107 protein-coding genes, 1 tRNA gene and 1 pseudogene (1 of these 109 cut by a window edge) are annotated in these 113071 nt (G+C 66.0%); 38 read left to right on the forward strand and 71 right to left on the reverse strand.

All coding sequences use genetic code 11. The features are described from left to right. From E1832_RS14825 to cysQ, 3 genes are all read right to left on the reverse strand, one after another. Window positions 1-964: glycosyltransferase family 2 protein (locus E1832_RS14825; protein ID WP_133360550.1), on the reverse strand; the 964-nt coding region annotated here is incomplete at its 3' end. Then, on the reverse strand, window positions 961-1764 hold the full coding sequence (locus E1832_RS14830) for a 3-deoxy-manno-octulosonate cytidylyltransferase (protein ID WP_133360551.1): 804 nt from the start codon (window positions 1762-1764) through the stop codon (window positions 961-963). The genes E1832_RS14825 and E1832_RS14830, both read right to left, overlap by 4 nt. Continuing rightward, window positions 1764-2561, reverse strand: coding sequence for a 3'(2'),5'-bisphosphate nucleotidase CysQ (cysQ, locus tag E1832_RS14835; protein ID WP_133360552.1), 798 nt, complete (start codon window positions 2559-2561; stop codon window positions 1764-1766). Before cysQ ends, E1832_RS14830 begins: the two co-directional genes overlap by 1 nt. A gap of 119 nt (window positions 2562-2680) precedes the next feature. Between cysQ and E1832_RS14840 the strand changes: the two genes are divergently transcribed. Beyond that, window positions 2681-3502 carry an ABC transporter permease gene (locus E1832_RS14840; RefSeq protein WP_133360553.1) on the forward strand — a complete coding sequence of 274 codons (822 nt, stop codon included), beginning with the start codon at window positions 2681-2683 and terminating at the stop codon, window positions 3500-3502. 17 nt (window positions 3503-3519) lie between these two features. Here the strand turns inward: E1832_RS14840 and E1832_RS14845 are convergent, their stop codons facing one another. Beyond that, window positions 3520-4122 (reverse strand): alpha-ketoglutarate-dependent dioxygenase AlkB family protein, encoded by a 603-nt coding sequence (locus tag E1832_RS14845; protein WP_165978906.1) that lies wholly within the window; start codon window positions 4120-4122, stop codon window positions 3520-3522. A gap of 222 nt (window positions 4123-4344) precedes the next feature. Here E1832_RS14845 and dnaK point away from each other — a divergent pair, with 222 nt between their 5' ends. The 3 genes from dnaK (at window position 4345) to radC (ending at window position 8425) form a co-directional block, all read left to right on the forward strand. Then, complete coding sequence (gene dnaK / locus E1832_RS14850; RefSeq protein WP_133360555.1) at window positions 4345-6258, forward strand: molecular chaperone DnaK; 1914 nt, start codon at window positions 4345-4347, stop codon at window positions 6256-6258. A gap of 78 nt (window positions 6259-6336) precedes the next feature. Beyond that, window positions 6337-7488 carry a molecular chaperone DnaJ gene (gene dnaJ / locus E1832_RS14855; RefSeq protein WP_133360556.1) on the forward strand — a complete coding sequence of 384 codons (1152 nt, stop codon included), beginning with the start codon at window positions 6337-6339 and terminating at the stop codon, window positions 7486-7488. A 175-nt stretch (window positions 7489-7663) separates the two neighbouring features. Continuing rightward, complete coding sequence (radC, locus tag E1832_RS14860; protein ID WP_133360557.1) at window positions 7664-8425, forward strand: RadC family protein; 762 nt, start codon at window positions 7664-7666, stop codon at window positions 8423-8425. A gap of 60 nt (window positions 8426-8485) precedes the next feature. Here the strand turns inward: radC and E1832_RS14865 are convergent, their stop codons facing one another. The 3 genes from E1832_RS14865 to secA form a co-directional block, all read right to left on the reverse strand. After that, complete coding sequence (locus E1832_RS14865; RefSeq protein WP_133360558.1) at window positions 8486-10045, reverse strand: phosphate ABC transporter substrate-binding/OmpA family protein; 1560 nt, start codon at window positions 10043-10045, stop codon at window positions 8486-8488. A 24-nt stretch (window positions 10046-10069) separates the two neighbouring features. Then, window positions 10070-11116 (reverse strand): hypothetical protein, encoded by a 1047-nt coding sequence (locus tag E1832_RS14870; RefSeq protein ID WP_133360559.1) that lies wholly within the window; start codon window positions 11114-11116, stop codon window positions 10070-10072. 111 nt (window positions 11117-11227) lie between these two features. Further along, on the reverse strand, window positions 11228-13942 hold the full coding sequence (secA, locus tag E1832_RS14875; RefSeq protein ID WP_133360560.1) for a preprotein translocase subunit SecA: 2715 nt from the start codon (window positions 13940-13942) through the stop codon (window positions 11228-11230). A gap of 174 nt (window positions 13943-14116) precedes the next feature. Here secA and E1832_RS14880 point away from each other — a divergent pair, with 174 nt between their 5' ends. The 3 genes from E1832_RS14880 to mutT are packed head-to-tail and all read left to right on the forward strand — an operon-like array spanning window position 14117 to window position 16591. Beyond that, entirely contained in the window at window positions 14117-14965 is an 849-nt protein-coding gene (locus tag E1832_RS14880) for a peptidylprolyl isomerase (RefSeq protein ID WP_133360561.1), read from the forward strand. A gap of 4 nt (window positions 14966-14969) precedes the next feature. After that, window positions 14970-16196, forward strand: a complete 1227-nt coding sequence (argJ, locus tag E1832_RS14885) for a bifunctional glutamate N-acetyltransferase/amino-acid acetyltransferase ArgJ (RefSeq protein WP_133360562.1) — start codon at window positions 14970-14972, stop codon at window positions 16194-16196. Beyond that, the gene (gene mutT / locus E1832_RS14890; RefSeq protein WP_133360563.1) at window positions 16193-16591 is read left to right on the forward strand and encodes an 8-oxo-dGTP diphosphatase MutT; all 399 of its coding nucleotides are present in this window, start codon (window positions 16193-16195) and stop codon (window positions 16589-16591) included. Before argJ ends, mutT begins: the two co-directional genes overlap by 4 nt. Window positions 16592-16986: 395 nt before the next feature. On the opposite strand, the gene infB is transcribed toward mutT, so the two are convergent. The 6 genes from infB to pip form a co-directional block, all read right to left on the reverse strand. Continuing rightward, the gene (gene infB / locus E1832_RS14895) at window positions 16987-19467 is read right to left on the reverse strand and encodes a translation initiation factor IF-2 (protein ID WP_133360564.1); all 2481 of its coding nucleotides are present in this window, start codon (window positions 19465-19467) and stop codon (window positions 16987-16989) included. Next, on the reverse strand, window positions 19464-20096 hold the full coding sequence (locus tag E1832_RS14900) for an RNA-binding protein (protein WP_133360718.1): 633 nt from the start codon (window positions 20094-20096) through the stop codon (window positions 19464-19466). Before E1832_RS14900 ends, infB begins: the two co-directional genes overlap by 4 nt. Before the next feature lie 23 nt (window positions 20097-20119). After that, entirely contained in the window at window positions 20120-21751 is a 1632-nt protein-coding gene (gene nusA / locus E1832_RS14905) for a transcription termination factor NusA (RefSeq protein ID WP_133360565.1), read from the reverse strand. Beyond that, window positions 21751-22341 (reverse strand): ribosome maturation factor RimP, encoded by a 591-nt coding sequence (gene rimP, locus E1832_RS14910; protein WP_133360566.1) that lies wholly within the window; start codon window positions 22339-22341, stop codon window positions 21751-21753. The genes nusA and rimP overlap by 1 nt, the downstream gene beginning before the upstream one ends. A 151-nt stretch (window positions 22342-22492) precedes the next feature. Next, window positions 22493-23329: an ABC transporter substrate-binding protein gene (locus tag E1832_RS14915; protein ID WP_133360567.1), complete on the reverse strand. Its 837-nt coding sequence runs from the start codon at window positions 23327-23329 to the stop codon at window positions 22493-22495. Continuing rightward, window positions 23326-24303 carry a prolyl aminopeptidase gene (gene pip / locus E1832_RS14920; RefSeq protein WP_133360568.1) on the reverse strand — a complete coding sequence of 326 codons (978 nt, stop codon included), beginning with the start codon at window positions 24301-24303 and terminating at the stop codon, window positions 23326-23328. Before pip ends, E1832_RS14915 begins: the two co-directional genes overlap by 4 nt. A 48-nt stretch (window positions 24304-24351) precedes the next feature. Between pip and ubiG the strand changes: the two genes are divergently transcribed. Beyond that, entirely contained in the window at window positions 24352-25098 is a 747-nt protein-coding gene (gene ubiG / locus E1832_RS14925; RefSeq protein WP_133360569.1) for a bifunctional 2-polyprenyl-6-hydroxyphenol methylase/3-demethylubiquinol 3-O-methyltransferase UbiG, read from the forward strand. 172 nt (window positions 25099-25270) lie between these two features. On the opposite strand, the gene E1832_RS14930 is transcribed toward ubiG, so the two are convergent. The 4 genes from E1832_RS14930 to E1832_RS14945 are packed head-to-tail and all read right to left on the reverse strand — an operon-like array spanning window position 25271 to window position 27605. Next, the gene (locus E1832_RS14930) at window positions 25271-25717 is read right to left on the reverse strand and encodes a MarR family winged helix-turn-helix transcriptional regulator (RefSeq protein WP_133360570.1); all 447 of its coding nucleotides are present in this window, start codon (window positions 25715-25717) and stop codon (window positions 25271-25273) included. A 12-nt stretch (window positions 25718-25729) separates the two neighbouring features. Then, window positions 25730-26560: a carbon-nitrogen hydrolase family protein gene (locus tag E1832_RS14935; RefSeq protein WP_133360571.1), complete on the reverse strand. Its 831-nt coding sequence runs from the start codon at window positions 26558-26560 to the stop codon at window positions 25730-25732. Continuing rightward, window positions 26557-26817 (reverse strand): glutaredoxin 3, encoded by a 261-nt coding sequence (gene grxC, locus E1832_RS14940; RefSeq protein ID WP_133360572.1) that lies wholly within the window; start codon window positions 26815-26817, stop codon window positions 26557-26559. Before grxC ends, E1832_RS14935 begins: the two co-directional genes overlap by 4 nt. 35 nt (window positions 26818-26852) lie before the next feature. Beyond that, window positions 26853-27605, reverse strand: a complete 753-nt coding sequence (locus E1832_RS14945; protein WP_245514004.1) for a double zinc ribbon domain-containing protein — start codon at window positions 27603-27605, stop codon at window positions 26853-26855. Between E1832_RS14945 and E1832_RS14950 the strand changes: the two genes are divergently transcribed. After that, complete coding sequence (locus E1832_RS14950; RefSeq protein ID WP_133360573.1) at window positions 27599-28417, forward strand: methyltransferase domain-containing protein; 819 nt, start codon at window positions 27599-27601, stop codon at window positions 28415-28417. The two genes, E1832_RS14945 and E1832_RS14950, sit on opposite strands and share 7 nt — an antisense overlap. A gap of 55 nt (window positions 28418-28472) precedes the next feature. Beyond that, window positions 28473-29522: a ferrochelatase gene (gene hemH / locus E1832_RS14955; RefSeq protein WP_133360574.1), complete on the forward strand. Its 1050-nt coding sequence runs from the start codon at window positions 28473-28475 to the stop codon at window positions 29520-29522. Between the two features lie 95 nt (window positions 29523-29617). Here hemH and E1832_RS14960 read toward each other — a convergent pair whose 3' ends face one another. Together E1832_RS14960 and E1832_RS14965 are read right to left on the reverse strand one after the other, a co-directional pair. After that, window positions 29618-29800: a hypothetical protein gene (locus E1832_RS14960; RefSeq protein WP_133360575.1), complete on the reverse strand. Its 183-nt coding sequence runs from the start codon at window positions 29798-29800 to the stop codon at window positions 29618-29620. A gap of 140 nt (window positions 29801-29940) precedes the next feature. Further along, the gene (locus E1832_RS14965; RefSeq protein ID WP_133360576.1) at window positions 29941-30546 is read right to left on the reverse strand and encodes a L,D-transpeptidase; all 606 of its coding nucleotides are present in this window, start codon (window positions 30544-30546) and stop codon (window positions 29941-29943) included. Between the two features lie 169 nt (window positions 30547-30715). Here E1832_RS14965 and dalA point away from each other — a divergent pair, with 169 nt between their 5' ends. Then, entirely contained in the window at window positions 30716-31234 is a 519-nt protein-coding gene (dalA, locus tag E1832_RS14970; RefSeq protein WP_133360720.1) for a divisome-associated lipoprotein DalA, read from the forward strand. A 49-nt stretch (window positions 31235-31283) separates the two neighbouring features. Here dalA and E1832_RS14975 read toward each other — a convergent pair whose 3' ends face one another. The 9 genes and pseudogenes from E1832_RS14975 to hslO form a co-directional block, all read right to left on the reverse strand. Next, window positions 31284-31781 (reverse strand): L,D-transpeptidase family protein, encoded by a 498-nt coding sequence (locus E1832_RS14975; protein ID WP_133360577.1) that lies wholly within the window; start codon window positions 31779-31781, stop codon window positions 31284-31286. A gap of 60 nt (window positions 31782-31841) precedes the next feature. Next, complete coding sequence (locus tag E1832_RS14980) at window positions 31842-32615, reverse strand: ion transporter (RefSeq protein ID WP_133360578.1); 774 nt, start codon at window positions 32613-32615, stop codon at window positions 31842-31844. A gap of 15 nt (window positions 32616-32630) precedes the next feature. After that, entirely contained in the window at window positions 32631-33878 is a 1248-nt protein-coding gene (locus E1832_RS14985; protein WP_133360579.1) for a class I SAM-dependent RNA methyltransferase, read from the reverse strand. Between the two features lie 39 nt (window positions 33879-33917). Next, window positions 33918-35750 carry an ABC transporter ATP-binding protein gene (locus E1832_RS14990; protein ID WP_133360580.1) on the reverse strand — a complete coding sequence of 611 codons (1833 nt, stop codon included), beginning with the start codon at window positions 35748-35750 and terminating at the stop codon, window positions 33918-33920. Beyond that, window positions 35747-36505, reverse strand: a complete 759-nt coding sequence (locus tag E1832_RS23280; protein ID WP_425358982.1) for an ABC transporter ATP-binding protein — start codon at window positions 36503-36505, stop codon at window positions 35747-35749. Before E1832_RS23280 ends, E1832_RS14990 begins: the two co-directional genes overlap by 4 nt. A 168-nt stretch (window positions 36506-36673) precedes the next feature. Continuing rightward, window positions 36674-37585, reverse strand: a pseudogene (locus E1832_RS23285) (ABC transporter transmembrane domain-containing protein); the annotation flags it as partial. 197 nt (window positions 37586-37782) lie between these two features. After that, a complete protein-coding gene (locus E1832_RS15000) occupies window positions 37783-38952 on the reverse strand; it encodes a CCA tRNA nucleotidyltransferase (RefSeq protein WP_133360582.1) in 1170 nt (389 codons plus the stop codon). Then, the gene (locus E1832_RS15005) at window positions 38949-39545 is read right to left on the reverse strand and encodes a CoA pyrophosphatase (RefSeq protein ID WP_133360583.1); all 597 of its coding nucleotides are present in this window, start codon (window positions 39543-39545) and stop codon (window positions 38949-38951) included. Before E1832_RS15005 ends, E1832_RS15000 begins: the two co-directional genes overlap by 4 nt. Next, entirely contained in the window at window positions 39538-40524 is a 987-nt protein-coding gene (hslO, locus tag E1832_RS15010; protein ID WP_133360584.1) for an Hsp33 family molecular chaperone HslO, read from the reverse strand. The genes E1832_RS15005 and hslO overlap by 8 nt, the downstream gene beginning before the upstream one ends. A gap of 78 nt (window positions 40525-40602) precedes the next feature. Between hslO and E1832_RS15015 the strand changes: the two genes are divergently transcribed. Beyond that, complete coding sequence (locus E1832_RS15015) at window positions 40603-41058, forward strand: NUDIX domain-containing protein (protein WP_133360585.1); 456 nt, start codon at window positions 40603-40605, stop codon at window positions 41056-41058. A gap of 17 nt (window positions 41059-41075) precedes the next feature. Here E1832_RS15015 and E1832_RS15020 read toward each other — a convergent pair whose 3' ends face one another. Further along, window positions 41076-42335, reverse strand: a complete 1260-nt coding sequence (locus E1832_RS15020; RefSeq protein ID WP_133360586.1) for a PP2C family protein-serine/threonine phosphatase — start codon at window positions 42333-42335, stop codon at window positions 41076-41078. 185 nt (window positions 42336-42520) lie between these two features. Between E1832_RS15020 and E1832_RS15025 the strand changes: the two genes are divergently transcribed. Beyond that, window positions 42521-42853: an Hpt domain-containing protein gene (locus E1832_RS15025; RefSeq protein WP_133360587.1), complete on the forward strand. Its 333-nt coding sequence runs from the start codon at window positions 42521-42523 to the stop codon at window positions 42851-42853. Between the two features lie 47 nt (window positions 42854-42900). On the opposite strand, the gene ilvA is transcribed toward E1832_RS15025, so the two are convergent. Further along, a complete protein-coding gene (ilvA, locus tag E1832_RS15030; protein WP_133360588.1) occupies window positions 42901-44139 on the reverse strand; it encodes a threonine ammonia-lyase IlvA in 1239 nt (412 codons plus the stop codon). A 167-nt stretch (window positions 44140-44306) separates the two neighbouring features. Between ilvA and E1832_RS15035 the strand changes: the two genes are divergently transcribed. Continuing rightward, window positions 44307-45533, forward strand: coding sequence for an argininosuccinate synthase (locus E1832_RS15035; protein ID WP_133360589.1), 1227 nt, complete (start codon window positions 44307-44309; stop codon window positions 45531-45533). A 124-nt stretch (window positions 45534-45657) separates the two neighbouring features. Then, window positions 45658-45939 carry an SCP2 sterol-binding domain-containing protein gene (locus E1832_RS15040; RefSeq protein ID WP_133360590.1) on the forward strand — a complete coding sequence of 94 codons (282 nt, stop codon included), beginning with the start codon at window positions 45658-45660 and terminating at the stop codon, window positions 45937-45939. Between the two features lie 13 nt (window positions 45940-45952). Here the strand turns inward: E1832_RS15040 and E1832_RS15045 are convergent, their stop codons facing one another. Together E1832_RS15045 and E1832_RS15050 are read right to left on the reverse strand one after the other, a co-directional pair. Next, on the reverse strand, window positions 45953-46675 hold the full coding sequence (locus tag E1832_RS15045; RefSeq protein WP_133360591.1) for a sulfotransferase-like domain-containing protein: 723 nt from the start codon (window positions 46673-46675) through the stop codon (window positions 45953-45955). Beyond that, the gene (locus E1832_RS15050) at window positions 46672-47583 is read right to left on the reverse strand and encodes a D-amino acid aminotransferase (protein ID WP_133360592.1); all 912 of its coding nucleotides are present in this window, start codon (window positions 47581-47583) and stop codon (window positions 46672-46674) included. The genes E1832_RS15045 and E1832_RS15050 overlap by 4 nt, the downstream gene beginning before the upstream one ends. A gap of 221 nt (window positions 47584-47804) precedes the next feature. Between E1832_RS15050 and msrA the strand changes: the two genes are divergently transcribed. Next, the gene (gene msrA / locus E1832_RS15055) at window positions 47805-48467 is read left to right on the forward strand and encodes a peptide-methionine (S)-S-oxide reductase MsrA (RefSeq protein WP_133360593.1); all 663 of its coding nucleotides are present in this window, start codon (window positions 47805-47807) and stop codon (window positions 48465-48467) included. On the opposite strand, the gene E1832_RS15060 is transcribed toward msrA, so the two are convergent. Both E1832_RS15060 and E1832_RS15065 read right to left on the reverse strand, forming a co-directional pair. Next, window positions 48464-49339 carry a ribokinase gene (locus E1832_RS15060; protein WP_133360594.1) on the reverse strand — a complete coding sequence of 292 codons (876 nt, stop codon included), beginning with the start codon at window positions 49337-49339 and terminating at the stop codon, window positions 48464-48466. The genes msrA and E1832_RS15060 overlap by 4 nt on opposite strands. Window positions 49340-49344: 5 nt before the next feature. Further along, entirely contained in the window at window positions 49345-51600 is a 2256-nt protein-coding gene (locus tag E1832_RS15065; protein WP_133360595.1) for an NADP-dependent malic enzyme, read from the reverse strand. A gap of 177 nt (window positions 51601-51777) precedes the next feature. On the opposite strand from E1832_RS15065, the gene mutS reads away from it, so the two are divergent. Next, on the forward strand, window positions 51778-54399 hold the full coding sequence (mutS, locus tag E1832_RS15070; RefSeq protein WP_206021067.1) for a DNA mismatch repair protein MutS: 2622 nt from the start codon (window positions 51778-51780) through the stop codon (window positions 54397-54399). A 75-nt stretch (window positions 54400-54474) separates the two neighbouring features. Here the strand turns inward: mutS and E1832_RS15075 are convergent, their stop codons facing one another. Continuing rightward, window positions 54475-55038 carry a nucleotide exchange factor GrpE gene (locus tag E1832_RS15075; RefSeq protein WP_133360597.1) on the reverse strand — a complete coding sequence of 188 codons (564 nt, stop codon included), beginning with the start codon at window positions 55036-55038 and terminating at the stop codon, window positions 54475-54477. Between the two features lie 9 nt (window positions 55039-55047). After that, window positions 55048-56115 carry a heat-inducible transcriptional repressor HrcA gene (gene hrcA / locus E1832_RS15080; RefSeq protein ID WP_133360598.1) on the reverse strand — a complete coding sequence of 356 codons (1068 nt, stop codon included), beginning with the start codon at window positions 56113-56115 and terminating at the stop codon, window positions 55048-55050. A gap of 113 nt (window positions 56116-56228) precedes the next feature. On the opposite strand from hrcA, the gene rph reads away from it, so the two are divergent. The 4 genes from rph to E1832_RS15100 are packed head-to-tail and all read left to right on the forward strand — an operon-like array spanning window position 56229 to window position 59057. Beyond that, entirely contained in the window at window positions 56229-56942 is a 714-nt protein-coding gene (gene rph, locus E1832_RS15085) for a ribonuclease PH (protein WP_133360599.1), read from the forward strand. Further along, the gene (gene rdgB / locus E1832_RS15090) at window positions 56939-57550 is read left to right on the forward strand and encodes an RdgB/HAM1 family non-canonical purine NTP pyrophosphatase (RefSeq protein WP_133360600.1); all 612 of its coding nucleotides are present in this window, start codon (window positions 56939-56941) and stop codon (window positions 57548-57550) included. The genes rph and rdgB overlap by 4 nt, the downstream gene beginning before the upstream one ends. Further along, window positions 57543-58700 carry a radical SAM family heme chaperone HemW gene (gene hemW / locus E1832_RS15095; RefSeq protein WP_245514006.1) on the forward strand — a complete coding sequence of 386 codons (1158 nt, stop codon included), beginning with the start codon at window positions 57543-57545 and terminating at the stop codon, window positions 58698-58700. The genes rdgB and hemW overlap by 8 nt, the downstream gene beginning before the upstream one ends. 3 nt (window positions 58701-58703) lie before the next feature. After that, window positions 58704-59057, forward strand: coding sequence for a YbaN family protein (locus E1832_RS15100; RefSeq protein ID WP_133360602.1), 354 nt, complete (start codon window positions 58704-58706; stop codon window positions 59055-59057). Here E1832_RS15100 and E1832_RS15105 read toward each other — a convergent pair. From E1832_RS15105 to E1832_RS15135, 7 genes are all read right to left on the reverse strand, one after another. Continuing rightward, window positions 59047-59940: a ParB/RepB/Spo0J family partition protein gene (locus E1832_RS15105; RefSeq protein ID WP_133360603.1), complete on the reverse strand. Its 894-nt coding sequence runs from the start codon at window positions 59938-59940 to the stop codon at window positions 59047-59049. The two genes, E1832_RS15100 and E1832_RS15105, sit on opposite strands and share 11 nt — an antisense overlap. Window positions 59941-59960: 20 nt before the next feature. Next, entirely contained in the window at window positions 59961-60770 is an 810-nt protein-coding gene (locus E1832_RS15110) for a ParA family protein (protein WP_133360604.1), read from the reverse strand. Beyond that, window positions 60763-61332 (reverse strand): 16S rRNA (guanine(527)-N(7))-methyltransferase RsmG, encoded by a 570-nt coding sequence (rsmG, locus tag E1832_RS15115; protein WP_133360721.1) that lies wholly within the window; start codon window positions 61330-61332, stop codon window positions 60763-60765. The genes E1832_RS15110 and rsmG overlap by 8 nt, the downstream gene beginning before the upstream one ends. A gap of 47 nt (window positions 61333-61379) precedes the next feature. Beyond that, window positions 61380-63248 (reverse strand): tRNA uridine-5-carboxymethylaminomethyl(34) synthesis enzyme MnmG, encoded by a 1869-nt coding sequence (mnmG, locus tag E1832_RS15120; protein ID WP_133360605.1) that lies wholly within the window; start codon window positions 63246-63248, stop codon window positions 61380-61382. Window positions 63249-63260: 12 nt separating this feature from the next. Continuing rightward, entirely contained in the window at window positions 63261-64547 is a 1287-nt protein-coding gene (gene mnmE / locus E1832_RS15125; RefSeq protein WP_133360606.1) for a tRNA uridine-5-carboxymethylaminomethyl(34) synthesis GTPase MnmE, read from the reverse strand. A 28-nt stretch (window positions 64548-64575) separates the two neighbouring features. Next, on the reverse strand, window positions 64576-65847 hold the full coding sequence (gene rho / locus E1832_RS15130; RefSeq protein ID WP_133360607.1) for a transcription termination factor Rho: 1272 nt from the start codon (window positions 65845-65847) through the stop codon (window positions 64576-64578). A gap of 125 nt (window positions 65848-65972) precedes the next feature. Continuing rightward, window positions 65973-66422, reverse strand: a complete 450-nt coding sequence (locus E1832_RS15135) for a CopD family protein (RefSeq protein ID WP_133360608.1) — start codon at window positions 66420-66422, stop codon at window positions 65973-65975. 405 nt (window positions 66423-66827) lie between these two features. On the opposite strand from E1832_RS15135, the gene E1832_RS15140 reads away from it, so the two are divergent. Genes E1832_RS15140 through dnaQ form a run of 4 tightly spaced genes read left to right on the forward strand, consistent with a single transcriptional unit; the run spans window position 66828 to window position 69529 of the window. Then, complete coding sequence (locus E1832_RS15140; RefSeq protein WP_133360609.1) at window positions 66828-67427, forward strand: Maf family protein; 600 nt, start codon at window positions 66828-66830, stop codon at window positions 67425-67427. Continuing rightward, entirely contained in the window at window positions 67424-68257 is an 834-nt protein-coding gene (locus tag E1832_RS15145) for a shikimate dehydrogenase (protein WP_133360610.1), read from the forward strand. The genes E1832_RS15140 and E1832_RS15145 overlap by 4 nt, the downstream gene beginning before the upstream one ends. After that, window positions 68254-68847 carry a dephospho-CoA kinase gene (coaE, locus tag E1832_RS15150; RefSeq protein WP_133360611.1) on the forward strand — a complete coding sequence of 198 codons (594 nt, stop codon included), beginning with the start codon at window positions 68254-68256 and terminating at the stop codon, window positions 68845-68847. The genes E1832_RS15145 and coaE overlap by 4 nt, the downstream gene beginning before the upstream one ends. Further along, a complete protein-coding gene (gene dnaQ / locus E1832_RS15155; protein ID WP_133360612.1) occupies window positions 68840-69529 on the forward strand; it encodes a DNA polymerase III subunit epsilon in 690 nt (229 codons plus the stop codon). Before coaE ends, dnaQ begins: the two co-directional genes overlap by 8 nt. Before the next feature lie 93 nt (window positions 69530-69622). On the opposite strand, the gene secB is transcribed toward dnaQ, so the two are convergent. Both secB and E1832_RS15165 read right to left on the reverse strand, forming a co-directional pair. Continuing rightward, window positions 69623-70126, reverse strand: a complete 504-nt coding sequence (secB, locus tag E1832_RS15160) for a protein-export chaperone SecB (protein ID WP_133360613.1) — start codon at window positions 70124-70126, stop codon at window positions 69623-69625. A 55-nt stretch (window positions 70127-70181) separates the two neighbouring features. Continuing rightward, window positions 70182-70685 (reverse strand): FxsA family protein, encoded by a 504-nt coding sequence (locus E1832_RS15165; protein ID WP_133360614.1) that lies wholly within the window; start codon window positions 70683-70685, stop codon window positions 70182-70184. A 108-nt stretch (window positions 70686-70793) separates the two neighbouring features. Here E1832_RS15165 and E1832_RS15170 point away from each other — a divergent pair, with 108 nt between their 5' ends. Genes E1832_RS15170 through E1832_RS15180 form a run of 3 tightly spaced genes read left to right on the forward strand, consistent with a single transcriptional unit; the run spans window position 70794 to window position 73083 of the window. Next, complete coding sequence (locus E1832_RS15170; RefSeq protein ID WP_133360615.1) at window positions 70794-71450, forward strand: Tim44/TimA family putative adaptor protein; 657 nt, start codon at window positions 70794-70796, stop codon at window positions 71448-71450. Next, window positions 71447-72493: a murein transglycosylase A gene (gene mltA, locus E1832_RS15175; RefSeq protein ID WP_133360616.1), complete on the forward strand. Its 1047-nt coding sequence runs from the start codon at window positions 71447-71449 to the stop codon at window positions 72491-72493. The genes E1832_RS15170 and mltA overlap by 4 nt, the downstream gene beginning before the upstream one ends. Beyond that, entirely contained in the window at window positions 72493-73083 is a 591-nt protein-coding gene (locus tag E1832_RS15180) for a Smr/MutS family protein (RefSeq protein WP_133360617.1), read from the forward strand. The genes mltA and E1832_RS15180 overlap by 1 nt, the downstream gene beginning before the upstream one ends. 4 nt (window positions 73084-73087) lie before the next feature. Here the strand turns inward: E1832_RS15180 and E1832_RS15185 are convergent, their stop codons facing one another. From E1832_RS15185 to hslV, 3 genes are all read right to left on the reverse strand, one after another. Then, a complete protein-coding gene (locus E1832_RS15185; RefSeq protein ID WP_133360618.1) occupies window positions 73088-74197 on the reverse strand; it encodes an alpha/beta hydrolase in 1110 nt (369 codons plus the stop codon). A 57-nt stretch (window positions 74198-74254) separates the two neighbouring features. After that, window positions 74255-75562, reverse strand: coding sequence for an ATP-dependent protease ATPase subunit HslU (gene hslU, locus E1832_RS15190; RefSeq protein ID WP_133360619.1), 1308 nt, complete (start codon window positions 75560-75562; stop codon window positions 74255-74257). 77 nt (window positions 75563-75639) lie between these two features. Next, on the reverse strand, window positions 75640-76197 hold the full coding sequence (gene hslV / locus E1832_RS15195) for an ATP-dependent protease subunit HslV (protein ID WP_133360620.1): 558 nt from the start codon (window positions 76195-76197) through the stop codon (window positions 75640-75642). 107 nt (window positions 76198-76304) lie between these two features. Between hslV and E1832_RS15200 the strand changes: the two genes are divergently transcribed. After that, the gene (locus E1832_RS15200; RefSeq protein ID WP_133360621.1) at window positions 76305-77219 is read left to right on the forward strand and encodes a hypothetical protein; all 915 of its coding nucleotides are present in this window, start codon (window positions 76305-76307) and stop codon (window positions 77217-77219) included. A gap of 58 nt (window positions 77220-77277) precedes the next feature. Here the strand turns inward: E1832_RS15200 and trxA are convergent, their stop codons facing one another. From trxA to regB, 8 genes are all read right to left on the reverse strand, one after another. Next, on the reverse strand, window positions 77278-77598 hold the full coding sequence (gene trxA, locus E1832_RS15205) for a thioredoxin (protein WP_133360622.1): 321 nt from the start codon (window positions 77596-77598) through the stop codon (window positions 77278-77280). Window positions 77599-77634: 36 nt separating this feature from the next. Next, on the reverse strand, window positions 77635-81018 hold the full coding sequence (addA, locus tag E1832_RS15210) for a double-strand break repair helicase AddA (protein WP_133360623.1): 3384 nt from the start codon (window positions 81016-81018) through the stop codon (window positions 77635-77637). Then, window positions 81015-83951, reverse strand: coding sequence for a double-strand break repair protein AddB (gene addB, locus E1832_RS15215; protein ID WP_133360624.1), 2937 nt, complete (start codon window positions 83949-83951; stop codon window positions 81015-81017). The genes addA and addB overlap by 4 nt, the downstream gene beginning before the upstream one ends. Beyond that, window positions 83944-84633: a nucleotidyltransferase family protein gene (locus E1832_RS15220; RefSeq protein WP_133360625.1), complete on the reverse strand. Its 690-nt coding sequence runs from the start codon at window positions 84631-84633 to the stop codon at window positions 83944-83946. The genes addB and E1832_RS15220 overlap by 8 nt, the downstream gene beginning before the upstream one ends. Further along, the gene (locus E1832_RS15225; RefSeq protein WP_133360626.1) at window positions 84630-85634 is read right to left on the reverse strand and encodes an aminoglycoside phosphotransferase family protein; all 1005 of its coding nucleotides are present in this window, start codon (window positions 85632-85634) and stop codon (window positions 84630-84632) included. Before E1832_RS15225 ends, E1832_RS15220 begins: the two co-directional genes overlap by 4 nt. Then, window positions 85631-86116, reverse strand: coding sequence for a tRNA (adenosine(37)-N6)-threonylcarbamoyltransferase complex ATPase subunit type 1 TsaE (tsaE, locus tag E1832_RS15230; RefSeq protein WP_133360627.1), 486 nt, complete (start codon window positions 86114-86116; stop codon window positions 85631-85633). The genes E1832_RS15225 and tsaE overlap by 4 nt, the downstream gene beginning before the upstream one ends. Before the next feature lie 41 nt (window positions 86117-86157). Beyond that, window positions 86158-87732, reverse strand: a complete 1575-nt coding sequence (locus E1832_RS15235; RefSeq protein WP_133360628.1) for a PAS-domain containing protein — start codon at window positions 87730-87732, stop codon at window positions 86158-86160. 92 nt (window positions 87733-87824) lie between these two features. Then, window positions 87825-89234, reverse strand: coding sequence for a sensor histidine kinase RegB (gene regB, locus E1832_RS15240; RefSeq protein ID WP_133360629.1), 1410 nt, complete (start codon window positions 89232-89234; stop codon window positions 87825-87827). An 88-nt stretch (window positions 89235-89322) separates the two neighbouring features. Here regB and E1832_RS15245 point away from each other — a divergent pair, with 88 nt between their 5' ends. The 3 genes from E1832_RS15245 (at window position 89323) to E1832_RS15255 (ending at window position 91811) form a co-directional block, all read left to right on the forward strand. Next, complete coding sequence (locus E1832_RS15245) at window positions 89323-89943, forward strand: SCO family protein (RefSeq protein WP_133360630.1); 621 nt, start codon at window positions 89323-89325, stop codon at window positions 89941-89943. Window positions 89944-90040: 97 nt separating this feature from the next. Continuing rightward, window positions 90041-90595: an ActR/PrrA/RegA family redox response regulator transcription factor gene (locus E1832_RS15250; protein WP_133360631.1), complete on the forward strand. Its 555-nt coding sequence runs from the start codon at window positions 90041-90043 to the stop codon at window positions 90593-90595. 10 nt (window positions 90596-90605) lie between these two features. Further along, window positions 90606-91811, forward strand: coding sequence for a glycosyltransferase 61 family protein (locus E1832_RS15255; protein ID WP_133360632.1), 1206 nt, complete (start codon window positions 90606-90608; stop codon window positions 91809-91811). Window positions 91812-92045: 234 nt separating this feature from the next. Here the strand turns inward: E1832_RS15255 and E1832_RS15260 are convergent, their stop codons facing one another. Further along, window positions 92046-92639 carry an HD domain-containing protein gene (locus tag E1832_RS15260; RefSeq protein ID WP_133360633.1) on the reverse strand — a complete coding sequence of 198 codons (594 nt, stop codon included), beginning with the start codon at window positions 92637-92639 and terminating at the stop codon, window positions 92046-92048. A gap of 167 nt (window positions 92640-92806) precedes the next feature. Here E1832_RS15260 and ahcY point away from each other — a divergent pair, with 167 nt between their 5' ends. Together ahcY and E1832_RS15270 are read left to right on the forward strand one after the other, a co-directional pair. After that, window positions 92807-94201: an adenosylhomocysteinase gene (gene ahcY, locus E1832_RS15265; protein ID WP_133360634.1), complete on the forward strand. Its 1395-nt coding sequence runs from the start codon at window positions 92807-92809 to the stop codon at window positions 94199-94201. Window positions 94202-94523: 322 nt separating this feature from the next. Continuing rightward, window positions 94524-95681 (forward strand): glycosyltransferase, encoded by a 1158-nt coding sequence (locus E1832_RS15270; protein ID WP_165978907.1) that lies wholly within the window; start codon window positions 94524-94526, stop codon window positions 95679-95681. 1 nt (window position 95682) lies between these two features. Here the strand turns inward: E1832_RS15270 and E1832_RS15275 are convergent, their stop codons facing one another. Genes E1832_RS15275 through tsaD form a run of 4 tightly spaced genes read right to left on the reverse strand, consistent with a single transcriptional unit; the run spans window position 95683 to window position 98426 of the window. Then, the gene (locus E1832_RS15275; RefSeq protein ID WP_133360636.1) at window positions 95683-96102 is read right to left on the reverse strand and encodes an EVE domain-containing protein; all 420 of its coding nucleotides are present in this window, start codon (window positions 96100-96102) and stop codon (window positions 95683-95685) included. Further along, window positions 96102-96371, reverse strand: a complete 270-nt coding sequence (locus tag E1832_RS15280; protein ID WP_133360637.1) for a YciI family protein — start codon at window positions 96369-96371, stop codon at window positions 96102-96104. The genes E1832_RS15275 and E1832_RS15280 overlap by 1 nt, the downstream gene beginning before the upstream one ends. A gap of 1 nt (window position 96372) precedes the next feature. Beyond that, the gene (locus E1832_RS15285; RefSeq protein ID WP_133360638.1) at window positions 96373-97335 is read right to left on the reverse strand and encodes an NAD(P)H-dependent glycerol-3-phosphate dehydrogenase; all 963 of its coding nucleotides are present in this window, start codon (window positions 97333-97335) and stop codon (window positions 96373-96375) included. Then, complete coding sequence (gene tsaD, locus E1832_RS15290; protein WP_133360639.1) at window positions 97332-98426, reverse strand: tRNA (adenosine(37)-N6)-threonylcarbamoyltransferase complex transferase subunit TsaD; 1095 nt, start codon at window positions 98424-98426, stop codon at window positions 97332-97334. The genes E1832_RS15285 and tsaD overlap by 4 nt, the downstream gene beginning before the upstream one ends. Before the next feature lie 77 nt (window positions 98427-98503). Here tsaD and E1832_RS15295 point away from each other — a divergent pair, with 77 nt between their 5' ends. The 4 genes from E1832_RS15295 (at window position 98504) to E1832_RS15310 (ending at window position 102261) form a co-directional block, all read left to right on the forward strand. Then, window positions 98504-99232, forward strand: a complete 729-nt coding sequence (locus E1832_RS15295; protein ID WP_133360640.1) for a uroporphyrinogen-III synthase — start codon at window positions 98504-98506, stop codon at window positions 99230-99232. Between the two features lie 52 nt (window positions 99233-99284). After that, window positions 99285-100595 carry a COG4223 family protein gene (locus E1832_RS22570; protein WP_165978908.1) on the forward strand — a complete coding sequence of 437 codons (1311 nt, stop codon included), beginning with the start codon at window positions 99285-99287 and terminating at the stop codon, window positions 100593-100595. 10 nt (window positions 100596-100605) lie between these two features. Next, complete coding sequence (locus E1832_RS15305; protein WP_133360642.1) at window positions 100606-102138, forward strand: heme biosynthesis protein HemY; 1533 nt, start codon at window positions 100606-100608, stop codon at window positions 102136-102138. Between the two features lie 47 nt (window positions 102139-102185). Beyond that, window positions 102186-102261, forward strand: a tRNA-Thr gene (locus E1832_RS15310). 50 nt (window positions 102262-102311) lie between these two features. Here the strand turns inward: E1832_RS15310 and E1832_RS15315 are convergent. The 10 genes from E1832_RS15315 to E1832_RS15360 all read right to left on the reverse strand — a co-directional run. Next, window positions 102312-103124: an ATP-grasp domain-containing protein gene (locus E1832_RS15315; protein ID WP_133360643.1), complete on the reverse strand. Its 813-nt coding sequence runs from the start codon at window positions 103122-103124 to the stop codon at window positions 102312-102314. 148 nt (window positions 103125-103272) lie between these two features. Further along, a complete protein-coding gene (locus E1832_RS15320) occupies window positions 103273-103956 on the reverse strand; it encodes a Crp/Fnr family transcriptional regulator (RefSeq protein WP_133360644.1) in 684 nt (227 codons plus the stop codon). Between the two features lie 219 nt (window positions 103957-104175). Further along, window positions 104176-105081: an FAD:protein FMN transferase gene (locus tag E1832_RS15325; protein WP_133360645.1), complete on the reverse strand. Its 906-nt coding sequence runs from the start codon at window positions 105079-105081 to the stop codon at window positions 104176-104178. Continuing rightward, window positions 105078-105617 carry a nitrous oxide reductase accessory protein NosL gene (locus E1832_RS15330; RefSeq protein ID WP_133360646.1) on the reverse strand — a complete coding sequence of 180 codons (540 nt, stop codon included), beginning with the start codon at window positions 105615-105617 and terminating at the stop codon, window positions 105078-105080. Before E1832_RS15330 ends, E1832_RS15325 begins: the two co-directional genes overlap by 4 nt. After that, entirely contained in the window at window positions 105614-106435 is an 822-nt protein-coding gene (locus tag E1832_RS15335; protein WP_133360647.1) for an ABC transporter permease, read from the reverse strand. Before E1832_RS15335 ends, E1832_RS15330 begins: the two co-directional genes overlap by 4 nt. Further along, complete coding sequence (locus E1832_RS15340) at window positions 106432-107325, reverse strand: ABC transporter ATP-binding protein (RefSeq protein ID WP_133360648.1); 894 nt, start codon at window positions 107323-107325, stop codon at window positions 106432-106434. The genes E1832_RS15335 and E1832_RS15340 overlap by 4 nt, the downstream gene beginning before the upstream one ends. After that, window positions 107315-108574: a nitrous oxide reductase family maturation protein NosD gene (locus E1832_RS15345; RefSeq protein ID WP_133360649.1), complete on the reverse strand. Its 1260-nt coding sequence runs from the start codon at window positions 108572-108574 to the stop codon at window positions 107315-107317. Before E1832_RS15345 ends, E1832_RS15340 begins: the two co-directional genes overlap by 11 nt. 3 nt (window positions 108575-108577) lie before the next feature. Next, window positions 108578-110485 carry a TAT-dependent nitrous-oxide reductase gene (gene nosZ / locus E1832_RS15350; RefSeq protein ID WP_133360650.1) on the reverse strand — a complete coding sequence of 636 codons (1908 nt, stop codon included), beginning with the start codon at window positions 110483-110485 and terminating at the stop codon, window positions 108578-108580. Window positions 110486-110497: 12 nt separating this feature from the next. Continuing rightward, window positions 110498-112654, reverse strand: a complete 2157-nt coding sequence (locus E1832_RS15355) for a NosR/NirI family protein (protein WP_133360722.1) — start codon at window positions 112652-112654, stop codon at window positions 110498-110500. A gap of 23 nt (window positions 112655-112677) precedes the next feature. Further along, window positions 112678-113071 carry the 3' portion of a DUF2946 family protein gene (locus E1832_RS15360; RefSeq protein ID WP_133360651.1) on the reverse strand. It continues 107 nt past the right edge of the window, so the window shows 394 of its 501 coding nt (coding positions 108-501); its start codon lies beyond the right edge, outside the window; the stop codon is at window positions 112678-112680.

Below are 113071 nucleotides of genomic sequence, written 5' to 3' on the forward strand. Positions count from 1 at the left end.
CGCGCGCATCCGGGCGCTGCGGCACCGGGCGAAACCGCCGGACCGGATCGGGCAGCGGCGGCAGCGGTTCGGCCCGGCGTCGCAGCCCCTCGGCATGGCCCGCGCGCAGCCCGGCCAGCAAAGGCGCGACATCGCGCGGCTCCAGCCGGCCGGCGACCATGTGGCGCAGGGCGCGGCGGCGTTCGGCGGCCTGGACATCCGCCCAGACCGCGCCGCGCCGCGCCTGCGGGCAATGGCGGGCCAGGAACACCGCCCAGCTGGCGCCGATCTCGGTCAGATCGCGCGGCACCCGGTCGGCGCGGCGCCGGGGACTTTCGTCAAAGCCGTGATGCACCTGGGCCAGCGGCACCAGCGCGGTGACCGCGCCCCGTTCGGCCAGGCGCAGGTTGAGATCGGTCTCGTCGAGAAAGAAACGGTAGCGCGGATCGAACCCGCCCAGCGCGGCCAGCACCGACCGGCGAAAGGCCATGTTGGTGCCCTCGGTCTTGATCGCGCGGCCCGGGCTGGCGGTCAGCAGGGTGATGCGGCCGGGATCCAGATCCAGCGGGGTTTGCCGCCCCTCGGCGTCGACCATGGCGCCGCGCGACTGAAACGAGATGCCGCTGCGCCCGCGCACGAACCCACCCGCCGCCGCCACGGCGGGATCGGCGAACGCCGCCGTCAGATAGCCGAGCCAGGTCGGCTCCGGCACCGCGTCGTCGTCGAGAAAGGCCACCACCTCGCCCGCCGCCGCGGCGATCCCCGCATTGCGCGCGGCGGAGATATTGGCGGCGTCGAACTCCACCAGTGTCACATGCGCCGCCGCCGGCAGCGCGCGCAGCGCCGCGCGCCCGGCGGCATCGGCGACCACCACCACCTCGAACGGGTCGTAGCGCAGCTGCGACACCCCCAGCAGGCAGCGGCACAGCGCCTCGGGACGATCCCGGCTGACGATCACCACCGAGACCGTCAGCGCGCCACTCATGCCACCCTCATCTCCGCCATCATCGCCTCGATCCGGGCGACATCCTCGGGGTTGTTCAGCTCCCAGAACTGCCGTCCGCGCGCCTCGACCTCGACGCAGAGGATGCGGTGGCCGTGCTCGATGAAGCGAAGCTGCTCCAGCCCCTCAAGCTGTTCCAGCGGCCCGGGCGCCCAGCGCGGATAGGCGCCCAGCGCCGAGGGGCGGTAGGCATAGACGCCCACATGGTGGAACACCGGGGTTTCCGGGGCGTCGTCGGGGTAGCGGGCCGGCGTGTAGGGGATCACTTCCTTGGAGAAGTAGAGCGCGTGGTTGTCCTTGGTGAAGACCGCCGTGGTGCCCCCCACACGCCCGGCTTTGCGGTCGTCGAGAAAGCCGTTGAGCGCGCGCCCGTCGCAGCGCAGCACCGGGGTGGCGACCTCGGCCATCGGATCGGCGCGCAGGCCCGCGATCAGCTCCTCGACGAACCAGGTCGGGGTCAGCGGCGCATCGCCCTGCAGGTTGACCACGATGTCATAGCCGCCGCCGAGCCGATCCAGCACCTCGGCGCAGCGTTCGGTGCCGTTGGCGCAGGTTTCCGAGGTCATCACCACCTCGGCGCCGAACCCTTCCGCCGCCTCCCGGATGCGGTCGTCGTCGGTGGCGACCACCACGCGGTCGACGCCCTGCACGGCGCAGGCCGCCTCCCAACTGCGCCGGATCAGGCTTTTCGCGTTGCCGGTGGCGCCGCGCAGTTCGACCAGCGGCTTGCCCGGATAGCGGGTCGAGGCATAGCGGGCCGGGATGGCGATCAGGACCGGCATCACGCCTCCTTGAGCGTCACGTTCGCGGCGTAGGCGATGAAGAAGGGATTGGCATAGCCCTCCTTGCCATAGGTCAGCGGCGTATGGTCGTCGAAACGCACCACCTTGCCGCCGGCGCCCAGCAGCACGGCATGACCGGCGGCGGTGTCCCATTCCATGGTCCGCCCGACGCGCGGGTAAAGATCGGCCTCGCCAGTGGCGACCAGGCAGAATTTCAGCGACGAGCCGGCGCTCTTGCTGTCCTTCACGCTATATTTGTTGATGTAATCGTCGGTGGCCTGATCGCGGTGCGATTTCGAGGCCACCACCATCAGGGCGTCATTGTCGCTTTCGGCGACGCGGATCGGAGAAACCTCGCCCATGGCGGCGGCATCGAACGGCCCCGTCTCCTCGACCGAGGTTCCATCGGCGAGCGTAAAGAACATCCGTTCCTTTGCCGGCGCATAGACCACGCCGCGGGTGGGCACGCCGCCCTCGACCAGCGCGATATTGACGGTGAAATCGCCGCGACGGTTGATGAATTCCTTGGTCCCGTCCAGCGGATCGACGATCAGAAAGGTGTCGCCGGTCAGCCCGTGAGAGGCCGACTGTTCCTCGGTCACCAGCATCATCTCGGGAAAGGCCGCCCGCAATCCCGCCGAGATCAGCGCGTCGGCGGCCTCGTCGGCGGCGGTCACCGGGCTGTCATCGGATTTGACCTTCACGTCGAAGTCGTCGGCGTTGTAAATCTCCATGATTTTCGCCCCCGCTTCGATCGCGAGTTTCCGAATGACGGGAATTAAGGCATCATATTTCACAAAATAGCTCCATTTTTGCGCCGGGTTGTTGGTAAATCTGCTGCAACTTATGCTGCGGATACGACCGGACGGCAAGAATTCCGTCGCCGCGGGGGACAAAGTCACAAGGCTGAGGTTGGATGTTTCAACAGCGTACACATCGTTCGAGAGTCGTTGGCGTGATCACGATTTTCGAGCTGATCTTTCACTCGGTCGTGCGCAGCGTGCGGTCGGCCCATAACAACGCCTTCATCGCCCTCGGCAGGAACATGCTTCAGGCGATCATCTTCGTCCTCGCCTTCTACCTGATGTTCTCGGTTCTGGGGCTGCGCAGCTCGGCGATCCGGGGGGATTTCCTGCTCTACATGATGTCGGGGATCTTTTTGTACATGGTCCACACCAAGGCGGTGGGTGCGATCGTCAAATCCGAGGGTCCGAACCACCCGATGATGCAGCACGCGCCGATGAACACGGTGATCACCATCACCGCGGCGGCAATCGGATCGCTGTATATCCAGGTTCTGACCATGATCGCGATCCTGTTCGTTTATCATGTGGCCTTTACTCCGATCACCATCGATCAGCCGATCCCGGCCTTTGGCATGGTGCTGCTGTCCTGGTTCACCGGCTGTACGGTGGGACTGGTGCTGATGGCGCTGCGGCCATGGTTTCCGACCGCGGTCGGCCTGATCTCGACCATTTACCAGCGCGCCAACATGATCGCCTCGGGCAAGATGTTCCTGGCCAATTCGCTGCCGGCCTTCATGTTGCCGATCTTTTCCTGGAATCCGCTGTTTCACACCATCGACCAGTCGCGCGGTTTCGTGTTCATCAATTACAACCCGATGAACAGCAACTGGCACTATGCGTTCTGGGTCGGCATCGTGTTGCTGATGATCGGGCTGATGGGCGAATTCTATACCCGCCGCCATGCCTCGCTGAGCTGGAGCGCACGGCGCTGAGGCGCTGAACGATGCCCTCAGGTCACCACGCGCAGGGTCAGGTTCAGCCGCCCGCCCCGCGGCAGCAGGCGCGAGGATTTATAGCGGATCCGGTCCACCCCGTGATAGCTCAGCCGCGCCGGCCCGCCCATCACCACCACGTCGCCGGAACTCAGCCAGACCGACTCGGTCCGCCCCCCGCGCGTGGGGTTGCCGATGCGGAAAAGCCCGTCGTCGCCCAGCGAGACCGACACCACCGGCCAGGAGAAATCCGCCTCGTCCTTGTCCTGATGCAGGCCCATCCGGGCGCCTTCGCCATAGTAGTTGATCAGGCAGCAATCGGGGCGCCGTTCAAGCCCGGTGACCTCGGCCCAGAGGCGCAGAACCGGGTCGGGGATCGCCGGCCAGTCCTGGCCCCCGGGATGCTGCGGCGCATAGCGATAGCCGGTCCGGTCGGAGATCCATCCCAGCGCCCCGGCCGAGGTCATCCGCACCGACATCTTCTTTCCCGACGGTGTCTGGGGGCTGAAGGGCGGCGCCGCCTTCAGCACCGGGCGCAGCGCCTCGATCAGCCCGGCCTGGGCCGCCGGATCCAGATGGGATTTCAGAACCACGAAATCGCGTATCATCAGCCGCGTCATCCGCGCCCCCTCCTGCTGTGCCAGCCATCTGAGACCCCACGAAGAAACCATCACGGATTCGTGAAAACCACCCCTCAAGGATGGTTGCAGGGCCTTTTCCCGCTCCCTATATACGCCGAGACGCGCGATGGACCACCGTCGCGCCACATCATCGGGGCCGGGATGCCATAACGGGTTCTGACCTCGGGTAATCGCCTTGAACATTAAGAGGGATCGAAACGCATGAGCAAAGTTATCGGGATCGACCTGGGGACCACCAACAGCTGCGTCGCCATCATGGATGGCGCCCAACCCAAGGTTATCGAAAACGCGGAAGGGGCGCGCACGACCCCCTCGATCGTCGCCTTTACCGATGACGAGCGGCTGGTCGGCCAGCCGGCCAAGCGCCAGGCCGTCACCAACCCTGAAAACACCATCTTTGGCGTCAAGCGTCTGATCGGCCGCCGGTTCGACGACGCGGATCTGGCCAAGGACAAGAAGAACATGCCGTTCAACGTCATCGACGGCGGCAACGGCGACGCTTGGGTCGAAGCCAAGAGCGACAAATACTCTCCGTCGCAGATCTCGGCCTTCATCCTCGGCAAGATGAAGGAAACCGCCGAAAGCTATCTCGGCGAAGAGGTGACGCAGGCCGTCATCACCGTGCCCGCCTATTTCAACGACGCTCAGCGTCAGGCCACCAAGGACGCCGGCAAGATCGCCGGGCTGGAAGTGCTGCGGATCATCAACGAACCGACGGCTGCCGCGCTGGCCTATGGGCTCGACAAGGAAAACACCCACACCATCGCGGTCTATGACCTTGGCGGCGGCACCTTCGACGTCACCATCCTGGAAATCGACGATGGCCTCTTTGAGGTGAAGTCGACCAACGGCGACACCTTCCTGGGCGGCGAAGACTTCGACATGCGGATCGTCACCTACCTGGCGGACGAGTTCAAGAAAGAGCATGGCGTCGATCTGACCAAGGACAAGATGGCCCTGCAGCGCCTGAAGGAAGCCGCCGAAAAGGCCAAGATCGAGCTGTCCAGCTCGAGCCAGACCGAGATCAACCAGCCCTTCATCTCGATGGGGTCGGACGGCTCGCCGCTGCACATGGTGATGAAACTGACCCGCGCCAAGCTGGAAAGCCTGGTCGGCGATCTGATCAAGGCCTCGCTCAAGCCCTGCGCCGCGGCGCTGAAGGATGCCGGTCTGTCGGCATCGGACGTGGACGAGGTGGTTCTGGTCGGCGGTCAGACCCGGATGCCGAAGGTCATCGAAGAGGTGACCAAGTTCTTTGGCAAGGAGCCGCACAAGGGTGTGAACCCCGATGAGGTCGTCGCCATGGGCGCCGCCATTCAGGCCGGCGTGTTGCAGGGCGACGTCAAGGATGTGGTCCTGCTCGACGTGACCCCGCTGTCGCTGGGGATCGAGACCCTGGGCGGCGTGTTCACCCGGCTGATCGACCGCAACACCACCATCCCGACCAAGAAAAGCCAGGTCTTCTCGACCGCCGAGGACAATCAGAGCGCGGTGACCATCCGCGTGTTCCAGGGCGAACGTGAAATGGCTTCCGACAACAAGATGCTTGGTCAGTTCAACCTGGAGAACATCCCGCCGGCGCCGCGCGGCATGCCGCAGATCGAGGTGACCTTCGATATCGACGCCAACGGCATCGTGTCGGTCGGCGCCAAGGACAAGGGTACCGGCAAGGAACAGCAGATCACCATCCAGGCCTCCGGCGGCCTCTCGGACGATGACATCGAAAAGATGGTCAAGGACGCCGAAGAGAATGCCGAGGCAGACAAGGCCCGCCGCGAGCTGATCGAAGCCAAGAACCAGGCCGAAAGCCTGATCCACTCGACCGAGAAATCGATCGAGGAGCATGGCGACAAGGTCGACCCCTCGACCGTCGAGGCGATCGAACTGGCGGTGGCCGCGCTCAAGGACGACCTGGAAAAGGATGGCGTCGACGCCGACAAGATCAAGTCGGGCATCCAGAACGTGACCGAGGTCGCGATGCGGCTGGGCGAGGCCATCTACAAGGCCAGCCAGGACGAGGCCAGCGACGAGCCGGCGGCGGCCGATACCGGACCCGGCGAGGATGACATCGTCGATGCCGAGTTCGAAGACCTGGACAATGACAAGCGTTCCTAAGGTGTAACACCGGGCCAGGGCGGGCCGGTCCGGGATCCGGACCGGCCCGCTTTCGTTCCGGCAAAAGGAAAAAGACCGATGTCAAAACGTGATTTTTACGACGTTCTGGGCGTGTCCAAGGGCGCATCGGCGGACGAGATCAAGAAGGCCTATCGCAAGAAAGCCAAGGAACTGCATCCGGACCGAAATGCCGACAACCCGGAGTCCGAGGCGAAGTTCAAGGAAGCCAACGAGGCCTATGAGGTCCTCAAGGACGCCGACAAAAAGGCCGCCTATGACCGGTTTGGCCATGCGGCCTTCGAGGGTGGCATGGGCGGCGGCGGGCCGCGACCCGGCGGCGCGGGCTTTGGCGGCGGTGGCGGCGATTTCTCCAGCGCCTTCTCCGACGTGTTCGACGATCTCTTCGGCGATTTCATGGGCGGCCAGCGTGGCCGTCAACGCGCCACCCGCGGCTCTGACCTGCGTTACAACCTGCGGGTGACGCTGGAAGAGGCCTATTCCGGCATTCAGAAAACCATCAACGTGCCGACCTCGGTGGCCTGTTCGGCCTGCGAGGGCACCGGCGCCGAAGGCGGGGTGGAGCCGACCACCTGTCCCACCTGTTCGGGCATGGGCAAGGTGCGTGCGCAACAGGGTTTCTTCACCGTCGAGCGTACCTGTCCGACCTGCTCTGGCATGGGGCAGATCATCAAGGACCCCTGCAAGGCCTGCGGCGGCGCCGGCCGCGTCGAGAAGGACCGTGCACTCTCTGTCAACATCCCGGCCGGGGTCGAGACCGGCACCCGCATCCGGCTCGCTGGCGAGGGCGAGGCGGGCATGCGCGGCGGACCCTCGGGCGATCTTTACATCTTTGTCGAGGTGGCCCCGCATGAGCTGTTCGAGCGCGACGGGGTGAACCTTTATTGCCGCGTCCCGGTCAGCATGTCGACGGCGGCCCTGGGCGGCGCGATCGAGGTGCCCACCATCGACGGTGGCCGTGGCCGGGTGCAGATCCCGGCGGGCAGCCAGTCGGGCCGTCAGATGCGCCTGCGCGGCAAGGGGATGCCGCCGCTGCGCGGTGGCGGCCATGGCGACATGTTCATCGAACTGGCGGTGGAAACCCCGGTGAACCTGACCGGCCGCCAGAAAGAGATCCTGCGCGAGTTCGACGAATTGAGCGAGGACAACAACCCGGAGAGCAAGACCTTCTTTTCGTCGGTCAAATCCTTCTGGGACAGTATGAAGGGGTAAGGCGCGCCGGGAAAAAGGTCCGCCGGACCCTTTTCAGCGCCGAACGGGCTAAGCCCCAAAGACGAAGGGCTTAGCCCCCCTCCCCGCCCCGGCCCCTTGGCAAAGGGGGGCGGACGGCTCCCTTTCGCGCCGGGGCGTTAACCTGCCGTTTACCGCCCCGGCGCATCCTTCCCCGATGACCCCGCCTGACGCCTTCGACGATGCGACGCGATCCCTCTTCGCCCCGGACGAGGCGCCGGAGATGGCGTTGCCCGCCGGTCGGGTGCCCTCCTATATCCGCGACCACCGTCAACGGCTGCGCGACCGGTTCATGGCGGGCGGCGCCGCCGCGATGCCGGATTACGAGCTGCTGGAACTGCTGCTGTTCCGGTCGATCCCGCGCCGCGACGTGAAGCCGCTGGCGCGCGCGCTTCTGGACCAGTTCGGCGATTTCAACCGCGTTCTGGCCGCCGCGCCGGAGCGGCTGGCCTCGGTGAACGGAATCGGGCCCGCCGTGATCGCGGATCTGAAGATCGTCGAGGCTGCCGCGCATCGGATGGCGCGGGCCAGGGTCCTGAAAAGGCACGTGATTTCAAGCTGGGACGCGGTGCTGGATTACTGCCGGACCACCATGGCACACCGCGATACCGAACTGTTCCGCGTTCTGTACCTGGACACGAAAAACACCCTGATCGCGGATGAGGATCAGGGACGCGGCACCGTCGATCATGTCCCCGTCTACCCGCGCGAAGTGGCCAAGCGCGCGCTGGAGCTGAACGCATCGGCGCTGATCCTGGTCCACAATCACCCCTCCGGCGATCCCAGCCCCAGCGAGTCCGACATCCGCATGACCGGAAAGATCAACGATGCCTGCGCGGCGCTTGGGATCGCCCTGCACGACCACCTGATCGTCGGCAAATCGCGCGAATTGAGTTTCCGGTCCGAGGGATACCTCTGAGTCCGGGGGCGGTCCGAAAAACCAGGTTCCGGGTTTCGGATCAGATCGCGCGGGCAAGGATCACCGCGCCCAGATCTCGACCCGCCGGTTGACCTGACGGCCCCAGTCGCTGTCGTCGCAGGCCATCGGCAACGCCTCGCCAAAGGCCTCGACCGACATTTCCACCCTTGCCTCGCCGGGCGTCTTGACCGCCGCCAGCACCGCGTCGCGGACTGCCTCGGCGCGTTTCAGCGCGATCCGCCTGTTGCCCTCGGCCGGCCCCTCGCCATCGCTGAATCCGACGAACATCAGGGTCTTGGCGTCATAGACACCGATCTCGATCGCCCGGGCGAGCTGGGCGATATTGGCGCGCGACTGCGCGTCCGGCCGGGTCGAGCCGGCCTCGAACCGGAACGATGTGGTCAGGCGCGTCAGCGGCCCCAGCGTGGCGATCATGCGCTGCAACTCGTCCAGCGGAACCTCCTCGCCGGCAGCCGCGATGGCATTGGCGAACCGGTCGCCCTGGGCGTTCAGCGCGATCCGCTCGGGGGCCTGATCGACGAACCCCGCGCGCCGGATCACGATCTGCGCCGCCGGGCTTTGCACATAAAGAAGGAACTCGCGCGCGACCTTCGGCAACCGCCGTGCCGGAAGATAGAGGAACATCGGCGAGGTCAACGGGTAGTCCTCGGTCTTGATGGTGCGGCGGCTGGCCTCGAGCGAGAACCCGCAGGCCCCGGTCAGGGTCAGCGCCCGGGCGGTGCCGGTTTCGGCAAAGCTGGCGATGCCGATGGCAAAGGGATCGGCGCTGACCGCGCGGGCCAGGGAGCTGCTGCGGGGGTGACGGGTGATACCCTCGGCCAGGGTCAGCCCGGCGGGGCGCAGCAGCCGGTCCTCGACCGCCTGGGACAGGCCCGAGCCGGCATCGGGCAGGTGCAGGTCGATGGGTGCGTCCGGACCGCCCAGATCGGACCAGTTCGCGATCTCGCCGGCAAAGATCCGGGCCAGATCGGGGGTGGAGATGCGCCGCACCGGGTTGCCCGGCGCCACCACCGGCACCATCGCATCGAGCGCCAGAACCCGGCTGCGGTTGCCGGCGGTCATATCGCCCATCCCGGCCTCGAAGGCGCGGGTCCGTTCCCCGGCGCGGATTTCGCGCAGGGCGAGGACGATGTCGGCCTCGTTCGCCAACAGATCGGCAAACCCCTCGTCGGTGTTGCTGACGCGAAAGGTGAAATACGCCAGCGCCGGGCCGGTATCCGGGCGCGCAAGGCTATAGCGGAAATGGTTGTCGTCCAGGGTGTCGCGCGCGGCCCGCCAGCCGTTGCGCAGGGCGAACCCCTCGACCAGCGCCGGCAGCAGCACCTCGGCCATGGTCGAGGATCCAGACAGCGCCAGCTCGGCCACATAGTCGGTCAGGCTGGGACAGCCCGGCCCGTTGCACGACACGCCCGATCCATCCACCGTCAACTCTCCGTACCGGGTATCGACACGGTAGAATTCGCCGTCAAAGCCCAGCAGCGTTCCGGTGATCTCCACCGCCCCATCGGGCGAGGTCAGCGTGACATCCTGAGCCGCAACCGGGCGCGCAACCGAAAAAAGAAAGAGTGCGGCGAGCGCCGCCGCACGTGACCAATACATGTGAGACCTTAATTTATACGCGGATCATTTCGCCGCGATCTTCAGGTCATCCAGCAGATTATTCAACACCAGAAAATCACCCGTCGCGCTGCAGTCGGGCACCGCGAGATCGAGCTGCCGCGTCCGGACGCGATCCTCACCCTGGCGCTGGAGCAGTTGGGCGGAAATGTCGCGGCCGCAATTGTCCTGCGTCACCTCGGTCTCGACGCTCAGTGCGATGGTGCCGCTGCGGTCGGCGGTGCGCGCCGGAAAGGTATAGACCTCGGCCAGAAGCGGCGACAGCGCGTCCTGCGTGCCCAGGCGGATCACCGACCCGGTGGCGTGCTCGGGCTCGGCCGGCGGCGTCGCGCCGGACCAGACATGACCCGGATCGCCATAGCTGGCGCCGAATTCGCGGGCGTGGATCTGGAAGCCGGCCCTGCCCTGCCATTGCAGCACGACGCGGTCGTAATCAGCGATGTCGGCAAGCCGGGTGGTGGCCACGGCGCCCTCGCCATTGTCGAAGGCGGCGATAAAGACCGCGCGCTCGGCCAGCGCCGGGATCGTGACGTTCAGATCGCCATCGGCATCGGTGACGGCGGAAAAGGTCATGCCGCTGTGATGAACCACCAGACGGGAGTTGCCGAGACAGGGCGCGGAGACCGAGAAATCCACCATCGCCATCGGCCCCGGCACGGCCCGGGCCATCACGTCGCAGCCCAGCGCCGGCATCTCGGGATCCTCCGGCGTGCCAGGAAGCACCGCGCCCGGCGCCGCGGACAGCTCCGGCAGGGTCTTGGTAACGGGCAGGCGTGAGAGGCCGTCTCCGTCGCCCTCGGCCGCCGCGGAGGTCAGCGTGATCTTTTTGATATCCAGCGCCTCATCCGGTGCCCCGGCTTCGGCGACGCGGACCCGGACCGGGGCCGGGCGCGGCGGTTCCACCCTGGGCGCCGCCGGCGTGTCCCGGGCCGAAACCGGCGCGGGAGATGCGATCGGCGGCGGGGCGGGCTGGCCGCGCTGCATCACATATCCGATGCCCAGCGCACAGGCCAGTGTGCCGCCGGCCATGCCAATCAAACGCAATCTGGACATCACATCCTCCGTCACCAGTCGGGTCGTGTCAGATGTGGCCCGCAAAGACGGCCATCATGTGGCCGCCCGGGGGAGTCAATCAGGCATCTTCCTGGCGCTGGTCTGGCGGGGTCAGGCCAGCCGGCCGTGGCAATGCTTGAATTTCTTGCCGCTGCCGCAGGGGCATTTCTCGTTGCGGCCGGGATTGCCCCAGGTGCTGGGATCGCCCTCGACGAAGCCGGAGGCGGTCTCCGGGTCGGCCGGCGCGGCGGCCTCTTCGACCTGCGCCTCGGCGACATCCGCCCGCTGTTGAAGCTGCGCCTGCTGGGCAGCGAACTGCGCCATCATCTGGCGCTGCTCTTCTTCCGTCAGCGGCCGCACATGGGCCAGTTGCCGGGTCACGGCCTCGCGCAACCCGTCCAGCATCCCCTCGAAGAGCTGAAAGCTCTCGGTCTTGTACTCGTTCAGCGGATCGCGTTGCGCGTAGCCACGGAACCCGATGACCGAGCGCAGATGCTCCAGCGTCACAAGATGTTCGCGCCACTTGGCGTCGATGGTCTCCAGCAGCACCTGTTTTTCGATCTGGCGCATGTTCTCCGACCCGAAATCGATGGCCTTTTTCGCCATCATCTCGTCGCTGGCCTTGACCAGACGCTCGCGGATTTCCTCGTCGTCCACACCCTCTTCGGCGGCCCATTCGATCACCGGCACGTCCAGGCCCATCTTTTCGATCACCTGGGCATAGAGCCCCTCGGTGTCCCACTGATCGGCATAGGATTTCGGTGGCATATAGGCGTCGATCAGGTCGTCGATCACCTGATGGCGCATGTCGGCGGCGATGTCGGACAGATCCTTGGCCGCCATGATCTCGCGCCGCTGGGCAAAGATCACCTTGCGCTGGTCGTTCATCACGTCGTCGAACTTGAGGATGTTCTTGCGCATGTCGAAGTTGCGTCCCTCGACCTTGGCCTGCGCCCGTTCGAGCGACTTGTTGACCCAGGGATGCACGATCGCCTCGCCTTCCTTCAGGCCAAGGGTCTTGAGCACCTTGTCCAGACGTTCGGAGCCGAAGATGCGCATCAGATCGTCTTCGAGGCTGAGGAAGAACACCGTGCGCCCCGGGTCGCCCTGACGGCCCGAGCGGCCGCGCAGCTGGTTGTCGATGCGGCGGCTTTCATGCCGTTCCGACGCGATCACGAAAAGGCCGCCGGCCTCGATCACCTTCTGTTTTTCCTCGGCGTGCATGGCCTCTTCGGCGGCGCGGATCTCGGCCGGATCGGCATCCGGGTTCTGCTCCAGCGCCTCCATGACCTTCATGTCGACGTTGCCGCCGAGCTGGATGTCGGTGCCCCGACCGGCCATGTTGGTGGCAATGGTCACCGCGCCCAGACGGCCGGCGTCGGCGACGATCTGGGCCTCGCGCTCGTGCTGGCGGGCGTTGAGAACGTTGTGCGTGATCCCGGCCTTGTCCAGCATCGCGGACAGAACCTCGGACTTTTCGATCGAGGTGGTGCCGACGAGGACCGGCTGACCCTTTTCGTGGGCTGTGCCGATCGCTTCGATGATTGCCTTGTACTTTTCCGCGGTGGTGCGGAATACCTGATCGTCTTCGTCGATCCGCGCAATCGGGCGGTTGGTCGGCACCTCGACCACACCCAGGCCATAGATTTCGGCGAATTCCTCGGCCTCGGTCACCGCGGTGCCGGTCATGCCGGCGAGCTTTTCGTACAGGCGGAAGAAGTTCTGAAAAGTCACGCTGGCCAGGGTGACGTTCTCGGGCTGGATCTGGACATGCTCCTTGGCCTCGATGGCCTGGTGCAGCCCCTCGGAGAGGCGGCGCCCCGCCATCATCCGGCCGGTGAATTCGTCGATCAGCACCACCTCGCCATCGCGGACGATATAATCCTTGTCCTTCTGGAACAGCTTGTGCGCGCGCAGGCCCTGGTTGACATGGTGCACGATGGTCGTGCTTTCCGGGTCATAAAGCGTCTGCCCCTCGTCCAGCAGGCCGCGGGCGTGCAGCTGCTCTTCGAGAAACTCGTTGCCCTCTTCGGTAAAGGTCACGCCGCGGGTCTTTTCATCGACGTCGAAATGCGCCTCGGACAGCAGCGGGATGATCGCGTCAATGGTCGCATAAAGATCCGAGCGGTCGTCGGCGGGCCCGGAGATGATCAGCGGCGTGCGCGCCTCGTCGATCAGGATGCTGTCCACCTCGTCGACGATGGCGAAATAATGGTTCTTCTGGAACAGCTCGCTCAGTTCGGACTTCATGTTGTCGCGCAGGTAATCGAAGCCGAACTCGTTGTTGGTGCCATAGGTCACATCGGCCTCATAGGCCCGGATCTTGTCCTGCGAGCCCATGCCCGACCAGATCACGGCGGCGCGCATGCCCAGCGCCTCATAGACCTTGCCCATCCATTCGGCGTCACGTTTGGCCAGATAATCGTTGACCGTGACCACATGCACACCCTTGCCCACCAGCGCGTTCAGATAGGCCGGGAAGGTGGCGACCAGGGTCTTGCCCTCGCCGGTCTTCATTTCCGAGATATTGCCCTGATGCAGAAAGATGCCGCCCATCAACTGGGTGTCAAAGGCGCGCAGCCCCAGCGCGCGCCGGGCCCCTTCGCGGACGTTGGCAAAGGCCTCGGGCAGCAGATCATCCAGACTTTCGCCGTCCTGAGCGCGCTTGCGCAGGTCGGCCGTCTTGTCCCTGAGTCCCTCGTCGCTGAGTTTTTCGAACTCGGGTTCCAGCGCGTTGATCTTTTCGACCAGCGGCTGCGTCGCCTTGATTTTGCGGTCGTTCGGCGTGCCGAACACCTTTTTGGCGAGTGTTCCGATACCCAGCATATGTTCTCCAGCGGCTCTGACTTCCTGATGGTCTTGTCAGACTTGTCCGTCCTGCGCACAACCCATAGATACGAGGGGAAAGACGGTCCTGACGTCGGCCTTAAGGCGATGTAAGGGGCCGTGGAAACAGTGTCAACGCCGCGCCCTGTCGCGGTCCAACGATAGGACGATTCAATGCCCAAAGGTCTCACTTTCCTGCCCGCGCTGGCGTTCGCCGCTCTGATGGCTCTTCCAGCCCTGGCCGAGGGCCCCGGCGCCGATACGGTGGTTGCCCGCGTGAACGGTCAGGAGATCAGGCTGGGCCATGTGATCATCGCCCGCGCCTCGCTGCCGCAGCAGTACCAGCAGCTGCCGCCCGAGGTTCTCTATGATGCGATCCTGGAACAACTGATCCAGCAAAGCGCGCTGGAGCAGGCCCATGGCGATGAGATCCCCAACGGCGTGAAACTGTCGCTGGAAAACGAGCGCCGCTCGCTGCTCGCCGCCGAGGAGATCGAGAAGATCATGGCGACGGCGGCCGGTGAGGACGACCTGCGCGCCGCCTACGAGGCGCAATACGGCGCCGCCTACGATGAACGTGAATTCAATGCCTCGCACATCCTGGTCGAGACCGAGGAAGAGGCACAGGCGATCAAGGCCGAGCTTGACGGCGGCGCCGATTTCGCCGCGCTGGCGAAAGAGAAGTCCACCGGCCCCTCGGGACCCAACGGAGGCGAGCTGGGCTGGTTCGAAAAGGGCATGATGGTTCCCGAATTCGAAACCGCCGTCATGACGCTGGAACCGGGCCAAGTGTCCGATCCGGTGCAGACCCAGTTCGGCTGGCACGTGGTCAAACTGAACGAGAGCCGGCAGAAAGAGGCGCCCGACTTCGACAGCGTGCGCGACGATCTGGCCGGCGAGCTGCGCCAGAAGGCCGTGTCCGAGCGCGTCGATGCGCTGGTGGCCGCCGCCGAGGTCGAGCGCCCCGAGGTCGAAGGGCTGGAGCCCACCATGATCCACAATCTGGATCTGTTGAGGAACTGACGCCATGGCCAAAATCGCCCATGTTTCGCCGCTGGCGCCCGCATCCTTTCCCGACCTGCCGCTGATCGGCGGTGTCCGGTTCGCCTCGGCCGCCGCCGGGGTTCGCTACAGCGGCAGGACCGACGTGATGTTGGCGGTGCTGCAGCCCGGGACCGCCGTCGCCGGTGTGTTCACCAGATCCGCCACCCGCTCTGCCCCGGTGCTGGACTGCCAGGAAAAGCTGGGCGACGCGGCCGACGGGCCGGCCGCGATCCTCGTCAACTCGGGCAACTCCAACGCCTTTACCGGCCATTACGGCCAGGCGTCGGTGGCCGAGATCACCGCCGCCGTGGCCGGTGCCACCGGGGTTCCGGCGCGGCGGGTCTTTACCGCATCGACCGGGGTGATCGGGGAGCCGCTGCCGCATGAGCGCATCGTGGCCAAGCTGGAAGAGCTGAACGACGCGCTGACGGACAGCGCGATCGAGGACGCCGCGCGCGCCATCATGACCACCGACACCTTTCCCAAGGGGGCCAGCGCCACGGTCGAGATCGCCGGCACGCCGGTGCGGATCGCCGGCATCGCCAAGGGATCGGGCATGATCGCGCCGGACATGGCGACGATGCTGGTCTATATCTTCACCGATGCGGCCTATGATCAGACGGCGCTTCAGGCGCTGCTGGGGCGGCTCACGGACAAGACCTTCAACTGCATCACCGTGGACAGCGACACCTCGACCTCCGACAGCCTGATGCTGGCGGCGACCGGGACGGCGGGCGTCGATGCCACCGGCAACGCGGAGTTCGAAACCGCGCTGCACGGCGTGATGCTCGATCTGGCGCAACAGGTGGTGCGTGACGGCGAGGGGGCGACCAAGTTCGTCGAGATCCGGGTGACCGGCGCCGCCAGCGATACCGACGCCAAGGTGCACGGGCTGGCCATCGCCAACTCGCCGCTGGTCAAGACCGCCATCGCCGGCGAGGATCCCAACTGGGGCCGTGTCGTCATGGCGGTAGGAAAATCCGGCGCAGCCGCCGACCGCGACCGCCTGACCATCCGCTTCGGCGATATTCTTGTCGCGGAAAACGGCTGGGTCTCTCCCGACTACAAGGAAGCCGATGCCGCCGGCTATATGAAAGGGCAGGAACTGGTGATCGCCGTCGATCTGGGGCTGGGCGCGGGTCAGGCCACCGTCTGGACCTGCGATCTGACCCATGGCTATATCGAGATCAACGCGGATTACCGGTCGTGAAAACGGTTCTGGTCTCTGCCGTTGCGCTGATCGACGTCGACGGCCGCGTGCTGCTGGCGCAGCGCCCCGAGGGCAAATCCATGGCGGGCCTCTGGGAATTTCCCGGCGGCAAGGTTGAGCCGGGAGAGACGCCTGAGGCGGCGCTGATTCGCGAACTGGAGGAGGAACTGGGCATCAACACCTGGTCCTCCTGCCTGGCGCCGCTGACCTTTGCCAGCCACAGCTACGACGATTTCCACCTGCTGATGCCGCTCTTTGCCTGCCGTAAATGGCAGGGTCAGCCGCATGGGCGCGAGGGGCAGGCACTGAAATGGGTGCGCGCGCGCGACCTGCGCGACTACCCGATGCCGCCGGCCGATCTGCCTCTGATCCCGATCCTGCGCGACTGGCTCTAGGCCGCAGGACCACCCGGAAACTGCCTCAAATTATTGCATATTTTGAGGCGCCCTCTCGATTTTTCACCACATTTTGTGCGTCCGTGTGACGTATTGGTGAAATTTCAGGCGCTTTGCGTCTAGGTGAATTCGCCTGAACGGTGTAGAATACAACCATTGGCGTGTATGAGGAGGACCAGACATGCTCCGGACCATCACAGTCGGAAGTTGCGTATCCGTACAGGGTGTTTTTGTCCGGTCATTGCCCGATGGCAGGATCGCGGTCCGGGTTGGCCACAGTATCTATGAAGGCAAACCCGTCCAGACAGCGGCATAGGCAGGCAGGCCCAGCACCAGAAATAAGGGGACGACGCAGCGCGCCGTCCCCTTTTTCATTGCCCGTCATCCGATCCGGATCACTCCAGCGTGCGGGTCACTTCCTCGCGCTCGAAAATTTCGATCACATCGGCGGGGCGGACATCTTCGTAGTTCTCGAACGCCATACCGCATTCCTGGCCCGATTGCACCTCGGCAACCTCGTCCTTGAACCGTTTCAGCGTCTTCAGCGTGCCTTCGTGGATCACCACGTTGTCGCGCAGCAAACGCACCCCGGCCGAGCGGCGGGCGATCCCTTCGGTGACCAGACAGCCAGCAACCTTGCCGACGCCGGAGACCTTGAAGACCTCTTTGATTTCGGCGTACCCGATGAACTTCTCGCGGACCTCGGCCGACAGCAGGCCTGAGGCCGCCGCCTTCACGTCGTCCACGAGATCGTAGATCACCGAATAATAACGGATCTCCACGCCCTTCTGGTTGGCCGCGTTCCGCGCCGGCGCATTGGCCCGCACGTTAAAGCCGATGACCGGCGCACCCGAGGCTTCGGCCAGGCCGATGTCGGTTTCGGTGATGGCGCCAACGCCCGAATGCAGCACGCGCACGCGCACCTCTTCGTTGCCGACCTTTTCCAGCGCCTGGACGATGGCCTCGGCCGAGCCCTGCACGTCGGCCTTGACCAGAACCGGCAGCTCGGCGACGCTCTTGTCGTCCTTGGCCTTCTGCATCAGTTGTTCCAGCGTCGTCGCCGCGCCGGCGGCCGCGCGCTTCTCTTTCGACTTTTCCTCACGGTATTCGGCGATCTCACGCGCCTGCGCCTCGGTCGCGACCACGTTCAGGACGTCGCCCGCCTCCGGCGTGCCGTTCAGGCCCAGCACCTCGACCGGGACCGACGGACCGGCCTCCTTGACGCGCTCGCCCTTGTCGTTCTCCATCGCGCGGACCTTGCCCCACTGTTCGCCGACGACAAAGATGTCGCCCTGACGCAGGGTGCCCTGCTGGACCAGAACCGTCGCCACCGGGCCGCGGCCCACATCCAGCTGCGCCTCGATCACGGCGCCTTGCGCGGCGCGGTCGGGGTTGGCCTTGAGTTCGAGAATCTCGGCCTGAAGCGCAACTGCCTCCAGCAGTTCGTCCAGGCCCTGGCCGGTCACCGCCGACACCTCGACATCCTGCACCTCACCGGACATTTGCTCGACGAGCACCTCATGCTGCAGCAACTCGGTACGCACCTTGTTGGGATCTGCGGCGGGTTTGTCGACCTTGTTGATCGCCACGATCATCGGCACGCCGGCCGCCTTGGCGTGGTGGATCGCCTCGATGGTCTGCGGCATGACCGAATCGTCTGCGGCGACCACCAGGATGACGATGTCCGTCACCTGCGCCCCGCGCGCCCGCATCGAGGTAAAGGCCGCGTGGCCCGGCGTATCGAGGAAGGTCAGCGTCGCGCCATCCTTGGTCTGCACCTGATAGGCGCCGATATGCTGGGTGATACCGCCCGCCTCGCCAGAGGTCACGCTGGTGTTGCGGATCGCATCCAGCAGCGAGGTCTTGCCGTGGTCCACGTGGCCCATGATGGTGATGACCGGCGGACGCGAAATGAGATCCTCGGGGTTCTCCTCGACCTCCTTGATCACGTCCTCGACGTCTGCATCCGAGACGCGCACGACCTTGTGGCCGAATTCCTCGATGATCAGCTCGGCGGTGTCGGCATCGATGGTCTGGTTCTGCGTGACCATCATGCCCATGTTCATAAGCGATTTGACCACGTCAGCGACGCGTTCGGCCATACGGTTGGCCAGCTCGCTCACAACGATGGTTTCAGGCAGCTGCACGTCGCGGACGACCTTTTCCCGCTCGACATTGCCGCCCATGGCCTTTTGCCGGGCACGCTCCTGCTTGCGCTTCATTGCGGCCATCGACCGTTGCCGGCCACCTTCGCCGCCGGACAGCGCCTGGTTCAGCGTCAGCTTGCCCGACCGGCGGCCGCCATCGTCGCGGCCCTTGCGCGGGGCGCGCGCGGGTTGCTCGCGCTCGACCTTGTGGGGGGTCTGCTGCGGAGCCGCCTTGCTGCGGCCCGCGTCCGGCGCCGCCGTCGGCTCGGCAGGCGCGGCGGCGGCCTGCTTGGCGGCCTCCTCGGCTTCGCGCCGCTTGCGGTCTTCTTCCTCGGCCTTTTGACGGGCGCGCTCTTCGGCCTCGCGCTGCTCGCGCTCCTTGGCCTCGGCCTCGGCGCGGCGACGTTCACGATCCTCGGCGCGCTGACGCTCGTCTTCCTCGCGCTGGCGGGCCTCGTCGACCTCACGCGCCTTGGCGGCCTGCAGAGCCTTCAGGCGGCGCTCCATTTCGGCATCGGAAATCCCGGCGGGACGACGTGACGGATCACCCGTCCTGGCAGAGCCGGCGCCGGGCGATTTGCTTCCACCTGGCTTGGGCACGACAACGCGCTTCCGCTTGGTTTCCACCACGACATTCTTTGTCCGCCCATGGCTGAAACTCTGTTTCACGTTCCCCGAACGGGGACCACCACGCAGACCCAAAGTCTTTTTGCCGTCACTATCGCTCATAAAGCTCTTTTTCCTTCCCGGCGGCCGTTGCCGCCGTCCGTTTCGCGCACTCCGCGCAAGCGTTGCGCTTCCTCTACAACACGTTTGCCGAGTCCACCAGAGGCCAGCGCCGCATGTATCACAGTTTCACGACCAAAGGCCATTCCCAGCTCATCCGCCGTCAACCACCCGATATAGCGTCCGTAGTGCGGCGTGCTGAGTTTCGATTTACCACGGCCAGACCCGTCGATCGCCTGGATCAGGACCTCTGCCTGGTCCTTGTCGAGCCAGGTCTTGACCTTCTCGTACCCGGCCACGGCATCGCCGGACTTGCGGGCCAGGCTGATCAGGTCGATGACCCGGCGGGCCAGTTGCCGTTCCACGGTCTCGGCCAGATCGGCCGGAACGCTCACCTTTTCCTTCAGGCCCCGCGCAAACAGGTTCTTGTCGATCGCCCGTTTCAGCGCCGCCCGATCGGCGGCGACATAGACGCCGCGACCCGGCAATTTGCCCAGAATGTCCGGCACGACGCTGCCGTCGGGCCCGGCCACAAACCGGATCAGACCAGCCTGCGGATGCACCTCGCCCGTGGCGATGCACTTCCGTTCGGGACCGTCCTGCCGGTCTTTCGAGGCGCCACCGCGACTCATGTCGGACCCCACGGGGCCTGAGATCAGGCCCCGGCCTCCTGGCTGGTGTCGGTTGCGTCGCCTTCGATCTCGGTCTCGTCCTCTTCGTCTTCCAACTCTTCGGGATCAACCCAGCCAAGCTGGATTCGTGCGGTCATCACCAGGTTCTGCGCCTCTTCCAGCGACATGTCGAAGGGTTCGAGGATACCGTCATCCTTCACGCGTTCACCGTCGACCGTGGTCCAGCCGCCGGCCAATTCCCAGTCGGCGCAGGTGGCGAAATCTTCCAGCGTCTTGACGCCGTCCTTGGCCAGCGCCTCGATCATCTGGGGTGTCAGGCCGTCGAATTCAACCAGGCTGTCCTCGACGCCCAGGCTCCGGGCATTCTCAAGCGCGGCCTTCGCCTGTGCCTCGAGATAGTCGCGGGCGCGCGCCTGCAGCTCTTCTGCGGTGCTCTCGTCGACGCCGTCGATCACCAACAGCTCATCCTGTTCGACATAGGCCACCTCTTCGAGGTTGGTGAACCCCTCCGAAACCAGCAGCTGGGCAAAGAATTCGTCCAGGTCCAGCGTGTCCATGAAGAGGCCTGTGCGCAGCTCGAATTCCTTCTGGCGGCGCGCGCTTTCCTCTTCCTCGGTCATGATGTCGATGTCGAGCCCGGTCAGCTGGCTGGCCAGACGCACGTTCTGGCCGCGCCGGCCGATCGCCAGGCTCAGCTGCTCCTCGGGCACCACGACCTCGATCTTGCCGGCTTCCTCGTCCAGCACCACTTTCGACACCTCGGCCGGTTGCAGCGCGTTCACCAGGAAGGTCGGCATATCCTCGGACCACGGGATGATGTCGATCTTTTCACCCTGAAGCTCGTTCACCACCGCCTGCACACGGCTGCCGCGCATACCGACGCAGGCCCCCACCGGGTCGATCGACCCGTCATAGGAGATGACGGCGATCTTGGCGCGGCTGCCGGGATCCCGGGCCACCGCCTTGATCTCGATGATACCGTCATAGATCTCCGGCACTTCCATCTTGAACAGCTCGGCCATGAATTCCGGCGACGTGCGCGACAGGAAGATCTGCGGCCCGCGCGGTTCGCGGCGCACATCCTTGATGTAGCAGCGGATGCGGTCGTTCGGACGATAGCTTTCGCGGCCGATCTTTTCGTTGCGGCGCAGGATCGCCTCGCCCGAGCCGACATCGACGATAACGTTGCCGTATTCCTCGCGCTTGACGACGCCATTGATGATGGTGCCGGCGCGGTCCTTGAATTCCTCGTACTGACGATCCCGCTCGGCTTCGCGGACCTTTTGCAGGATCACCTGCTTGGCCGACTGCGCGGCGATCCGGCCCATTTCGACCGGCGGCACCTCTTCGACGAACTCATCGCCCACCGCGGGATCGGCCATGTACTGTTTGGCCTGCTCGACCGTGAATTCCGCCTGGTAATTCTCCAGCTCGTCATCCGCGACCACGGTACGCACCCGGGTAAAGGTGGCCTTGCCGGTCTTGCGGTCGATGTGGACGCGGATGTCCATCTCGGCGCCATAACGGCTCTTGGCGGCGCGCGAGAGGCTCTCTTCCATCGCCTCGACCACAAGACCCGGGTCGATCATCTTTTCGCGGGCCACCGCCTCGGCGGTCTGCAAAAGCTCAAGCTGGTTTGCGGAAGTGATAGCCATCACATGTCCTCCTGGGCGGACCCTTCGGTCTCGATTTCGTCAAACTTGTTTTCATCCAGGGTGCCGGCCGCCTTGCGCTGACGCAGCATCTCCTTGATCAATTCGTCGGTCAGCACCAGCTTGGCATCGCTCAGCCAGTCGAAGGTCAGCCCGATCGTCACCGTCTCGCCGTTCTGGTCGATGTTGATCAGAACCTCGTCGCCCTCGATCCCGGCCAGAATACCCTTGAACCGCCGGCGCCCGTCGATCATTTCGGCGGTCTCCAGCTTGGCCTCATAGCCCTCGAAGGTGTCGAAATCCTTCAGCCGGGTCAACGGCCGGTCGATACCGGGACTGGAAACCTCGAGCGTATAGGTGTCCAGGATCGGATCCTCGACATCCAGAACCGCGCTGATCGCGCTTGAAATCTCGCCGCAGTCATCCACCTCGATGCCGCCGCCTTCCTTGTCGGCCATCACCTGCAGGGTGGTCGATTTGCCGGACATCAGGCGCACGCGCACCAGCTCAAACCCCAGATCCTCGATCACGGGGGTGATGATCTCGGCCAGACGCCGGTCAATCGCAGCCTTTGCTATCAGGTCGTTGCTCATATCGTCCAAACACAAAAAAACGGGCCCGCGGCCCGTCATACATAGTCCGGTGGAGCCCCAGGCCAGAGCCTGACGCGCCGCTGTTGAAAGGGCATATACGCGGTGACGGCCGAGTCTTCAACCCCCTGCGTTGCAGGGCCCGAAATTGCCCTCAGGCGATCCACCACCGCTCTGCGATCCGCTCATCGTCCAGTGCCGCGCGGGTGCCGATCGTGCGCGGAATCCCCACCCCGCACCGGGCCGCCAGCGCCATGTCGTCGGCCGAGGGGTGATAGCGGAACTCGCCCCGCTCCAGCAGCCCCTCTGGCGCCGGCAGCGCCGCCACATCGACATAGCCGTCGCGCAGTGCCTCGGCGCGCACGGCGGCATCGGGAATCACGATGATCTCGATGCTGTCGGCCCAGCCTGCCCGGCCCTGTTTATAGTGGTCCTCAACCTTGCGGGCGCGGAAATGGCGGCCCTCCTGGGCGCTGTCGGGGCGATAGGCGCCGGTGCCGACGGCCTCGCGCAGGGGTACGTCGATCCGGCCCGCGGGCGCGATGATGCGCCCCGGCGCGGCCAGATGAAATGGCAGATCCGGATCCCCCGACGCCAGCTCCAGCAGCAATGTGCGCGGTCGCTCGGCCTCCACCCGGATCAGGCCGGGCACCTCCCAGGCGCGCACCGAGGCGGCGGCATCCTCGATGCCCAGCACCCCGCCATCATGCAGCCGCACCCCCTCGCGCAGATCGAACCGCCACCGGCGCGCATCGGCGCTGCCGCTCCAGCTTTCGGCCAGTTCCGGGCGCAGCACACCGTCCGGGCCGATCTCCGTCAGCCCGTCGAACACCGCGCCACGCGCCAGCCGCTCCAGGCTGCCGTCGCGCGGCACCGCCAGCCGCAGCCGCCCGCCGGGGCGCGGCGCGGCATCCAGCGACACCCCGCTCGCCGCCAGCAGGGCGGCGGCCGCACCCGAGGTGAACAGCGCACGCCGGTCCAGACGGGTCATGCCACCGCCTCCGCGATCCGGTCCATCACCCGAACCAGTTCGGCGCTGATCCCCGGCTCGGACAGGGCGTGGCCCGCGTTGCGCACCATCTTCAGCTCGGCCATCGGCCAGAGCTCACTCAGCCTCCACGCCCCGCTGGGCGGGCAGATCATGTCGTACCGACCCTGAACGATCCTGCCCGGAATGTGCGAAATCCGGCCCATATTGGCCAGAATCTGACCGTCGAACTCAAGGAAACCGCCATTGACGAAATAGTGATTCTCCAGCCGCGCAAAGGCCCGGGCATAGTGGCCGGGGCTTTCGCCCGAACGGCCGTCCGACAGTATCGAGGCCAACGCGTTTTCCCAGGCGGACCAGGCGCGGGCGTATTTCGTCTCTTCCGCCAGATCTCCAGAGAACAGCCGCTTGTTGTAGGCTGCGATCAGGTCGCCGCGCTCGTTCGCCGGGATCGGCGCGACAAAGCGCGCCCAGGTCTCGGGCCAGAACCGCCCGGCGCCGCCGCCGTAGAACCAGTCAAGCTCGCCCTTGGTCATCAGAAACACGCCGCGCAGAACCAGATGCGTCACCCGCTCGGGGTGGGTCTGGGCATAGATCAGGGACAGCGTCGCGCCCCAGCTGCCGCCAAAGACGATCCAGCGGTCGATCCCGAACAGCCGGCGGATCCGCTCAATATCCGCGACCAGGTGCCAGGTGGTATTGTCCTCGACCGACGCATGCGGGCGCGACCGTCCGCAGCCGCGCTGATCGAACAGGATCACGCGATAGACCGCCGGGTCGAAATAACGCCGCATCGCCGGGCTGCAGCCGCCGCCGGGGCCGCCATGCAGCACCACCACGGGGATGCCGTGTGGATTGCCGCACTGCTCGACATAGATGCTGTGGCCCTGCCCGACATCGACCATCCGCTGATCGAACGGGTCGAACGACGGGTAGAGGTATTGCACAGCGCGCTTTTGATCCGGGGATTTGTCCATTACAGCCCTATATAACCTCTCAGGATAAAAGAGCGAATGGTGAACAGAATGCAAGCGTCTCAATCCACGGTCGACCCTGCGGAAATCGCCAAGTTCGAGGCGATGGCCGCCGAATGGTGGGATCCAACGGGCAAGTTCAAGCCCTTGCATATGCTCAATCCCTGCCGCCTCGACTATATCACCGGCCAGATCGCCGGCGAGTTCGACCGCGACCTGTCGGCGCAGGTGCCGTTCGCCGGGCTGAGGGTGCTGGATATCGGCTGTGGCGGCGGGCTTTTGTGCGAACCGATGGCCCGGCTGGGCGCCGAGATCGTCGGGGCGGACGCCGCCGAGGGCAACCTGCCGGTGGCGCGAATCCATGCAGAGCAATCGGGACTTGAGATCGACTATCGCCACACCACCGCCGAGGCGCTGGCCGCGGCCGGCGAACAGTTCGACGTGGTTCTGAACATGGAGGTGGTCGAGCATGTGGCCGACCCGCTGTCCTATCTCACCGCCTGCCGCCAGCTGATGAAGCCCGGCGGGCTGCACATCTGTTCGACCATCAACCGCAACCCGAAATCCTTCGCCGTGGCGATCCTGGGGGCCGAGGTGGTGATGCGCTGGCTGCCGCGCGGCACCCATGAGTGGTCGAAATTCATCACCCCCGACGAGTTGATCGATCTGCTGAAGAATTCCGGGGTGGAGCCGGTGGATCGCAAGGGGTTCGTATTCAACCCGATGAGCTGGCGCTGGAGCATCTCCGACCGCGACCTGAGCGTGAACTACGTCACCGCAAGCGTGAAGCCGGACTGAGGGCCGCGCCCCCGCTTCCTCTCACCGCGAATACCCCCGGAGCAAAGCCCCCCTGCGCGGAACAAGGCCGAAGGCCGCCTTTCGTGCAATCGCCGAGAGACGCGCAGGAGCCGGACCACCCCCGCGATCCGGCGCTTTCTCGGCTTGCTCTGTGGGGGGCGTTCGCCCTGACCTACTCGCCCCGCTCCAGCCGCAGCCGCAGATCGCGCAGCACCGGCAGCACCGCGCGCACCTTGTCCGCGCCCAGTTCGCCCACCACCTGGTTGATCATCGGGGTGATCGCCGCCACCGCCTGATCGCGCGCCTGTTTTCCAGCCGGGCTGATGGCCACCATCTTGCGGCGCGCGTCGTCCCAGTCCGGACGGATGTGCACATAGCCCGCCCATTCCAGCTTGTTCAGCGTGTTGGTCATCGCCCCGCGGGTGACATGAAAGGTATCGGCCAGCTGCGCCGGGCTACGCTCGTCATGGATGAACACCAGATGGTTCAGCACCGAGAAATGCGAAATCTCCATGCCCTTGGGCAGCACCCGGCTGAGCCGGTTGCGCAGGAGCTGGTCGGCAGTCAGCAGTTCGCTGAACAGGGCCACCGCAAGGGAGTTGTTGGAGTCTTCGGTCATGCGGTTATGCGGTCACGGCCCGTCAAAGTCCCGGATATGCGTCAGCGAGGGTATCTTGGCCCGCGCATCCTCTACCAGCGCCGGGTCCATGTCAAAGACGTGGATGCCCGGCGCGGTGCCGGCATCGACCAGAATCTCGCCCCAGGGCGAGATCGCCAGGCTGTGCCCGTATGTGCGTCGCTCTTTGCCCCGGGTGGTCGGATGGGTGCCGGTCTGCGCCGGCGCCAGGACGAAACAACCGGTCTCGATGGCGCGGGCGCGCAGCAGCGTCTCCCAGTGGGCGGCGCCGGTCACCGGCGAAAAGGCCGCCGGAACCGTCAGGATTTTCGCCCCGGCCCGGGCCAGCGCCTGATGCAAATGCGGGAACCGAACGTCATAGCACACCGTCATCCCCACAGCGCCGAACGGGGTTTCCGCCAGAACCGCGCGATCGCCCGGCCGGAACCCGTCCGATTCGCGATAGGTTTCCTCGGCCGTGACCTGCACGTCGAACATGTGGATCTTGTCATAGCGCGCGGCGATACGGCCATCGGGACCGATCAGAAAGGACCGGTTGGCGAACCGCCCGTCCGCATCGCCGGTTTTCAGCGCCAGAGAGCCGATCAGCAGCCAGATCCCCAGTTCCTCGGCCTGCAGGCGCAGCGCGGCAAGGGTCGGGTCGTCCGCTTCGAGGCACAGAACCTCCTCCTGCCGGGACCGGCTGGCGGAAACGCAGTTGGTCACCTCGGGCGTCAGGGCGAATTCCACCCCCTCCGCCGCGGCTTCGGCCAGCATCCATTGCACCTGGCGCAGATTGTCGCCCGGATCGTCGCCCGAGCAAATCTGGACCAGCGCGGTCTTCATGACGCCGCCAGCAGCGCGTCGAGCTTGCCACCGCTTTCCAGCGCATAAAGCTCGTCGCAGCCACCCACATGGGTCTCGCCGATAAAGATCTGCGGCACCGTGCGGCTCCCGTTCGCGCGCTGGATCATCTCCGGCTTGCGGCCGGGCTCGGCCCAGACATCAATCTCGGAGAAGGCAACGCCCTTCTGTTTCAGCAGCCGTTTGGCTGCGTGACAATAGCCGCAAAGCGGCGAGGTATAGATCTCGACCGATTTCATATCTGATCCCCTGGATATAACGCCTTGTGCTGGATTTAGTCATCCTTTGCAACGCGCGCCAGTACCACGACGTCAACCGAGGCCGCGCCACCCGCATGGCAGGCCGCCGCGCAGGCCGCCAGAGTTGCCCCCGAGGTCATCACATCATCGACCAGCAGCACCGGCCGCCCCGCCATCCGGCGGCGGCGGCGCGGATGGGCGGAAACCGCCCCGGCCAGGATCGTCAGGCGGTCCCCGGCGCTGGCATGGTCCAGCATCGGTGTGCGGCGATGTCGGATCAGCAGATCGGGGCACAGCGCCGCCCCGGTCTGCGCCGCCAGCGCCCGCGCCAGCAGCGCCGCCTGATTGTAGCGCCGCCGCAGCAGCCGGGTCCAATGCAGCGGAACCGGGGCGATCAAGGTCTCACGCTCCAGCATCGGGCGCGCGGCGCGGGCCAGCCAGACACCGGCGGGCCGTGCGATATCGGGCCTGTCGCCATGTTTCAGCGCCAGCACCAGTTGCCGCGCCCGGTCGGCATAAAGCAGCGCGGCGCGCCCCTGCCGCCAGGGCCGCGGCGTCTGCATGCAGTCGTCGCATTCGACCCGATGCCCGTCCCGCGCGCCCTCAAGCGGAATGCCGCAGCTGTCGCAGACCGTGCCGCCGATAAAGGGGGTATCGCGCCAGCAGGCGCCGCAAAGGCCGAAATCGCTCTCCACCTGGGCGCCGCACCCCAGGCAACGGGGCGGGTAGATCAGCGCAACGGCGGTTTGAAACCCGGCGCGCATCGGCTTAATGAGTGTCCATGACATCTGCGCCCCCCCTGTTCGACAGGCACGCCCTGTCCGTCCGCCGCGCCCGGATGCGCGACGACAGCCTGTTCCTGCACCGCGCCGCGCTGGACGAGGCTCAGGATCGCCTGTCCATGGTTAAAAGAACCTTTACGGCGCCCGCCATCGTCACCCCGGCGCCCGATCTGTGGCGCGCGGCCCTCCCCGAGGCGAAGATCGTCGCGGACGAGGACACGCTGGCGCTGGAGCCCGGTGCGCATGATCTGGTGATCCATGCCATGTGCCTGCACAGCGCCAACGATCCGGTGGGCCAGCTGATCCAGTGCCGCCGGGCGCTGAAAGAGGACGGCTTCCTGCTCGCCTTCCTGCTGGGCGGCGAAACCCTGAACGAGCTGCGCGCGGTGCTGGGCCAGGCAGAAACCGAAGTGACCGGCGGCCTGTCGCCCCGGGTCGCGCCGATGGCCGAGATCCGCGATCTGGGCGCGCTGCTGCAACGCGCGGGCCTGGCGCTGCCGGTGGCCGACAGCCTGACACTGACGGCGGAATATCGCGATCTGACCCACCTGATGCACGATCTGCGCGCCATGGGAGAGGCCAACATTCTCGCCAACCGGCTCCGCCGCCCCACCCGCCGCGGCGTCTTTGCCCGCGCCGACGCGCTTTATGCCGAACATTTCGCCACGCCAGAGGGGCGGCTGCGCGCCAGTTTCGAACTGGTCGGGCTGACCGGCTGGGCACCGTCCGACAGCCAGCCCAAACCGCTGCGCCCCGGATCGGCGCAGGCGCGGCTGGCCGATGCGCTGAATACGACGGAAAACCCGCTGTCTGATTGACGGGTCGCCAAATCCCTTTATCTGAGCCGTTGACCCCAGAAAACAGGATCGCCCCATGACCGACGCCGCCCGCCCCGCGCACGCCCCCACTGATCATCCGAAGATTCCGGCGCCGAAGACCGGCGTGCTTCTGGCCAACCTCGGCACGCCGGACCATTACTCCTACTGGCCGATGCGCCGGTATCTGAACGAATTTCTCTCGGACCAGCGCGTGATCGACTATCCGGCGTGGAAATGGCAGCCGCTGCTGCAATTGATCATCCTGTCGAAACGGCCGTTTTCCAGCGGCGCGGCCTATAAGTCGATCTGGAACGACGAGCGGAACGAAAGCCCCCTGATGACGATCACCAGAGCGCAGACGGAAAAAGTCGCCGCCGCGCTCACCGACCGCCACGGTGACCGGGTCATGGTCGATTTCTGCATGCGCTACGGCAACCCCTCGACCAAGAGCAAGGTGCGCGAGATGGTCGCCGCCGGTTGCCAGCGCATCCTGTTCTTTCCGCTATACCCGCAGTATGCCGGGGCGACATCGGCCACCGCCAACGACCAGTTCTTTCGCGCTCTGATGGACGAGGCCTGGCAGCCCGCATCGCGCACGGTGCCCGCCTATTTCGACCACCCCGCCTATATCGAGGCGCTGGCGCAATCGGTCGAACGCGCCTATGCGGCGGCGGACAGAAAACCCGATATTCTGGTCTGTTCCTATCACGGGATGCCGGAACGCTACCTGATGCAGGGCGATCCCTATCACTGTCAGTGCCAGAAGACGACGCGCCTGCTGAAGGAGCGGCTGGGCTGGACCGACAGCGATCTTGTCACCACCTTCCAGTCGAAATTCGGCCCCGAGGAATGGCTGAAGCCCTATACCGTCGATCACGTGGCCGAGCTGGCGCGGCAGGGCAAGACCAAAATCGCGGTGATCGCCCCGGCCTTTTCCGCCGATTGCATCGAAACGCTGGAAGAGATCAACGAAGAGATCAAGGACAGCTTCGAGGAGGCGGGCGGCGAGGATTTCACCTATATTCCCTGCCTCAATGACGATGACGCGCATGTCGACGCGCTGTGCGCGGTCATCGGTGAGAATCTGGCCGGCTGGATCACCTGACCCCGGCGCCGGTGGACGCGACCCCGATCAGACAGTGGCGCAAAAAAAAGGCGGTGGGAAAACCCACCGCCTTTTCCGTAATCGGTTTGAAGCGATTAGCTGCCGGCGACTGCGGCACCAACCAGAACCAGCAGCAGCAGGGGCAGCAGGATGCCGCTCGAGGAGCTGTTGGCTTCTTCAACGATAACCGGTGCTTCAACAACCGGCTCGGCCAGCGAGCCAGCGGTTGCGGTCGAAGCGGCACCAGCCAGGACAGCGGCGAGAACGAGTTTCTTCATATTAACCTCCAGATTTCGCACAAACCCATAATCCGAGTCTGCGCACCCAAGACTTACCTCGTGGACTTTTTTTAAGCAGCTTAAGGGTACGATTGCAAACGCTTGTTTCCGCTTCTCGCACTTGCAGCACCATTATGTCGTCAAATTAGCAACACTTGCGTACCCACTTTGGTCAGCGAGAACAGCTGGGCGATATGTTCATTATAAAGCCCGATGCAGCCGTTCGACGACCTGCGGCCGATTTTGCGCGTGTCGTGGGTCCCATGGATGCGATAATATTTCCAGCTCAGGTACAATGCATGGGTTCCCAGCGGATTGTCCGGACCCGGCGGGATATAGTCCGGCCATTCCGGATTCCGTTTCTTCATCGACGGGGTCGGCGACCAGCTCGGCCCGACAACCTTGCGGATCACGCTGGTGCGTCCGCGCCGCGTCAGCTCGTCGGTCAGCGGCACGCTGGACGGGTACAGCTTGTAGGTCGAATGATCCTCGGACCAGAAATGCAGCGCCCGCGACCTTGTATCGACCAGAATCGCGCCGTTCCGCAGGTTGCTGAAATACGGCTGCCAGCTCAGTGAGCGGAAGCTCGAAATATTGTGGCGTACCGGCGGTTCCGCCGCCGGCGGCGGGCGCAGCGGATCGGCGTCTTGTTCGGTCTCGGTCGCCAGCGCCGGCGCTCCGATCAGCGCGGCGCTCCCGGCCAGGAACCCGCGACGCGTTGGCGTCAGGAATGAAGATTTCGACATGACACAACCTACCCTTGCTCTTCTTCCTCGATCGATCCTCATAATATGGCGTGAATGCCTCAGTCGCAAATCAAACCGTCCGGAACCGCCGATTGAGGGCCCCTGCCCGTTTGCGCCCGCGGCCGATGCGCGCTAAGTGCGGGGGAACGGACAGATTTCAGGGTGGGTCATCGTGCGCTTTCTCTCGCTATTGCTTGCCAGTCTTCTGGTTCTCGCAGCCTGTGACACGGGATACGAAACACAGGGCACCGGAACCAGCACCAGCGGCCTTTCGACAAAAGTGTATCGCATCCGTGGCGGCGACACCTCGAAGGTTCAGTACCGCATACTGGATTCGGTCAATGCATTGCGACAGGCCGCCGGCGTCCCCCCGGTAACGCTGAATGCGCGCCTCACCGCCGCGGCGGCAACCCATTCCCGCGACATGTCGGTGCAGAACCGGCCCTGGCACTTCGGCTCCGACGGATCCTCGCCGCTCGACCGAGTACAGCGGGCCGGGTACGAGGGCACCATGCTGGGCGAGAATATCTCGGAAACCTACGAGACCGAGCTTGAAACCCTCGCCGCCTGGATGGAGGAATCCGGCACCCGCTCGGTGATCCTCGACAAGGGCGCAAAGGACATGGGCTTCGCCTGGTATCAGGAACCCAACGGCAAGCTGTGGTGGACCATGGTGATGGGCGGCTGAACCCGGGCCGGGCCCCGGCTCGATCCGTGCCCCCCCGTTCGGACCTCGCTCAGGCCCGCAGCGTGATCGGGGTGCCGTTGCGCACCATGGCATAGATTGTCTCGATCTCGCGGTCCTTCACGGCGATGCAGCCGGCAGTCCAGTCCGGCCTCTTTGGCCGAAACGCCAAAGGCTGGCCATGAATGAAGATGTCTCCACCCGGGCTTTTGCCCATCGCCCTGGCCCGTGCCACATCCTGCGCATTCGGATAGGAAATGCCCAGTGACAGGTGAAAATCGCTGTTGGGGTTGCGCCGGTTGATCAGATAGGTGCCCTCGGGCGTCCTGCCGTCGCCTTCGGCACTCTTGTGGCCCTGCGGGGCAAAACCCAGATCCACCCTGTACCCTTCAAGGATTTCGCTGTGGTGCAGCAGGTAGAGGCTGCGCGCGCCCTTGTTCACCACGACCGAGGTGACCTCCGGTCCGCGATAGCTCCGGAACTTGCCGCTCGAACAACCGGCCAGCGCCAGCGACGCCGCGGCCCCGAGTGTAAATGTGCGTCTTTTCATCTCGCGCTCTCTGCCTAAGCCTCCCGCCTGAAAATACTCCTGGCGGGTCGTATTTAAAAGTCACTTTTTATCGTCCAGCCGCCTCTCGATGGCTTCCAGCCGGGTCAGAACCTCGTCGCGGTAGGCATCGGTCCGGTCGCCGGCTTCCTGCTGGTGGGCATCCTGCATCGAATTCACGATCAGGCCGACCAAAAGGTTCACCACCGCGAATGTCGTCACCATGATAAAGGGCACAAAGAACGCCCAGGCGTGCGGATGCACCACCATCACCGGGCGCACGATGCCCATCGACCAGCTTTCCAGCGTCATGATCTGGAACAGCGAATAGGCGCTGAGCCCCAGCGTTCCGAACCATTCGGGGAAATCGGCGCCGAACAGTTTGGTGGCGATCACCGAGCCGATGTAAAAGATGATCGCCATCAGGAAGAACACGCTGCCCATGCCCGGCAACGCGGTGATGAACCCCTCGACCACCCGCCGCAGCCGCGGTGCGACCGAAATCACCCGCAGCACCCGCAGGATCCTGAGCGCCCGCAGCACCGACAACCCCTGCGCGCCGGGCACCAGCGAGATGCCGACGATGAAGAAATCGAACAGGTTCCAGCCAAAGGTGAAGAACCGCCAGTTCTGCGCCACCATCTTCATCGCGATCTCGATGACGAAGATCGCCAGGCACAGCTTGTCGAGGCCCTCGATCATCGGCCCGGCGCGCAACATCAGGTTGTTCGAGGTTTCCATCCCCAGAAGCACCGCGTTGACCACGATCACCCCGGTGATGAACTGCCCGAACCGCGGGTGTTCGAGAAAGCGCTCGAGTCGGGTCCTGAAAAACATCCGCCTGTCTCCTGCCTAGTCGCCCTTCGTATCCGACAGCGTGAACGCCGCCGCAAGCTCCACATGCGCCGACCAGCGAAACTGGTCCACCACCTGCACCCAATTCAGGCGATAGCCGGCCGCGATCAGCCGCGCCGCGTCGCGCGCGAAGGTCACCGGGTTGCAGGAAACATAGGCGATCACCGGCAGCCGCGCCAAGGCAAGCTGCTCGACCTGCGCCTCGGCGCCGGCGCGCGGCGGATCCAGAACGGCGGCATCGAACGGCGCGGTGAACGGCACCAGCTCATCGGGCAACAGCGGCCGGCGGAACAGATCCCGCGTCTCGGTGGTCACCGCCTTGAGCCCCTGCGCCTTGCGCCAGCCGGCATCCAGCGCCGCGGTCATCGCCCGGTCGCCCTCGACCGCGCGCACCTCGGCCCGCTCGGCCAGCGGCAGGGAAAAGGTGCCGCAGCCGGCGAATAGATCGACGACTCGCCGCGCGCCGCCCACAATCTCGCGCACCGCGGACAAGAGCGCCGCCTCCCCCTCGCGCGTGGCTTGCAGAAAGGCGCCGGGTGGCGGCACCACGGCGGCGGCGCCAAACCGCTGCACCGGCCCCGCCCGCAGGGCGATCACCTCGCCGTCCCAGGCCAGCCGGGCCAGCCCCTCCCGCTCGGTCAGTTGCGCCAGCGCCAGTTGCAGCGGCCCGTCCAGCGGTTTGCCCCCGCTCACCGAAATATCGAGTCCGGCCTCCGACAGGGTGACGGTGACGGCCAGCACCCCCTTGCGGCTGCCGCCGGTCACGGTCAGCGCCTCGGCCACCGGCAGGGCCGCCAGAAGCTCCGGCGCCAGCAACCAACAGTCGGGAATTTCGACAATGGTATCCGAGGCACGGCCGTGAAACCCCACCAGCGCGCCCTTCTTGGTGCGCCGCGCGGCAAAACTGGCCCGTCGCCGCGATCGCGCGGGCGAGGTCAGGATCGGGCGGAAATCGGCCTCGATCCCCTGGACCGAGAGCGCCCTGCGCATCACATCGACCTTCCAGGCCGCAACGAAACCGTCGCTGGCATGTTGCAGCGCGCACCCGCCGCAACCCTGATAGTGCCGGCAGGGCGGCTTCACTCGGTTTTCCGATGGGGTCTCGATCCGGATTTCGGTCAGCCGGTCGCCGTCCCGAACGCCGCTGACAACCTCGCCCGGCAGCGTGCGCGGGGCAAAGACCGGGCCGGTCGCCACACCGTCGCCCTGATGCCCCAGCCTGTTTATGATGAACTGTTCTGCCATCGTTGCGTGATAGCGGGCCGGACCGCCCGGCAAAAGACCCTATTCCGCCGCCTCGGTCCGCAGGAACCCGCCCGACTGCCGCGCCCAGAACTGGGCATAGAGCCCCTCGCGCGCCAAAAGCGCCTCGTGGGTGCCGCTTTCCACGATGCGCCCCGCGTCCAGCACGATGATCCGGTCCATCTCGGACAGGGTCGACAACCGGTGCGCGATGGCCAGAACCGTCTTGCCCTCCATCACCCGGTGCAGCGCGGTCTGAATCGCCGCCTCGACCTCTGAGTCCAATGCGCTGGTCGCCTCGTCCAGCACCAGAATCGGCGCGTCCTTGAGGATGGCCCGGGCCAGCGCGATGCGCTGCCGCTGCCCGCCGGACAGTTTCACGCCCCGCTCGCCCAGGTGCGCGTCATAGCCCTTGCGCCCCATGTGATCCTGAAGCTGGAGGGTGAAGTCATGCGCCTCGGCCTTCTCGGCGGCGCGCCTCACCTCGTCATCGCTGGCCTCGGGCCGGCCATAGCGGATGTTGTCCATGGCCGAGCGGTTGAACATCGCTGTTTCCTGCGTGACCATGCCGATCTGCCGGCGCAGGCTTTCCTGCGTCACGCTTTCGACCGGCTGGCCGTCGATGCGGATTTCCCCCGATTCCGGTTGGTAGAGCCTGAGCAGCAACGAGACCAAGGTCGATTTACCGGCCCCCGAGGCGCCGACGATGCCGAGTTTTTCGCCCGCGCCAATGGTCAGATCGACCTCAGACACACCGCCCACCGTCCGGCCATAGGCGAAAGTCACGTGATCGAAAACGATCTCGCCTTGCGGCACCCGCAACGCGGCGGCGCCCGGCGCATCCGTCAGACGCACCGGCGGGGTCAGCGTGCGCATACCGTCCTCGACCTCGCCCACGTCGGAATAGATCCCCATCAGCGCGAAACTCACCCAGCCGGTCATCTGCGACAGCCGGATCGCCACCGCGCCGGCGGCGACGATATTGCCCTCGCTTGCCTGCCCCTGCTGCCACAGCAGCAGCGTCGCGCCGATCAGCAGAACCGGCAGCATCCCGGCCAGACACATCAGGCAGAACCGGAACAGCGCCGCCAGACGGCCAAAGCCCAGCGCCCGGTCGCGGAACCCCTGAAGCGCACCCAGCGCCGCGCGATCCTCATGCTCGGCATGGGCAAAGAGTTTCACCGTCTCGATGTTGGTGATGGTATCGACGATCTGCCCCGAGACCACCGCCCGCGCCCCGGCCCGCCCCGCCGCGCGTTCGCGTACCCTTGGCAGGAACCAGCGGATCGTCAGCAGATAGGCGGCGAACCAGATCAGAAAGACCAGCGTCACGTGCCAGCTGATCGCGGTCATCAGCACCAGAGATCCGACAATCGAGGCCAGCGCGAAGGCCACCACGTTGATCGTCTCAACCGCCACGTTGGTGACCGCATTCGCCGCCTGCATCTGCTTTTGCGCGATGCGGCCGGCGAAATCATCGTCAAAGAACTGCACCGACTGGCCCAGGGTCCAGCGGTGCAGCCGGGCCAGCACCATCGGGTTGACGTTCGGCCCCACGGCGATGGAATTGGCCGCCGAGGAGAGACCGAACAGCACCGGCCGCACGACCAGGAAAAACCCGACCGCCGCGCCCAGTTTCACCATGTTCGCCGGATCGAACAGATTCTCCGGCCCGCCGCCCACCGCGGTATCCACCACCAGCCCGAGGATATAGGCGGTGCCCGCCTCCAGCCCGCCGGCGGCGCAGGACACGGCGGTGGCAAAGATCAGCACCGGCCAGGCGCCCTTGAGGCACCAGAACAGGAACGCCAGCAGCGTCTGCGGCGGCGGCCCCTCGGCGGGGCGAAAGGGGTCGATCCAGTGGCCGATCCTCATTCGCCCGCCTCCGGGTTCAGAAAGCCTCCCGATTGCCGCGCCCAGAACCGGGCATAGAGCCCGCCGCGCGCCAGCAGATCCTCATGCCGGCCCTGTTCGACGATGCGGCCCCGGTCCATCACCAGAATTCTGTCCATCTCGGCAATGGTAGAAAGCCTGTGCGCGATGGCAATGACCGTCTTGCCCTGCATCATGCCGTAAAGGGTGCGCTGGATCGCCGCCTCGACCTCGGAATCCAGCGCCGAGGTCGCCTCGTCCAGCAGCAGGATCGGCGCATCCTTGAGGATCACCCGCGCCAGCGTCACGCGCTGCCGCTGCCCACCCGACAGCTTGACGCCGCGTTCGCCCACATGGGCGTCGTAGCCGCGCCGCCCCTGCGGATCGGCAAGATCGAGGATGAACTCATGCGCCTCGGCCTGTCTGGCCGCGGCGATCATCGCCGCCTCGCTCGCGTCGGGACGGCCGTAAAGGATGTTGTCGCGCACCGAGCGATGCAGCAGCGCACTGTCCTGCTGGACCATACCGATCTGGCGGCGCAGGCTGTCCTGGGTGACGTCGCGGATGTCCTGCCCGTCGATCAGGATGCGGCCGGTCTCGACGTCGTAGAACCGCAAGAGCAGCTTCACCAGCGAGGATTTCCCGGCCCCGGACCGGCCGATCAGCCCGATCTTTTCGCCCGGACGGATCGTCAGATCGACCCGGTCGAGCCCGCCCTGCCCGCGTCCGTAATGGTGCGAGACGCCCCTCAGCTCGATCCTGCCCTCTGTCAGATCCAGCTCTTTCGCGCCCGGCGCATCCACCAGGTCCAGCGGCTGGGCGATGGTCTCCATCCCCTCGGCCACCACGCCAAGCTGCCGGAAGAAGGTGGTCAGCGCCCACATGATCCAACCGGTCATCGCATTCAGCCGCAGGGTCAGCGCGGTCGCCGCCGCCACCGCGCCGACGCTCGCCTGTCCCACCATCCACAGCCAAATCGCCCAGCCGACGACAGCGACGATCAACAGCCCGTTCAGCGCGACCAGCGCGGCGTCCATGACGGTGAAAATCCGCATCTCCGCCTGAAAGGTGCGGCGGGACTCCTCGATCGCCTCCTTCGCATAGTCCAGTTCTCGGTCGTGATGGGCGAACATCTTGACCGAATGGATATTGGAATAACTGTCGACCACCCGCCCGGTGATGGCCGAGCGCGCGTCCGAGGCCGCCTTGGACGCGGGCTCGACCCGCCGCACGGTCCAGCGGATCAACAGGCCATAGAGCGCCAGCCATCCCAGCAGCGGCAGCAGCAGCCGCGCGTCGGCCACCATCAACAGCACACCGGCGCCGATGAAATAGGCGATGGAGAAGGAGATCGCGTCAAACACCTGAAAGATCACCTCGCCCGCCGCCGGCGGGGTCTGCATGATCCGGTTGGCGATGCGGCCGGCGAAATCGTTCTCGAACCAGCCGACCGACTGGCGCAGCACATGTTTATGCGCGCGCCAGCGGATCAGCGTGCCGAAGTTGGGCAGGATCGCATTGTTCAGAAACAGCACATCCAGAAGCTGGATCGCCGGGCGCAGCAGCAGGATAAAGACCGCGACCGCGATCAGCTCCAGCCCGTGATCGGCCCAGACCTGCGCCGGGTTGCCGCCCAGCAGATCGACCACCCGGCCCATATAGTAGATCAGCCAGACCTCGATCGCCGCCACCGCGACCGACAGCAGCGCGGCCCAGACGAATACACGGCGGAACGGCTGCGTATAGATGCGTAGAAACGGCCAGAGCCGGGTGGGCGGGCGATCATCCTGGGTATAGGCACAATAGGGATCGACGAGATTTTCAAAGAAACGAAACATGTCGGAGGGCTCCGAGAGAGCGAAAGGAATGCAGATGCAATAAGGGCGGCGCCGAACACCGCCCGCACGGGGGCCGGTCGTTCAGCCGAGGCTGTTCCAGATCCCGTGGTACATACGCATCCCTCCAACAAGGTTTCGACAGGGTGGCTAGCCCATTGGCGCCGCTTTGTCACCCATTACATGCTTTTCGCATGCATTTAATCGGCGCCGCTGTCACCCGAAAGCAACGACGCCCGGCTCAGCGAAAAGCCGGAGGCGATCCAGGCCGCCTCGATCTGCGCCAGCCGCTTGCCCAGCGCCGCGCCCGCATAGTCCGGCATCAGATCGCGCGCCGTCACCGGGAACCGCGCCGCCGCGCCGCGGTCGATCTCGGCGGCCGCCGCCCCGGGCCAGGGCTGGTCCAGCCAGGCACAGCGCAGCAGCAGCGCATCGCGCCCCGCCGCCGGCCCGAGCCGATAGCCCAGCTCGGCCGCGCCCATCGCGCTCGCCGCCGCCTCGCGCAGCCGGTCCAGCCCCCGCGCCTGCGCCCGGCTCAGCCGCAGGGTTTCGGCCACATCGACCCCGCCCAGCGCCGCCAGCCGCCGCAGACCGTCCGGTGCGACCCCGGCCTGTCCCTCCAGATGCACCAGCACCGCCAGCGCCCGGTCGTCCGCCCCCGGCAGCACCTGCCCCAGCGCCCCGGTCGAGCGCATCGCCGCCACCGCGGGCGCCGGATTCGGGGCGGACAGCAGTTTCAACAGCTCGCCCCCCACCCGCTCGCGCGACAGCGTGGAAAGCCCATCGAGATTATCGGCAATCGCCGCCAGCGCCTCGGGGTCGAACCCCAGATCGTCGCAGCCGTACCAGGCGTGAAAGCGGAAATAGCGCAAGCTGCGCAGATAATCCTCGCGGATGCGGTCGCGCGCCTCGCCGATAAAGCGGACCCGCCGCGCCCGCAGATCGGACAGGCCCCCAAGCGGGTCCAGCACGGTGCCGTCCGGGCGGGCATAAAGCGCGTTCATGGTGAAATCGCGCCGCGCCGCATCCTCGTTCACGCAGGTGGAATAGGCCACCACCGCGCGCCGCCCGTCGGTTTCCACATCCTTGCGGAAGGTGGTCACCTCATGCGGGATGCCGTCCTTGACCAGCGTCACGGTGCCATGATCGATCCCCGTCGGCACCGCCTTGATACCGGCCGCCTCTGCCAGCACGATCACCCGCTCGGGCACCGCGTCGGTCGAGATGTCGATGTCGCTGACCGGCACCCCCATCAGCGCGTTGCGTACGCAGCCGCCGACGAACAGCGCCTGCGCGCCCCCCGCCTCGAGCGCCGCACAGACCGCCTGGGTCGCCGGGTCGGTCAGCCAGTTTTCCGTGATCCGGGTCATGCCTCCATCCGCGCCGCCAGCCCGCGCAGCATCCGCGCGGTCGCGCCCCAGATGTAATAGGGACCGAAGGGCACCGTAAAGTAATGCCGCCGCATCCCCCGCCAATAACGCGACTCGATCAGGTAATTTGCCCCGTCCAGCACATGCGCAAGCGGCACCGAGAACACCTCTTCGACCTCGCCGGTTTCCGGCACCGGTTCAAAGTTTTGCTCCAGCACCGCCAGCACCGGCGTCACCCGGAACCCGGTCACCGTCTCATGTTCCGGTAATTGCCCCAGAACCCGGGGCAAATCGCGCGGCAGACCGATCTCTTCCTCCGCCTCACGCAGGGCGGCGGCGGTCACATCGGCGTCGTCCTCTTCCTGCTTGCCGCCGGGAAAGGCGATCTGACCGGGGTGATGCTTCAGCGCCGAGGATCGCTTTGTCAGGATCAGCCGCGGCGTGCCGGTGGTCAGGGAGACCGGCACAAGCACCCCGGCCGGGCGCAGCCTGCGCCCTTCGGGCAGTTTGAAATCCGGGTTCAGGTCGAAATCCGACGACTCCGCCCCTGGCTGGGCCAGCGCCGCCCGCAACCTTTCGACCGGATCACGCATCGCCGCTCTGCTCGGCCTCGAAGCCGACGCTGGCCGGATCAAGCTCGTAATGCGCGCCGCAGAACTGACAGTCGGCGGTCACGATCCCCTCGTCCGTGGTCATCGTCCTGATGTCCTTGGCCGAATAGATCGACAGGCTCTGGCGCACGCGGTCCTCCGAGCAGGTGCAGCCAAAGCGCACCGCCTGGGCATCGAACACGCGCGGCTGCTCCTCGTGGAACAGGCGCACCAGCAGGTCGGTCGGCGTGACCACCGGCCCCACAAGCTCCATCTCCTCGACCGAATCGAGCAGGATGTTCACCCGGTTCCAGTTCTCGCCCTGCTCGCCGTCGACCAGATCAGCGGGGCGCAGAATGTCGCCGCCGCCCGGCGCCGCGGCCGCAAAGGGCGAGGCCTTGGGCATATGCTGCAACATCACACCGCCGGCGCGCCAATGCTCGCTGCCGCCCCGTTCGGTGGATTTGCCAAAGTTCAGCTTGAACCGCGTCGGCAATTGTTCGGACTGGGCGAAATAGGCCTCGGCGCTGCGCCGCAGGGACTCTCCCGCCAGCGGCGTGATCCCCTGATAGGGCGCCATGCCCTTGCCCTGGTCGATCAGGATCGCAAAATACCCCTCGCCGATCTGCGCATAGGGATCCTGCCCGGACAGCCTGTCGGCGTCATAGCTGGCATAGGCGCGGATTCTGGCCGGCTCTCCCTCTTCGGTGGGGGCATAGTAATCGGTGGCAATCATCCGCACCGGGCCCTTGGACTGCACCTGCAACGACAGCTTCCAGCGCAGCTTGACGGTCTGGCCGATCAGCGCGGTCAAGAGCGCCATCTCGGCCACCAGCGCCTCGACCTGGGGCGGGTAGTCGTGCTGTTTCAGAATCCCGTCCAACACGCCATCCAGCCTGGCCACGCGCCCGCGCATGTCCGATACATCAAGCTGGAAGGGCAGGACGGTATCGTCCCACGCGAGTTTCGATCCGATGGTCATGGGGTTTCCTTATGCGCCACGGGTTGGCATACCTCGCGCAATATAGTCGGAACAGACCGCGATGAAAGGGGCAGCGGCATGATCAGACGGTTCGGCACCCCGCCCGACACGCGGCAAAGCTATCGCCCCCGGCCCGGCGCCTATGCGTTGCTGCCCCGCGGCGGGCGCCTCCTGCTGACCCTGCAGGACAATCCCGGCCCCGACCTGCAACTGCCCGGCGGCGGCATCGACCCGGGCGAATCGCCCCTGACCGCGCTGCACCGCGAAGTGTTCGAGGAAACCGGCTGGCGCATCGCCGCGCCGCGCCGCGTCGGAACCTTTCGCCGCTATGCCTATATGCCGGAATACGATCTCTGGGCCGAAAAGATCTGCCTGATCTACGTCGCGCGCCCGATCCGCCCGATGGGGCCGCCGACCGAGCCGGGCCATACCGCCCTGTGGCTGGACGCCGCCGAGGCGGCGGATCGGCTGGGCAATGCGGGCGACCGCCATTTCGCGGCGCAACTGGCGCGGGGGATGCTGCGCGCGGGGTAATTCCGAACCAGCCCCCCCTACGGCCCCCAATACTCGAACAGCGTGGCGGAAACATCGTCCTCCATCCCCTGCCCCGGCGCCATGATCTGCCGCAGCTGCCAGAACAGGTCGTCAAGAAACTCCTGCCCGGTCTGCCCCGCGTCGCAGGCCCGCACCAGCCGCAGCAACCCGTCGCTGTCCAGCATCCCGCCATTGGCCAGCCGGCATTCGGTGAACCCGTCGGAATAGAACAGCAGCCGGTCGCCCGGCTCCATCACCGTGTCGAACTGGGCATAGGTCAGATCCGGCAGCAGCCCGATCGGCACGCCGCCCGCGCCAAGAAACTCCGCACTGCCGTCCCGGCGCAGGATCAGCGGGTGCGGGTGGCCCGCCTGCACCATATCGACATGGCCGTTGCGCAGATCGGCGGTGCCGTAGACCATGGTGAAATACTCCTCCACCCCGGCGTCGGCGGTCACCCGGTCGTTCAAGAGCCGCGCAACCTCGGCCGGGGGGCGCAGCGCATAGAAACTCTCATGCCGCTTTTCCAATGCCATGTTCTGATCGAAATAGGTGCTGGACAGATATCCGCCCAGCTTGGCCGTCATCATCGCCGAGGTGATGCCGTGGCCCGACACATCGATACAATAGAACCCGATCCGCGACCCGCCGGGCGAGAACATGCCGACCAGATCGCCGCCGATATGGCCGCAGGGCTTGAGCAGCAGGCTGACGCGCGAGGCGCCGAATTCCCGCGTCAGCTCGGGCACCAGCGATTGCTGGATCTTGCGCGCCTGGATCAGATCCTTGTCGATGGCGTCATGCGCCTTGCGCAGCTTGTCCAGCGTCTCGGAAATCACCCGGTTCTTTTCCGACAGCTGCCGCTGCATGCTGAGAATCCGCGCCCCGGCCGAAATCCGCGCCCTGAGTTCGTGGGAATTCACCGGCTTGGTCAGGAAATCGTCGGCGCCGGCGTCCAGCCCCTTGGCGATGTCGTTCTTGTCGCTCTTCGAGGTCAGCAGAATGAAATAGCCGTACCCGTCGGTCGGCAGGGCCCTGAACGCGCGGCAGAATTCCAGCCCGCTCATCCCCGGCATCATCCAGTCGCTCAGCACCAGGTCGGGCAGCGACTGGCGGCAGATATCCATCGCCTCCTCGCCGCTTTCCGCCTCGATCACCTCGACCCCCCATTTCCTGAGCGAGCTGATCAGAATGTGACGTTGCAACCGGCTGTCATCTACCACCAGAACCCTTTGGATCGCACCGCTGGCGGATAGAATTTCACTTGTTACCGTCATGCCCCGAAGCGCCGCCCAGTCATTGCACATTCAACCGGGCCACCCGGCTTTTGTTACTATCGGACCAAGCGATTAACAGGGCGTGAAACCCGGCCGCACCGCAACAAGAACACGGCTTAACCGCCTGTTTACACCCTGTGCCCTACCGTTTCCTCCGGATCGGGGGTCTTGAGAATGGGTGCGTCATGATTTTATGGTCACGCGTGAACGAATTGCGCGAAGAGGTCGGGGCCGATGACTTCAAGGAGGTGATCGACCTCTTTCTCGACGAGGTCGAGGGGGTGATCGGCCCGCTGCGCGCGGATACCGACCGCAGCGAGCTTGAACAACAGCTCCACTTTCTCAAGGGCAGCGCGCTGAACCTCGGCTTTTCCGCCTTTTCCGATCTTTGCCAGGCCGGCGAACGCCTCTCGGCCGCGGGCGAGGCCGACAGCGTCGATCTCGCCGCCATCGTCGATGGCTACGACCGATCCAGGGCCGCTTTTTTCGAGGGGCTGCGCGAACATATCGCCGCCTGAGCCGGCCGACTGAGTCCACCGCCCGAATCCACCGCCGGTCCGGGGGCTCAGATCACGAACTGGGCCAGCGTCTCGTCATTGGTGATGTCGGTATAGGTATAGCCGGCCGCATCCAGCCGCCCGAACAGATGGGAAAAATTCTCCGGCCGCAGGGTCTCGATCCCGATCAGGACCGAGCCGAAGTTGCGCGCCGATTTCTTCAGATATTCGAACCGGCTGATATCGTCCTCGGGACCGAGAATTTCCAGAAAATCCTTCAGCGCGCCAGGCCGCTGCGGCAGGCGCAGGATGAAATATTTCTTCACCCCGCTATAGCGTTGGGCCCGCTCCTTGACCTCGGGCAGACGTTCGAAATCGAAATTCCCGCCCGAGGTGACGCAGACCACGGTCTTGCCCCGGATGGGCCCGGCCACATCGGCCAGCGCATCCACCGCCAGCGCACCGGCGGGCTCCAGCACGATGCCTTCTATATTCAGCATCTCGATCATGGTGGTGCAGATCCGATCCTCGGGCGCGGCCAGAACGTCGCCGGGATCGACATCCGCCAATCGCGCAAAGGGCAGCGCGCCGATGCGGGCCACCGCCGCGCCGTCGACGAATGTGTCCACCCGGTCCAGCGTCACAGGCTCTCCCGCCGCCAGCGCCGCGGCCAGGCTGCGCCCGCCCGCCGGCTCGACAAAGGAATAGCGGCATCGCGGCCCGAAAAAGGACCGCACCCCAGAGGACAGCCCGCCGCCGCCCACCGGCAGGATGATGTGATCGGGCGCGCGTCCCATCTGCACCGCGATCTCGACCGCGACGCTGGCCTGCCCCTCGATCACGTCGGCGTCGTCGAAGGGCGCCAGGAAATGGCCGCCCTCCTGCGCGCAGTATCGCTGCGCCTCGGCCAGGGTGTCGTCGAAATAGTCGCCGACCAGCCGGATCTCGATCGCGCCGCCGCCGAACACCCGGGTCTTCTGGATCTTCTGCTGCGGCGTTGTCACCGGCATGAAGATAACGCCCTTCACCCCGAAATGCTGGCACATATAGGCCACGCCCTGGGCATGGTTGCCGGCACTGGCGCAGACGAAGAGGGCCTGATCGGGATGCGCCTCCATCACCTTGCGCATGGCGTTGAACGCCCCGCGCAACTTATAGCTGCGCACCGGCGTCAGATCCTCGCGCTTCAGCCAGATGTCGGCGTCATATTTCTCCGACAGATGGGCGTTGCGCTGCAACGGCGTTTCGGCGAAAACTTCGCGCATCGCGCGTTCGGCAATCCGCGCCATATCCTGGAAACTGGTCATGCCCACTTCCCTGCCGCATGGGCGGGATCATGGCAAGGTCTACATCGGCATACCGGCCCGCCGCCCAGACCGCCGCCCAGACCGCCGCCCGGACCGCCGCGCGCCCGCCTTGCCCCTTTGTGGAAAAACGGCTAGGCCGCATCCGTCATTCTTTGAGAGGAACCTCCATGTCCGCGCCCAAGAAAGTCGTTCTGGCCTATTCCGGTGGCCTCGACACCTCGATCATCCTGAAATGGCTGCAAACCGAATACGGTTGCGAGGTGGTCACCTTTACCGCCGATCTCGGCCAGGGAGAGGAGCTGGACCCCGCCCGCAAGAAGGCCGAGATGCTGGGCATCAAGCCCGAGAACATCTTTATCGAGGATGTGCGCGAGGAGTTCGTGCGCGATTTCGTCTTTCCGATGTTCCGCGCCAACGCGGTTTACGAGGGGCTCTATCTGCTGGGCACATCGATCGCGCGGCCGCTGATCTCCAAACGTCTGGTGGAAATCGCCGAAGAAACCGGCGCCGATGCCGTGGCCCATGGCGCCACCGGCAAGGGCAACGACCAGGTGCGGTTCGAGCTGTGCGCCTATGCGCTGAACCCGGCCATCAAGGTGATCGCGCCCTGGCGGGAATGGTCGCTGACCAGCCGCACCCGGCTGTTGGAATTCGCCGAACAGAACCAGATCCCGATCGCCAAGGACAAGCGCGGCGAGGCACCGTTTTCGGTCGACGCCAACCTGCTGCACACCTCGTCCGAGGGCAAGGTGCTGGAGGATCCCGGCCAGATGGCGCCCGATTACGTCTATCAGCGCACCGACGATCCGATCACCGCGCCGGACGGGCCGGAATATATCGAGGTTTCCTTTGAAAAGGGCGACGCCGTGGCGATCAACGGCGAGGCGATGTCGCCCGCCACGATCCTGACCAAGCTGAACGAATACGGGAAAAAGCACGGCATCGGCCGGCTCGACTTTGTCGAGAACCGTTTCGTCGGCATGAAATCGCGCGGCGTCTACGAGACCCCCGGCGGCACCATCCTGCTCGAGGCGCATCGCGGCATCGAACAGATCACCCTGGACAGCGGCGCCGGTCACCTGAAGGATTCGATCATGCCGCGCTATGCCGAGCTGATCTATAACGGCTTCTGGTTCTCGCCCGAGCGCGAGGCGCTGCAGGCGCTGATCGACAAGACGCAGGAATATGTCACCGGCACCGTGCGGCTGATGCTGTTCAAGGGGTCGGCCCGCACCGTGGCGCGCTGGTCGGTCTATTCGCTTTATTCCGAGGCGCATGTGACCTTCGAAGAGGACGCCGGCGCCTACGATCAGAAGGACGCCGAAGGGTTCATCAACCTCAACGCCCTGCGCCTGAAACTGATCGCCGTGCGCAACAAGCGGGTGAAGGGCTGAGGCCCTCCACCAACGTCAGTGTTGAATTTTCCGGGAAATGCCCGCCTTTGCTGAGGCGGGCATTTTCTTTTGAGGCCGGGCGCGACCCATGCGGCCCGGCACCCCGCAAAACCGGAGAGCGCAGATGCTGACCCAGATCGCCGATGCCATCAACGAGGGGCTGAACGGCAAGAGCTTCGATGGATCGCTGAAATTCGATTGCGGCGCCGACGGCGTGCTGGTGCTGGCCGACGGCCGCGCCAGCACCGAAGATCGCGACGCCGATTGCACCATCACGCTTAGCACCGAGAACCTGAAAAAGCTGCTCAAGGGCAAGCTGAACCCGATGACCGGGGTGATGATGGGCAAGCTCAAGGTCAGCGGTAACCCGGCGGTGGCGATGAAGCTGGGCTCAATGCTAAATTAGGCTCTAACAACGGCTATTCGGAACGAATTCGCAGATCGACCAGTTCCTCGTAAGAGGGCTGCGCCGCCTCGGCCAGGGCCTTTGCCACGCCCTCAAGCTCTGGCATCGGCCCCTCGACACCGGCGAACCCGGTCGACTGATGCACCGCCCCATACCAATGCGCGGCCCAGACGCCGTCCTCCGGTTTCGGCCCGGCGGGCCAGGACAGCATCGCCGGATCCCAGTCGAGCCCGATCCGAGCGCAGAGCTGCCGCAGCATGCCTTCGGGATCGGCGCGGATATCGGCGCTGTCCACCACCACGGGATCAAGCCCCTCGGCCAGCAGCTGCCGGTGCAGCTCCGCCTGTTGCACGAAACCGATATCGGCCAGCACCGGGTTTTCGTATTTGGCCGAGAAACTCGCCACCACCCGCGCCGGATGCCGGATCAGCAGGATATGTTTCATCCCCCCGAACCAGTCGCGCGGGATCTCCGGCAACATGTGCTGCGCCATATGCTTGTGATAGACGTGGGGCAACCCGCCCGGGTTTTCGCCGGTCAGTTCCGCGATCACCTCTGCCGGGTCCTGCGGCTGGCTCGCCATGATCTCCGCCCGCATCGGATGCTCCAACCCGGTCAGCGCCAGGTAGGCGGCGTAAAACGGCTCGTCCACCGCTGCGCAATCGGCCCGGTTGGCAAAGGCGTACATCATCGCCGTGGAAATGTTCCGCGGCCCCGACCAGCAGGCGATCTTCATGCGGCGCACTCCTTCTCGATCAGCGCCTTGTAAAGGCCGCGAATGCGTTCGGTCATCGGCCCCATTTCGCCCCTGCCGATCTGCCGCCCGTCGACCTCGCCCACCGGGGTCTGGGCGCCGAAGGTGCCGGTCAGAAACGCCTCTTCGGCGCCATAGGTATCGACCAGCGAATAGTTCCGCTCGTAAACCGGGATGCCGTCGGCGCGGCAGACATCGATCACCTTGGCCCGTGTGATGCCGTTCATGCAGTAGTCCCCGGTGCTGGTCCAAACCTCGCCCTTCCTCACGATGAAGAAGTTGCAGGCGTTGGTGGTGTTCACGAAGCCATGCACATCCAGCATCAGCGCCTCGTCGGCGCCGGCCTTTTCGGCGGCGATACAGGCCAGAATGCAGTTCAGCTTGGAGTGCGAGTTCAGCTTGGGGTCCTGCGTCATCGGCAGCCCGCGAATATGCGGCACCGTTGCCAAACGGATCGGCCGCGGGATCGACGGAGTCGAATGCTCCATGATGATGGTCACCGTCGGCCCCTGCCGCGACAGCGCCGGGTGTTGGAACGGCCGCGTCTTCACCCCCCGCGTCACCATCAGCCGCGCGTGGGCGTCGGTGGTCATGCCATTGGCCTTTTGCGTCTCTAACAAGGCATTTTTGACGCCGTCGCGGTCCAGCCCGATATCCAGATCGATCGCCTTGGCCGCCTCGAACAGCCGGTCCAGATGGTCGTCGAGAAAGGCCCAGCAGCCATCATAGAGGCGCAGCCCCTCCCAGACCCCGTCGCCCAGCATGAAGCCGCTGTCATAGACGCTGACGACGGCCTCGGCCTTTGGCACGATCTTTCCGTTCAGATAGATCAGGATCTCTTCGTTGCGGGCGTCTTCCTGCGCCTGATGGGTGGTGATCTTGTCGGTCATCGCGCTCTCCTTTGCGCGGAGGCTAGAACGCTATCGAAACAGGGGGAACCGGTTTTCCGACAAATTCACGCCCGGGGAGACGGCGCCGGGTGGCGCACGGCCGGCGCACGGGCGGTAAATTCCGCTCACCTATCCGTGACATTCGATGACAGCCAATTGCCCGGCCCCGATGCCTCGGGCAGCGTGGGATGGAAATCTCTCGGCGCTCGAGGAGGTGCCATATGAAACGGATCGAACTGCTCAAGATCGGCGCGCTGGCCGTTTTCATCGCCATCGGCGCCCTGATCAACCATGGCGGCGCCCGCGCCGGTGGAACCGGTGTCCTGGTCGTCGCCGGCGGCTGTTTCTGGTGCGTCGAGGCCGATTTTGAAAAGGTGGCCGGGGTGACCGGGGCCGAGTCCGGCTATACCGGCGGGCATGTGGAAAACCCGACTTACAAGCAGGTCAGCCGCGGCGGCACCGGCCATTACGAGGCGGTGAAAATCACCTTCGACCCTGAACTGGTCAGCCGTGAAACGTTGCTCGCGCTGTTCCTGCGTTCGGTCGATCCAACCGATGCGGGCGGGCAGTTCTGCGACCGGGGCGACAGCTATCGCACCGCCATTTTCGTCTCGGGTCCGGAGGAAAGGGCGCTGGCGCAGGCCGCCGTCGCCCAGGCCCGGGCCGATCTGGGGCAGCCGATCGTCACCCCCATCCTGCCCGCCGCGCGGTTCTACCGGGCCGAGGCCTATCATCAGGATTATTACAAGGGGACCAAACTGATCCTCACCCGCTTTGGTCCAAAGCGACAGGCCGTCGCCTACAAGCTTTACCGCGAGGGGTGCGGCCGCGACGCGCGGCTGCGCGCGCTGTGGGGGACCGCCGCCGCCTTTGCGGGCAGCTAGACGGGCGGGCCGGCCTGCACGTCCTTGAGATCCGGAATCACATCGGCGGTGCCGTGCCGTGTCACCATGATCGCGGCGGCCCGCATCGCCTGGGCGATGGCCTGTGCCATCGGCAACCCGCGGTCCAGTCCCGCCAGCACATAACCGGTCAGGGTGTCGCCCGCCCCGGTGGTGTCCACCGGCGTGACCGGGATCGCGGGATATTCGCGCGTTTCCCCTGAAACAGTTTCGAAATGGCGCGCGCCCCGCGCCCCCAGCGTGACGATCACATCGCGCACCGGCAGCACCCCGGGCGCCAGCCCGGTCGCCGCCTCCAACTGGCCGGCCTCGACCGCGTTGAGGATCAGGAAATCCAGAAACGGCAGCACCGCCCGAACCGCACCGGCGTCGAACGGCGCCGCCGCATACGCCACCCGCAGCCCCAGGTCGCGCCCCAGCCGGGCCGCCAGCACCTGCGCATTGGTCTCGTTCTGGATCAGCAGTGTATCACCCGCCCCGGCCTCCGACAGCGCCGCCTGTATCAGCGCCTCGGGGATCGCCCGGTTGGCCCCGGGATAGATCACGATCTGGTTCTCGCCGCCGGGCTCCACCGCCACGATGGCGTGACCCGTGGCCACCTCGACCGATCGGATATGGCGGGTATCGACGCCGTATTCCATCAGCCGTTCCACCGCCCAGCCGCCGTCCGGGCCGACCGCCCCGATATGACGCACATGGGCGGCGGCCCGGGCGGCGGCCACCGACATATTGGCGCCCTTGCCCCCCAGGAACCGCGCATAGCTCGTCGCCGCCAGCGTCTCGCCCGGCCCCGGCAGATGCGGCACCCGATAGATCATGTCGGCATTGATCGAGCCCAGGTTCCAGATCGCCATGGTCCCTAGCCGATCCCGCAGGCCGCCAGCACCGCCATGTTCAGGATGTCATTGGCGGTCGATACGGTCGAACAGATCTGGATCGGCTTGTCGACGCCGGTCAGGATCGGCCCGATCACCGTCGCTTCGCCCATTTCCTGCATCAGCTTGACCGAAATGCTGGCCGAATGCCGCGCCGGCACCACCAGGATATTCGCCGGCCCGGTCAGCCGCGAAAACGGATAGGCCGCCTGCGCCCTGGCGTTCAACGCCACATCGACGGTCATCTCGCCCTCATACTCGAAATCGACGCCGCGGCGCTCCAGCACATCCGAGGCCTGGTGCATCTTTTCCGCCCGTTCCGACACCGGGTAGCCGAAGGTCGAGAACGACACGAAGGCGACCCGCGGATCCAGCCCCAGCCCCCGCGCGACCGAAGCCGCGCGTTCGGCGATATTGGCCAGATCCTCTGGCTCGGGCCATTCGTGCACCAGCGTGTCGCCGATCAGCACGATCCGCCCCTTGTGCAATAGTGCCGTCACCCCCGCCGCGCCATGTTCGGCATCGGCATCGAAAACGTTGTTGATCTGGTCCAGAACATGCGCCGATTTCCGGGTGGCCCCGGTGACCAGCCCGTCGCCATGCCCATGCGCCAGCATCAGCGCCGAGAACACATGCCGGTCGCGCGCCGCCAGCCGGTGCACATCCTTCTGATCGAACCCCTTGCGCTGAAGCCGTTTGTACAAGAACGCCTTGTAACTGTCCAAATGCGCGGTGTTCGCGGCGTTCACCACCTCGATCTCGCGCACCGCATCGCCCAGACCGGCGGCCTCCAGCTTGGCCTTCACGTCGTCGGCGCGGCCCACCACCAGCGCCTTGCCGAAGCCCGAGCGCTGATAGGTGACGGCGGCGCGCAGCACGCGCGGGTCGTCCCCCTCGGCAAAGATCATCCGCGCCTGCGCCGCCCGCGCCCGCGCGTTCAGGCTGCGCAGGATGCTGGCGGTCGGGTCCATCCGGCTTTTCAGCGTCAGCTCATAGGCATCCATGTCGATGATCGGCCGCCGCGCCGCGCCGGTGTCCATCCCCGCCCGCGCCACGGCGACCGGAATCCGGTGGATCAGCCGCGGATCGAACGGCGTCGGGATGATGTAGTCGCGGCCAAAGCTCAGATTGCGGCCATACGCCAGCGCCACCTCGTCCGGCACATCCTCGCGCGCAAGGTCCGCCAACGCGCGGGCGCAGGCGATCTTCATCTCGTCGTTGATGGCGCGGGCATGGATGTCCAGCGCTCCGCGAAAGAGATAGGGAAAGCCAAGCACGTTGTTGACCTGATTGGGATAATCGCTGCGCCCGGTGGCGACGATGGCGTCCATCCGGACCTCATGCGCCTCTTCGGGGGTGATCTCCGGATCGGGGTTGGCCATGGCGAAAATCACCGGATTGTCGGCCATCGAGGCGACCATCTCCTGGGTTACCGCGCCCTTGACCGAAACGCCGAGGAAAACGTCGGCGCCCACCATCGCCTCTTCCAGACTGCGCAGCCCGGTCTTTACCGCATGGGCCGATTTCCACTGGTTCATCCCCTCGGTGCGACCCTGAAAGATCACGCCCTTGGTATCGCAGACGATGCAGTTGTCATGCCGCGCGCCCATGCGTTTCAGCAATTCGATACAGGCGATCCCGGCCGCGCCGGCGCCGTTGAGGACGATCTTCACATCCTCGATCTTCTTGCCCGACAGATGCAGCGCGTTGATCAGCCCGGCGGCGCAGATCACCGCAGTGCCGTGCTGGTCGTCGTGAAAGACGGGGATGTCCATCTCTTCCTTCAGACGCTGTTCGACGATGAAACACTCGGGCGCCTTGATGTCCTCAAGGTTGATGCCGCCGAATGTCGGCCCCATCAGCTTGACCGCCTGAATGATCTCGTCGGGGTCCTCGGTATCCAGTTCGATATCGATGGCGTTCACATCGGCGAACCGTTTGAACAGAACCGCCTTGCCCTCCATCACCGGTTTCGAGGCCAGCGCGCCGAGGTTGCCCAGCCCCAGCACCGCGGTGCCGTTGGAGATCACCGCGACAAGGTTACCCTTGTTGGTGTAATCATAGGCGGTTTCGGGGTTTGCGGCGATCGCCTCGCAGGGGACCGCAACGCCGGGGGAATAGGCCAGGGACAGATCCCGCTGGGTCGTCATCGGCACGGTCGCGGTGATCTCGAACTTCCCCGGTGTGGGTTCGAGATGAAAGGCGAGCGCCTCTTCGTCGGTGATCTTGGTCTTGCCCATGGGTCGCTGTCTCCTCCGGTCGGCGCCGACCTCATAGCCTAGGGGCCCGGGCACCTCAACGGCAATGCGTTTTCGCCTTTCGCGCGGATCGCCGCATTTGTAAGGTCGCGCCGGTCCGCAACGCGGAAACCACCGCAGATACCACCGAGGGAGAGCAGCTTGTCCACCGTCACGCCGATGATGGCGCAATATCTCGAGATCAAGGCGCGGCACGCCGATGCGCTGCTGTTCTATCGCATGGGCGATTTCTACGAGATGTTCTTTGATGATGCGGTTGCCGCCTCCGAGGCGCTGGACATTGCCCTGACCAAGCGCGGCAAGCACGCGGGCGAGGATATTCCGATGTGCGGCGTGCCGGTGCACGCGGCCGAAAGCTATCTGCTGACGCTGATCCGCAAGGGGTTCCGCGTCGCCGTTTGCGAACAGATGGAGAGCCCGGCCGAGGCCAAGAAACGCGGTTCTAAATCGGTGGTTCGGCGCGACGTGGTGCGTCTGATCACCCCCGGCACGCTGACCGAGGACTCGCTCCTGGAGGCGCGGCGGCACAATTTCCTTGCCGCCTATGCCGAGATCCGCGATCAGGCGGCGCTGGCCTGGGCCGACATCTCCACCGGTGCCTTTCACGTGATGCAGATAGCGCCGGTGCGGCTGTCGCCCGAATTGGCGCGCCTGGCCCCCGCCGAGCTGATTGTGCCCGAAGCGATCGAGACAGAAAAGCACGCGTTAGTGTCTGATCTGGGCATCGCGCTGACGCCGCTCGCGCGCGCCAGTTTCGACAGCACCTCGGCCGAAAGGCGCATTCTGGACTTGTTCGGCGTTTCCGCGCTGGATGCTTTCGGCAGTTTCACCCGCGTCGAGGTCTCGGCGATGGGCGCGCTGATCGATTATCTGGACATCACCCAAAAGGGCAAGCTGCCGTTGCTGCAAACGCCGCAGCGCGAGGCGCAGGATCGGATCGTGCAGATTGACGCCGCCACCCGGCGCAATCTGGAGCTGACCCGGGCGCTGTCGGGCGGCAAGGCGGGGTCGCTGCTGGCTGTGATGGACCGGACCGTCACCCCGGGCGGCGCGCGGCTGCTGGAGCAGCGGCTGTCCAGTCCGTCGCGGGCGCTTGATGTGATCCAGGCGCGGCAAGAGGCGCTCGGCTATTGCGTGGAAAACGGAGCGTTTTCCGCCGATCTGCGCGACATTTTGCGAAAGACCCCGGATATGGACCGCGCGCTATCCCGTTTGGCGCTGGAGCGGGGCGGCCCGCGCGATCTGGCCGCGATCCGCAGCGCACTGGTCCAGGCCGCCGCGCTGGCCGGTCGCTGCGCCGATCCGGCGCTGCCGCTGCACCTGGCCGGAGCGGTGGAAAATCTGACCGGATTCGACGATCTGATCGCCCTGCTCGAGGCGGCGCTGGTCGCCGATCCGCCGCTGCTGGCGCGCGACGGCGGGTTCATCGCGCCAGGCTACGAGGCCGAGCTGGACGAGGCCCGCACCCTGCGCGACGAGGGGCGTTCGGTCATCGCGGCGTTTCAGAGGAAATATGCCGAGCACACCGGCATTTCCTCGTTGAAGATCAAGCACAACAACGTGCTGGGCTATTTCATCGAAACCACCGCCACCCATGCCGGCAAGATGCTGTCGGCGCCCCTGTCCGAAACCTATATCCACCGCCAGACCACTGCCAATCAGGTCCGCTTTACCACTGTCGAGCTGAGCGAGATCGAAACCCGCATCCTGAATGCCGGCAATCACGCGCTGGAGATCGAAAAGCGGCTCTATCAAGGGCTTTCAGAGACGATTCTGGATCAGGCCCCCCGTCTCAACGCGGCTGCGCGCGGACTGGCCGAGCTGGACCTCGCCGCCGCGCTGGCCGATCTCGCGCGGGCCGAGCGCTGGTGCCGCCCCCGGGTCGACGACAGCCGCGCCCTTGCGGTCTCGGGCGGGCGTCACCCGGTGGTGGAACAGGCGCTGCGGCAACAGGGCGGCGCGCCCTTTGTCGCCAATGACTGCGACCTGACGGCCGGGGACGGCGCGGCGATCTGGCTGCTGACCGGGCCGAACATGGCCGGTAAATCCACCTTTTTGCGCCAGAACGCGCTGATCGCGCTGCTGGCGCAGATCGGCAGCTATGTTCCGGCGGACAGCGCCCACATCGGCCTTGTCAGCCAGATCTTCAGCCGCGTCGGCGCCTCGGACGATCTGGCGCGGGGCCGCTCCACCTTCATGGTGGAAATGGTCGAGACCGCCGCGATCCTCAATCAGGCCGACGACCGCGCTCTGGTGATCCTGGACGAGATCGGCCGCGGCACCGCCACCTATGACGGGCTGTCCATTGCCTGGGCGACACTGGAACATCTGCACGACACCAACCGCGCCCGCGCGCTCTTTGCCACCCATTACCACGAACTGACCGCCCTGGCCGGCAAACTCAGCCATGTGGAGAACGCCACCGTCGCCGTGCGCGAATGGGAGGGCGAGGTGATCTTTCTGCACGAGGTGCGCAAGGGCGCCGCCGACCGCTCCTATGGCGTGCAGGTGGCGCAGCTTGCCGGGCTGCCCGCCTCGGTCGTGGCGCGGGCGCGCGTGGTGCTCGATGCGCTGGAGAAGGGCGAGCGCGAGGGCGGCGCACGGCAAAAGGCGCTGATCGACGATCTGCCGCTCTTCGCCGCCACCCCGGCCCCGCCGCCGCCGGCCGCCCAGGCCCCCTCGCCGGTGGTGGAGATGCTGGGCGAAATCCATCCCGACGACCTCACGCCGCGGGCCGCGCTGGACTTTCTTTACCAACTGAAAGAGGCGGCCAAGACCTGACCGCCCCGTCTTCTTTTTTCAACTCTTCGCGCTGAGAGTTCAAACCCGGGGGGCGCGGCCCCATCCCCGCAAAGATCAGGATGCGGGGGTCGAGGAAACCCCAACCTGCGCCGGGCGCAGCAGGCGGTCATGCAGCAGGAACCCCTCGGCGGCGACCTGGATGATGTCGCCCGCCTTGGTGCCGGGAACCGGCGCCTCGAACATCGCCTGGTGCAACTGCGGGTCGAACCTGTCGCCGACCTGCGGCGAGACCGGCTCGATCCCGTGCTTGCCAAAGACATTCACCAGCTCGCGCATGGTCAGCTCGACCCCCTCGATCAGCGCGCTGGCGCTGGCCTTTTGCTCGTCCGTGGCGGCCTCGAGTGCGCGCTTGAGGTTGTCGTAGACCGGCAGCATGTCGCGGGCGAATTTGGACCCGCCGTATTGCTCGGCCTCGCGGCGCTGTTTGTCGGCGCGCTTGCGGGAGTTTTCCGCATCGGCCAGCGCACGCATGAATTTGTCCTTGAACGCGTCGCGCTCGGCCCGCAGCGCGTCGATCTCGGCCGCGTCGGCGTCGATCTCGGCCATCTCTTCGGAAAGCTCTTCGGCCTCTGCCGCTTCGATATCGTCAAGAAAGTCGTCGTTCCTGGGCTCTGCCATGTTCCACCTCTAACTCCGGTCGGAAATCAGCTTGCCGACCAGTTGTGCCGTGTAATCAACGATCGGCACGATACGTCCGTAATTCAGGCGCGTCGGGCCGATCACGCCCACCGCGCCAATGATCTTTCGGTCCGCGTTCATATAGGGAGACACCACCAAAGAGGAACCCGAAAGTGAGAAAAGTTTGTTCTCGGAGCCGATAAAAATGCGCACCCCTTCGCCCTCTTCGGCCAGGTCGAGGAACTGTTCGATGTCGCGCTTGCGCTCGAGGTCGTCGAACAGGCTGCGAATGCGGTCCAGCTCTTCTCCATAGCCCTCCTCGGCCAGCAGATTCGAGCGGCCGCGCACGATCAGACGGGCCGAATCACCCTCGCCGTCGTCCCAGACGGCCAGGCCGCTCTCGACCATGTCGCGCGCGAGGCTGTCGATCTGCTGGCGCCGGGCCGCGATCTCTTTGCGGATCACCGCGCGCGCATCGCTCAGCGTTCGGCCCTCGATCAGGGTATTGAGGAAATTGGCCGCCTCGCGCATCGAGCTGGGGGTTTGCCCCGGCGGCGGCGTGAACAACCGGTTCTCGACATGGCCGCCGGCAAAGACCAGCACGACAAGCGCACGGTCATGCGCCAGCGAGACGAATTCGATGTGCCGGATCTCGGCCTCCTGCTTGGGCGCCAGCACCAGCGATGCGCCCCGCGTCACCCCGGACAGCGCCGCGCCCACGCGATCGAGCATGCCACCCACATCCGCCGTGTTGCTTCCGGTCAGGGTGGCCTCGATCTTTTCGCGGTCGGCCTCGGTCGGATCGGTCACCTCTAGAAAGCCGTCGACGAACATCCGCAGCCCCATCTGCGTCGGCACGCGCCCCGCGCTCACATGCGGGCTGTTCAGCAGGCCCAGGTATTCGAGATCCTGCATCACGTTTCGGATCGTCGCGGCGCTGACCTTTTCGCTCAGGGACCGGGTCAGCGTGCGGCTGCCGACCGGATCGCCGCTGTCCAGATACGACTCCACCACCAGGCGAAACACCTCGCGGGAACGCTCGTTCAGCTCGTCCAGAATGTTTTTCGCTTCATTCATACGCGTCACCCTTGGCGGTGCGCCATTAAAGACCACATATGCCGAAGGTCAATCGGGGTTGCATCCCTGCCGGGCCCGGCGGTATCCCGGCGCCGATTAAAAAAGGAATTCCCATGCGACCCTCTGGAAGAGATTTAAGTGAACTGCGGCCGGTTTCAATCGAGACGGGCGTCACGAAACATGCCGAAGGCTCCTGCATGATCCGCATGGGCGACACCCATGTGCTGTGTACCGCCACCATCGAGGATCGCGTGCCTCCATTTATCAAGGGCTCGGGCCTGGGCTGGGTCACCGCCGAGTACGGCATGCTGCCGCGCGCCACCAACACCCGCATGCGGCGTGAAGCCGCAGCCGGCAAACAGGGCGGGCGCACGGTAGAGATCCAGCGGCTGATCGGCCGGTCCCTGCGCGCCGGCGTCGACCGCGTCGCGCTGGGCGAGCGGCAGATCACCGTCGATTGCGACGTGATCCAGGCCGATGGCGGCACCCGCTGCGCCTCGATCACCGGCGGTTGGGTGGCGCTGCGGCTGGCCGTGAACAAGCTGATGAAGGTGGGCGATGTCCTCTCCGATCCGCTGATCGACCCGGTCGCGGCGGTGAGCTGCGGTATCTATGCGGGCCAGCCGGTGCTGGATCTGGATTACCCCGAGGACTCCGAGGCGGGCGTCGACGGCAATTTCATCCTGACCGGCTCTGGCCGGCTGATCGAGGTTCAGATGTCGGCCGAGGGGTCGACCTTCAGCCGCGATCAGATGAACCATCTGATGGATCTGGCCGAAAAGGGCGTGAATGAGCTGGTCGCAGCCCAGAAGGCCGCCTGCGCATGACAAGGAAGTTCACCGGCGACCGGCTGCTGATCGCCACCCACAACAACGGCAAGCTGGAGGAGATGCGCGCGCTTCTCCAGCCCTTTGGCGTGGCGGTTGTGGGCGCCGGTGAAATGAACCTGCCCGAGCCGGAAGAGACCGAGGACACCTTTGTCGGCAATGCGCGGATCAAGGCGCACTCGGCGGCCCGGGCCACCGGCCTGCCGGCGTTGTCTGACGATTCGGGGATCACCATCGACGCGCTGGACGGCGCGCCGGGGGTCTATACCGCGGACTGGGCCGAAACCCCGAAGGGGCGCGATTTCGTCATGGCGATGACCCGCACCCATGAGGAGCTGGCGGCGCGGCAGGCCCCGCATCCGCGCCGCGCGCAGTTCCGCTGCACACTGGTGCTGGCCTGGCCCGACGGCCATGACGAGGTGTTCGAGGGGGTGATGCCCGGTCAGGTGGTCTGGCCGATGCGTGGGGAACAGGGCCATGGCTATGACCCGATCTTTGTTCCCGAGGGATATGACATCACCTTTGGCGAAATGGACCGCTGGGAAAAGAACCGGATCAGCCACCGCGCCCGCGCGGTCGAGAAATTCGTTGCCGGCTGTTTTGGATGAGGATTGGCGCAACGGGGGCTTTGGCCTCTATGTGCATTGGCCGTTCTGCCAGGCCAAGTGCCCCTATTGCGACTTCAACAGCCATGTTTCACGTGAAATAGACCAATCCGCCTGGGTTAGAGCCTATCTGAGCGAGATCGCGCGCGTCGCCGAAGAGACGCCGGGGCGGGTTCTCACCTCGATTTTTTTCGGCGGCGGCACCCCCAGCCTGATGGCGCCCGAGACGGTGGCGGCGGTGATCGATGCCGCCCGCGCCCACTGGCCGTTTTCCAACGACATCGAGATCACGCTTGAAGCCAACCCCGGGTCGGTCGAGGTGGGCCGCTTTGCCGGGTATCGCGATGCCGGGGTCAACCGGGTGTCGATGGGGATTCAGGCGCTGAACGATGCCGATTTGCGGCGTCTGGGGCGGATTCATACGGTGGCCGAGGCACGCGCGGCCCTGGATGTCGCCCGCAGCTGTTTTGACCGCGTCAGTTTCGACCTGATCTATGCCCGCCAGGACCAGACGATGGATGCATGGCGGACGGAGCTGACCGAAGCGCTGGAGATGGCGCTGGATCACCTGTCTCTCTACCAGCTCACTATCGAACAGGGCACGGCCTTTGGCGATCGCTACAACGCCGGCCGGTTGCGGGGGCTGCCGGATGACGATCTGTCCGCGGATATGTATCTTGTCACACAGGAACTCTGCGCGAAATACGGCCTGCCCGCCTATGAGGTCTCGAATCATGCGGCACCGGGCGCGGAATCGCGGCATAATCTGATCTATTGGCGCTATGGGGATTATGCCGGTATCGGGCCCGGAGCGCATGGGCGGATCACCCAAGGCGCGGTTCGATATGCCACCGAGTCCATCCGGGCCCCCGCCGCCTGGCTGCAGGCGGTGTCCCGGGGAACGGGAGAATGTGTCAGAATGCCTCTCTCCCCTCAGGATCAGGGTTCTGAATACCTGATGATGGGGATGAGACTGCGAGAGGGACTAGATATTGAGCGTTATGCGCACCTTTCCGGGTGGCCATTGCCGCAACCCCGGATCGACCGCCTGCTGGAGCTGGGCATGATCCGGATCTCGGACAGACGGGTGATGGCGACCGATGCCGGACGCCCGGTCCTGAACGCAATTCTGCGCGACCTGCTGGTGGATTAGCCCGTGCGCTTTCTCTGGGCAGGTCTGGGGCTGGTTTGTGTCGGCCTTGCGGTGATCGGGGCGTTCCTGCCGCTGCTGCCCACGGTGCCCTTTTTATTGCTGGCCACCGTCCTTTTTGCCCGCTCATCGCCCCGGCTGCACAACTGGATTGTCAGCCATCCCCAGTTCGGCCCGGTGGTCGAGGATTGGGCCCGCTCTGGCGCAATCCGGCCGCGGGCGAAACGGTTGGCGACCCTGTCGATCGCCGCCGTCTTCTGCCTGTCGCTGCTGCTGGGGGTCGGCGGAACGGTTCTGGCTATTCAGGCCATTGTCCTGAGCGCCGTCCTGACCTTCATCTGGACGCGGCCTAACGGCTGAGTCGCGCGCAAAGATCGTCGAGCTGGTCCAGCGTAGTGTACCGGATCGAGACCCGCCCCGCCTCGCCGCCGGGTTCATGGTCGATATGCACGCTCATTCCCAGCATGGCCGACAGATCCCCCTCCAACGCCTTGGTATCGGCGTCCTTTTCCGGTGTCTTGCGCTGCGGCGCCCTAGCCGTTTCAGGCGCGCCCTGCTGCTGTTTCTTTACCAGGGCCTCGGTTGCGCGCACCGACAGCCCGTCGCGGACCACCGCCCTGGCCAAATCGGACGGCGTCTCGGACGTGATCAGCGCGCGGGCGTGCCCCGCGGACAGATCACCGTTCTTGACCAGAGATTGCACATCCTCGGGGAGCGTCAGAAGCCGCAGAAGGTTGGCGATATGGCTTCGGCTCTTGCCCAGGGCCTCGGCGAGCTTTTCCTGGGTGTGGCCAAAGCGGTCCATCAACTGACGATAGCCGGCCGCCTCCTCCACCGCGTTCAGATCGGCGCGCTGGATATTCTCGATGATCGCAATTTCCAGCACCTCGGTATCGTCCAGATCGCGGATCAGGACCGGAACCTGGTGAAGCTGGGCCTGCTGCGCCGCGCGCCAGCGCCGCTCGCCCGCCACGATCTCATACCCGCCACCCTTGGCCGGGCGAACAATCAGTGGCTGCAGAATGCCCTTTTCACGGACCGAGGCGGCGAGATCGTCGAGATTCTTTTGGTCAAAGCTGCGCCGCGGCTGGTTCGGGTTGGGCTTGAGCTGTTCGATCGGCACCTGACCGTCGGCGCGGGTCCGGGCCTGCGCCCCCGAGGCGGCCGGCTCCACCGAGACATCCGCCATCAATGCGGACAATCCGCGGCCCAGCCCACGGGGTTTGTTTTTCTTTTCTGACATCCTGCTCCCCTCCGCACCGCTCAGGCGGCGATTTTCTCATGTTTTCCAATCAGTTCGCGCGCCAACGCGCGATAGGCGACCGCCCCCTGCGATGCCGTGTCGTAACTCAGCACCGGCATCGCGTAAGAGGGCGCCTCGCTCACCCGGACATTTCGGGGGATCACCGTCTTGAACACAAGATCGCCCAGATAATCCCGCGCATCCTTTTCGACCTGTTGAGACAGATTGTTGCGGCGATCATACATGGTGAGGATCACCCCCTCGATCCGCAGGCCCGGGTTGGCCGTCTGGCGCACCTCCCGGATCGTCAACATGAGCTGTGAAAGCCCCTCGAGCGCGAAAAACTCGCTTTGCAGCGGGACCAGGACGGAATGCGCCGCGATCATCGCATTGACGGTGAGCAGGTTCAGCGAAGGCGGGCAATCGATCAGCACATAGTCCAGAGAAAAGCCGTCCATGGCCGGCTGCCGCAGTGCGTCATGCAACAGAAAGCTGCGTTTTTCGTTGGTCATCAGCTCGATATCCGCCGAGCTCAGATCGACGGTGGCCGGGACGATCAACAGCCCGTCAATGGTTGTGGGCTGAATTACCTCGTCGAGCGGCACATCCTCGACCAACAGCTCATAGGTGGTCATGTCCCGTTCCGACGGTTCGATGCCGAGCCCGGTCGAGGCATTGCCCTGCGGGTCTATATCCACGACGAGAACCCGCTTGCCACACTCGACCAGCGCCGCGGCAAGGTTGATCGCGGTGGTTGTCTTGCCCACGCCGCCCTTTTGGTTGGCGACGGCGATGATTCTCGGCCCTCGCGGGCGGGACAGGTCAGGCACGCGACACTCCTTCGATTTTCAGGATCACTGCATCGGGGTCGGTTTTACTGGTAATCGGCTGTGCCTGGAAATTCCATCTTTCGCGGGCGGCGGCGCATTCTTTTTCCCATGTGACGCCTTTGGGAAACAACGCGACCCCATCCGGTTTGAGATGCCGTGCGGAGAATTCCAGCAGGGTATCGAGATCGGCCAGCGCCCTGGCCGACAGGATGTCGGCCCCCTGCGGCGCAACCGCTTCGATTCTTTGCGTCAGAACCTCGCATGTCACCCCGGTTTCCCGCGCGGCTGTCCGTAGAAAGGTCGATTTTCGCTGATCGCTTTCGATCAGCGTCACCCGCAGTCCCGGGGCGGCCTCATGCGCCAGAATGGCGACCACAAGCCCCGGAAACCCGCCGCCGCTGCCCAGATCCACCCAATGACCGACGGGAGCGGCGCAATGGAAGACCTGAACAGAATCAACAATGTGCCGGGTCCAAAGGTCGCCCAGGCTGTTGCGGGAGACAAGGTTGATCCGCGGATTCCATTTCTCCAGCAGGTCCGCAAACCGCTCAAGTCGTCCCATTGTTTCACGTGAAACATCCAGGCCGGCAGGAAGGGCGCCGCGCCCCGTCACGCCCGGCGCACCTGAGGATCGCGCCGCAACCGCGCCAGAAGCAGCGCCAGCGCGGCCGGCGTCATCCCATCCACCCGAGCCGCCTGGGCCAGATTTTCCGGACGGGACTTGGAAAGTTTTGACTTCAGCTCGTTGGACAGCCCTTCGATCGCCTTGAAATCGAAATCGACCGGAATGACCCGCATTTCATCCCGGCGCAGGGCTTCGATGTCCTTTTCCTGCCGGGCAATATAGTTGACGTAGAGCGCCTCGCGCTCAAGCTGCGTCCGTATGTCCGCATCCACCGCGCTCAGATCCGGGTCCAGTCCAAGCAGATCGGCAAATCCCACATCCGGAAAGGCCAGAACAGCCATCCCCGTCCGGCGCGTTCCGTCCTGATTTACGCGGATTCCGGCCGCAGCCACCTGTTTCGGCGTGTAATTCCGCCTGGTCAGCTGCGCCCGCGCTGCATCCAAACGCTCCATCTTGTCCCGGAAAACCCCCGCCCGCCGCTCCGATACGCAGCCGAGGTCAAGGCCGAGGGGAGTCAGCCGCTGATCCGCGTTGTCCGCCCGCAGAGACAGCCGGAATTCCGCCCTGGATGTGAACATGCGATAGGGCTCGGTCACACCACGGGTCGTCAGATCGTCGACCATGACGCCGATATAGCTCTCGGAGCGATGGAAGGTCACCGGCGCGCGCCCCTGAACCGCCAGTGTCGCGTTCAACCCGGCGACAAGACCCTGCGCCGCGGCCTCTTCATAGCCGGTGGTGCCATTGATTTGCCCGGCAAGATAAAGACCCGGAATGTCCCGGACCGCCAGTTGCCCGGTCAGCGCCCGCGGATCGACATAGTCGTATTCAATGGCGTAACCGGGTTGCAGGATGACCGCCCGCTCCAGCCCGGCGATGGACTGCACATAGGCCTCTTGCACATCCAGCGGCAGAGATGTGGAAATTCCATTCGGATAGACCGTGTGGTCGTTCAGACCCTCGGGTTCGAGAAAGATCTGATGCGACTCCTTCTCTCCGAACCGCACGATCTTGTCCTCGATCGACGGGCAATAGCGCGGGCCGACCCCGTCAATATGCCCGCCGTACATGGCCGACCGCGAGAGGTTCCGTTCGATGATTTCGTGGGTGCGCGGATTGGTGTGGGTAATTCCGCAGGCGATCTGCCGGGCCTGCACTTGTGTGGAGAGAAACGAAAACAGGACCGGATCCTCATCCCCCGGCTGCATTTCCAGGCCGTCCCAGGCGATTGAGCGTCCATCCAGACGCGGCGGCGTCCCGGTTTTCAGCCGCCCCAGCGGCAGGCCGAACGACTCGATCCGTTCCGCCAGTTTGACCGATGGCTTGTCGCCCATGCGCCCGCCCGGCCGCTGAACATCGCCGATGTGAATGACGCCGCGCAGAAAGGTTCCGGATGTCAGGATCACCGCCTGGGCCCGAATCCCGGATCCGTCGGCCAGGGCAACGCCCGCGACCCGATCGCCGGACATCAGGAAGTCGGTGACCTCCCCCTCTACAATCATGAGGTTCGGCTGCGCCTCTGTCTCGGCCAGCATGGATGCGCGGTAGATCGCGCGATCCGCCTGGGCGCGCGGCCCCTGCACGGCCGGGCCTTTTCTCCGGTTCAACAGGCGAAACTGGATCCCGGCCTTGTCCGCGACACGGCCCATCACCCCATCCAGCGCGTCGATTTCGCGCACCAGATGGCCTTTTCCCAGGCCCCCGATCGCCGGGTTACAGGACATCACCCCGATCCCGTCCCGGGTCAGGGTTACCAAGGCCACGGATGCGCCCATCCGGGCCGCGGCGTGGGCCGCTTCCGCTCCGGCGTGGCCACCACCGACCACCACGACATCGACGTCCGAATGTTTCACGTGAAACACTCCTCATTTACCCAGGCAAAAACTGGCAAAGATCTCGTCCAGCAGATTTTCCACATCGATCCGCCCCACAAGCGATTCAAGGGCCCGAATCGCATTTCTCAGTTCATCCGCCGCGATATCATACATATCGGGCCCGGACTCCAGAATGTTCCGCGCCACGCGGATCGACGCCAGCGCCCGCTCCATCGCCGCGCGGTGCCGGTCCCGCGTCGCCAACCCTGCGCTGGCCGAGCGGTCCGAAAGGATTCTTCCAATCTCATCGGTCAGCCAATCCAGACCTTTTCCCGTCAGGCCCGACACCGCGCCAGTCGGATCGCTCTGCTGATCGGCCTTGGGGCGGGCCCGGATATCACCAGGACGAAACTCTACCTCGAGCTCTTCCCCCGCTTCGGCCAGAAACACCCGAAGGTCGGCCGCCTCGGCCCGTTTCCGCGCCAGCGCGATCCCCATCCCTTCGACCGCGTCCTCCGTATCCCGCAACCCGGCGGTATCAAGCAGCGTTACCGGCAGCCCGGCAAGGTCCATCCGCACCTCGATCACATCCCGCGTCGTTCCGGCGTAGTCCGAGGTGATCGCCGCCTCACGCCCGGCCAACGCATTGAGAAGGGTGGATTTTCCCACGTTCGGGGCACCGACGATTGCCACCTCGAACCCCTCCCGGATCCGTTCCGCCATCTTCACACCGGCAGTCTGCGCTTCAAGATCCCGCGCCACCGTGTCGAGCAGCGCCCGCACCTCCGGCGTGACGTCCGTCGGAACCTCCTCATCCGCGAAATCAATCACCGCCTCGATCAGCGCCGCGGCGCGGATCAGGTCGCGGCGCCAGGTCTCCGCCAGCCGTCCCAGCGCGCCTTCCAGCAGCGCATGCGCCTGTTTGCGCTGCGCCTCCGTCTCGGCGTCGATCAGATCGGCCAACCCCTCCACCTGCGCCAGGTCCAATTTGCCGTTTTCCAGCGCCCGACGGGTGAATTCCCCCGGTTCCGCCTGCCGCAACCCTTCGACGCGGCCCAGTGCGGACAGCACTCCGGCAACGCCGGCGATGCTACCATGCACCTGAAGCTCGGCTACATCCTCTCCGGTGAAACTCGCCGGCGCCGAAAACGTCAGGATCAACCCCTCATCCAGCGCCGCGCCCCTCTCGTCCCGCAAGACGCGCAGCACCATTCCGCGCGCAGGCAGATCCCCACCCCCCAGCCGCGCCGCGGCCATATGGGCCTGCGGGCCGGAAATGCGGATCACCGCCACACCGGCCTTGCCGCGTGCGGTTGCCAAAGCGAAAATCGTGTCCATGGCGCGTCTCCGCGCGGAAAATCCGCGCTCAGGTGTTCATGGAGTCGAAAAACTCTGCGTTGGTCTTGGTCTGCTTGAGTTTCGACAGCAGGAATTCGACGGCATCCGTGGTGCCCATCGGGTTCAGGATGCGGCGCAGCACAAAGGTTTTCTGCAGGTCGCCCTTGTCGATCAACAGATCCTCTTTCCGTGTACCGGATTTCAGGATGTCGATGGCCGGGAACACGCGTTTGTCGGCGATCTTGCGATCGAGCACGAGTTCCGAGTTGCCGGTGCCCTTGAACTCTTCAAAGATCACCTCGTCCATCCGGCTGCCGGTGTCGATCAGCGCCGTGGCGATGATGGTCAGGCTGCCGCCCTCTTCGATATTCCGCGCGGCACCAAAGAACCGCTTCGGCCGTTGCAGCGCGTTTGCATCCACACCGCCGGTCAGAACCTTGCCCGAGGACGGCACAACAGTGTTAAAGGCCCTACCAAGTCTTGTGATTGAGTCGAGAAGGATCACAACATCTCGTTTATGCTCGACCAGGCGCTTGGCCTTTTCAATCACCATCTCCGACACCGCCACGTGCCGCGTCGCCGGTTCGTCGAAGGTCGAGGAGACGACCTCCCCCTTCACCGATCGCTGCATGTCGGTCACCTCTTCGGGCCGCTCGTCGATCAGCAGCACAATCAGATAGCATTCCGGGTGGTTCTTTTCGATCGAGTTGGCGATGTTCTGCAGGATCACGGTCTTACCGGTCCTGGGCGGCGCCACGATCAGCGACCGCTGGCCTTTCCCGATAGGCGCAACCAGGTCGATGATCCGTGCGGTCCGGTCCTTGATCGTGGGATCCTCGACCTCCATCTTCAGCCGCTCATCGGGATAGAGCGGCGTGAGATTGTCGAACGCGATCTTGTGCCGCGCCTTTTCCGGATCCTCGAAGTTGATCGTGGTGACATTGGTCAGGGCGAAATACCGCTCGTTGTCCAGCGGCGCCTTCATCTGCCCGTCCACGGTATCGCCGGTGCGCAGGCTGTACTGCCGGATCATCTCGGGCGAGACATAGATGTCGTCAGGGCCCGGCAGATAGTTCGCCTCGGGCGAGCGCAGGAACCCGAAACCGTCCTGCAGCACCTCCAACACCCCGTCTCCGAAGATTTCCCAGCCTTCATCCGCGCGTTCGCGCAGAATCTGGAACATCATCTCGCCCTTGCGCATGGTCGAGGCGTTCTCGATCTCCAGCTCCTCGGCCATGGCCAGCAGGTCCTTGGGGCTTTTCGCCTTGAGATCGGAAAGGGTAAGGGATTCGGTTGTCATGATGATACGGCCCTTGGCCCCCAAACGGATGAGGGGCACTTTTCATAGAAACAGGAAGGCACATCGCCCGGACGGGCGCGTTGACGGATTACATAGTCAAGGCGCCTGACCGAGTCAAATACCGATCAGAATTTCACCACGACCGAAATCACGATCACGATCATCAGCAGCGTCGGAACCTCGTTCATCATGCGGAACCGGCGCCCGGTCAGCCGGTTGCGCCCGGCCGCAAAATCCTTGCGCCGCGCATTCAGCCAGAAATGGAACCAGGTCATCGCGATCACCGATACCGCCTTGGTCCAGGGCCAGATCCAGGACCAGTCGACGATCCCCGGCGTCGCCACCAGTATCAGCCCCATCACCCAGGTGGCGATCATCGCCGGATGCATGATGTAGCGATAAAGCTTTTCCTCCATCACCATGAAGATCCCGGCCGCATCCGGGACGTCCTCCACCCGCTCGACGTGATAAACGAACAGACGCGGCAGATAGAACAGCCCGGCCATCCAGGACAGGACCGCCATGATATGGATGGACTTGGTCCAGGGGTAAACTGTGATCAGGAGGTCGGACATCATTCTCTCAGCTCTGTTTCTCACTTCCTAATAATAAGAAAGAAAAGAAAAAAGGATGATGATTATGTAGGAGGCCTCAAAACGGTGGATTACTGTCTTGTCCCGGCACTTATCCCACGTGGGGACAGATTTTTCGAAAATTCCCAGAAAGAGAAGAAAACATAAAATTTCACAAATAAAACAAATGGTTATGAAATTACCAGGTTCTTAATGCCTGGGGATAACTTCGGGAGAAAATGCGGGAAACCCACCTTGTCCCGGTTTCCCCAGTTATCCTTATCCCGGCGGGAGATCTCTTGCGCGCTTTCGGTCAGATCCGGCCGTTCTGTTGGCGGCTTGCGTGTCCGGCCGGATTCCCTAGAAACCCTACAGATCCATCCGCGCAGCCATACCGGAGTTTTCCACATGTCTGTCCCAATCGTCCTTGCCTCAGGCTCGCAAATCCGCGCCACGCTGCTGCGGAATGCCGGGCTCGAGGTCGAAATCATGCGCCCCCGCGTCGACGAGGCGGCGGTCAAGCAGGCCCTTCTCGCCGAGGGGGCCCCGCCCCGCGACATCGCCGATGCGCTGGCCGAACTGAAGGCCCGCAAGATCAGCGAAAAGACCCCCGGCGCGCTGGTGATCGGTTGCGATCAGGTTCTTGAATTCGACGGCGCGCTTTTGTCTAAGCCCGAGACGCCCGAGGCGGCGCTGGATCAGCTGCGCCAGATGCGCGGCAAACGGCACCGGCTGCTCTCGGCCGCGGTGATCTGCCGCGACGGGCGGCCGGAATGGCGCCATGTGGGCCAGGTGCGGCTGACGATGCGCGCGGCGAGCGATGCCTATCTTCAGGCATACGTCGCCCGCAACTGGGACAGCATCCGCGACGCCGTCGGCGCCTACAAGCTCGAGGAAGAGGGCGTGCGCCTTTTCACCGCCATTGACGGGGATTACTTTACCGTTTTGGGTATGCCATTGTTGGAATTGCTCAATTTCCTGATGCTTCGGGGGGCGATAGACTCATGACAGACATGCGGATTCCGCTGGCGGGGGTGATCGGCACCCCGATCGCACATTCCAAATCGCCGCGCCTGCACCGGCACTGGCTCAGAACCTACGGGATCAACGGCCACTACATCCCGATGGAGGTGCGCGCCGAGGATCTCGAACAGGTGTTGCGAACGCTGCCGAAAATGGGCTTTGTCGGCGCCAACGTCACCATTCCGCACAAGGAAAAGGTGCTGACCATTGCCGATCAGGTCACCGACCGTGCAACGCTGATCGGCGCGGCGAATACGCTCATATTCCGCCCCGACGGCAAGATCCACGCCGACAATACCGACGGCTACGGTTTCATGGAGAACCTGCGCCGGGGCGCGCCCGGCTGGGATCCCGCCAGCGGCCCGGCGGCGGTGCTTGGTGCCGGCGGCGCGGCGCGGGCGGTGATCTGCGCGCTGCTTGATGCCGGCGTGCCAGAGATTTTCCTGACCAACCGCACCAGGGTGCGCGCGGACAAGCTGAAACAGGACTTTGGCCAACGCATCTGCGTCGTCGACTGGGTGCAGGCCGGAAATATCATCGAGGACGCCGCGCTGGTGGTGAACACAACCTCGCTGGGCATGATCGGCAAGCCCGAGCTGCGGGTGCCCCTCGATGGGATCGGACCGCAGACCGTTGTCACGGATCTTGTTTATAACCCTCTGAAAACAAGACTTCTTCAGGTGGCGGAAGAGGCCGGCGCAACTGCGGTGGACGGGCTGGGGATGCTGATCTACCAGGCGGTGCCGGGGTTCGAACGCTGGTTCGGCATCCGGCCTGAGATCGATGACGCTACCCGGGCGGCGGTCCTGGCATGACATTTGCGCTGGGTCTGACCGGATCTATCGGCATGGGCAAGAGCACCACGGCGAAACTGTTCGCCGAACAGGGCTGCGCCGTCTGGGATGCCGATGCCGCCGTTCATCGCCTTTATGCCAGCGGCGGCGCCGCGGTTTGCCCGATGCGGGCCGAATTCCCCGAGGCGATTGTCGACGGCGCGGTCAGCCGCGCGGTGCTGAAACGGATCATCAGCGCCGATCCGGGCGCGCTGCCGCGGATCGAGCGGATCGTGCACCCGCTGGTTGCCGAGGATCGCGAGCGGTTCCGTGCCGAGGCGACCGCAGATATTCTCGTCTTCGACATCCCGCTGCTGTTCGAGGGGGGCGGCGCGGCGCGGATGGACGCCACCGTCACGGTCTCGGCCCCGGCGGAGGTGCAGGAGGCAAGGGTGATGGAGCGCGGCACCATGACGCCCGAGCAATTCCGCCAGATCCGCGACAAACAGATGCCGGATGCGGAGAAACGCTCCCGGGCCGACTATGTGATCATCACCGACACGATCGAACACGCGCGCCAGCAGGTGGGGCAGATCGTGGCGGACATCAGGGCGGGGATGAAAGATGCGTGAAATCGTACTCGACACCGAAACCACCGGACTCGATCCCAAGACTGGCGACCGTATCGTCGAAATTGGCGCGGTCGAGCTGTTCAACCATGTCGCCACCGGCAACACCTATCACCAGTACATCAACCCCGAGCGGGACATGCCGCAGGAGGCATTCCAGGTGCACGGGCTGAGCGAGGCGTTTCTCAGCGACAAGCCGGTTTTCAAACAGGTCGGGCAGGCGTTTCTCGATTTCATCGGCGACGCCAAGCTGGTCATCCACAACGCCAGCTTCGATATGAAGTTTCTCAACGCAGAACTGCGCTGGATGGGGCTGCCGGAACTGCCCTGGGAGCAGGCGGTCGATACGCTCGCCATCGCGCGCAAGAAGTTTCCCGGCGCTCAGGTGTCGCTGGATGCGCTCTGCCGCCGCTTCAGCATCGACAACTCCGCCCGGACGCTGCACGGCGCGTTGCTCGACTCCGAAATCCTGGCCGAGGTCTACCTGGAGCTGATCGGCGGTCGGCAGCCCGATTTTGGCCTGAAGGCCGACCAGGGACAGCGCGGCATGACCGGCGCCGATGCGAACTGGCGCCCCAAACCGCGCCCCGCCCCCCTGCCCGGACGGATCACCACGGCAGAACGGACCGCGCATGAGGCTTTTGTCGAAAAGCTTGGCGAAAACGCCCTTTGGCGACTGGGCTGAGCCCGCCGCGCCGAAAAAACCTGCGATATCAACGAAAAAGGCCGCGGTATGCGCACCGCGGCCTGTCGTCTTTTTCTCGTCCTTGGCGGACCGTCAGGCGTCGGTCTTGGTGGCGCCCTGGGCGGCCTGACGGCGGGCCAGCTCGCCACGGTAAAGCGCCACGAAATCGATGGTATCCAGGTTCAGCGGCGGGAAGCCGCCGTCGCGGGTCACGTCGCTGACGATCCGGCGCAGGAACGGGAACAGCATCCGCGGGCATTCGATCAGGAGGAAGGGATGCAGCTGTTCTTCCGGCACACCGGCCACATGGAAGATGCCGACATATTCGATTTCCATCAGGAACAGAACGTCGTCCATGCCCTTGACCTTGGACTCGACGTTCAGCTTGATCGAGACCTCGTACTGCTCTTCCGCCGGCCGCTTTTTCGCGTCCAGGTTCACCCGCACGTTGATATCGGGCTGTATCTCACCCGAGGCGCCCTTTTGCGCCATCACGTTCTCAAAGGACAAATCACGGATGAATTGGCCCAGAACCTTCATCTGGATCTGAGGTCCCTTTTGCGCTTGTGCGCCGTCTTCTGCGCCGGTCTCGGCCATGGAGTGTCTCCCAAAAATCGCGTTCGGATTTGCTTAGCACCTTGCCCCGGTCATCTCAATGCCGGTCCGGCCCGCCAACCCAGCCCGAGGGCGGCCGGCGGGTGTGTTGCGGATCGACCTCGGTATAATCGCCGTCGATCACGTCGTCGGCTCCGCCGCTCCGGGGTCCGGCCTGCCGATGCCCGGTGCCCGAGCCGATGTCGAACCGCGCCACAGTGACGCGGCTGCGCAGATACCGGAACACCGCCACCCGCACCGGCGGCATGAGCAGCGCAAAGCCCAGCGCATCGGTGAAAAACCCCGGCGTCAGCAACAGCGCCCCGGCAAGCAGGATCATCGCCCCATGCGCCAGCGGCTCGGTCGGGTCGTTCATTTCGGAAAAGGCACGCTGCAACTGTCCGATCGCCATGCGGCCCTGGGTGCGCACCAGCCAGGTGCCCAGCACCGCCGTCAGCACCACGATGACAAGGGTCGGCCACAGCCCGATCAGCCCGCCCACCTGGATGAAAAGGGCGATTTCAATCAGCGGCACGGCCAGAAAGGCCAGAAACAGATACATTCGGCGGTTCCTTTTGCTTGTGCGGAACAGTGGACTAAGCCCTGCCCCTCACCTACATAAGGGCCAATGGGTAGCCTTACAAAGCCCGTCGCCTGATACGAGGACCAAATGAATTCACCTTTGATCCAGCTTCTGGTGCTGGCCGGCATCGCCGTCTTCCTGATCCTTCGGCTGAAAAACGTGCTGGGGACACGAGACGGGTTTGAAAAACCGCCCGTGCCGCCCCAGGCCGAGAAACCGGCGCGTCCCGACTTTGCCGTGATCGAGGGCGGCCCGGACCGGGACATCACCGATCATGTCCCCGAGGACAGTGCGGAGGCCGCCGCGCTGGCGGCGATGAAGCGGATCGAGCCCGCCTTTTCGGTGTCGGAGTTCGTTCAGGGCGCGCGCGGCGCCTACGAGATGATCCTGATGGGATATGAGCGCGGCAATCTCGACGAGATTCAACCCTTCCTCGCCGAGGATGTGTTCGAAACCTTTGTCGCCGGCGTCGCCGCGCGCGAGGATCAGGGCCTTAAGATCGAGGCGGAATTCATCGGTGTGCGCGAAACTGCAATCGCCGGGGTGGATTTCGACAAGGACAGCAACCGCGCCGAAATATCGATGCGCTTCATCGGCGAGCTGACCTCGGTGGTGCGCGACCGTGGCGGCGACATCGTCGAGGGCAGCCCGACTTCGGTCAAGCGGCAAAAGGATACCTGGACCTTTGCCCGCACCATGGGCAGCGCCGATCCCAACTGGCTGCTTGTCGCCACGGACGGATGATTGGCGCGCTCCGCTCGGTCGTTCTGGCGGGGGCTGTTCTGATGGCCCCCCTCTCGGGCGCCGGGGCGGAGCCGCTGCGCGAAATCCTGGATTTCAGCGATCTCGACGGCTGGGAGTCGGACAATCATGCCGACGCCCTGTCGGTGTTCCTGCAAACCTGCCCGGACATGGCCGATCCCGACTGGCGCAACCTCTGCGCCGTGGCGCAGCACCAACAACCGAAAAGCGCGCGCGCGTTTTTCGAGCTGTTCTTTCGGCCGGTCCTGATTCGCGATGACCGCGCCTCTTTGTTCACCGGGTATTACGAACCGGAACTGACTGGCTCGCGCCACCCCACCGCGCGGTTCCGCTATCCGCTCTACCGGATGCCGCCCGAGGCGAAACGGCAGATCCCATGGCTCTCCCGGCGCGAGATCCTGACCAGCGGCGTGATGGAGAACCGAGGTCTCGAAATCGCCTGGGTCGATGATCCGGTCGAGCTGTTCTTTTTGCAGATCCAGGGCTCGGGCCGGATCGGCCTGCCGGGCGGCGAATCCTTGCGCGTGGGCTATGGCGGCTCCAACGGCCATTCCTATCGCTCGATCGGGATTGAACTGGTCCGACGCGGAACCTATGACGCGCATCAGGTCAGCGCCCAGGTGATCAAGAACTGGGTGCGCCGCAACCCCGAGGACGGGCAGGATCTGCTCTATCATAACCCGTCCTATGTGTTTTTCCGCGAAATCAGCCATGTCGGCGACCACCTCGGCCCCCTCGGGGCGATGAACCGGCCGGTGACGCCGCTGCGCAGCATTGCGGTTGATCCCGCTTTTGTGCCATTGGGCGCGCCGGTCTGGTTGGAAAAGAATGGCACGGGAAAAATGCGGCGACTGATGGTGGCACAGGACACCGGATCGGCGATCAAGGGCGCGCAACGGGCCGACATCTTCTTCGGCACCGGCAAGGTGGCGGGCCAGGCCGCCGGGCGGCTGCGCGATCCGGGCCGGATGGTGGTCCTGCTGCCGATCCAGCGCGCCTATGCCCTGTTGCCGGACGGGACATGATGGCACGTCGCAAGCTCAGCAGGGAAGAGATGGAGCTCTGGCGCAGGGTCGCGGATCAGGCCGAGCGCCTGCATCCCCGGCGGACCGAAACCGCCCTACCGCAGCCGGTGCCCGGAACCAAGGCGCCGAAACCGCGGGATGCGCCCTCGTTCGATCCGTTCCGGATGGGTCAGGCGGCCGGGCCGACCCCCCCGCGCCACGACCTCAAGCCCTCGGTGCGCGACCAGATGTCCGCCTCGCCGGTGCAGATGGACAGCAAGGCCTTCACCCGGATGAAGCGCGGCAAGCTGCGGCCAGAGGCGCGACTCGATCTGCACGGCATGCGGGTGGATCGTGCGCACCCGGCGTTGATCCAGTTCATCCTGTCCTCGCAGGCGGCAGGGCGGCGGCTGGTTCTGGTGATCACTGGCAAGGGCAAGCGCAGCCAGGACAGCGGACCGATCCCGACCCCGCGCGGCGTGCTCAGGCATCAGGTGCCGCAATGGCTGTCGATGGCGCCGGTGGCGCAGGCGGTGTTGCAGATCAGCCCGGCCCACGTCAGCCATGGCGGCGACGGCGCCTATTACGTCTATCTGCGCCGGACGCGATAGCGCCTCACAGCTTGGTCAGCAAAAGGTCGGGCGACAGGATCAGCTGCGTCGCGTTGCGTACCGTCAGCACCGTGCCCGGCAACAGACCCGATCGTCCTGCCCGGTCGGTCTGAAAGGCGACATCCAGCGTCGCGCTGTTGGACAGCAGCGAGATCAGCGCGGGCGAGGTGCCCAGCGTGAAATGGCTGTTGCGGCTGCTGAAATCGCTGACATCCAGGATGGTGACCGGGAACTCGCCCAGCGCCTCGGCGTCGCGCAGGTTGCCCAGCCGGGCGCCGGCCCCGTTGATCCGCGCCGACAGCGCCAGCGCCTTGTCGCGCTTTGAAACGAAAATGGCAAAGGGCTGCGGCAACTCGTGGAATCGCCGGGCCTGTACCCGGAACAGATCTATATCCAGATCGGGCGAGATCAGGACCACCCCGCTCAGCGCCCGCCTGCTCCAACCCGGGTCGGCGATCTCGATCTGGCGCAGGGTCTCCATCAACAGCATGGTGCCCAGCGAATGGGCGACCAGGATGATACGCCGGGGGTTCGCGGCGCGCAGATCGCGCAGCAATTCCTCCAGCGCATCGCGGGAAAACAAAACGCTGTCGCGGTCATAGGTATAGCCCAGCGGATGGGTGGCGCTGGGCCAGGAGAAATGCACCGGAATCGCCGGCACGTCGAAATCGTGGGTGATCTGCGCGGTGCGGAACACCCCGTCGAAGAAACTGTTGTTGTAGCCGTGGATATACAGCGCGATCTCGCGCCGGTCGGCCGGCGCGGCGCGGATGGCGCGGGACAGCGCCGCCCGGAACCCCTGTCGCCCATCCATATCCGTGCGGGTGGCGATGGCAAAGTCGGTCTGCGGGTCAGGGTTCTTGAAGCCGTTGCGGATCTGTCCCTTCTGGTGGGTCGGCGGGATCGACACGCCCAGCTGCATGTAGCTGATCCGCTCGGACCGGTCGGTGGTGAACCAGCCGCCCGGCTCCGGCACCCGGTTGGTGGCGACAAAGACCGGCCGCAGGATGCCGACGTCGCCGGCCTGCGGCATCAACGGCGCGTGAAACCGGTCGGCGCAGGCCGACACGCCCGTCGCCGCCATCAGCATCAGCATCTGCCTGCGCTGTACCACGATGTCCCGCCTCTCTTTGCTTCCTGCAGACCAAGATAGCGGGCCGCGCCGCCGGGTCTAGAGCACGTAACGGCTGAGGTCGGCGGATTTGAGCAGCTCGCCCAGGTTCTGGTCGACGAAATCCGCATCCACCGTAATCGCCTCGCCGGCGCGGTCGGGCGCGGTGAACGAAAGCTCCTCGAACACCCGCTCCATCACCGTGTAGAGCCGCCGCGCGCCGATATTCTCGACCGTCTGGTTCACCTCGGCCGCGATCCTGGCCAGCGCCGCGATGCCGTCGTCGGTAAAGCTCACGGTGACCTCTTCGGTGCCCATCAGCGCGGTATACTGCCGGGTCAGCGCGTTGTCGGTCTCGGTCAGGATGCGCACGAAATCCCCCTCGGTCAGCGCCCGCAGCTCGACCCGGATCGGCAGCCGCCCCTGCAATTCGGGCAGCAGGTCCGAGGGTTTGGCGATATGAAAGGCGCCCGAGGCGATGAACAGGATATGGTCGGTCTTGACCGGCCCGTGCTTGGTGGAAACCGTGGTTCCCTCGATCAGCGGCAGCAGATCGCGCTGAACCCCCTCGCGGCTGACATCGCCGCCGCGCGCGTCGGCACGGGCGCAAACCTTGTCGATCTCGTCCAGGAACACGATGCCGTTCTGCTCCACCGCCTCCAGCGCCGCGCGGGTCACCGCGTCATCGTCCAGCAGTTTGTCGGCCTCTTCCCCGATCAGGATGTCATAGCTTTCGGCGACGGTCGTCTTCTTGCGCACCGTGCGCCCGCCAAAGGCCTTTCCGAACAGATCCCCCAGGTTCATCATGCCCATCTGACTGCCGGGCTGGCCGGGAATCTCGAACATCGGCGCGGGCCCCGAGGTGTCGGCCAGTTCCAGCTCGATTTCGGTATTGTCCAGTTCTCCGGCCTTGAGCTTGCGGCGGAACATCTCCCGCGTGCCCTCGCGCGCACCCTCGCCGGTCAGCGCGTCGATCACCCGCTCTTCGGCGGCATGATGCGCCTTGGCCCTGACCTCGTCGCGCATCCACTCACGGGTCTGCGCGATGGCGCCGTCCACCAGATCGCGGACGATCTGTTCCACATCGCGGCCGACATAGCCCACCTCGGTGAACTTGGTCGCCTCGACCTTGATAAAGGGCGCGCGGGCCAGCCTGGCCAGCCGCCGGCTGATCTCGGTCTTGCCGACGCCGGTGGGCCCGATCATCAGGATGTTCTTGGGATACACCTCGTCGCGCAGATCGTCGGACAGCTGCTTGCGCCGCCAGCGGTTGCGCAACGCCACCGCGACGGCGCGCTTGGCATCCTGCTGGCCGATGATGAACCGGTCCAGTTCAGAGACGATCTCGCGGGGGGTAAGGTCGGTCATGTCTGTCCTTCCAGGGGTTACTGTCGCGGGTCCGAAATTCTTAGAAAGAATGTCCGGCAAGAAACTGCTGGGGCTCCCTATCCGGAGATAGTCTCCACCGTCACATTGCCATTGGTATAGACACAGATATCGGCCGCGATCGCCATTGCCTTGCGGGCGATCTCCTCGGCGGTCAGCCCGGTTTCCATCAGCCCGCGCGCGGCGGCCAGCGCATAGTTGCCGCCCGATCCGATCGCGGCGACGTCATGTTCGGGCTCCAGCACGTCGCCGGCGCCGGTGATCACATAGATTTCCTTGCCGTCGCTGACGATCAGCATCGCCTCCAGCTTTTGCAGGTACTTGTCGGTGCGCCAGTCCTTGGCCAGCTCTACCGCCCCGCGCTGCAACTGGCCCGGCGTCGCCTCCAGCTTGGTCTCCAGCCGTTCCAGCAGGGTGAAGGCATCCGCGGTCGATCCGGCGAACCCCGCCACCACGTCATAACCGCCGGGGGAAAGCCGCCGCACCTTGCGCGCGGTGCCCTTGATCACGGTATCGCCCAGCGACACCTGGCCGTCGCCCGCGATCACCACCTGGCCGCCCCGGCGGACGCCGATGATGGTTGTGCCGTGCCAGCCGGGAAAGGACTTCTCGCTCATCTGTGCCTCCTGATCGTTGCCTGACTATATGGACGGGGCCGTGCGGACAGACAAGGGCGGCGACCCCCGCGCTTGCCCGGCCCGCCAACCCCCACTAGCGTGCCGGCATGAGTGAACCGCGCCACGCCACCTTTTATCTCGAGGACGGTCTGCGGCAGAGCGCCGAGGCCGGAGAGCATAATTTTCTTACTCTGCTGGCCGGGGTGCTGCGCGCCGCCGGTTTCGATCTGGCCTATCGTCCCGATACCGAAGAAGAACGCGCCGCCTCCGCCGGTCGCCCCGGCTATGCGCTCTTTCACATGGCCGAACCGACCCATGACCGCGCGCTGACCCTGCGCCGCGTCTATCACTATCCGTTCTGGGCCATTGAGCCCAGCGCCCGCCGCTGGGACTGGCGCGTCGCCAAGACCGCCTTTGCCGCCGATGCCGTGCCGCGCAGGGAGGCGGACCGCTTCTATCGCTTCTGGCAGAGCCGGCTGTTCGCCGATGCCCCGCAAAACGCCACGCGCGAGGGGTTCGTCTATGTGCCCCTGCAAGGGCGGCTGCTCCAACACCGTTCGTTCCAGGGCTGCGCGCCGCTCGACATGCTGCGCGCGGTGCTCGCCCACGATCCCCGCCCGGTCATAGCGGCTTTGCACCCGAAGGAGAGCTATTCGGAGGATGAGCTGACCGCGCTCGACCGGCTGGAACAGGCGACCCCCCGCCTGACCGTCACGCTGGGCGGGATGGAGCGCTGGCTCGGCGGCTGCGACTATGTCGTCACCGAGAATTCCAGCGCCGCCTTCAACGGTTATCTCTTCGGCAAGCCCGCCGTGCTTTTCGCGCGCGCCGATTTCCACCATATCGCCGCCGATGCCATCCGGCTGGGGGCGGAACAGGCCTTGCGCGCCGCCACCGACCTGCGGCCCGATTACGCAGGTTACCTGCACTGGTTCTGGCAGGACATGGCGATCAACGCCGGCAGGCCGGAGGCAACCGGGAAAATCCACGCCGCCCTGCTGCGCGCCGGCTGGCCGGTCTAACGCCAAAGAAAAAGGGGCACCCGCAGGCACCCCTTTGAAATTCAACCGGAAAACCGGATCAGATCGAGTCGTTGATCCAGCTTTGCAGCGCCGCCTTGGGGGCCGCGCCGGCACGGTTCGAGATCACCTGGCCGTCCTTGAAGATGAACAGCGCCGGAATGCCGCGCACGCCCATGGCGGCGGCGGTGTTCGGGTTGGAGTCGACGTCCACCTTGGCGATCTTCACCTTGCCTTCGTATTCGGCCGACAGCTCTTCCAGGGCCGGACCGATCTGTTTGCAGGGGCCGCACCACTCGGCCCAGAAATCCACCACGACGGGAATATCGGATTGCTTGACGATCTGATCGAAGGTGTCGTCGGTGACGGGAACGGTGGCCATGGTCTGTCTCCTGATGCGAAAGGCTTGGGTCGGAAGTTATGCAGCGCCACCGGTATCGTCAAGGCAACCCGCCCGTGCCAGCGCCTCTGACACAAGATCGTGTGCCAGCGGCATGAGTTGCGCGCTGCGCGTCCACAAAATCGCGGTTTCGACCACCCGGCCGCGATAGATTTGCGCCAGCGCGGCGGCATAGGCCCCCATCTGCCGCAACAGCCCCTCGGGACAGTCCTCCACTCGCCCCGGCACCGTGGCGTTGGTCTTGAAATCCACGGCAAGAACCCGCTCCGGCGTGACGACCAGCCGGTCGATCACCCCGTGCAGCCGCCGCGCGCCCAGGGCTGCTGTCACCGGCACCTCGGCCAGGGCATCGGCGGCAAAGATCGGGGCGAGGTCCGGCGCGGTCAGCACGCCGCGCGCCTCGGCCAGCAGATCGGCGCGCTCCGCCTCCGGCATATCCGCCAGAAGGTTCTCCGCCGCGCGCGCCCAATCCGCCTGCGCCAGCCCCGGCAGATGTTCCAGCAACAGGTGAATGCGCGTGCCGCGTACCTTGGCGGCCTCTTCGTCCTGCCCCGCCTCCCCCGGCAGCGCCTTGGCCCCGCCCAGATCCGAGGGGCCCAGCGTTGGCGGCGCCTCTTGCCGCTGTGATGCGGGGGCTTTCAGGAAACCCGGCAGCGGTACCGAATGGCGCACCGCATGCTCCGCCGCGATCTCCTCCGGCCCGGTCCAGTCGCCCACCTCATAGCGCAGGCCCGATCCGCCCCCGAAGACCTGCGGAACCGCCCCGGCGCGGGCCATTGCCGCCTGGACCATCTGATACCAGCTGTCGCCGGCCTTATCCAAATCGCCGGCGGCGGCGACGATCAGCCATTTCTCGGCCCGCGTCAGCGCCACGTACAAAAGCCGCAGTCTTTCGTACATTTGCTTGGCCTGCGCCGCATCCCGCGCCCGGGTCAGCGCCGGTGGCATTTCCGCCGCCGCCGTGCGCCACAGCGGCACGCCATCGGCCAACATCACCTGCGGCAAGGTCGGCGGCCGCCGCTTGGCGGTATCGGGCAGGATCACGATCGGCGCCTCCAGCCCCTTGGCGCCATGCACCGTCATCACCCGGATCATATTGCCCGCGCCGCCCATCTGGCGCTTGATCTCCAGATCGTCGGTCTCCATCCAGACCAGAAATCCGGTCAGGCTGGGGATCGCGCTGCGCTCATAGGCCAGCGCCTGGGACAGCAGCGCGTTGATCCCGTCCTCCGCCTCGGCCCCCAGCCGCGCCAGCAACCGGCGGCGGCCGTCATGGCGGGTCAGGATGCGTTCGATCAGATCGTAGGGACGCAGGAAATCGGTCTGGTCGCGCAGGTCGTTCAGCAGCGCCAGCGTTTCGGGGAATTCCTCGGCCCGGTCGCGCAGGGCCTGCCAGAGAAAGCGTTTCTGCCGCCGATGCGCCAGATCGAAGAGCTGCTGTTCGCTCCAGCCCAGCAGCGGCGATTTCAGCACCGTGGCCAGCGACAGGTCGTCTTCGGGCGTGGCCAGAAACCGCAGCAGCGCCGCCAGATCCTTTACCGCCAGTTCCGCCCCGACCTTCAGCCGGTCGGCCCCGGCGATGGGAAGGCGGGCGGCCTTGCAGGCGCGGATGATCTCGGCGAAGAGGTCCGAGCGCCGCTGCACCAGGATCAGGAAATCCCCCGCCTGCACCGGGCGGCGCTGGAACGTGCCCGGTGTCTTCCCGTCCACCGGCACCGTCTCGCCGCGCTCGATCATCTGCTTGATGCCCTGCGCGATCCTCTCGGCCAGAACCACGGTGTGATGCCGCGCGCCGGGGCGGTCGACCGGATCGGTCCAGTCGCCCTCAACCTCATCCTCGACCTTTTCCACCACCGGCCAGAGATCGACGCGGCCGGGCAGATCGGATTTGAACGCGCGGTGCAGCGCCTCCTTGCGAAACCCGGCCTCTGCCCTGCCCTCGAACACCAGATCGACCAGTTGCAGGATCGCCTGCGCCGAGCGGAAGGAAAACTCCAGCGTCAGATCCTGCAACCCGGCGCCGGTATCGGTCAGCCGCCTGGAGAACTCCGCCTGCATCCGGTCGAAGGCCTCCGGGTCGGCCCCCTGGAAGGAATAGATCGACTGTTTCTTGTCGCCGACGACGAAGATCGTGCGCTCGACATCCGGCCGCGCCCCCTGGCCACTGGTAAACTCCTGCGCCAGCTTCTCGATCACGTCCCATTGCTCCGGGCTGGTGTCCTGCGCCTCGTCCACCAGGATATGGTCGATGCCGCCGTCGAGACGGTAGAGCACCCAGGCCGCCACGCCCGGATCGTTCAGCAACTGCCTTGTCTTCAGGATCAGGTCGTCGAAGTCGAGCCAGCCGCGCAGTTGTTTGCGGCGTTCGTATTCCGGCAGGAATTCCCGCGCGAATTCATGCAGCGCCTGCGATTTTCGGGTCGCCTCCAGCCCCAGACGGCGCGGGCGGGCGGCCTCGACGCGGCGCATCAGCGGCTCCACCCTGTCCATCAGATCGGGGTGATCGTTGCGCAGATCCTTGGTCGGAAACGTCCCTATCTTGGCCGAAAACGGGTCTTTTGCACTCGCCCCGGTCAGAAAGACCCCTTCCAGAACCGGCAGGTCGGAAAGCCCGGGCTCACTGATCGCGGCGAGTTTTTCGGCGGCCTTCTGATCGGTGCTCTTGCCGGTGGCGAGCATCTCGCGCAACCGCGTCAGCAGCTCCGCCTCGCCGCCCAGAAACACCTCGCCGCTCAGCGCCTCTGCGTCATACCCCGGCGGCAGATCGAACAGCGCCAGCAGCGCGTCCCAATCCAGCGGCTCGGCAAAACCCGCGCGCTTGCCGGTGACGGCGGCGGTCAGCGCGGCGAAATCCGTATCGGTCAGGTGCCGGGCCAGGGCGTCGATCAGATGCGCGTGGCGCCCGTCGGCGAAATCCTCGACGATCTCCTCGCGCAACAGCGCCGCGGCGCGATCCTCCATCTCGGAAAACTGCGGGCTGACCCCGGCCTCCAGCGGAAACCGCCGCAGAAACGAGGCGCAGAAGGAGTGGATGGTCTGGATCTTCAGCCCGCCGGGCGTCTCGATGGCGCGGGCAAAGAGGGTTCGGGCGTGGGCCAGCCGGTCGGGCGTGATCGCGCCCTCGGTCCCCAACGCCTCCAGCTGACCGCACAGCGCGCCGTCCTCCAACATCGCCCATTCGCCCAGCCGTTTGAACAGCCGGTTCTGCATCTCGTTGGCCGCCGCCTTGGTATAGGTGAGGCACAGGATGTGCTGCGGCTCCACATCCGCGAGCAGCAGCCGCGCCACCCGGTCGGTCAGCACCCGCGTCTTGCCCGAGCCCGCATTGGCGGCCAGCCAGGTCGAGGCATCGGGTCGCGCCGCCTGCACCTGCCGTTCGGTGGCCTCATCGCGCCGGCTCATGCCAGATCCTCCGGGGTGGGGTCCGTGCTGCGGTCCCATTCGCCGAACCGTGCCAGATGGTCGTAATCGCCCACGTCGCTGTCCTTGAACAGCATCCGGCGCGAGGTATAGCCCTGATCGGGCTGCGCATAGGCGCTGAGCAGCTCGCGCAGATCCTCCAGCACCTGCGCCGGCGGCTCATCGTCCAGCGGCGCCGGAACCTCCTTGTAGCTGCTGCCGACACCGATAAAGACGGCGCCGGACACCGGCGCGGGGGCGAGGATGCCAAAGCCCGCCTGCTCAGCCATGGCCGCCTCGATCAGCAGCTGCTTGTCGAATTTGGCCTGCTGATCGCGGGTTGGCGGCGCGCCGGTCTTGTAATCGAAAATCGACAGGATCCCGCGCGCGTCCATGTCGATCCGGTCGGCCCGGCCGATCATGGTGACGCCGGGGGGCGTGATCGTCATCTTGCCGGTCTGCTCAAAGGCCGAGCTGATCGCACTGGCCTGCCGCCCCGCCTCGGCGGCGAGGAAGGCCTCGGCGATCCGGCCCAGCCGCGCCAGCCAGAGCGCGCGGGCGGTGGGCCAGGGGACATGCGCCTCCAGCACCTCACGGGCGCGGGCCATCAGCGTCTCGCGGTTGAGCGGCGCGCCGGTTCCCAGATCGTCGCGCACGAACCGCTCGAACACCTCATGCAGGGCGGTGCCGCGCAGCAGCGCGTCGGGCTCCTGCACCAGCGGATCCAGCGGGTTCAGCCGCAGCACGCGTTTGGCATAGACGGCATAGGGGTCGCGGATCAGCCGCTTGATCTCGGTGACGTTCAGCCGGTCGGGCCGCGCGGCCACCGGCGGGCGCGGCGAGGGGCGCGGGGCGGCCGGCACCGGCGTGGTCTCCTCCAGCGCCTCGGCCCAGGCAAGGTATGTGCGCCCGCGCGCGGCCATATCCTCCAGCGCCTGCCGCCCGCCCTGATCGGGCAGACCCCTCAACAGGTTGGTCAGCCGGTTCAGCCAGCGCGACGGCACGGTTTCGGCATCGTCAGAGCGTTTGGCGCGGGTCAGCCAGACCTCCGGCGCGGCAATCGCCTGTTGGAAATCATGCGCCGAGAGGCCGATGCGCCGTTCAGGCAGCAAGAGGCCCGCGCGGTCGCGCATCTGCCGGTTCAGCCAGGGGTCGGGGCGCGCCGGTTCCGGCCAGCTGCCCTCGTTCAGCCCGCCGAGGATCAGCAGGTCGGCACCCATCACCCGCGCCTCCAGCGTGCCCCAGATCATGATCCCGGTCAGGCCGGCGTCGCGGTCGCGCACCTCTTCGCCCTGCAACAGCGCGGCAAGCAGGTCGGTGAAGTCGCGCGCGGTCATGGCGCCGCCGCGCTCGGCCTCGCGCTCCAGCGCCTCGATGACCGACAGCGCCTTTTGCCCGGCGTTCTTCTGCCAGAGCGTGCCGCTGCCCTCTGCCTGACTGCCCGCGGCGATGACCTCGGCCAGGGTGCGCAGGTCGGCGACCCAGTCGCAGAGCGGCTGCGCGCCGGGACGGACCCGGTCGCAGAAACAGCCGTTCAGCCAGTCAAGCCAGGGGCGCGGCACCGTGCCCTCATGGCGCGCGGCGAACCGCGCGAACCCCTCCGCGTCCGGAAAGGCGGGGCCGCGTTTGCGCAGGTCCAGCTCCAGATCGCGGGCATGGCGCAGATGCTCGCCGCGCCCCGCCCCGTCGTGGCAAAGAGGGTGTTTCAGCAGCGTCAGCAGTGTCTCGCCGGTCAGCCGTCCGGTGAACAGTTCGGCCACATGGCGCAGGAAGCGGCCCGGCGGCGACAGGTGCAGCGGCTGGCCGGCGCTGTCGTCGGGCACGATGTCCCAGCGTTCCAGCGCGGCGGTGACCTGGCGCGACAGCATCCGGTCGGGGGTGATCAGGGCGGCCGACTGCCCGGTCTCGGCCGCCTCGCGCAGGCGCAGCGCGATGGCCAGCGCCTCGTCGCGCGGGTTTTGCGCCTCGATCAGGGTCAGGTCGGCGGTTGCGGCGTCCAGCCCGGAGAGCTTCGGCCCCTCCTCCATCCAGGCGTCGGTCACCGGCGCCGGCCGCAGCGCCAGCGAGACCAGGCGGTTGCGCGCCGGCGCCGGCGGCGCGGTGTCGGTCCAGCGGCGGATCTCTCCCGGGCCGATCTCCAGCGCGTCCATCAGCTTGCGGAACCGGTATTGCGGGTGATCCTCGGAGGTGAGCGCGCGGTCCAGCCTGTCCCACACCGCCGCCCGATGGGCGAAATCGTAGCCGGGCAGCACCACCGCCCCCTGCGGCAGCCGCGCCACCGCCTGCATCAGCATCAGCGTGGTGCCGCGCGAGCCGGTGGAGCCGGCCAGGATCACCGGATGCTCGGGTGGGGCCTCCTGCCAGCGGGCGATCAGCCCCTCGACCACGCGGCGCTGGCGCGCCTGCATGTCCAGCTCGTCCGTGTCGCTGCCGATCAGGTCGTCGGCGATGCCGATAAAGGTCTGCGCGCGGGCCCAGTGACCGGACAGATCGCTGACATCCAGATTGCGGATGTCGTCGGGCGAGACGCCCTCGCCCTGCATTTCATCGATCAGCCCGGCCAGGCTGTCGGCCAGATCGTAAAGCGAGGCGCGCGCGGCCAAGTCCGGCTGGCGGTCCAGCAGTTTCGCGATCAGCTGCGTCAGCTCCAGCCGCCGGCGCAGCGGTGGAATGGCGGGCGGCAGCCGGTCCATGCCGCCGCTCTCGCCCAGGTCGGTGACAAGGGAAAGCCGGGGCAACAGGCGCGGCGGGCCGGCGTCGAAAATCTCGCGGATTCGGCGGGCCATGCGGCGGGTGTTGACCACAAGCTGCACCCGCGCCAGCGCCTCGGGTGGGGCGCCCTCCATCCGGGCAGTCAGCCCCTCGATCAGCGCGCGGGGGAAATCAACCCCGGGCGGCAGGGCATAGACGCGCGGGGTCTGGCCGGTGTCAAACATCGGGGGTCTCGGCCAGCAGGCGTTCGGCCAGCGCGATGCCGTCCGGATGACCCACGTCGCACCAGCGGCCGGGATATTCCAGCGCGAACAGTCTGTTACGCTCCAGCATCCGGTCCCAGACACAGTTGAGCGAGAACACCTCTTCTTCGATCTCGTCCAGAAGGTCGGTGCACATGATCTGCACGCCGCCGTAGATGGTGGTCGTCCCACGGCAGATGCGACCCGCCTCGTCGATGTCAAAATCCCCGCCGCCCTTGTGGCCCAGCACATGAGGGGCGCGGATGCAGATCAGCAGCGCGTCCATCGCCTCGGCGTCCCAGGCCGCGCGCAGCATCTCAAGCGGGTTCGGCCCGGACCAGATCGCATCGGTGTTGAGCGTAAAGACCGGCCCCGGCCCCAGCAGCGGCAGCGCGGCGCGCAACCCGCCGCCGGTGTCGAGGATGTCGGGCGCCTCCTGCGATAGCGCGATGCCCTGCGGCTCCAGATGGGCGCGCAGCATCTCGGGTTTGTAATGCAGGTTCGCCACCACCCGCGGCAGGGCCAGCGGGCGCACCAGATCCAGCGCGTGGTCGATCAGCGGGCGACCGGCCACCTCGATCAGCGGCTTGGGGCGGTCGCGGGTCAGCGTGCCCATGCGGGTGCCGAACCCGGCGGCGAACAGCATCGCGGCCTCAGGGGTCATGCCGACCTCAGCCTGGCCAGCGCCTCGGGTGTGGGGGCGGGCAGCGCCCCGAGCAGCAGGTCCGCCACCGGGGCGAGCGCGGGGTGATCCAGATCGCGCGTCAGATGCGCCCAGACCGCCGGGATCAGGTCGACATACTGCGGTTTGCCGTAATCGGTGGCGAGCCGGGCGAAAACGCCGAGGATGCGCAGGTTGCGCTGGGCGCCCAGCACGGCATAGGCGGTGCGAAAGATGTGATCGTCCACTCCGGCGGCCGAAATGTACAGATCGGTCATCGCGATCTCGATCCCCGCCGGCACATCGCGGCGGATGTCCTGGAGCAACGAGACCAGATCATAGGCGGGATGACCCAGCATGGCGTCCTGGAAATCCAGCAGGCCTACGCGGGCGGGGCCGTTGCGGTCCGGCAGCCAGATCAGGTTTTCGGCGTGATAGTCGCGCAGGATCACCACCTGCTTTCCACTCGTGGTGGCGCGCAGAATATCCTCGAACCGCAGCAGGAAGCGCTGATGGGCCTCGCCGCCGTCGTCGCCGAGGATGCCGGCGCGGTATTTGGTAAAGGCCAGCCCGGCCAACCCGGCCATCAGCGGTGGGTCATAGGCGGCAAGGGCCGGCGGGGTGGCCTCGTGCAGCGCGATCAGCACATGGGTCGCGGCCTCGTAAAGCTGTCGTTCGGGTTTGGGGTCGGCGGCCAGCACCCGCGCGAACAGCGCATCGCCCAGATCCTCCAGCAGCAGAAAGCCGGTTTCGGCATCTTCGGCGTAGATCTCGGGCGCGCTCAGCCCCTGGTCGCGCAGGAACCGGGCGATGGCGGTGAAGGGGCGCACATCCTCGCCCTTCTCGGGCGGGGCGTCCATCAGCACGGCGGTTCGCCCGGTGGCCGGATCGCTCAGCCGCTCGTACCGGCGGTTCGAGGCGTCGCCGGCCAGCGGCGCCCGGGGGGCGCGGGACCAGTCGGTGGTGGCAAGGAAGCTTTCGGCCAATGTGGCGCGGTCGGTCATTCGAAAAGGTCTTTCAGGTGGTCCAGACATTCGGCCCAGCGCGGCGCCGTCCAGGTGAGCGTCAGGTGGCGGGTGTCTTCGGCGCCTTCGGTCGTGGCGAAGGTCAGGTGCAGCGCGTCGGGCGGGGTCAGCGGGCCCAGCCGGTCGGGCCATTCGATCAGGCAGATCGCGGTTTCCATCGCCTCGGTCAGGCCCAGCTCCTCGATTTCCCCGGGGGCGGACAGGCGGTAGAGATCGGCATGCCAAAGCTCGCCCGCCCGGGTGTCATAGGTCTGCACCAGCGTGAAGGTGGGAGAGGGCACGTCCTCGGGCATCTGCAACAGGGACTGGATCAGGGCGCGGGCGAAATGGGTCTTTCCGGCGCCGATCGGCCCGTCAAGCAGCAGGCAGTCGCCGGGGCGCAGCAGCGCGCCCAGCCCGCCGGCAAGGCGGGCGGTGGCGTCGGGCGAGGTCAGGGTCAGGGACAGCGGCGGTCGGATCATGGCGCCACAATGGCCGCGCCGGCGCCGCGCCGCAAGCCGGTTCAGCGGCCCGGGGGCGCGGCCGGTTCCGCATCTTTCGCGCCGTGCCGCGCGGCATCGCCGGCGGGGTGCGAGCCGGTGCGGGCGAACGTCACCATGGTCGCCCCCTTGCGAATAGGCAGCACCGTGCAATCAAGATGCGCGCCATTGCGCAGCCGGACCTCGGCGCGCCATTCGGCGCGGTTCTCGCGGACCGCGACGAAATCCCGCAACTCGCCCCAGACCGGGGTGGCAAGGCATTGATCCTGCCAGCTTCGGGTCGCGTCGATGATGGTGAACTGGGCAAAGCTGCGATCCGGATCGACGCCCCAGAGCCGGCGATAGGCGGCATTGCACAGGGTCAGTGTGCCATTGGGGTCGAACACCGCGATCGCGCTTGGTAGCGCATCGAGCACCGCCTGGCTTTGCTCCAGCTCGGCGCGGAACCGGCGGGTGAGGGTGATCTCGGCGGTGATGTCCTCGAACAGAAAGGCCACGGCGCCGTCGGGGTGGGGGCGGCCGCTGACCGAATAGACCGAGCCGGAGGGCAGCGACCAAGTTTCCTTGTACTGGCCGCTGGCGGCGGCCTCGACCAGATCGGCGAGCTTCTGGCGCCAGCTGTTGTAATCCTTGGGTTCGGGCATCATCGCACTGTCGCGCAGCCGGTCGAAGAAACTCAGCAGGCTGGGCCGGGCGCTGAGGAAATCGGCAGGCAGCGCAGTGAGATCGATAAGCGCCGGGTTGAACAGCGCCAGTTGCCGGTTGCGGTCGAAGATCGCCAGCCCGATCGAGAGCTGAGCAAAGGTCTTGGTCAGGGTCTGGACGAAATTGCGCTGGGCCGCCTCGGCGTCGACCACCGCGTTCACGTCGGTGGCATAACACAGATGCCCGCCCTTTTGCGGGATCGTCCAGACATCGTACCAAAGCGTGTACTCGCCCTGGTCGGCGGTGATTGCCTGGCGCAGCTTGCGCCGCGGCTGCGCCGCGCCGGCCAGCCCGGGGAACAGTGGCTCTGCCGTGTCGGTATCGCGCCCGCGCACCTTGCGGACCAGCGCCGCATAGGCGCTGTTGCACCAGGTGACCTGGTCCTGATCATCTATGCGCCAGGCCGGATAGGGCGCGGCATTGGTGGCGGTGCGCAGAATATCCAGCTCTTTTGCCAGTGGCGGCAGGTCCGCCGCCGAGAGCGGCGCGCCGGACCGCAGATGCACCCGCGTGACACCGTCGATCCATTCGCACATCGCCTCGCCCGGCGGCTCCCGGTCCAGCGACGGGACCGACAGGCGGCCGGCCTCGCGCACCTGATCGACATCGGGCGGAAAGCCGGGGAAATCGGGCAACAGCGCCTCGCGCAGCGATTGCCAGGTAAGGCCGTCGCCGGGGTCGCCGGCAATCGCCCGGGCGGCGGCAGAGGCGTCGATCATGTCGCGGCCCTCGAACAGAAAAACCGGATCCTGGGTCAGGCCGTCGCCGGCCGGTTTCGGGCGCGCGGTCCGGGCCGCGCGGTCCGGCGGCGACAGCCACAGCACCGCCAGCATGGCAGCGGCCAGGCAGATCGCGGCCAGCGCCGCCCATTCTCCGAGGGTGATGTCGAGCATGCCAATGATCCCGGGTCTTGCGCAGGTATCGCACAATATTCGGCCGAATGGGTTAACGCGGGTTTAACCTTTGGCCGGGACCGCGCCGGCGATCAGATCTCGATCGGCCGGTTGGCCCCCAGTGGCAGGGCGAATTCGCCGTGCAGCGCGTCGAGCTTGCTGCGCGGCCAGACCACCTCGACGATGGCGCCGCTTTGTTCGGGGCGGATCGGGACCGTCTTGTACGGGTCGAGCCCGTTGAAAAAGCTCAGCGTCGCGCCCGAGCGTTGCAGCAGCGTCTTGGCGATGAACAGCCCTAGGCCCATGCCCTCATAGCCCGGCCGGTCGCGGGTGGTGTCGCGGGCCTCGGGCTGGCCCCGGCGGCGGCGCACGAAGGGATCGCCGATGCGCCCGATCACCTGCGGCGGAAAGCCGTGGCCGTCGTCGATGATCCGCACCCGGATCTGATCGTCGGTCCATTTCATCTCGACCCAGACATTTTCGTCGGCAAAATCCACCGCGTTCTGGATCAGGTTGCGCAGCCCGTGGATCACCTCGGGCAGGCGCAGGATCGCCGGCTGTTGCCGGCTGGCGCCGTCGCAGGGCTCTTCGCTGAAATGGATGGTCTTGCCGCGCTGGGTGTGCGGTTCGGCGGCCTCGTGCACCACGGTGCTGAGCGGCGCCTGCCGCAGATGCAGATCGTCCTTTCCGGCGCGGCCCATGCTGCGCAGGATGTCGCGGCAGCGGTCGGCCTGCTGCCGGATCAATTCGGCATCCTCGCGCAGGTCGGGGCGATCCTCCAGTTCTTCGATCAGCTCGGAGCTGGTCAGCTTGATGGTGGCCAGAGGGGTGCCCAGCTCATGCGCGGCAGCGGCGACGACGCCACCCAGATCGGTCAGCTTCTGCTCCCGGGACAGGGCCATATGCGTGGCCGAGAGCGCCTCGGACATCGACTGCATTTCCGAGTTGATGCGGTAGGAATAGACACCCATGAACACCGCCGCGATGGTGATCGCCGCCCAGTTGCCGAAAACGAAGATGTCGGGAACCCGCAGGATGAGCCCCTCGGCGGTGCGCAGCGGCAGGTGAAACTGCGCCAGCAGCGTGACCAGCAGGATCGCGGTGCCGCCGACGGTCAGCGCGGCGCGCAACCCCAGCACATTGGCCGAGATGGTGACCGGCGCCAGCAAGAGCAGCGCAAAGGGATTGTGCAGCCCGCCGGTGAGATAGAGCAGAAAGGCCAGTTGCAGCAGATCGTAGAGCGCCATCAGAAAGTTCTCGAATTCCGACAGCCGCTTGCTTTCGGGAAACAGGAACATGGCACTGACATTGACGACCACCGAAACGGCAATGGCCAGATAGCACAGCGGCAGCTCCAGCTGCAGGTTGTACATGCGCTGGGCGGCGGTGATCGCACCGATCTGGCCCGCGATGGCGACCCAGCGCAGCAGGATAAGGGTGCGCAGCCGGATCCAGCTGCTGCGCTCCTGGCCGCGCCAAATGCCCACATTGGATTCCGGCATGAAATCCCTAAGTCAGTTGCATCGGCTGGGGATGGTGATAGGTCTCCCGCCCTGAAGGATCAACAAGTCTTACGTCGAAGGCCCGCCCATGACCCGCATATATGCCATTCTCGCCGTCGTTCTCGCCGCCGCCGCACTGGGTGTTTTGTGGTTCGTAAGTCAGCCGGGCGGTGGCGACGACCGTTTCGCCCAATGCCGGACGACCAAGGTTGCGGGCGGCAGCGGCCAGATCGGCGGCCCGTTCGAGCTGGTCAACTCCAAGGGCCAGACGGTTACGGACAAGGACGTGATCACAAGTCCGACGCTGCTCTATTTCGGGTATACCTACTGTCCCGACGTCTGCCCGCTGGACAATTCCCGCAATGTCGAGGCGATCGACATCCTGGAAAGCCGCGGCAAGATGGTGACCCCGGTCTTCATCTCGATCGACCCGCAGCGCGACACGCCCGAGGTGGTGGGCGATTTCGCCGCCAATCTGCATGAGCGGATGATCGGCCTGACCGGCAGCCCCGAACAGGTCAGGGCGGCCAGCAAGGCCTACAAGACCTATTTCAAACGTCAGGAGGGCGATGAGGACTATTATCTGGTCGACCACTCCACCTTTTCCTATCTGGTGCTGCCCGGGGATGGCTTTGTCGAGTTTTTCCGCCGCGATCTGACGCCGGATCAGATGGCCGATCAGATCGGCTGTTTCGTCGACAACATGTAGGGCGGGGCGCGGGCGCATTTTGGGCGTTTGACCTTTGTTCCTGCGCTGCTATTAGTCATTGACACCAAGAAAATGCCGAACCCGCAAAGGAGTGCGCATGGCCGGGCCAGCTTTGAGCGAGATCGGGGAGGACAGATCCCTTTTGCTCGTCGATGACGACGAGCCGTTTCTGCGACGGCTGGCCAAGGCGATGGAGAAGCGCGGGTTCGAGATCGAGATGGCCGGATCGGTGGCGGCGGGCAAGGCCATCGCCACGGCGCGGCCGCCGGCCTATGCGGTGGTCGATCTGCGGCTGGAGGACGGCAACGGGCTCGACGTGGTCGAGGTGCTGCGCGAAAAACGTCCCGACAGCCGGGTCGTGGTGCTGACCGGATACGGCGCGATTGCCACCGCCGTCGCGGCGGTCAAGATCGGGGCCACCGATTACCTGTCGAAACCGGCCGATGCCACCGACATCACCAACGCGCTGCTGGCCAGGCCGGACGCGTTGCCGCCGCCGCCCGAGAACCCGATGAGCGCGGACCGCGTGCGGTGGGAGCATATCCAGCGGGTCTATGAGCTGTGCGACCGCAATGTGAGCGAGACCGCGCGGCGGCTGAACATGCACCGGCGCACGCTGCAACGCATCCTGGCCAAACGCAGCCCGCGCTGAGGGGCCGATCATGACCGAGGCGGATTCCTTCGGGCCCGACAGTCAGCCCCTGCCCGAAGGCGGCTGGTCGGAAGAGATCGTCACGCTGAAGGGCGCCACCGTCGTTCCGCCCACCGAAAGCAGTTTCGTCCAGCCCGCCGGTATTCTGGACAGTGACGGGCGCTATTGCCCGCATGGGGCGCTCTGGCGCAAGTACCGGCCGCTGACCACCGAACCGCCGATGCCGCAGGCCGTCGGGGCGACGCTGCCCGGCCGCTGGCTCTGGGGCGGGGTGCTCTGGGCGCATTTCGGGCATTTCCTGGTGGAAAGCTCGGCGCGCCTCTGGGCACTGGCCAATCTTGACGCGCCGGTGGACGGCATCCTGTTCATGCCCAAACGGCCCGCCGTGGGTGAGATGGTGCGCGGATTCCAGACCGATTTCATCGGGCTGATGGCGCCGGGCCTGCCGATCCGGGTGGTGGCAGAGCCGGTGAGGGTCGAGGTGCTGGTGGTCCCCGGTCAGGGGTTCGGCCTGGGCAGGATCACCGCCGGAACCCGGAAATTCCGCGATGCGATCCATGACAGGTTTGCCCGCGACGTGGCGCCCGAGGGGCCGGAAAAAATCTATATCTCGCGCTCGAAACTCGGGCTCGGCAAGGGCGGGCTGCTGGGCGAAGAGCAGCTGGAAGAGCGGCTCATGGCCGAAGGCTATGAGATTTTTCACCCGCAGATCCACGATATCGCCACCCAGGTCGCCCGCTACAAGGCGGCGAAACGGGTGATCGCCGCGGACGGCTCGGCGCTGCACCTGTTTGCCATGGTCGGACGGCCCGACCAGCCGGTGGCGATGATCCTGCGCCGACAATCGGGGGCCAACAATCTGCTGGCGCAGAACGTGGCGCGGTTTTGCGGCTCCAGCCCGGTGGTGATCTCGGCGCTGCGCACCGAATGGGTCAAGGCGGACCAGAAGAAATCCAACCGGCTGTCTTTTGGCGAGCTGAACCACGCAGTGCTGGGCCGGGCGCTGGGCGAGGCGGGGTTCGTGCGCAAGGGGCAGGACTGGCCGGTCCTGAGCGAGGCCGAACGTCAGGCGGTTCTGAGCGACAAGGGGCTGGGGGGCAATGACGCCTTTGTCGAGTCGCCCGGCTTCCGGCAGCAGCGGATCCGCGCCCTGCGCCAGGCCCGGCGCGCCGCGAGGGCGGAACGCGAGGCGGCCAAGGGCGGGAGCGCGGGCTGAGGCTTCATCCCTGTCGTCGCTCAACCAACACAGCAAGCCGCGCGAGCGCCGGACCGTGGGCTGGCGCAGCAGCCTCTGATCGGCGCGCTTTATCCCAGCCAAATTCGGACGACTTCTGATCGGCGCGTCTACGTCGGCCAAGCGCCAGACCATGGGGACGGTCCGGCGCTCGCGCGGCGCCCTGCGGGCGTGTTCCGCGCAGAGGGAGTTCGCTCAGAGGGGCTAGCGGAACCTCTACCCCATCTCCGCCAGCAGCGCCTCATGCCGCGCGGTATAGGCGGCGCGCACGTCTTTCGGCGGTCGCAGGCAGATATCGAGCCCCTCGATCATCGCCCGGTCGGGCTTGCCGAAGAACCTGTCGGCCTCTTTCTCGGCAAACCCGGCGATCTGCGTCGCCTCCATCCAGGCGCTGATGCGGTCGGCTTTCTTGATCTGCTTTTTGACCATCGCAGGGATCGCCGCCGGCAGGCCAAAGCGGATATGGATCGCCGCCGCCAGCCGGCTGTCCAGCGCGCCATAGTCTGGTCCCACCGCCGCCTTGACCGGCGAGATCATGTCGCCGATCACATATTCCGGCGCGTCGTGCAGCAGCGCCGCCAGCCGCCATTTCACCGGTGTGGCGGGGGCGATGCGGCCGAACAGTGCCTCGACCAGCAGCGAATGCTCGGCGACCGAATAGGCGTAGTCGCCCCGCGTCTGGCCGTTCCAGCGCGCGACAAAGGCCAGCCCGTGGGCAATATCCCCGATTTCGATATCGACCGGGGTCGGATCCAGCAGATCGAGCCGGCGACCCGAGAGCATACGTTGCCAGGCGCGGGGCTGTTTCATTCGTCTCACCGTCGGAATCGGGGCTGTTGTTGCGCACTTTCTGACCGTTCGGGCGGCGCGGCGCAACGGCGGTTCGCCACAGCTCGGTGGCTTGCGGCCGCAGGCATTGTTCATTTGGTGCGCCAATGCTATCTGCCGGGCGAAACTGCGTTCAGGGAATGATAAACATGGCAACTGATTACATCGTCAAGGACATCGCGCTCGCCGATTACGGCCGCAAGGAGCTGGACATCGCGGAAACCGAAATGCCGGGGCTGATGGCGCTGCGCGAGGAATACGGCTCGGCGCAGCCGCTGAAAGGCGCGCGGATCGCGGGTTCGCTCCACATGACGATCCAGACCGCCGTCCTGATCGAAACCCTGGTCGCGCTGGGCGCCGAAGTGCGCTGGGCGTCCTGCAACATCTTCTCGACCCAGGACCACGCCGCCGCCGCCATCGCGGCCAGCGGCGTTCCGGTCTTTGCCATCAAGGGCGAGACGCTGGAGGAATACTGGGATTACGCCGACCGCATCTTCCAGTTCGAGGAGGGCGGCGCCAACATGATCCTCGACGACGGCGGCGACGCCACGCTCTACATCCTGATGGGCGCCCGCGTCGAGGAGGGTGAGACCGATCTGATCGAGACGCCGACCAGCGAGGAAGAGGTCGCGCTCTTTGCCCAGATCCGGAAGCGGATGGAGCAGAGCCCCGGCTGGTTCACCAAGCAGCGCCATATGATCCAGGGCGTCAGCGAAGAAACCACCACCGGCGTGCATCGTCTGTATCAGATGATGGAAAAGGGTCATCTGCCCTTCCCCGCCATCAACGTGAACGACTCTGTCACCAAGTCGAAGTTCGACAACAAGTACGGCTGCAAGGAATCGCTGGTCGACGGTATCCGCCGCGCCACCGACACCATGATGGCCGGCAAGGTTGCCGTGGTCTGCGGATATGGCGACGTCGGCAAGGGCTCGGCCGCCTCGCTGCGCGGCGCCGGCGCCCGGGTGAAGGTCACCGAGGTCGACCCGATCTGTGCCCTTCAGGCGGCGATGGACGGCTTTGAGGTCGTGGTGCTGGAGGATGAGGTCGCGTCGGCCGACATCTTCGTCACGACCACCGGCAACAAGGACATCATCCGCATCGAGCACATGCGCGCGATGAAGGACATGGCGATCGTCGGAAACATCGGCCATTTCGACAACGAGATCCAGGTCGCCGGCCTGAAGAACCACAAGTGGACCAACATCAAGGACCAGGTGGACATGATCGAGATGCCCTCGGGCAATCGCATCATCCTGCTGTCCGAGGGGCGTCTGCTGAACCTCGGCAACGCCACCGGGCACCCGTCCTTTGTCATGTCGGCCAGCTTTACCAACCAGGTTCTGGCGCAGATCGAGCTTTTCTCGCGCGGCGATCAGTACGAGAACCAGGTCTACATCCTGCCCAAACATCTGGATGAAAAGGTCGCCCGCCTGCATCTGAAGAAGATCGGCGTGAAACTGACCGAGCTGAGCGCGGATCAGGCTGCATATATCGGCGTGTCGCCGGAAGGCCCGTTCAAGCCGGAGCACTACCGCTACTGATCCCCTTGGGATTGACGGATACACGCCGCGCCGGGAAACCGGCGCGGCGTTTTTTTTTCGATAAAGCAGAAATCTCTGCCCGGCCCGGAACAAGGCGCGCGGCGCTGTCCCTTGTCGCGAGAGAGGGCGCGCGAGCGGACAGATCGCCTGCGGCGCCCAAAATCCGCTTTTTGCTTGGGTGAAAGGCCGCTAGATTTTCCCGGTGACCGGTGCGGGCAGCCTGCACGCATGTGGTCCTTGGGGTGGAGAAACGACGATCGGCAAAGATGCGTACGATTTCGCGGCGTTTCACGCGGCGCTGGCCGGACAACGGTATTTGTTGGTGGCCCCCGTCGCCTGGTACAGGGATGCCGCGGGCGCGGTCTGGCTGGACGATGCCTGGCACCATGATTTGCTGGCGCATCTGGACTATATCGACGATCTGACCGTTCTGGCCCCGTGCGCCGCCCTGCCCGAGCCGCGCCCCGGCAACCTGCGCAAGGTCGATGACACGCCGTCGCTGCGGTTTGTCGACCTGCCCGGCGGCGGATCGACGGCAAAGGCGCTGTTGCGGGTGCCGGCGACGCTGGCGGCGGTCTGGCGCGCGGTGCGCCGCGCCGACATCGTGCATAGCGGCGCGGCGGGTTGGCCGTTGCCGCCGGGGCTGTTCGTGAACCCGGTGGCGGTGCTGCTGCGCAAACCGCTGGTCATCGTGATCGAAAGCGCCTTCTGGCGGCTGACCGGCCCCGGCTCGCACGGGGCGCTGCGCCGATTGCGCGCCGGGATGACCGAGGCGCTGGCGCGCTGGTCGATCCGGCGGGCGCGGCTGACCGTGCTGACGCACGAGGGCTATCGCGACAGTCTGGCCGGCGATGCGCACGGCATGGTGATGGTGATCCCGGCAAGCTGGATCGACGCGGAAACCGTTGTATCGGAGGGGGCGGCGCAGACCCTGCGCGACGGCCCTGCCCGGCTGTTGCTGGCGGCCCGGCTGACGCCGGAGAAGGGCATCACCTCCGCGCTGGAGGCGGTGGAGCGGGCCGGACCGGGCCTGTCGCTGACGGTGATCGGCGAGGGGCCCCTGCGCGAACAGGTGGCCGGGGCCGCCGAACGGCTGGGGCCGGACCGTTTGCGCCTGTTGGACCCGGTGCCCTATGGACCGGCGTTCTTTTCCCTGATCCGCGATCATGACGCGGTGCTGGTGCCGACGCTCAGCGATGAGCAGCCGCGCATCCTGTTTGATGCCTATTCCCAGGGGAGGCCTGCGCTGGCCTCGGACACCGCCGGCAACCGCGAGGCCGCGCAGGAGGGGCAGACCGCCTGGCTGTTCGCGCCGGGGGACGTGGACGCGCTGACCCGGCTATTCGACCGCGCCGCGGCCGCGCCCGAGGCGCTGCGCGCGATGAGCCCGGCGGCCCGCGCGCTGGCGCTGCAGCACACCCATCAGCAGATGCATTATCAGCGCGCGGAAAAGCTGGCCGAGCTCTTCGGCAAGGGATGACTCAGGGCGCGGTGCCCGCCAGTTCGCAGACCACGCGCCATTCCTCCTCGGTCACCGGCTGCACCGAGAGCCGGGAGTTCTTGACCAGAACCATGTCCTGCAATCGCGGATCGGATTTGATCTGGTCCAGCGTCACCGGCGTTGCGGCCGGGCGCAGCGCCTTGATGTCCACGCATTCCCAACGCGGATCGCCGGTGGTGCTGTCGGGGTGCGCCTCGGCACAGACCTCGACCAGCCCGACCACCGCCTTTTCCTTTTGCGAGTGATAGAAAAAGCCTTTGTCGCCCAGCTTCATCGCCCGCATGAAGTTGCGCGCCTGATAGTTGCGCACGCCGTCCCATTCCTCGCCCGCTTCGCCCCGGGCCATCTGGTCGTCCCAGCCCCAGGTCGAGGGTTCCGATTTGAACAGCCAATAGGCCATCAGCCGATCACCTTTTTCCATTCGATCAGCTCGACGTTATCGAAGAGGCCGGCCCTGGCATAGGGATCGTTCGCGGCCCAGTCCTCGGCCGCCGCCATGTCGGCGACATCGAGGATCACCAGCGATCCGGCCATCTCGCCGCCCTCGATCAGCGGGCCGGCCTGGGCGACGACGCCGGTCGCCTCGATATAGGCCAGATGCTCGGCGCGGGTGTCCTTGCGGATTTGCAGCGCGCCGGGTTTGTCGCGGGCGATCAGGGCGATCAGCATGTCATTCCTCCTTGAGGGGTCGGGTCAGAAGCGCGGTCATCGCCGCGTCGAGGGTGAGTTTTCCGTCCAGAAGCGCCACCACGCAAGCGGTGATCGGCATGTCGAGCTGCATCTGCCGGGCCTTGGTGGCGACCGCGCGGGCGGTGGCGGCGCCCTCGACGGTGACGTCAGGGTCGAACCCCCCGCCCCGGCCCAGTGACAGCCCGAGGCGATAGTTGCGCGATCCCTCCGAGGTGCAGGTCAGCGCCAGATCGCCGAAGCCGGAGAGCCCGGCGAGCGTCTCTGCCCGCGCGCCCAGCGCCAGCGCCATGCGCTGCATCTCGGCATATCCCCGGGTCATCAGCGCCGCCCGCGCGCTTTCGCCCAGGCCCGCGCCGATCACCGCGCCGCAGGCGATGGCGATCACGTTCTTCAGCGCGCCGCCCAGTTCCGCGCCCGTGGTATCGGTGCTGCGGTACAGCCGCAGATTGGCGGTATTCAGGCTCTGTTGCAGGGCTTTTCCCAGATCCGCGTCGGCGCAGGCCAGCGTCAGCGCGGTCGGCAGACCGGCGGCGATGTCATGGGCAAAGCTCGGCCCGGTGAGCAGCGCGGGCCGGGCATCGGGCCGGGTCTGCCGGATCACCTCGACAGGGCCCAGGCCGGTGCTCAGCTCGATCCCCTTGCAGCAGGCCACTAGGGTCTTGCCGGCCAGCGCCCCGGCGTGTTCGATCAGTAGATCCCGCAGATTTTGCATCGGAACCGCCAGCAATAGAGTGTGGTTTTCCGTTGCAACGCCCATATCCGCAGTGACCGAAAGGGTCTCGGGCAGCGCATGTCCGGGCAGCCGCGAAATATTCTCGCGCGCCGCCTGCATCGCTTTGGCGTGATCCTTCGATCTGGCCCAGAGGCAGACCGGACCGCGCCCGGCCAGCGAGATCGCCAGCGCGGTGCCGAAAGCACCCGCGCCGATCACCGAAACGCTCATGCCTTGGCCCCTTTCTTGCCGCCGCCGATCAGCGACGGGCTGGTCTTGTCCAAAGGCCAGCGCGGACGCGCGGCGAGGTTGAGGTCGTCGCGGGCGCCGGCGCGGAACCGCTCGATCCCGGCATAGGCGATCATCGCCGCGTTGTCGGTGCATAGCTTCAGCGGCGGCGCGGTGAAGGTGGCGCCAGCCTCCTCGCAAACAGTCTCTAACCCGGCGCGAATGGCGGTATTCGCCGCCACACCGCCCGCCACGGCGAGGAGCGGTTCGGCCGGGTTGTCGCCCAGATAAATCCGCAATGCGCGGCGGGTCTTTTCGGCCAGCACATCGACGATTGCCTGCTGGAACCCGGCGCAGAGGTTGGCGCGGTCGGCGCGCGTCAGCCCGCCCTTTTCCGCCACGATCTGGTCGCGCGCGCGCATCAGGGCGGTTTTCAGTCCGGAAAACGACAGGTTGCAGTCGTCCCGGTCGAGCAGCGGCCGGGGAAAGCGGAAGTGTTTCGGATCGCCCGCCTTCGCTTCGGCCTCGACCGATGGCCCGCCCGGCTGCGGCAGGCCCAAGAGCCGCGCGGCCTTGTCGAATGCCTCGCCCGGCGCGTCGTCGATGGTGCCGCCGAGGCGGGTGAAATCCTCTGGCCCACGCACGATCAGATATTGGCAATGGCCACCCGAGACCAGCAGCATCAGATAGGGAAACGCCGCCCCGTCGGTCAGCCGCGGGGTCAGCGCGTGGCCGGCCAGATGGTTTACCCCGATCAGCGGCAGGCCGGTCGCCGCCGCGATCCCCTTGGCGCACATCACGCCCGACAGCACGCCGCCGATCAGCCCCGGCCCGGCGGTGACCGCCACCGCATCCAGATCGGTGAAACTGACCCCCGCCCGTTCCATCGCCTCGGCGACGCACAGGTCGATCTTTTCGGCATGCGCCCGCGCCGCCAGTTCCGGCACCACGCCGCCAAAGGCGCTGTGCAGCTCGATCTGGCCATAGACGACGGAGGACAGGATCTCTGCCGCGCCCTCACCCTGACGCACCACCGCCGCCGCGGTATCGTCGCAGCTGCTTTCCAGCCCGAGTATCGTGATCACCTGCGCCATGGATTCCGGCCGTTGCGTCCCATTGCCTTGGCAGGTAACACTCCGAACCCGGGCAAACAATCCCGGGGGGGGGCCGGATGCTGACCTTGCTGATGACACGCCCGCGCGCCGCGGCCGAGAGGTTCGTCGCGCAGCTTGCCCCGGGGGTGCGGGACCGGCTCCGGGTGATCTGCTCTCCGCTGATGGAGATTGCATTGCGTCCCGGCGCGGTTTCGGCGCAGGACGCGCGTGGCGTGATCTTCACTTCGGCCAACGGCGTCGCGGCGGCGCGGGCGGCGGGATTGCGCCCAGCCCTGCCCGCCTATTGCGTCGGCGCGGCCACGGCGGATGCCGCCCGCCGGGACGGATGGCCGGTCGAGGAAACCCGCGACACCGCCGATGCGCTGGTCGCCGCGCTGGTCCTGCGCCGCCCGCCCGCGCCGCTTCTGCATATGCGCGGCACCCACGCGCGCGGCGAAATTTCCGGGCGGCTGACGGCCGCGGGGATCGAGACCCGCGCGCAGGCGGTCTATGATCAGCGGCTTGTCGGGCTTGACTCGGCGGCGCTGGCGGCGCTGGCGGGGGACGGTCCGGTGATCGTGCCGCTGTTCTCGCCGCGCAGCGCGCGACATTTTGCCGACCTGTGCCAGGGTTCCGCGCCACTCTATCTCGCCGCGATCAGCCCGGCTGCGGCGGAACCCGTTGAAAACATGGGCGCTTGCGCGTTGATCGTCGCCGAGCGGCCGGATGGGGCGGCGATGGCGGCGGCGGTGGAGCGCCTGGCAGAGCGCGCGAGCCGGGTTGAGGGCCCCCGCGGCGCACAGTAGTGTTGACCGAGCGCATTGGGCTAATCAATTGAGAATCGAAGGGGATTTCAGGGTGGCCGAAAAGACCGATCCGAAACCCGATCAGGATACGGCAGCCGATCCGCGGGCCGAAACGCCCCCCGGGGCGGGTGAGCCGGCGGCCGGTTCCGATACGCCGACCGAAGAGGGTGGCCTGGCCGTGTCCGCGGATACGCCTGAGACCGAAGAGCGTCTTGACGATGCGGACGCGGGCGCGGAGCGTGTCTCCGAAGCCGAAGCCGAAGCCGAAGCCGAAGCCGAAGCCGAAGCCGAAGCCGAAGCCGAAGCCGAAGAGGCACGGGCCGAACCGGTTCCGCAGGCCGCCGATCGGTTGATCGTGAAACGCGGTGGCTTTGTCCCGGCGCTGATCGGCGGCGTTCTGGCCGCTGCATTGGGGTTTGTCGCCGCGCGGACCGAACTCCTCGATCCGGTTCTGCCCGCTGCGCTGAAATCCGGCACCGGCGGCGCCGCGATCGCCACGCTGCAATCGGATGTGGCGGCGAACACCGCGGCGCTGACGGCGCTGCAGGGCAGGGTCTCTGGCCTCGGTATCCCGGATCTGGCCCCCGTCACCGCGAAACTCGATGGTCTGTCCGACCGGGTTGCGGGCACCGAGGATGCGCTGGACCGTCTGCGCGCCGAGCTGTCCGATCTTTCCGGCACGCTCGCCGCGCTGGACGCCCGGCTGACCGAACTGGAAAAGCGCCCGCTGACCGAGGGCGCCGCGCCCGAGGCCGTCGCCGCCTATGAGCGGGAGCTGGCGGCGATGCAGCAGGCGCTGGCCAGTCAGCGCGCCGAGGTCGAAAAAATGGTCGCCGAGGCGCGTGAAACCGAGGCCAGGGCCTCGGAGGCCGCGCAGCTGGCGGCCAACCGCGGCGCAGTGGCCCGTCTGCGCGGTGCGCTCGACGGCGGTGCGCCCTATGCCGATATTCTGGAGGAGCTGCGCGCCGGCGGTCTGTCCGTGCCCGAGGCGCTGTCGGCCACGGCCAGCGGCGGGGTGGTGACGCTGGCGGTGCTGCGCGGCACCTTTCCGCCCGCCGCGCGCGATGCGCTGGCCGCGGCCCGCGCCGGCACCGTTGAGAGCGACCGCAGTATCGGCGCCTTTCTGCGGCGGCAGCTCGGCGCCCGCTCGGTCGCGCCGCGCGCGGGCGACGATCCCGACGCCATCTTGTCGCGGGCCGAGGCGGCGCTGACCGCCGGCCGGCTGACCGAGACCCTGGACGAGATCGCCGCCCTGCCCGAGCCCGCCCGCGCCGCGCTGGCGGACTGGACCGCGCTTGCCCGCCAGCGCCTGTCTGCGCTGGAGGCTGCGGATACGCTGGCGCAAAGCCTGAACACCAATTGAGGGACCTGCGATGCTGTGGTCACTTCTGAAAATCCTGGTCTTCGTGGCCATCATCGCGGCACTGGCCCTGGGGGCAGGGCTGTTGCTGGAAATGCGCGGCGGTGTGCAGATCACCGCGGCGGGAACCGAATACACCCTCGGTCCGCTGCAATCGGTCATCGCCCTGCTGGCGTTGGTGGTGCTGGTCTGGCTGCTGCTCAAGCTCGCGTCGCTGCTGGTGGCGACCTGGCGGTTTCTCAACGGCGACGAGACCGCGCTGTCGCGGTTCTTCGACAAGGGACGCGAGCGGCGCGGCTACAAGGCGCTGGCCGATGGCATGATGGCGCTGGCCTCGGGCGAGGGGCGGCTGGCCATGGCCAAGGCCTCGCGCGCCGCGAAATACCTCGACAAGCCCGAGCTGACCGATCTGCTGACCGCGCAGGCGGCCGAGATGGCCGGCGACACCCGCAAGGCCGCCGAAACCTACAAGAAGCTGGTGACCAATGAGGCGACCCGCTTTGTCGGTGTGCGCGGCATCATGAAACAGAAACTGGCCGAGGGCGATACCGAGACCGCCCGCAAGCTGGCGGAAAAGGCGCTGGCGTTGCGGCCCCGACATGAGGAAACGCAGGACGTGCTGCTCGACCTTCAGGCGCGGGCGCAGGACTGGGCCGGGGCGCGCAGCACGCTGTCCGCCAAGCTCAAATCGGGGAGTTTGCCCCGCGATGTGTACAAACGCCGCGACGCGGTGCTGGCGCTGTCCGAGGCGCGCGACGTGGTCGGCGAGGAGGTGTCGATCGAGGCCCGCGAACGCGCCATCGAGGCCAATCGCCTGTCGCCCGACCTGGTGCCTGCCGCCGCGCTGGCCGCCCGCGCCTATATCGCGCAGGGCAAACCGAAGATGGCGGTTCGGGTGCTGAAAAAGGCCTGGGAGGCGCAGCCGCATCCCGACATCGCGGCCGCCTTCGCCGGGATCGCCCCGGACGAGACACCGGAGGAGCGGCTGAAACGGTTTCAGACGCTGACCAGGATCAACCCGCACCACCCGGAGACCCGGCTGCTGCTGGCCGAGCTGAACATCGTGGCCGGGGATTTCCCCGAGGCGCGCCGCGCGTTGGGCGATCTGGTGGAAAAGGCGGCCGATGCGCGGCCGCTGACCCTGATGGCGGCGATCGAGCGGGGCGAGGGCGCCTCGGACGCGGTGGTGCAGGGCTGGCTGGCGCGGGCGCTGAGCGCGCCGCGCGGGCCGCAATGGATCTGTGACAACTGCAATCACATCCACGCCGAATGGGCGCCGTTCTGCGAGTTTTGCCACAGCTTCGACACGCTGAGCTGGACCACCCCGAAGATGCCGGAGATTTCCAGCGCCATGGGCGGGGCGATGCTGCCGCTGATCACCGGGCGGCTGGAGGACGGGCGCCGGGCAGGGGAGGAGATCCCGGAGGCCGAAGAGGTGATCGAAGAGCCACAAACGCCGGACGCACAGAGGCCGGACGCGGAGGTGATCGAGGCCGAGGATGTGACGGAGGCCGATCTCTCCGGCACCGCGGACGAGATGAAATAACCCCTTTCCTGACCCGCGCGGCGGTGCTATGAGCGCACCGCACCAGGGCCGCTGTAGCTCAGCTGGTAGAGCACGTCATTCGTAATGATGGGGTCGGGGGTTCGAGTCCCTTCAGCGGCACCACTAAATCCCTGAAAAGTACCGAGGTGCGGCCGCACGCCGTTGTTGTCCGATCACACGTCTGGCGGGAGTGCGCAGTGCGGGCGCTGCGGCGCGGCGAGGGTGTTTTTGTAGGCCTCGAGATAGGACCCGATCCTGTCGCACAAGGACCCGCCAAAGCGCGGATTGACCTCGAAAATGTGAACCTGGTCCCGCCCGACCCGGTAATCAATGCAACAGGTTCCGTCGCGGAACCCGGCCGCATCGAGAACGCGCCGGGACAGATCCAGGTGTTCCGTCTGCCCCTGCCATTGCCTGCCCAGCGGAGGTGTTTGGGCGCCCTTTACACAAGGGATGTCCGGCATCGTGTAACGGATGCTTGCCTCGAACAGAATCCGGCCGTCCCGCAGGAGAAGATGTGTCGCCCACTCTTCGGTTCCGGGCAGATAGGCTTGCGCGAACTGGGTGTCGTGGTCGATCTCATGACAGGGCGCTGGCCGGGCCGGCACGATGCAGGAGTTTTTCCCCCAATCATCGCGGCGCTGTTTCAGGATGACGGGATAGGCATCCGGGTCGGCCGGCCAGGACGAAAACATCGGCGGTATGCATGCCCCAAGCCCGGCCCGGATCATCGCATTGTTGAAGGCGAGCTTGTCATGGCACAGGGCCTCGGCTTCGGCCGAGGCAAGCAGGGCGGGAATGGCCTCTCCCCGGGCGATTCGGGGCGCTAGCGCGGCGCGGTCATCGAGGCGGAGTGGAACGACCAGGTCATAGGCGGCGAGATCCAATCCCCCGAGGGTGTCCATGTGGAATTCATGGCCGGCCGCCTCTGTGCCGGATCTGAGTCCTGTTTTCCAATCTTGGTGGGCACCGAAAATGACTTTCAACGACTGACGTTTCCGGAATTGTGATTCACCGATAATTCAAATCTCTAGTCCAAGGGATGCCGGGAGGAAACCGATTTGGGTGCTCAGGCCGCCACGACCGCGCGCAGCGGGCACAGGCAAGCGACAGGGCTGATCCGTGGCCCTGGGGTCAGCCGCAGTTGTCGACCAGCTCGCGCAGGCGTTCGATGCTTTCGATCCGGGCCCGGCTCTTTTCGATGGTTACACCGGACCGCTTGAGCCGGGCAAAGGCGCGCGACAGGCTTTCGGGTTTCATTCCCAGCCGCCCGGCGATCAGCACCTTGTCATAGGGCATTTTCACCACGCAGCCGCCATCGTCGCAGGCGCAGAGATCCAGCAGAAACTCGGCGACCCGCTGGGCCCCGGTCTGGGCCTTGAGCTGTTCGAGCTGGGCGACCAGCGAATGCAGGTGGATGAAGGTCGAGGACAGGATCGAAAGTCCCACCTCGGCGTCACGCTTGATCAGATCGACCAGAACGCTGGTCGGAAGATGCAGCACCTCGGCCGAGGTGGCGGCCTCGGCCGAGACCGGATAGGGCAGGCGCCGCAGCGCCACCGCCTCGCCAAAGCTTTCGCCGCGGGTGAAGACGCTGACCACGGCCTCGTTGCCGTTTGGGGTGACGCGGTACAGCTTGACCCAGCCTTCCAGAACGATGTGGATCGCGTCGGCGGGCTCGTCCTGTAGAAAAAGGGTTTCGCCGCGGTCATAGCGATGGCAGATCGCACGCGACAACAGCGGCTCGACATGCTGGTCCGGCAGGGACCGCAGCAGAACCGAGTTTCGCGCGATCTCCTCGTGGTGTTTGTGAACCAAGACCTGTCCTTCTTGTTCCCGTTGCCCGTGCCGGTTTCCATGGGTGTGCTAGCAAAATGCACGCGCGCCGTCCACGGCATTGGGATCCGGGCAGGACAGGTCGGGGCAGGACAGGTAGGTGCGGCGGTGGTCGCGGGGCCGTCCGGTCGCGCGGCCCCCTGGCGCGTTGCGGGGTCTTCATCGTGCTGCCGCGCGCCGGTGCGGGTCGCCCCCCCGCCGTCAGATCGCGGTTTCCAGCCGCGCCTGCGGGAATTGCGCGAGAACTTCGGCGCCGCGCGCTGGCGTCAGCAGACACAGCGCGGTGGACAGCCCGTCGGCCAGCGCCGCGCCCGGCGCCGAGACCGAAACCAGCGCGCGCCGGGGCGCGCCGCCGACCGGGTTCAGGATATGGCCCTGCCCGGTTCCGGCATCCAGCAGGGTGCCCAGCGGTGCCGAGGTGGCCAGCGCGCGGTCGGTCAGGGTCATCCGCCGCACGATCCGGCCCGCCGGATCGGCGATGCCGACCGACCAGTCGGCGCCGTCGGCGCGATGGCCCATGGCGGCGATCTCGCCCATATCGACCAGCACGTCGCGCAGCCCGCGCGCGCGCAGCAGCGCCGCGATCCGGTCGGTGACCGCGCCCTGAGCGATGCCGTTGAGCGTGATCGCCATGCCGGGGGTGGTGAACCGCACGGCGGCGGCGTCAAAACGCAGCCCGGGCCAGCCGACGCGCGCGCGCGCCGCCTCGATGTCATTACCCGCGCCGTTGCCTGCCGCCAGCGCCAGCCACAGCGGCTGCACGGTCGGATCGAAGGCGCCGCCGGTCGCCCGGTGCAGGGCGCCGGAGAGGCTGAGCAGTTCCAGCATCTCGGGCGAGGGCGCGGGCAACACGCCGTCGCGGTTCAGCCGGGAGATCTCGGATTCGCCCTGATAGAGACTGAAAATCGCCTCTAGGCGCTCCAGTTCCCGCGCGACCTCGGCAAAGATCGGCGCGGCCTCGGGACCGGTCAGCCCGGCCAGTTGCATCGACACCCCTGCGCCCAGCGCGCGGCCCTGCCAGCGGGCGGTGGCGGGCGCGGCCCGGGCCGGCACGGCGGCGCAGGCGGCGGCGATGGTCAGAAATCTGCGGCGGCTGAATTGGGTCATGACGCGCTCTCCAGTGACGGGGTCTCAAGCTGTTGATCCAGATCGACGGGGCCCAGCGCTGCGTCGTCGGGGATGTCGGAAAAAGGCAGCGCCTGACCGCCGTAGCGGGCGATGAACCCGGCGGCCCTGGCAGGATCGGCGAAGGGCACGATCTCGGGCGCCCCCATGCCGCCGGCGACCTCGGCGCCGACCACGAAGGTCGCGGTCTCTGCGGCGGTCCAGTTCTCGGCGCCGGGGTTTTCCCAGCTGTCCGCGCGGCCCATGTCGCTGACATAGACGGCGGTGATTTCGGCGTCACGCTCGGGGCTTTTCAGATAGGCCACCAGGTCGCGCACCTGGGCAAAGAACAGCGGCTGTTCGTGCCCGTCCAGATGGATCTGTCCCTTTGGTCCGCCGTGTTCGGCGATGTTCATCTGGCAGAAATAGCTCAGCGCGACTTCGGTCAACGGCGCCGGCGGCGGCGGTGCGGCGGCCTCGTCCTGTTTGCAGGCGGTCAGCGCCAGCAGCGCGGCAACGATCATCAGGCCGTGTCTCATGGCTCGACCCTCCGGAAGGCGGCGCGTGCGGCGGCAAAGCCGAGCACCGGCCAGACCAGCAGCGAGGCCGGTGCCGCCCAGTCCGGCAGGGCCCGCGCCGCCCCAACCATGCCGCTGCTCAGCGCGACGCCGTCGGAGGCGGCGATATTCCAGACCCGGAAGGCGTCGGCCGGGTTGGCCACCATCACCCAGGGAAACACCGATTGCGTGAACGCGCCGCCCTGATCCATCACCACGGCGCCCAGCAGGCCGAGGTCATAGAGCACCACGAAGACGAGCCAGAGCCCGGCCGCCATGCCCGCCGCCGCGGTTGCGCTTGGCGCCAGCGCCGACAGCAGATAGCCCAGCGTCAGGAACACCGCGCCCAGCAGCACCGAGGTGCAGATCAGCCGGGCCAGCGCGATCAGGCTGTCAGCCCCCGCGCCGCCGGACCAGGCCGCCACCGCCCCGGCGCTGCCGAAGCCGACGGTCATGGCAAACCCCAACGCCATCAGCTGCGCGGTGAACTTGCCCAGCAACACCTCGCCCCGCCCTGCCGGATAGGACAGCACCAGCGCCAGACTGCCGCGATCGGCCTCGCCGGCGATGGCGTCGAACGAGATCATGAGCGCCAGCAGCGGCGCGAGGTAAACCGACAGCGTGGTCATCGAGGCGACCGAAACCGTCAGCATGTCGACCCCCAGCGTGCCGGTGGGGGCGCTGCCGGCAAAGGTCAGCGCCAGCGCGAAGAGCACCATGATCAGCGTCGTCACGACCAGCCAGCGGTTGCGCCGCAGGATCAGCATCTCGGTTCGGGTGATGGCCAGAAAACGGGTCATTGCGGCACCTCCTGCGCGTAATGGCGGTACAGGTCTTCCAGGCGTGGCGGGGCAATGTCGATGTCCGCCACCGCCTCGCCCATGGCGGCGACGCGGCGCAGCGCGTCCATTTTTTCGGTCGGGCTGCACAGGATCTCGACCGATGCGCCGTTGATCCGCCGCCCGCCGGTCCGCGCCGCGACCGCATCGGCGTCGGCGCTGGCGCGCAGGCGCAGCCGGATCGGCAGGCCGGCGCGCGCGCTGAGCCCGGCCAGGGTATCGTCGGCGACCAGCACACCCCGGCGCAGGATGGCAATCCGGTCGGTGCGCGCCTCGACCTCGGTCAGGGCGTGGCTGGCGATCAGCACGGCGGTTCCCTGTCCGGACAGCTCGTCGATGATGTCATAGAGATCCTGGCGCGAGATCGGGTCGAGCCCGCTTGTCGGCTCGTCCAGCAGCGCCACGCGCGGCCGGCCCAGCAGAACCTGCGCCAACCCCAGCCGCTGCCGCATTCCCTTGGAATAGGTGCCGATGCGGCGGTCGAGTGCGTCGGCCAGCCCGACCCGCTCCAGCAGGGCGCTCACATCTGCGCGGGCCCCGGCCAGCCGCGAGAACAGCGTCATCTGTTCGCGTCCGGTCAGCGCGGGGTGAAAGCTGACCGCCTCTGGCAGGAACGCCGTCGCCGCCCGTGCCGGGGCGCTGCCCGGGGTTGCGCCGGCGACGTCGATGCGCCCGCCGTCGAGGGTGATCAGGCCGAGAATCGCCTTGATCAGGGTCGATTTGCCGGCACCGTTGTGGCCCAGCAGCGCCACCCGCTCTCCGGGGGCGACCGACAGCGACACCGCGTCGAGCACCCGCAGATTGCCACGATCCTTGCTGGCGCCTTCGATCTGCAAGACATTATCCGTCATGGGTCACCTTCTGGCTGGCCTTGGGTTTTGCCGGTTTCATCAGCGGATGGGAATCGATCACGCCGCCGGGCAACAGGGCCGGAAATGCCGATTGCGACCAGCGCACCAGCTGCACCGCCGGCGATCCCATCAGCAGCTTGGCCGCCGGCTGGGTCCACAGCACGTGGTCCATGCTGTCGTTGGGTCGATAGGGCGCGTCGGCGATGCCGTCGCCATCGACATCGAAGCCGGCGAAATCGCTCCAGTAATTGCCGCGCCCGCCCTCGGACCATTCCACCCATTTGGTCGAGACGTATTTGACCTGGGTGCGATTGCCGACAAAGGCGTTGCCGCTGATCCGGTTGTCCTGCGATCCGGCGGTGAAATGGATGCCGATGCCGCAGCCCTCGAACCAGTTGCCGGCGAAGCGGTTGCGGTGGGCGTTGTAGAGAAAGGCGCATTTGCCCTTGGTGCCCTTGACGTAATTGCCGCTGATCTCGCCCTTGTTGGCATAGTTCAGCATCACCCCGTGATCGCGGTCCCCGATCGAGACATTGCCGGTCACCTGGACCCGGGTCGAGAACATCACCGCATAGCCCAGGTGGTTGCCGATCGAGACATTGCCGCTGACCTCGCTGTCGTCGGCATACATGTAATGCACCGCGAACCGCAGATCGCGGAACAGGTTGTCCCGAAAAATGTTGCGCTTTGACGAGTTGACGAAGATCCCGTCGCGGCCAAAGCGGATGTCGTTGTCCTCGACCACCGCGCCGGGCGCATTCCAGACATAGACGCCGTTGCCGCGCGCATTCATGCGGGCGTCGTGGCGCCCCTCGATCCGGTTTCCGGCGACGCGGGCGTCCCTGGCGCCGTGGATGTCGACGCCGTAGAGATTGCCCAGCAGAACGTTGTCGAGGATCTGCGGCGCGCGCGCGGTCTTGGTCAGCTTGATGCCGCTGTCAATCGTCTCATGCCCGGAGCCCGAGCCGATGACGGTCAGGCCGCGCACGGTGACGCCGGGGCCGGTGACGGTGATCACGCTGCCGCGGCCCTGCCCGTCAAGGGTGGCGCGCCCCTGTCCGTCCAGCACCACGGGCCGGTCCAGCACAAAGGTTTCGGCATAGGTGCCGGGACGCAGGCGAAGGACGTCGCCGTCCGCCGCCTGCGCCAGGGTTTCAGCGATGGCCCCCGGCCGGTTCGGCACGTCCCAGTCCGCCGCGGCGGCTGCCGCAGCGAACAGGATCGGCATCAGGGCGAGAAGCCACCGCATCGGTCAGGACGCCCGCGGCTCGACCAGCATCCGGCCGCGCATCTCCATGTGCAGCGCATGGCAGAACCACTGGCAATAGTACCAGTGTACGCCCGGACGGTCGGCGGTGAAGGTGATCGAGGCGGTGGCCTGCGGCGCAACCTCCATCGCGACGCCATAGTTCGAAATGGTCAGCCCGTGCGTCAGGTCGTCGATATCGTCGATATTGGTGACATAGATCGTCACCTCGTCGCCCTCTTTGACGGTGAACTTTTCCAGGCTGAACACCGGCGCCGAGGAGTACATGTAGACCCGGACCTTGTTGCCGTCGCGGATCACCTCGTCATGGCCGTCCTCGAGCACCACGCCATCGGCGGCGGCCTGTTTGACCGCATCGGCGAACATCGGATCGTCCCGCGACCAGACCCGCGACGGATTGACGATATCCGAGCGAACCAGGATCACGTCATGCGGTTCGGCAAAGGTCGGCCCGTCGTGCACGACCTTCATGTCGTCCGTGGAAATGTCGATGATCTGCTCGTTTTCGGGCTTCAGCGGACCCACGTTCAGGAACCGGTCTTTCGAGAACTTGTTGAGCGAGATCAGCCACTTGCCATCGGCCTCTTTGGTTTCGCCCATGGTCGTGTGGTTGTGGCCCGGCTGGTAGTGCACATCGACCTTCGAGATGATCGGATCGACTGCCTCGCCGGCATAGGCGCGGATCGCCTTGGCCACGTCCCATTTCACCACCTGGCTGTCGAGGAACAGCGTGGTATAGGCGAACCCCTTGCCGTCGAAGGCGGTGTGAAGCGGCCCCAGCCCCAGCTCGGGCTCGGCCACCACGCAGGAGCGCGGGTCGGCATCCTCGTCGAACAGTGCATCGACCTTGGTCACGTCGATCACCGAGCAGGTTGGCGACAGCTTGCCGTTGATCACCACGTGCCGCCCGTCGGGGGCGGTGTTGCAGCCATGCGGGCTGTTCGGGATCGGGACATAGCGGGTGTATTTCTTGTTCTGTCCCTTGCGCCCGTCGATCACCGGCACGCCGTTCAGCACCTGCACGTCGCCTGCGGCCACGCCCTTTTCGATCTCCTTGAGATTGAAGATCACCACGTGGTCCATCTCGTTCTCGGTCATCTCGGCAAGGGTCATGCCCATCTCCGAGTTGTACGAGGTCGAGAAGGCGTATTTGCCCTGATAGTCGCAGTCGGTGTTGTCGAGGTTGCCCGAGACGATCACCTGCCAGGCCACATCCATCGAGTCGCCGTCGATGGCGGAAAAGATGTTCACGTACTTTTCAGGTTCGTCCAGGATCGACCCGTCGTTGACCAGCGGCGCCTCATGCTCGCCGTTGGCAAAGACATAGCCGGTGCGCGGGAATTTCTGCGGCCGCAGCCCGTGGATGTCGCTGGCGTTGGGAATCTCGGTGATCTTGTCGCATTTCATCACATCGCAGCGCACCCGCGCGACGCGGGTATTGGCCTTGTCGTTCATGAACAGGTAACGGCCGTCATAGGTGCCGTCGGTGAACGACATGTGCGGGTGGTGCAGATCGCCGTTGTCATAGGTGACCTTGCCGCGCTTGGCGAGGAACTCCTTGGTTTCCGGAAGCAGCCCTTCGGTCAGCACCTTGAGGCTTTCGTTGGTCTGGCCCCAGCCGGTGGCCGAGCAGCGGTTGAACACCGGCACCCGGACCAGCTCGCGCATCGACGGAATGCCCAAGATGCGCAGCTCGCCGCTCTGGCCCGAGGACCAGAAGCCGTAGTATTCGTCCAGTTCGCCGGGCTCCAGATTGATCTTGCCGGCGGCGTTGGCCGGGCGCGCGCCCATCAGGGTCGCGCCGAGGCCGGTCCCGGCCATGACGGCCCCGGTGGCGGTCGCGCCCAGCAGGCCGCGACGTGTGACATTCAGTGTCTTTTCCTGTTCCGACATTGTGTCCTCCTTTCAGGAAACGGTTTTCGGTTTGGCGTTGGGGTGGTTGGCAGGCGGATCGCCGATCGGCATTTGCAGATCGGCCGACCCAACCTTGGCACGGCGCTTGATCCGCTTGATCACCACCGGGCATTTGTTTTCCGACTGATAGAGAACCTGGCAGTGCAGGCAGTCGATGCATTCGTTCGGGTTGATCTCGCCGGTCGGGTGGATCGCCTGCACCGGGCATTCGTTGGCGCAGGTCTGGCATGGGTTGCCGCATTCCTTGTAGCGGCGCAGCCAGTCGAACATGCGCATGCGCGCCGGGATCGCCAGCGCCGCACCCAGCGGGCAAAGGTAGCGGCAATAGAACCGCTCGACGAACAGACCCAGACCCAGCAGCACCAGCGCGAACACCACGAAGGGCCAGTCGCGCATGAATTTCAGGATGATCGCGGTCTTGAACGGTTCGATCTCGGCATAGGTTTCGGCCATCGGGATCGAGATCATCGACAGGCCGAACAGCCCCAGAAAGATCATGTATTTGACCGGCCAAAGCCGTTCGTGCAGGCCCCAGGGCAACGTCCATTGCGGCAGGCGCAGGGCGCGACCGATCTGGTTGACCAGCTCTTGCAGGGCGCCGAACGGGCACAGCCAGCCGCAATAGGCGCCCCGGCCCCAGAAGATCAGCGCGGCGGCCACCGCGAACCACTGGATGAACACCAGCGGATCCAGCAGGAAGGCATCCCAGGTGAAGCCGCTGCGCAGCGTCCCGGCCAGCGCCATCAGGTTGACCACGCTCAGCTGCGCGTTGGCGTACCAGCCCAGGAACACCAGCGACACGGTGAGAAAGCCGATCCGGAACCAGTAGAACACCCGCTCGTTCGCGGTCGCCTGGAACTGAAAGAAGAACACCCCGGTCAGCACCAGCAGCATCGCGGCCAGCCCGGCGATCTGGCCGGTGCGATCCTTCCAGATGCGCTGCCAAAGGGCGGTCTTGGCGGCCTCTTCGCCGGTGGTATCGCTGACCAGTTCGGGCGCCGGCGCCGCCGGCAGCAGATAGCGCTCAGGCAGGCGATAGCCGAGGTCGAAGGTCAGATAGCTTTTCTGGACCGCGCCGACCGCGCGCTGCACCAGCAGTTGCAGCCGGAACGGCGCCGCCGGATCGAACCCGGCGTCGGCGGGGATCCGGAACAGGTCCAGTTCGGTGAATTCGGGGGCGTCGGCGGCGGCCAGCGCGCCGATCCGCTTGTGCTGGCGGTCGACGAACCGCACCGACTGATCGCCCTGGATCAGCTGGATTCGGTCGAAGATGCCGCCGCGCACATAGCCCGACCCCTTGAAGCTGTAGCGCCCGCGCCCCATCACCAGGATTGCCTGTTCGCCCGGCTCCAGTGCCTGGGTCAGGTTCTGATACTCGGCCTCGCCCAGCAGGCTGCGCCCGATGGTTGGGACCGAGACCAGCGCCAGCTGCATGTCGATGAAGGTTGCCGACGCCTTGCCCGGTGCCGGCCGGCCGATGGCGCGCGCGTCGCCGCTGGCCTCGAAGGCGGCGTTGATCTGCCCTACGTCCAGCGTCAGCCGCCGCACCGATCCGTCGCCCGCCAGCGTGATCCAGTCTTTCACCGCAGTCTGGCTCATGTCGATCTCGCGCGGGGGGCCGCTTGGCCGGGCCGGCGACAGCCCGCCCAGCCCCAGCGCGCGCGCCACCTTCAGCCCGCCGCGCACGATGCTGTCGTCGATCACCATGATCGTCACCGTCGCGCCCGAGATGATGTCCAGATCATGCGCCTCGCCGCCGGCGGCGGCCTCGGCCTTCAGGTCCAGCCCGGCATAACCCTCGGTCAGCCGGATCATCTTGGAATTGGGAATGCCCACGAGCACGATCGGTTCGGAATGCTTGACCAGCTTGACGCCGGTCATCACCGCGTCGGCATTGATCGCGGCCACCACATGGATCGGTTTGCCGGAATACCCGGTGGTGCCGACGAAATCCGATGTCAGGAACGCCCAGGCGGCGGTTTCGCCGCCCTTCAGTACCGGTGCAACCGGCACGTCCGTGCGGATCGGGCCGAATCCATCGGCGCCGGGAACCAGGTCGGAGGGGGAAATATCGGGAAGGAAACTGGCCAGGCTGTCGGCCCGGGCCGGGGCGGCGAGGATCGGGGCAAGGATCAGGGCCAGGGCCATCAGCCAGGTAGAGATCGCGCGCTTTACGTCCACAGCGCACCTCCTTTGTTCAGGATTGACGCTTTGGACGCGACCGGGGCGCGGTCGGTCGGGTTCTCGGGCGCGGGCGGGGGGCCGCGCGGGCTGGGCCAGACCGCGCGCGGTGTGGCGTGGTCGGTTTGCGCCTCGGGTCGGATTGCGGTGCGGGGCAGCCCGTGCGGGGTGGCGACCGAGACCGGATAGGGCGGGATCGCCGCAAGCGCGCCGCCGCAGGTTACGCAAAAGCCGCAGCAGTCACAGCTGCCCCCGGGGGTGGCCGGCTGCGGGCGATCCTGACCGCCGCCGATGTCCATCGGCACAACCACGACGCCTTGTTCGGAGCAGATCTCCATCCAGTCGGTTTGCGATGCCCGCGCCAGACCCGGCGCCAGCAGTTGC

Source organism: Antarcticimicrobium luteum, from assembly GCF_004358185.1.
GTDB lineage: Bacteria > Pseudomonadota > Alphaproteobacteria > Rhodobacterales > Rhodobacteraceae > Antarcticimicrobium > Antarcticimicrobium luteum.

Coding starts and splice junctions, on each gene's coding strand:
- E1832_RS14930 (WP_133360570.1), bottom strand. CDS start 25,717: ATGACCGAAGACTCCAACAACTCCCTTGCGGTGGCCCTGTTCAGCGAA.
- nusA (WP_133360565.1), bottom strand. CDS start 21,751: ATGGCTATCACTTCCGCAAACCAGCTTGAGCTTTTGCAGACCGCCGAG.
- E1832_RS15140 (WP_133360609.1), top strand. CDS start 66,828: ATGTCTGTCCCAATCGTCCTTGCCTCAGGCTCGCAAATCCGCGCCACG.
- E1832_RS15325 (WP_133360645.1), bottom strand. CDS start 105,081: ATGACCCAATTCAGCCGCCGCAGATTTCTGACCATCGCCGCCGCCTGC.
- E1832_RS15035 (WP_133360589.1), top strand. CDS start 44,307: ATGTCCGCGCCCAAGAAAGTCGTTCTGGCCTATTCCGGTGGCCTCGAC.
- rimP (WP_133360566.1), bottom strand. CDS start 22,341: ATGAGCAACGACCTGATAGCAAAGGCTGCGATTGACCGGCGTCTGGCC.
- coaE (WP_133360611.1), top strand. CDS start 68,254: ATGACATTTGCGCTGGGTCTGACCGGATCTATCGGCATGGGCAAGAGC.
- E1832_RS15015 (WP_133360585.1), top strand. CDS start 40,603: ATGATCAGACGGTTCGGCACCCCGCCCGACACGCGGCAAAGCTATCGC.
- infB (WP_133360564.1), bottom strand. CDS start 19,467: ATGAGCGATAGTGACGGCAAAAAGACTTTGGGTCTGCGTGGTGGTCCC.
- tsaE (WP_133360627.1), bottom strand. CDS start 86,116: ATGATCCGACCGCCGCTGTCCCTGACCCTGACCTCGCCCGACGCCACC.
- E1832_RS15225 (WP_133360626.1), bottom strand. CDS start 85,634: ATGACCGACCGCGCCACATTGGCCGAAAGCTTCCTTGCCACCACCGAC.
- E1832_RS14870 (WP_133360559.1), bottom strand. CDS start 11,116: ATGTCCAGATTGCGTTTGATTGGCATGGCCGGCGGCACACTGGCCTGT.
- ilvA (WP_133360588.1), bottom strand. CDS start 44,139: ATGACCAGTTTCCAGGATATGGCGCGGATTGCCGAACGCGCGATGCGC.
- radC (WP_133360557.1), top strand. CDS start 7,664: ATGACCCCGCCTGACGCCTTCGACGATGCGACGCGATCCCTCTTCGCC.
- addB (WP_133360624.1), bottom strand. CDS start 83,951: ATGTTTGACACCGGCCAGACCCCGCGCGTCTATGCCCTGCCGCCCGGG.
- E1832_RS15045 (WP_133360591.1), bottom strand. CDS start 46,675: ATGAAGATCGCCTGCTGGTCGGGGCCGCGGAACATTTCCACGGCGATG.
- E1832_RS14960 (WP_133360575.1), bottom strand. CDS start 29,800: ATGAAGAAACTCGTTCTCGCCGCTGTCCTGGCTGGTGCCGCTTCGACC.
- secA (WP_133360560.1), bottom strand. CDS start 13,942: ATGCTGGGTATCGGAACACTCGCCAAAAAGGTGTTCGGCACGCCGAAC.
- rsmG (WP_133360721.1), bottom strand. CDS start 61,332: ATGGGACGACTTGAGCGGTTTGCGGACCTGCTGGAGAAATGGAATCCG.
- E1832_RS14965 (WP_133360576.1), bottom strand. CDS start 30,546: ATGTCGAAATCTTCATTCCTGACGCCAACGCGTCGCGGGTTCCTGGCC.
- E1832_RS15005 (WP_133360583.1), bottom strand. CDS start 39,545: ATGCGTGATCCGGTCGAAAGGTTGCGGGCGGCGCTGGCCCAGCCAGGG.
- E1832_RS15260 (WP_133360633.1), bottom strand. CDS start 92,639: ATGAAACAGCCCCGCGCCTGGCAACGTATGCTCTCGGGTCGCCGGCTC.
- E1832_RS14935 (WP_133360571.1), bottom strand. CDS start 26,560: ATGAAGACCGCGCTGGTCCAGATTTGCTCGGGCGACGATCCGGGCGAC.
- E1832_RS15255 (WP_133360632.1), top strand. CDS start 90,606: ATGACCGAGGCGGATTCCTTCGGGCCCGACAGTCAGCCCCTGCCCGAA.
- E1832_RS15305 (WP_133360642.1), top strand. CDS start 100,606: ATGCTGTGGTCACTTCTGAAAATCCTGGTCTTCGTGGCCATCATCGCG.
- rdgB (WP_133360600.1), top strand. CDS start 56,939: ATGACAAGGAAGTTCACCGGCGACCGGCTGCTGATCGCCACCCACAAC.
- mnmE (WP_133360606.1), bottom strand. CDS start 64,547: ATGGACACGATTTTCGCTTTGGCAACCGCACGCGGCAAGGCCGGTGTG.
- argJ (WP_133360562.1), top strand. CDS start 14,970: ATGGCCAAAATCGCCCATGTTTCGCCGCTGGCGCCCGCATCCTTTCCC.
- tsaD (WP_133360639.1), bottom strand. CDS start 98,426: ATGGCGCAGGTGATCACGATACTCGGGCTGGAAAGCAGCTGCGACGAT.
- trxA (WP_133360622.1), bottom strand. CDS start 77,598: ATGGCCACCGTTCCCGTCACCGACGACACCTTCGATCAGATCGTCAAG.
- E1832_RS14840 (WP_133360553.1), top strand. CDS start 2,681: ATGTTTCAACAGCGTACACATCGTTCGAGAGTCGTTGGCGTGATCACG.
- addA (WP_133360623.1), bottom strand. CDS start 81,018: ATGAGCCGGCGCGATGAGGCCACCGAACGGCAGGTGCAGGCGGCGCGA.
- pip (WP_133360568.1), bottom strand. CDS start 24,303: ATGGACAAATCCCCGGATCAAAAGCGCGCTGTGCAATACCTCTACCCG.
- E1832_RS14900 (WP_133360718.1), bottom strand. CDS start 20,096: ATGAGTCGCGGTGGCGCCTCGAAAGACCGGCAGGACGGTCCCGAACGG.
- E1832_RS14990 (WP_133360580.1), bottom strand. CDS start 35,750: ATGAGGATCGGCCACTGGATCGACCCCTTTCGCCCCGCCGAGGGGCCG.
- E1832_RS15040 (WP_133360590.1), top strand. CDS start 45,658: ATGCTGACCCAGATCGCCGATGCCATCAACGAGGGGCTGAACGGCAAG.
- E1832_RS14865 (WP_133360558.1), bottom strand. CDS start 10,045: ATGTATTGGTCACGTGCGGCGGCGCTCGCCGCACTCTTTCTTTTTTCG.
- E1832_RS15065 (WP_133360595.1), bottom strand. CDS start 51,600: ATGGGCAAGACCAAGATCACCGACGAAGAGGCGCTCGCCTTTCATCTC.
- rho (WP_133360607.1), bottom strand. CDS start 65,847: ATGACAACCGAATCCCTTACCCTTTCCGATCTCAAGGCGAAAAGCCCC.
- dnaK (WP_133360555.1), top strand. CDS start 4,345: ATGAGCAAAGTTATCGGGATCGACCTGGGGACCACCAACAGCTGCGTC.
- nosZ (WP_133360650.1), bottom strand. CDS start 110,485: ATGTCGGAACAGGAAAAGACACTGAATGTCACACGTCGCGGCCTGCTG.
- E1832_RS15105 (WP_133360603.1), bottom strand. CDS start 59,940: ATGTCAGAAAAGAAAAACAAACCCCGTGGGCTGGGCCGCGGATTGTCC.
- E1832_RS15025 (WP_133360587.1), top strand. CDS start 42,521: ATGATTTTATGGTCACGCGTGAACGAATTGCGCGAAGAGGTCGGGGCC.
- E1832_RS15220 (WP_133360625.1), bottom strand. CDS start 84,633: ATGACCCCTGAGGCCGCGATGCTGTTCGCCGCCGGGTTCGGCACCCGC.
- dnaQ (WP_133360612.1), top strand. CDS start 68,840: ATGCGTGAAATCGTACTCGACACCGAAACCACCGGACTCGATCCCAAG.
- grxC (WP_133360572.1), bottom strand. CDS start 26,817: ATGAAATCGGTCGAGATCTATACCTCGCCGCTTTGCGGCTATTGTCAC.
- E1832_RS15250 (WP_133360631.1), top strand. CDS start 90,041: ATGGCCGGGCCAGCTTTGAGCGAGATCGGGGAGGACAGATCCCTTTTG.
- ahcY (WP_133360634.1), top strand. CDS start 92,807: ATGGCAACTGATTACATCGTCAAGGACATCGCGCTCGCCGATTACGGC.
- E1832_RS14945 (WP_245514004.1), bottom strand. CDS start 27,605: ATGTCATGGACACTCATTAAGCCGATGCGCGCCGGGTTTCAAACCGCC.
- regB (WP_133360629.1), bottom strand. CDS start 89,234: ATGCCGGAATCCAATGTGGGCATTTGGCGCGGCCAGGAGCGCAGCAGC.
- E1832_RS14975 (WP_133360577.1), bottom strand. CDS start 31,781: ATGAAAAGACGCACATTTACACTCGGGGCCGCGGCGTCGCTGGCGCTG.
- E1832_RS15285 (WP_133360638.1), bottom strand. CDS start 97,335: ATGAGCGTTTCGGTGATCGGCGCGGGTGCTTTCGGCACCGCGCTGGCG.
- E1832_RS14830 (WP_133360551.1), bottom strand. CDS start 1,764: ATGCCGGTCCTGATCGCCATCCCGGCCCGCTATGCCTCGACCCGCTAT.
- E1832_RS15275 (WP_133360636.1), bottom strand. CDS start 96,102: ATGGCCTATTGGCTGTTCAAATCGGAACCCTCGACCTGGGGCTGGGAC.
- E1832_RS15165 (WP_133360614.1), bottom strand. CDS start 70,685: ATGTATCTGTTTCTGGCCTTTCTGGCCGTGCCGCTGATTGAAATCGCC.
- hslU (WP_133360619.1), bottom strand. CDS start 75,562: ATGACCGACCTTACCCCCCGCGAGATCGTCTCTGAACTGGACCGGTTC.
- E1832_RS14845 (WP_165978906.1), bottom strand. CDS start 4,122: ATGACGCGGCTGATGATACGCGATTTCGTGGTTCTGAAATCCCATCTG.
- hrcA (WP_133360598.1), bottom strand. CDS start 56,115: ATGAATGAAGCGAAAAACATTCTGGACGAGCTGAACGAGCGTTCCCGC.
- E1832_RS14985 (WP_133360579.1), bottom strand. CDS start 33,878: ATGGCAGAACAGTTCATCATAAACAGGCTGGGGCATCAGGGCGACGGT.
- E1832_RS15295 (WP_133360640.1), top strand. CDS start 98,504: ATGCTGACCTTGCTGATGACACGCCCGCGCGCCGCGGCCGAGAGGTTC.
- ubiG (WP_133360569.1), top strand. CDS start 24,352: ATGCAAGCGTCTCAATCCACGGTCGACCCTGCGGAAATCGCCAAGTTC.
- E1832_RS15245 (WP_133360630.1), top strand. CDS start 89,323: ATGACCCGCATATATGCCATTCTCGCCGTCGTTCTCGCCGCCGCCGCA.
- E1832_RS14980 (WP_133360578.1), bottom strand. CDS start 32,615: ATGTTTTTCAGGACCCGACTCGAGCGCTTTCTCGAACACCCGCGGTTC.
- hslO (WP_133360584.1), bottom strand. CDS start 40,524: ATGACCATCGGATCGAAACTCGCGTGGGACGATACCGTCCTGCCCTTC.
- mutS (WP_206021067.1), top strand. CDS start 51,778: ATGATGGCGCAATATCTCGAGATCAAGGCGCGGCACGCCGATGCGCTG.
- E1832_RS15330 (WP_133360646.1), bottom strand. CDS start 105,617: ATGAGACACGGCCTGATGATCGTTGCCGCGCTGCTGGCGCTGACCGCC.
- E1832_RS15135 (WP_133360608.1), bottom strand. CDS start 66,422: ATGTCCGACCTCCTGATCACAGTTTACCCCTGGACCAAGTCCATCCAT.
- mltA (WP_133360616.1), top strand. CDS start 71,447: ATGATTGGCGCGCTCCGCTCGGTCGTTCTGGCGGGGGCTGTTCTGATG.
- secB (WP_133360613.1), bottom strand. CDS start 70,126: ATGGCCGAGACCGGCGCAGAAGACGGCGCACAAGCGCAAAAGGGACCT.
- E1832_RS15170 (WP_133360615.1), top strand. CDS start 70,794: ATGAATTCACCTTTGATCCAGCTTCTGGTGCTGGCCGGCATCGCCGTC.
- E1832_RS15020 (WP_133360586.1), bottom strand. CDS start 42,335: ATGACGGTAACAAGTGAAATTCTATCCGCCAGCGGTGCGATCCAAAGG.
- E1832_RS15345 (WP_133360649.1), bottom strand. CDS start 108,574: ATGCGGTGGCTTCTCGCCCTGATGCCGATCCTGTTCGCTGCGGCAGCC.
- E1832_RS14915 (WP_133360567.1), bottom strand. CDS start 23,329: ATGACCCGTCTGGACCGGCGTGCGCTGTTCACCTCGGGTGCGGCCGCC.
- E1832_RS15180 (WP_133360617.1), top strand. CDS start 72,493: ATGGCACGTCGCAAGCTCAGCAGGGAAGAGATGGAGCTCTGGCGCAGG.
- msrA (WP_133360593.1), top strand. CDS start 47,805: ATGAAACGGATCGAACTGCTCAAGATCGGCGCGCTGGCCGTTTTCATC.
- E1832_RS15050 (WP_133360592.1), bottom strand. CDS start 47,583: ATGACCGACAAGATCACCACCCATCAGGCGCAGGAAGACGCCCGCAAC.
- E1832_RS14950 (WP_133360573.1), top strand. CDS start 27,599: ATGACATCTGCGCCCCCCCTGTTCGACAGGCACGCCCTGTCCGTCCGC.
- E1832_RS15145 (WP_133360610.1), top strand. CDS start 67,424: ATGACAGACATGCGGATTCCGCTGGCGGGGGTGATCGGCACCCCGATC.
- dnaJ (WP_133360556.1), top strand. CDS start 6,337: ATGTCAAAACGTGATTTTTACGACGTTCTGGGCGTGTCCAAGGGCGCA.
- hslV (WP_133360620.1), bottom strand. CDS start 76,197: ATGAGCGAGAAGTCCTTTCCCGGCTGGCACGGCACAACCATCATCGGC.
- E1832_RS14880 (WP_133360561.1), top strand. CDS start 14,117: ATGCCCAAAGGTCTCACTTTCCTGCCCGCGCTGGCGTTCGCCGCTCTG.
- E1832_RS15340 (WP_133360648.1), bottom strand. CDS start 107,325: ATGACGGATAATGTCTTGCAGATCGAAGGCGCCAGCAAGGATCGTGGC.
- hemH (WP_133360574.1), top strand. CDS start 28,473: ATGACCGACGCCGCCCGCCCCGCGCACGCCCCCACTGATCATCCGAAG.
- E1832_RS15280 (WP_133360637.1), bottom strand. CDS start 96,371: ATGCTGATCGCCCTGATCGCCCGCGACAAACCCGGCGCGCTGCAAATC.
- E1832_RS15355 (WP_133360722.1), bottom strand. CDS start 112,654: ATGGCCCTGGCCCTGATCCTTGCCCCGATCCTCGCCGCCCCGGCCCGG.
- E1832_RS15235 (WP_133360628.1), bottom strand. CDS start 87,732: ATGCTCGACATCACCCTCGGAGAATGGGCGGCGCTGGCCGCGATCTGC.
- E1832_RS15060 (WP_133360594.1), bottom strand. CDS start 49,339: ATGGCGATCTGGAACCTGGGCTCGATCAATGCCGACATGATCTATCGG.
- E1832_RS15000 (WP_133360582.1), bottom strand. CDS start 38,952: ATGACCCGGATCACGGAAAACTGGCTGACCGACCCGGCGACCCAGGCG.
- E1832_RS15075 (WP_133360597.1), bottom strand. CDS start 55,038: ATGGCAGAGCCCAGGAACGACGACTTTCTTGACGATATCGAAGCGGCA.
- E1832_RS15200 (WP_133360621.1), top strand. CDS start 76,305: ATGAGTGAACCGCGCCACGCCACCTTTTATCTCGAGGACGGTCTGCGG.
- E1832_RS15335 (WP_133360647.1), bottom strand. CDS start 106,435: ATGACCCGTTTTCTGGCCATCACCCGAACCGAGATGCTGATCCTGCGG.
- rph (WP_133360599.1), top strand. CDS start 56,229: ATGCGACCCTCTGGAAGAGATTTAAGTGAACTGCGGCCGGTTTCAATC.